This is a genomic window from Paenibacillus sp. V4I7, from assembly GCF_030817275.1.
In the GTDB taxonomy this organism is placed as follows: Bacteria; Bacillota; Bacilli; order Paenibacillales; family NBRC-103111; genus Paenibacillus_E.
In genome coordinates this window covers 6,283,305-6,398,647 of sequence record NZ_JAUSZD010000002.1, presented here as the reverse complement: position 1 = coordinate 6,398,647, position 115,343 = coordinate 6,283,305, and the positions used below count along the sequence as shown (strand labels likewise).

At 46.5% G+C, this 115,343-nt stretch carries 94 protein-coding genes, 25 tRNA genes, 6 rRNA genes, 2 pseudogenes and 3 riboswitches (2 of these 130 cut by a window edge); of the genes and pseudogenes, 104 read left to right on the top strand and 23 right to left on the bottom strand.

Annotated features, from left to right (window positions below; genetic code table 11):
* The 5 genes from QFZ80_RS30060 to QFZ80_RS30040 form a co-directional block, all read left to right on the top strand.
* On the top strand, positions 1 to 3,218 hold the final stretch of the coding sequence (locus QFZ80_RS30060; protein ID WP_307562360.1) for a pectinesterase family protein. 3,490 nt of this gene lie to the left of the window's left edge; 3,218 of the gene's 6,708 nt are visible here — the last part of the coding sequence; its start codon lies beyond the left edge, outside the window; it ends in the stop codon at positions 3,216 to 3,218.
* A gap of 217 nt (positions 3,219 to 3,435) precedes the next feature.
* Positions 3,436 to 6,156: a pectinesterase family protein gene (locus QFZ80_RS30055; RefSeq protein ID WP_307552083.1), complete on the top strand. Its 2,721-nt coding sequence runs from the start codon at positions 3,436 to 3,438 to the stop codon at positions 6,154 to 6,156.
* Between the two features lie 219 nt (positions 6,157 to 6,375).
* Positions 6,376 to 6,705 carry a hypothetical protein gene (locus QFZ80_RS30050; RefSeq protein ID WP_307552084.1) on the top strand — a complete coding sequence of 110 codons (330 nt, stop codon included), beginning with the start codon at positions 6,376 to 6,378 and terminating at the stop codon, positions 6,703 to 6,705.
* A gap of 314 nt (positions 6,706 to 7,019) precedes the next feature.
* Positions 7,020 to 8,663 (top strand): pectate lyase, encoded by a 1,644-nt coding sequence (pelA, locus tag QFZ80_RS30045; protein WP_307552085.1) that lies wholly within the window; start codon positions 7,020 to 7,022, stop codon positions 8,661 to 8,663.
* A gap of 184 nt (positions 8,664 to 8,847) precedes the next feature.
* On the top strand, positions 8,848 to 10,389 hold the full coding sequence (locus tag QFZ80_RS30040) for a pectinesterase family protein (protein ID WP_307562358.1): 1,542 nt from the start codon (positions 8,848 to 8,850) through the stop codon (positions 10,387 to 10,389).
* A gap of 316 nt (positions 10,390 to 10,705) precedes the next feature.
* On the opposite strand, the gene QFZ80_RS30035 is transcribed toward QFZ80_RS30040, so the two are convergent.
* Positions 10,706 to 10,933: a DUF896 domain-containing protein gene (locus tag QFZ80_RS30035; RefSeq protein WP_307562356.1), complete on the bottom strand. Its 228-nt coding sequence runs from the start codon at positions 10,931 to 10,933 to the stop codon at positions 10,706 to 10,708.
* Between the two features lie 43 nt (positions 10,934 to 10,976).
* Entirely contained in the window at positions 10,977 to 11,546 is a 570-nt protein-coding gene (locus QFZ80_RS30030; protein ID WP_307552089.1) for an FAD-dependent oxidoreductase, read from the bottom strand.
* Between the two features lie 593 nt (positions 11,547 to 12,139).
* Here QFZ80_RS30030 and QFZ80_RS30025 point away from each other — a divergent pair.
* Both QFZ80_RS30025 and QFZ80_RS30020 read left to right on the top strand, forming a co-directional pair.
* Positions 12,140 to 12,664 carry a DUF5317 family protein gene (locus QFZ80_RS30025; protein WP_307552090.1) on the top strand — a complete coding sequence of 175 codons (525 nt, stop codon included), beginning with the start codon at positions 12,140 to 12,142 and terminating at the stop codon, positions 12,662 to 12,664.
* A complete protein-coding gene (locus QFZ80_RS30020; protein WP_307552092.1) occupies positions 12,654 to 14,993 on the top strand; it encodes an EAL domain-containing protein in 2,340 nt (779 codons plus the stop codon). The genes QFZ80_RS30025 and QFZ80_RS30020 overlap by 11 nt, the downstream gene beginning before the upstream one ends.
* Before the next feature lie 795 nt (positions 14,994 to 15,788).
* Here the strand turns inward: QFZ80_RS30020 and QFZ80_RS30015 are convergent.
* Positions 15,789 to 16,136, bottom strand: a pseudogene (locus QFZ80_RS30015) (response regulator); the annotation flags it as partial.
* 29 nt (positions 16,137 to 16,165) lie between these two features.
* A complete protein-coding gene (locus QFZ80_RS30010; RefSeq protein ID WP_307562354.1) occupies positions 16,166 to 17,806 on the bottom strand; it encodes a GspE/PulE family protein in 1,641 nt (546 codons plus the stop codon).
* A gap of 54 nt (positions 17,807 to 17,860) precedes the next feature.
* A riboswitch (cyclic di-GMP riboswitch) is annotated at positions 17,861 to 17,953 on the bottom strand.
* Between the two features lie 407 nt (positions 17,954 to 18,360).
* Positions 18,361 to 18,451, top strand: a riboswitch (cyclic di-GMP riboswitch).
* Positions 18,452 to 18,556: 105 nt separating this feature from the next.
* Here QFZ80_RS30010 and QFZ80_RS30005 point away from each other — a divergent pair.
* The 12 genes from QFZ80_RS30005 to QFZ80_RS29950 all read left to right on the top strand — a co-directional run bounded on the left by QFZ80_RS30005 (position 18,557) and on the right by QFZ80_RS29950 (position 26,426).
* Positions 18,557 to 18,889, top strand: coding sequence for a DUF192 domain-containing protein (locus QFZ80_RS30005; protein WP_307555916.1), 333 nt, complete (start codon positions 18,557 to 18,559; stop codon positions 18,887 to 18,889).
* 20 nt (positions 18,890 to 18,909) lie between these two features.
* Positions 18,910 to 19,092 carry a Flp family type IVb pilin gene (locus tag QFZ80_RS30000; RefSeq protein ID WP_307552094.1) on the top strand — a complete coding sequence of 61 codons (183 nt, stop codon included), beginning with the start codon at positions 18,910 to 18,912 and terminating at the stop codon, positions 19,090 to 19,092.
* Between the two features lie 33 nt (positions 19,093 to 19,125).
* Complete coding sequence (locus QFZ80_RS29995; RefSeq protein WP_307552095.1) at positions 19,126 to 19,323, top strand: Flp family type IVb pilin; 198 nt, start codon at positions 19,126 to 19,128, stop codon at positions 19,321 to 19,323.
* Between the two features lie 21 nt (positions 19,324 to 19,344).
* Positions 19,345 to 19,527 (top strand): Flp family type IVb pilin, encoded by a 183-nt coding sequence (locus tag QFZ80_RS29990; RefSeq protein ID WP_373460199.1) that lies wholly within the window; start codon positions 19,345 to 19,347, stop codon positions 19,525 to 19,527.
* Positions 19,528 to 19,625: 98 nt separating this feature from the next.
* Positions 19,626 to 20,147 (top strand): A24 family peptidase, encoded by a 522-nt coding sequence (locus QFZ80_RS29985; protein ID WP_307552096.1) that lies wholly within the window; start codon positions 19,626 to 19,628, stop codon positions 20,145 to 20,147.
* The gene (locus tag QFZ80_RS29980; protein ID WP_307552097.1) at positions 20,144 to 20,524 is read left to right on the top strand and encodes a TadE family protein; all 381 of its coding nucleotides are present in this window, start codon (positions 20,144 to 20,146) and stop codon (positions 20,522 to 20,524) included. Before QFZ80_RS29985 ends, QFZ80_RS29980 begins: the two co-directional genes overlap by 4 nt.
* Positions 20,525 to 20,534: 10 nt before the next feature.
* Positions 20,535 to 21,470, top strand: a complete 936-nt coding sequence (locus QFZ80_RS29975; RefSeq protein ID WP_307552098.1) for a pilus assembly protein TadG-related protein — start codon at positions 20,535 to 20,537, stop codon at positions 21,468 to 21,470.
* Positions 21,471 to 21,484: 14 nt separating this feature from the next.
* Complete coding sequence (gene cpaB, locus QFZ80_RS29970; protein WP_307562352.1) at positions 21,485 to 22,168, top strand: Flp pilus assembly protein CpaB; 684 nt, start codon at positions 21,485 to 21,487, stop codon at positions 22,166 to 22,168.
* A 42-nt stretch (positions 22,169 to 22,210) separates the two neighbouring features.
* On the top strand, positions 22,211 to 23,077 hold the full coding sequence (locus QFZ80_RS29965) for a CpaE/TadZ family protein (RefSeq protein WP_307552100.1): 867 nt from the start codon (positions 22,211 to 22,213) through the stop codon (positions 23,075 to 23,077).
* Positions 23,078 to 23,107: 30 nt separating this feature from the next.
* Positions 23,108 to 24,541, top strand: a complete 1,434-nt coding sequence (locus tag QFZ80_RS29960; RefSeq protein WP_307552101.1) for a TadA family conjugal transfer-associated ATPase — start codon at positions 23,108 to 23,110, stop codon at positions 24,539 to 24,541.
* 5 nt (positions 24,542 to 24,546) lie between these two features.
* Complete coding sequence (locus tag QFZ80_RS29955) at positions 24,547 to 25,500, top strand: type II secretion system F family protein (RefSeq protein WP_307555921.1); 954 nt, start codon at positions 24,547 to 24,549, stop codon at positions 25,498 to 25,500.
* Between the two features lie 5 nt (positions 25,501 to 25,505).
* Positions 25,506 to 26,426, top strand: coding sequence for a type II secretion system F family protein (locus tag QFZ80_RS29950; RefSeq protein ID WP_307552102.1), 921 nt, complete (start codon positions 25,506 to 25,508; stop codon positions 26,424 to 26,426).
* A 64-nt stretch (positions 26,427 to 26,490) separates the two neighbouring features.
* Here the strand turns inward: QFZ80_RS29950 and QFZ80_RS29945 are convergent, their stop codons facing one another.
* The 5 genes from QFZ80_RS29945 to QFZ80_RS29925 are packed head-to-tail and all read right to left on the bottom strand — an operon-like array spanning position 26,491 to position 30,908.
* On the bottom strand, positions 26,491 to 27,213 hold the full coding sequence (locus QFZ80_RS29945; protein ID WP_307562350.1) for a hypothetical protein: 723 nt from the start codon (positions 27,211 to 27,213) through the stop codon (positions 26,491 to 26,493).
* Entirely contained in the window at positions 27,179 to 27,664 is a 486-nt protein-coding gene (locus tag QFZ80_RS29940; protein ID WP_307562349.1) for a hypothetical protein, read from the bottom strand. Before QFZ80_RS29940 ends, QFZ80_RS29945 begins: the two co-directional genes overlap by 35 nt.
* Positions 27,661 to 29,157: a hypothetical protein gene (locus QFZ80_RS29935; RefSeq protein ID WP_307552104.1), complete on the bottom strand. Its 1,497-nt coding sequence runs from the start codon at positions 29,155 to 29,157 to the stop codon at positions 27,661 to 27,663. Before QFZ80_RS29935 ends, QFZ80_RS29940 begins: the two co-directional genes overlap by 4 nt.
* A gap of 26 nt (positions 29,158 to 29,183) precedes the next feature.
* Positions 29,184 to 29,924, bottom strand: coding sequence for a class I SAM-dependent methyltransferase (locus QFZ80_RS29930; RefSeq protein WP_307562345.1), 741 nt, complete (start codon positions 29,922 to 29,924; stop codon positions 29,184 to 29,186).
* A complete protein-coding gene (locus tag QFZ80_RS29925) occupies positions 29,925 to 30,908 on the bottom strand; it encodes a glycosyltransferase family 2 protein (protein WP_307552106.1) in 984 nt (327 codons plus the stop codon). It abuts the gene before it with no gap.
* Positions 30,909 to 30,990: 82 nt separating this feature from the next.
* A riboswitch (cyclic di-GMP riboswitch) is annotated at positions 30,991 to 31,081 on the bottom strand.
* Between the two features lie 365 nt (positions 31,082 to 31,446).
* Between QFZ80_RS29925 and eutL the strand changes: the two genes are divergently transcribed.
* The 42 genes from eutL (at position 31,447) to ade (ending at position 55,807) form a co-directional block, all read left to right on the top strand.
* The gene (eutL, locus tag QFZ80_RS29920; RefSeq protein WP_307562343.1) at positions 31,447 to 32,103 is read left to right on the top strand and encodes an ethanolamine utilization microcompartment protein EutL; all 657 of its coding nucleotides are present in this window, start codon (positions 31,447 to 31,449) and stop codon (positions 32,101 to 32,103) included.
* Between the two features lie 20 nt (positions 32,104 to 32,123).
* Positions 32,124 to 32,636 carry a BMC domain-containing protein gene (locus QFZ80_RS29915; protein WP_307552108.1) on the top strand — a complete coding sequence of 171 codons (513 nt, stop codon included), beginning with the start codon at positions 32,124 to 32,126 and terminating at the stop codon, positions 32,634 to 32,636.
* Positions 32,633 to 34,120: an acetaldehyde dehydrogenase (acetylating) gene (locus tag QFZ80_RS29910; protein ID WP_307562341.1), complete on the top strand. Its 1,488-nt coding sequence runs from the start codon at positions 32,633 to 32,635 to the stop codon at positions 34,118 to 34,120. Before QFZ80_RS29915 ends, QFZ80_RS29910 begins: the two co-directional genes overlap by 4 nt.
* Before the next feature lie 18 nt (positions 34,121 to 34,138).
* Positions 34,139 to 34,426 (top strand): BMC domain-containing protein, encoded by a 288-nt coding sequence (locus tag QFZ80_RS29905; RefSeq protein WP_047676490.1) that lies wholly within the window; start codon positions 34,139 to 34,141, stop codon positions 34,424 to 34,426.
* A gap of 8 nt (positions 34,427 to 34,434) precedes the next feature.
* A complete protein-coding gene (pduL, locus tag QFZ80_RS29900) occupies positions 34,435 to 35,229 on the top strand; it encodes a phosphate propanoyltransferase (protein WP_307552110.1) in 795 nt (264 codons plus the stop codon).
* A complete protein-coding gene (locus QFZ80_RS29895; RefSeq protein WP_307552111.1) occupies positions 35,230 to 36,051 on the top strand; it encodes a hypothetical protein in 822 nt (273 codons plus the stop codon). It abuts the gene before it with no gap.
* A 6-nt stretch (positions 36,052 to 36,057) separates the two neighbouring features.
* On the top strand, positions 36,058 to 36,360 hold the full coding sequence (locus QFZ80_RS29890) for a EutN/CcmL family microcompartment protein (protein WP_307552112.1): 303 nt from the start codon (positions 36,058 to 36,060) through the stop codon (positions 36,358 to 36,360).
* Positions 36,342 to 36,683: a BMC domain-containing protein gene (locus QFZ80_RS29885; protein WP_171645417.1), complete on the top strand. Its 342-nt coding sequence runs from the start codon at positions 36,342 to 36,344 to the stop codon at positions 36,681 to 36,683. Before QFZ80_RS29890 ends, QFZ80_RS29885 begins: the two co-directional genes overlap by 19 nt.
* A gap of 4 nt (positions 36,684 to 36,687) precedes the next feature.
* Positions 36,688 to 37,128, top strand: coding sequence for a EutP/PduV family microcompartment system protein (locus tag QFZ80_RS29880; RefSeq protein WP_307552113.1), 441 nt, complete (start codon positions 36,688 to 36,690; stop codon positions 37,126 to 37,128).
* Between the two features lie 38 nt (positions 37,129 to 37,166).
* Entirely contained in the window at positions 37,167 to 38,600 is a 1,434-nt protein-coding gene (locus tag QFZ80_RS29875; protein ID WP_307552115.1) for a sensor histidine kinase, read from the top strand.
* Between the two features lie 2 nt (positions 38,601 to 38,602).
* Entirely contained in the window at positions 38,603 to 39,205 is a 603-nt protein-coding gene (locus QFZ80_RS29870) for an ANTAR domain-containing response regulator (protein ID WP_307552116.1), read from the top strand.
* Positions 39,206 to 39,212: 7 nt separating this feature from the next.
* Complete coding sequence (locus QFZ80_RS29865; RefSeq protein WP_307552118.1) at positions 39,213 to 40,694, top strand: ethanolamine ammonia-lyase reactivating factor EutA; 1,482 nt, start codon at positions 39,213 to 39,215, stop codon at positions 40,692 to 40,694.
* Complete coding sequence (locus QFZ80_RS29860) at positions 40,691 to 42,052, top strand: ethanolamine ammonia-lyase subunit EutB (protein WP_307552120.1); 1,362 nt, start codon at positions 40,691 to 40,693, stop codon at positions 42,050 to 42,052. The genes QFZ80_RS29865 and QFZ80_RS29860 overlap by 4 nt, the downstream gene beginning before the upstream one ends.
* Positions 42,053 to 42,110: 58 nt before the next feature.
* Positions 42,111 to 43,034, top strand: coding sequence for an ethanolamine ammonia-lyase subunit EutC (gene eutC, locus QFZ80_RS29855; RefSeq protein WP_307562338.1), 924 nt, complete (start codon positions 42,111 to 42,113; stop codon positions 43,032 to 43,034).
* A gap of 80 nt (positions 43,035 to 43,114) precedes the next feature.
* Positions 43,115 to 43,243, top strand: a complete 129-nt coding sequence (locus QFZ80_RS29850) for a hypothetical protein (RefSeq protein ID WP_307552124.1) — start codon at positions 43,115 to 43,117, stop codon at positions 43,241 to 43,243.
* Between the two features lie 52 nt (positions 43,244 to 43,295).
* On the top strand, positions 43,296 to 44,834 hold the full coding sequence (locus QFZ80_RS29845) for an amino acid permease (RefSeq protein WP_307552125.1): 1,539 nt from the start codon (positions 43,296 to 43,298) through the stop codon (positions 44,832 to 44,834).
* Between the two features lie 65 nt (positions 44,835 to 44,899).
* Positions 44,900 to 45,652 carry a YwmB family TATA-box binding protein gene (locus QFZ80_RS29840; protein WP_307562337.1) on the top strand — a complete coding sequence of 251 codons (753 nt, stop codon included), beginning with the start codon at positions 44,900 to 44,902 and terminating at the stop codon, positions 45,650 to 45,652.
* A 175-nt stretch (positions 45,653 to 45,827) separates the two neighbouring features.
* Complete coding sequence (locus QFZ80_RS29835) at positions 45,828 to 45,968, top strand: hypothetical protein (RefSeq protein WP_307552129.1); 141 nt, start codon at positions 45,828 to 45,830, stop codon at positions 45,966 to 45,968.
* Positions 45,965 to 46,177, top strand: coding sequence for a hypothetical protein (locus tag QFZ80_RS29830; protein WP_307552131.1), 213 nt, complete (start codon positions 45,965 to 45,967; stop codon positions 46,175 to 46,177). Before QFZ80_RS29835 ends, QFZ80_RS29830 begins: the two co-directional genes overlap by 4 nt.
* Before the next feature lie 500 nt (positions 46,178 to 46,677).
* Positions 46,678 to 48,219, top strand: a 16S ribosomal RNA gene (locus QFZ80_RS29825).
* A gap of 281 nt (positions 48,220 to 48,500) precedes the next feature.
* Positions 48,501 to 51,419 (top strand): 23S ribosomal RNA (locus QFZ80_RS29820).
* A gap of 69 nt (positions 51,420 to 51,488) precedes the next feature.
* Positions 51,489 to 51,605, top strand: a 5S ribosomal RNA gene (rrf, locus tag QFZ80_RS29815).
* The 16S, 23S and 5S rRNA genes sit together here with 19 tRNA genes alongside, the layout of an rRNA operon.
* Positions 51,606 to 51,660: 55 nt before the next feature.
* Positions 51,661 to 51,737: transfer RNA gene (locus tag QFZ80_RS29810), tRNA-Ile, on the top strand.
* 84 nt (positions 51,738 to 51,821) lie between these two features.
* A tRNA-Ala gene (locus QFZ80_RS29805) sits at positions 51,822 to 51,897 on the top strand.
* 3 nt (positions 51,898 to 51,900) lie between these two features.
* A tRNA-Asn gene (locus QFZ80_RS29800) sits at positions 51,901 to 51,973 on the top strand.
* A 77-nt stretch (positions 51,974 to 52,050) separates the two neighbouring features.
* Positions 52,051 to 52,138 (top strand) — tRNA-Ser (locus tag QFZ80_RS29795).
* A 27-nt stretch (positions 52,139 to 52,165) separates the two neighbouring features.
* Positions 52,166 to 52,239 (top strand) — tRNA-Met (locus QFZ80_RS29790).
* A 10-nt stretch (positions 52,240 to 52,249) separates the two neighbouring features.
* Positions 52,250 to 52,338 (top strand) — tRNA-Ser (locus QFZ80_RS29785).
* A 20-nt stretch (positions 52,339 to 52,358) separates the two neighbouring features.
* Positions 52,359 to 52,433 (top strand) — tRNA-Glu (locus tag QFZ80_RS29780).
* Between the two features lie 18 nt (positions 52,434 to 52,451).
* A tRNA-Val gene (locus tag QFZ80_RS29775) sits at positions 52,452 to 52,527 on the top strand.
* A gap of 25 nt (positions 52,528 to 52,552) precedes the next feature.
* Positions 52,553 to 52,629: transfer RNA gene (locus QFZ80_RS29770), tRNA-Met, on the top strand.
* 31 nt (positions 52,630 to 52,660) lie between these two features.
* Positions 52,661 to 52,737 (top strand) — tRNA-Asp (locus QFZ80_RS29765).
* A gap of 18 nt (positions 52,738 to 52,755) precedes the next feature.
* Positions 52,756 to 52,831, top strand: a tRNA-Thr gene (locus tag QFZ80_RS29760).
* A gap of 75 nt (positions 52,832 to 52,906) precedes the next feature.
* A tRNA-Tyr gene (locus tag QFZ80_RS29755) sits at positions 52,907 to 52,988 on the top strand.
* 12 nt (positions 52,989 to 53,000) lie between these two features.
* A tRNA-Gln gene (locus QFZ80_RS29750) sits at positions 53,001 to 53,072 on the top strand.
* 10 nt (positions 53,073 to 53,082) lie between these two features.
* Positions 53,083 to 53,158 (top strand) — tRNA-Lys (locus tag QFZ80_RS29745).
* 57 nt (positions 53,159 to 53,215) lie between these two features.
* A tRNA-Leu gene (locus QFZ80_RS29740) sits at positions 53,216 to 53,295 on the top strand.
* 40 nt (positions 53,296 to 53,335) lie between these two features.
* A tRNA-Gly gene (locus QFZ80_RS29735) sits at positions 53,336 to 53,410 on the top strand.
* A 9-nt stretch (positions 53,411 to 53,419) separates the two neighbouring features.
* Positions 53,420 to 53,496 (top strand) — tRNA-Arg (locus QFZ80_RS29730).
* Positions 53,497 to 53,523: 27 nt separating this feature from the next.
* A tRNA-Pro gene (locus QFZ80_RS29725) sits at positions 53,524 to 53,597 on the top strand.
* A gap of 7 nt (positions 53,598 to 53,604) precedes the next feature.
* Positions 53,605 to 53,675, top strand: a tRNA-Gly gene (locus QFZ80_RS29720).
* Positions 53,676 to 54,013: 338 nt separating this feature from the next.
* Positions 54,014 to 55,807, top strand: a complete 1,794-nt coding sequence (gene ade, locus QFZ80_RS29715) for an adenine deaminase (RefSeq protein WP_307552133.1) — start codon at positions 54,014 to 54,016, stop codon at positions 55,805 to 55,807.
* Here ade and QFZ80_RS29710 read toward each other — a convergent pair.
* Positions 55,804 to 56,187, bottom strand: a complete 384-nt coding sequence (locus tag QFZ80_RS29710) for a hypothetical protein (RefSeq protein ID WP_307552134.1) — start codon at positions 56,185 to 56,187, stop codon at positions 55,804 to 55,806. The genes ade and QFZ80_RS29710 overlap by 4 nt on opposite strands.
* A 17-nt stretch (positions 56,188 to 56,204) precedes the next feature.
* Complete coding sequence (locus tag QFZ80_RS29705) at positions 56,205 to 56,435, bottom strand: hypothetical protein (RefSeq protein ID WP_307552135.1); 231 nt, start codon at positions 56,433 to 56,435, stop codon at positions 56,205 to 56,207.
* A gap of 211 nt (positions 56,436 to 56,646) precedes the next feature.
* Between QFZ80_RS29705 and QFZ80_RS29700 the strand changes: the two genes are divergently transcribed.
* Positions 56,647 to 57,420 (top strand): arylamine N-acetyltransferase family protein, encoded by a 774-nt coding sequence (locus tag QFZ80_RS29700; protein WP_307552137.1) that lies wholly within the window; start codon positions 56,647 to 56,649, stop codon positions 57,418 to 57,420.
* Between the two features lie 117 nt (positions 57,421 to 57,537).
* Here the strand turns inward: QFZ80_RS29700 and QFZ80_RS29695 are convergent, their stop codons facing one another.
* Positions 57,538 to 57,702 (bottom strand): hypothetical protein, encoded by a 165-nt coding sequence (locus QFZ80_RS29695; protein WP_307552139.1) that lies wholly within the window; start codon positions 57,700 to 57,702, stop codon positions 57,538 to 57,540.
* A 555-nt stretch (positions 57,703 to 58,257) separates the two neighbouring features.
* Here QFZ80_RS29695 and QFZ80_RS29690 point away from each other — a divergent pair.
* From QFZ80_RS29690 to QFZ80_RS29555, 28 genes are all read left to right on the top strand, one after another.
* Entirely contained in the window at positions 58,258 to 59,595 is a 1,338-nt protein-coding gene (locus QFZ80_RS29690) for an ABC transporter substrate-binding protein (protein ID WP_307562335.1), read from the top strand.
* Positions 59,596 to 59,608: 13 nt separating this feature from the next.
* The gene (locus QFZ80_RS29685; protein WP_307562333.1) at positions 59,609 to 60,571 is read left to right on the top strand and encodes a carbohydrate ABC transporter permease; all 963 of its coding nucleotides are present in this window, start codon (positions 59,609 to 59,611) and stop codon (positions 60,569 to 60,571) included.
* 13 nt (positions 60,572 to 60,584) lie between these two features.
* Positions 60,585 to 61,421: a carbohydrate ABC transporter permease gene (locus QFZ80_RS29680; RefSeq protein WP_307562331.1), complete on the top strand. Its 837-nt coding sequence runs from the start codon at positions 60,585 to 60,587 to the stop codon at positions 61,419 to 61,421.
* Between the two features lie 68 nt (positions 61,422 to 61,489).
* Positions 61,490 to 62,647, top strand: coding sequence for a GntR family transcriptional regulator (locus QFZ80_RS29675; RefSeq protein WP_307552146.1), 1,158 nt, complete (start codon positions 61,490 to 61,492; stop codon positions 62,645 to 62,647).
* Between the two features lie 36 nt (positions 62,648 to 62,683).
* Positions 62,684 to 63,502 carry an MBL fold metallo-hydrolase gene (locus tag QFZ80_RS29670; protein ID WP_307562330.1) on the top strand — a complete coding sequence of 273 codons (819 nt, stop codon included), beginning with the start codon at positions 62,684 to 62,686 and terminating at the stop codon, positions 63,500 to 63,502.
* Positions 63,503 to 63,713: 211 nt separating this feature from the next.
* Complete coding sequence (locus tag QFZ80_RS29665; protein WP_307552150.1) at positions 63,714 to 64,589, top strand: helix-turn-helix domain-containing protein; 876 nt, start codon at positions 63,714 to 63,716, stop codon at positions 64,587 to 64,589.
* Between the two features lie 168 nt (positions 64,590 to 64,757).
* A complete protein-coding gene (locus QFZ80_RS29660) occupies positions 64,758 to 65,609 on the top strand; it encodes an oxidoreductase (RefSeq protein WP_307552152.1) in 852 nt (283 codons plus the stop codon).
* 130 nt (positions 65,610 to 65,739) lie between these two features.
* On the top strand, positions 65,740 to 65,925 hold the full coding sequence (locus tag QFZ80_RS29655; RefSeq protein ID WP_307562327.1) for a hypothetical protein: 186 nt from the start codon (positions 65,740 to 65,742) through the stop codon (positions 65,923 to 65,925).
* A gap of 204 nt (positions 65,926 to 66,129) precedes the next feature.
* Entirely contained in the window at positions 66,130 to 66,570 is a 441-nt protein-coding gene (locus tag QFZ80_RS29650) for a HEAT repeat domain-containing protein (protein WP_373460196.1), read from the top strand.
* 26 nt (positions 66,571 to 66,596) lie between these two features.
* Positions 66,597 to 66,782, top strand: a complete 186-nt coding sequence (locus QFZ80_RS29645; RefSeq protein WP_036635181.1) for a DUF3934 family protein — start codon at positions 66,597 to 66,599, stop codon at positions 66,780 to 66,782.
* A 147-nt stretch (positions 66,783 to 66,929) separates the two neighbouring features.
* Positions 66,930 to 67,565, top strand: coding sequence for a spore coat protein (locus QFZ80_RS29640; protein ID WP_307562325.1), 636 nt, complete (start codon positions 66,930 to 66,932; stop codon positions 67,563 to 67,565).
* Positions 67,566 to 67,950: 385 nt separating this feature from the next.
* The gene (locus tag QFZ80_RS29635) at positions 67,951 to 69,297 is read left to right on the top strand and encodes an ATP-binding protein (RefSeq protein WP_307562322.1); all 1,347 of its coding nucleotides are present in this window, start codon (positions 67,951 to 67,953) and stop codon (positions 69,295 to 69,297) included.
* 93 nt (positions 69,298 to 69,390) lie between these two features.
* Positions 69,391 to 70,458, top strand: a complete 1,068-nt coding sequence (locus QFZ80_RS29630) for an FUSC family protein (protein ID WP_307552161.1) — start codon at positions 69,391 to 69,393, stop codon at positions 70,456 to 70,458.
* 417 nt (positions 70,459 to 70,875) lie between these two features.
* Positions 70,876 to 72,417, top strand: a 16S ribosomal RNA gene (locus QFZ80_RS29625).
* Between the two features lie 244 nt (positions 72,418 to 72,661).
* Positions 72,662 to 75,578, top strand: a 23S ribosomal RNA gene (locus QFZ80_RS29620).
* Positions 75,579 to 75,646: 68 nt separating this feature from the next.
* A 5S ribosomal RNA gene (gene rrf, locus QFZ80_RS29615) occupies positions 75,647 to 75,763 on the top strand.
* Between the two features lie 50 nt (positions 75,764 to 75,813).
* A tRNA-Met gene (locus QFZ80_RS29610) sits at positions 75,814 to 75,890 on the top strand.
* Between the two features lie 7 nt (positions 75,891 to 75,897).
* Positions 75,898 to 75,970 (top strand) — tRNA-Lys (locus tag QFZ80_RS29605).
* A 19-nt stretch (positions 75,971 to 75,989) separates the two neighbouring features.
* Positions 75,990 to 76,069 (top strand) — tRNA-Leu (locus QFZ80_RS29600).
* 42 nt (positions 76,070 to 76,111) lie between these two features.
* A tRNA-Gly gene (locus tag QFZ80_RS29595) sits at positions 76,112 to 76,186 on the top strand.
* A 9-nt stretch (positions 76,187 to 76,195) separates the two neighbouring features.
* Positions 76,196 to 76,272: transfer RNA gene (locus tag QFZ80_RS29590), tRNA-Arg, on the top strand.
* A gap of 24 nt (positions 76,273 to 76,296) precedes the next feature.
* Positions 76,297 to 76,370: transfer RNA gene (locus QFZ80_RS29585), tRNA-Pro, on the top strand.
* A gap of 872 nt (positions 76,371 to 77,242) precedes the next feature.
* Positions 77,243 to 78,280, top strand: a complete 1,038-nt coding sequence (locus QFZ80_RS29580) for an HD-GYP domain-containing protein (RefSeq protein WP_307552163.1) — start codon at positions 77,243 to 77,245, stop codon at positions 78,278 to 78,280.
* A 46-nt stretch (positions 78,281 to 78,326) separates the two neighbouring features.
* Complete coding sequence (locus tag QFZ80_RS29575) at positions 78,327 to 79,217, top strand: diguanylate cyclase (RefSeq protein WP_307552165.1); 891 nt, start codon at positions 78,327 to 78,329, stop codon at positions 79,215 to 79,217.
* Positions 79,218 to 79,244: 27 nt separating this feature from the next.
* Positions 79,245 to 81,038: a GAF domain-containing sensor histidine kinase gene (locus tag QFZ80_RS29570; RefSeq protein ID WP_307562321.1), complete on the top strand. Its 1,794-nt coding sequence runs from the start codon at positions 79,245 to 79,247 to the stop codon at positions 81,036 to 81,038.
* 5 nt (positions 81,039 to 81,043) lie between these two features.
* Complete coding sequence (locus QFZ80_RS29565; RefSeq protein ID WP_307562319.1) at positions 81,044 to 82,708, top strand: thiamine pyrophosphate-binding protein; 1,665 nt, start codon at positions 81,044 to 81,046, stop codon at positions 82,706 to 82,708.
* A gap of 149 nt (positions 82,709 to 82,857) precedes the next feature.
* Positions 82,858 to 83,736, top strand: coding sequence for an aldo/keto reductase (locus QFZ80_RS29560; protein ID WP_307562317.1), 879 nt, complete (start codon positions 82,858 to 82,860; stop codon positions 83,734 to 83,736).
* Between the two features lie 153 nt (positions 83,737 to 83,889).
* Positions 83,890 to 85,884: a transglycosylase domain-containing protein gene (locus QFZ80_RS29555; RefSeq protein WP_307562315.1), complete on the top strand. Its 1,995-nt coding sequence runs from the start codon at positions 83,890 to 83,892 to the stop codon at positions 85,882 to 85,884.
* Between the two features lie 64 nt (positions 85,885 to 85,948).
* Here the strand turns inward: QFZ80_RS29555 and QFZ80_RS29550 are convergent, their stop codons facing one another.
* The 3 genes from QFZ80_RS29550 to hprK form a co-directional block, all read right to left on the bottom strand.
* Positions 85,949 to 86,728 (bottom strand): hypothetical protein, encoded by a 780-nt coding sequence (locus QFZ80_RS29550; RefSeq protein WP_307562312.1) that lies wholly within the window; start codon positions 86,726 to 86,728, stop codon positions 85,949 to 85,951.
* Positions 86,703 to 86,942 carry a hypothetical protein gene (locus QFZ80_RS29545; protein WP_307562310.1) on the bottom strand — a complete coding sequence of 80 codons (240 nt, stop codon included), beginning with the start codon at positions 86,940 to 86,942 and terminating at the stop codon, positions 86,703 to 86,705. Before QFZ80_RS29545 ends, QFZ80_RS29550 begins: the two co-directional genes overlap by 26 nt.
* Positions 86,943 to 87,403: 461 nt before the next feature.
* Positions 87,404 to 88,318 carry an HPr(Ser) kinase/phosphatase gene (hprK, locus tag QFZ80_RS29540; protein WP_307552179.1) on the bottom strand — a complete coding sequence of 305 codons (915 nt, stop codon included), beginning with the start codon at positions 88,316 to 88,318 and terminating at the stop codon, positions 87,404 to 87,406.
* Positions 88,319 to 88,508: 190 nt separating this feature from the next.
* On the opposite strand from hprK, the gene QFZ80_RS29535 reads away from it, so the two are divergent.
* On the top strand, positions 88,509 to 88,775 hold the full coding sequence (locus QFZ80_RS29535) for a zinc ribbon domain-containing protein (protein ID WP_171642674.1): 267 nt from the start codon (positions 88,509 to 88,511) through the stop codon (positions 88,773 to 88,775).
* Positions 88,776 to 88,877: 102 nt separating this feature from the next.
* On the opposite strand, the gene QFZ80_RS29530 is transcribed toward QFZ80_RS29535, so the two are convergent.
* The 4 genes from QFZ80_RS29530 to QFZ80_RS29515 form a co-directional block, all read right to left on the bottom strand.
* On the bottom strand, positions 88,878 to 89,048 hold the full coding sequence (locus QFZ80_RS29530; RefSeq protein ID WP_156389969.1) for a hypothetical protein: 171 nt from the start codon (positions 89,046 to 89,048) through the stop codon (positions 88,878 to 88,880).
* Between the two features lie 406 nt (positions 89,049 to 89,454).
* Complete coding sequence (locus QFZ80_RS29525) at positions 89,455 to 90,834, bottom strand: DUF4129 domain-containing protein (RefSeq protein WP_307562309.1); 1,380 nt, start codon at positions 90,832 to 90,834, stop codon at positions 89,455 to 89,457.
* Complete coding sequence (locus QFZ80_RS29520) at positions 90,797 to 91,948, bottom strand: DUF58 domain-containing protein (RefSeq protein ID WP_307552184.1); 1,152 nt, start codon at positions 91,946 to 91,948, stop codon at positions 90,797 to 90,799. Before QFZ80_RS29520 ends, QFZ80_RS29525 begins: the two co-directional genes overlap by 38 nt.
* Positions 91,949 to 91,951: 3 nt before the next feature.
* A complete protein-coding gene (locus QFZ80_RS29515; RefSeq protein WP_307552185.1) occupies positions 91,952 to 92,908 on the bottom strand; it encodes an AAA family ATPase in 957 nt (318 codons plus the stop codon).
* 622 nt (positions 92,909 to 93,530) lie between these two features.
* On the opposite strand from QFZ80_RS29515, the gene QFZ80_RS29510 reads away from it, so the two are divergent.
* The 8 genes and pseudogenes from QFZ80_RS29510 (at position 93,531) to QFZ80_RS29475 (ending at position 104,611) form a co-directional block, all read left to right on the top strand.
* Positions 93,531 to 95,189 carry a response regulator gene (locus QFZ80_RS29510; RefSeq protein WP_307562308.1) on the top strand — a complete coding sequence of 553 codons (1,659 nt, stop codon included), beginning with the start codon at positions 93,531 to 93,533 and terminating at the stop codon, positions 95,187 to 95,189.
* Positions 95,190 to 95,258: 69 nt separating this feature from the next.
* Positions 95,259 to 97,007: a cache domain-containing sensor histidine kinase gene (locus QFZ80_RS29505; protein WP_373460442.1), complete on the top strand. Its 1,749-nt coding sequence runs from the start codon at positions 95,259 to 95,261 to the stop codon at positions 97,005 to 97,007.
* Between the two features lie 45 nt (positions 97,008 to 97,052).
* A complete protein-coding gene (locus QFZ80_RS29500) occupies positions 97,053 to 98,036 on the top strand; it encodes a substrate-binding domain-containing protein (protein WP_307562306.1) in 984 nt (327 codons plus the stop codon).
* Positions 98,037 to 98,146: 110 nt separating this feature from the next.
* Complete coding sequence (locus QFZ80_RS29495; RefSeq protein ID WP_307552190.1) at positions 98,147 to 99,220, top strand: galactose ABC transporter substrate-binding protein; 1,074 nt, start codon at positions 98,147 to 98,149, stop codon at positions 99,218 to 99,220.
* Positions 99,221 to 99,364: 144 nt separating this feature from the next.
* Entirely contained in the window at positions 99,365 to 100,882 is a 1,518-nt protein-coding gene (locus QFZ80_RS29490; protein ID WP_307562304.1) for a sugar ABC transporter ATP-binding protein, read from the top strand.
* Positions 100,883 to 100,900: 18 nt separating this feature from the next.
* Entirely contained in the window at positions 100,901 to 101,932 is a 1,032-nt protein-coding gene (gene mglC / locus QFZ80_RS29485) for a galactose/methyl galactoside ABC transporter permease MglC (RefSeq protein ID WP_171642657.1), read from the top strand.
* 137 nt (positions 101,933 to 102,069) lie between these two features.
* Positions 102,070 to 103,800: a methyl-accepting chemotaxis protein gene (locus tag QFZ80_RS29480; protein WP_307562301.1), complete on the top strand. Its 1,731-nt coding sequence runs from the start codon at positions 102,070 to 102,072 to the stop codon at positions 103,798 to 103,800.
* A gap of 482 nt (positions 103,801 to 104,282) precedes the next feature.
* Positions 104,283 to 104,611: pseudogene (locus QFZ80_RS29475) on the top strand (23S rRNA (pseudouridine(1915)-N(3))-methyltransferase RlmH).
* A 15-nt stretch (positions 104,612 to 104,626) separates the two neighbouring features.
* On the opposite strand, the gene QFZ80_RS29470 reads toward QFZ80_RS29475, so the two are convergent.
* Positions 104,627 to 105,718 carry a GntR family transcriptional regulator gene (locus QFZ80_RS29470; protein WP_307562299.1) on the bottom strand — a complete coding sequence of 364 codons (1,092 nt, stop codon included), beginning with the start codon at positions 105,716 to 105,718 and terminating at the stop codon, positions 104,627 to 104,629.
* Positions 105,719 to 106,078: 360 nt separating this feature from the next.
* Here QFZ80_RS29470 and QFZ80_RS29465 point away from each other — a divergent pair, with 360 nt between their 5' ends.
* The 4 genes from QFZ80_RS29465 (at position 106,079) to QFZ80_RS29450 (ending at position 110,342) form a co-directional block, all read left to right on the top strand.
* A complete protein-coding gene (locus QFZ80_RS29465) occupies positions 106,079 to 107,695 on the top strand; it encodes a xylulokinase (RefSeq protein WP_307562297.1) in 1,617 nt (538 codons plus the stop codon).
* A gap of 2 nt (positions 107,696 to 107,697) precedes the next feature.
* Complete coding sequence (locus tag QFZ80_RS29460; protein ID WP_307552201.1) at positions 107,698 to 108,393, top strand: L-ribulose-5-phosphate 4-epimerase; 696 nt, start codon at positions 107,698 to 107,700, stop codon at positions 108,391 to 108,393.
* A gap of 42 nt (positions 108,394 to 108,435) precedes the next feature.
* Complete coding sequence (araA, locus tag QFZ80_RS29455; protein WP_307562294.1) at positions 108,436 to 109,860, top strand: L-arabinose isomerase; 1,425 nt, start codon at positions 108,436 to 108,438, stop codon at positions 109,858 to 109,860.
* A gap of 290 nt (positions 109,861 to 110,150) precedes the next feature.
* On the top strand, positions 110,151 to 110,342 hold the full coding sequence (locus QFZ80_RS29450) for a hypothetical protein (protein ID WP_307552205.1): 192 nt from the start codon (positions 110,151 to 110,153) through the stop codon (positions 110,340 to 110,342).
* A 189-nt stretch (positions 110,343 to 110,531) separates the two neighbouring features.
* Here QFZ80_RS29450 and QFZ80_RS29445 read toward each other — a convergent pair whose 3' ends face one another.
* The 3 genes from QFZ80_RS29445 to QFZ80_RS29435 form a co-directional block, all read right to left on the bottom strand.
* The gene (locus QFZ80_RS29445) at positions 110,532 to 111,854 is read right to left on the bottom strand and encodes an IS4 family transposase (protein WP_307556960.1); all 1,323 of its coding nucleotides are present in this window, start codon (positions 111,852 to 111,854) and stop codon (positions 110,532 to 110,534) included.
* A 268-nt stretch (positions 111,855 to 112,122) separates the two neighbouring features.
* Positions 112,123 to 112,587, bottom strand: a complete 465-nt coding sequence (locus QFZ80_RS29440; protein WP_307562292.1) for a RidA family protein — start codon at positions 112,585 to 112,587, stop codon at positions 112,123 to 112,125.
* Positions 112,588 to 113,069: 482 nt separating this feature from the next.
* Positions 113,070 to 114,842 carry a PAS domain-containing protein gene (locus tag QFZ80_RS29435; RefSeq protein ID WP_307562290.1) on the bottom strand — a complete coding sequence of 591 codons (1,773 nt, stop codon included), beginning with the start codon at positions 114,840 to 114,842 and terminating at the stop codon, positions 113,070 to 113,072.
* Between the two features lie 163 nt (positions 114,843 to 115,005).
* On the opposite strand from QFZ80_RS29435, the gene QFZ80_RS29430 reads away from it, so the two are divergent.
* Positions 115,006 to 115,343 carry the start of a sensor histidine kinase gene (locus QFZ80_RS29430; RefSeq protein ID WP_307562289.1) on the top strand. It continues 1,459 nt past the right edge of the window, so the window shows 338 of its 1,797 coding nt (coding positions 1-338); its start codon is at positions 115,006 to 115,008; its stop codon lies beyond the right edge, outside the window.

The following is a 115,343-nucleotide window of genomic DNA, read 5'->3' as shown; positions in this document are numbered from 1 at the left end:
TTCAAAATTTCTATAACACAGTCAATTTCAATTATGATCCTAAGGATGTCAACAAGGACGGGGCAATCGATATCGCAGATTTGGGATGGATCACTGCTCATTACGGCAAATCATCCGGGGATTCTGAATGGGACTTGGTCAAAGCGGGGGACATCAACCTGGACGGGAAAATCGATAATCAGGATCTGATGGTGATCGCTAATCTTATTCAGAACGTACCCGACAAGGTCGAACAGATTACCTACAAATTTAATTTTACCAATACAGCTAAAGACGGATACACGTCAGTGGTTTATGGCCTGAATAACGGTGCGCCGCTGTACAACTCTTCGGTTGGCTATGGCTTTGTTAATGAGACCAGCGCGCTGCCGGCAAGACAAGTGCATACGGCTCCAATTACTTCGGACGGAACCGGTTTTGTCATTAGCGAACCGCAATTTTATGCAGAGAAAGGCTTTGAGAAGGACAACTACAACAATTACGGCATGGCATTTCGGATCAAAGCTCCTCCGGGAGCGTACCAGGTCTACGTTAAAACAACCTCCGCTGCTGCGGACACAACCGTATCGGTTTCGGGCATGCAATCGAGCCGGCTTCTAAGAGGCGGGTTCTGGGATACAGCCCGGTTGGTGCCTATACGTAATTTCATTACTGCGAGCGGTAAGGAATGGACCTACAACTTTGTTAACGGCCAGAGCTTTATTGATATCGAGATTGAACCGAACAAAGTGAATACGCCTGTAGGCGTACAGGAAATCGTTCTTACACCGATCGCGCCCCAAACGCGCCCGGCTGGAAGTTCTCAGACGATTTATACGCTGGGGGATTCTACGGTCAAATCCTACACCTTTGATGAAACGCCGATGAGTGGCTGGGGTCAGGTATTTGACAATATGTTCGATTTGAGCAAAGTGAACGTCGTTAACTATTCGATGGGTGGACGTTCGTTCAAGAGCGCTTATACGGAAGGCCGTTTTAACGATATTCTGATGACGGGAAAAGTCGGAGACTACGTGCTGGTTCAGTTCGGTCATAATGACGAAAGTACGGATGAGAACCGTCGATTCGGCAGAGGCGCTACGGAAGCCATGTATGAATCTTATATCAAGGATATGTATGTTCCTGCCATTCGGGCTCGCGGGATGATTCCCGTACTGGTGACGCCGATGTCCAGAGTCAACGGCGCCGCGCAGCCAGGATCTGTCTATACGAACTCTTTTAAAACCAGACTGTTCCCGGATATTATGAAAAAGGCAGCTGCGGAATTAGGAGTCACCGTTGTTGATCTGAACTCGGAAAGCCTCAAGTATTATAACGCTATAGGAGTCGAAGCGACGACCGCGATCGTCATGTCCATTGAAGCAGGGGAAACTCCGGGAAAAACGAACGATGGGAGCTACGCCAACGGACATCCGTCAAACAAAGTAGACGGAACTCACTATAAGGAAGCTCTTGGAAAACAATTTGCCCGAATCATCGTTACGGACATCGCGAACAAGGGAGCAGCAGGCGATCCGAAAGCCGCGGATATTGCTTCTTATCTGAAGCAAGACGTCAAGGATGCCGTCGCATCGAATGATTGGGTGCACATTTTCCCTGAAATGGCCAAGGATACAACGATCGGCGCAGGCTCTTACTATCGGAATCAGATTGAGAAAATGCTTCAGTTTGGTGTTATGTACAAGGATAGCAATGGAAACTTTAATCCCGATGTGAATATGACGGTGGGCGAATTCATTACGGCCCTCAGCGAGCTTATGGACGTGGATATATCGACATCGTCGGAATATACGAGCGGAATTCTTTCGCGAGAGGTGATGGGCTCCATTCTGGATGACGCATATCGCGCCAAGTTCGGCACTACGAAGCCGAAGTACATGACCGACTATAACGGCACGACCTCTGTGCCTGGCAGCCCGAACTATGATCCGAATCTGGATGCCGGCGCCAAAGGAGTTATGTACTATCCGCTAGTTTCCTACGAGCAGCTAACGGATATAGCCGATATATCGCCGGCTTTGGTCAATAAGGTTAAGGATGCATATGAATTGGGTCTCATCCGCTCAGAGAAGGGTATCGCCAGAGGCAAGATGATCAACGGAACAGAGCTTGAACCGAAGAAGAGCGTTACAAGAGCGAAAGCGGCTAAAGCATTATATTTTATGTGGGTGCTTGTACAACCGGTAAATGCTGAAAATGATTTTGTCACCGTCCACATCGACAAAATCGCGCCAACGGCAACAGTGGCCTACAGCACGACATTGCCGACCAACCAAGATGTAATTGCAACCATTACGCCAAGCGAAGCTGTAACTGTTACCAACAATGGTGGTTCAACCAGCTATACGTTTGCTGACAATGGCAGCTTTACTTTCGAGTTTGTTGACGCGGCGGGCAATCAAGGCTCAGTTGTAGCCGCCGTGTACAACATCGACAAAGTAGCGCCAACGGCAACAGTGGCCTACAGCACGACATTGCCGACCAACCAAGATGTCGTTGCAACCATTACGCCAAGCGAAGCTGTAACTGTTACCAACAATGGTGGTTCAAACAGCTATACGTTTGCTGACAATGGCAGCTTTACATTCGAGTTTGTTGATGCGGCGGGCAATCAAGGCTCTGTTGTAGCCGCCGTGTACAACATCGACAAAGTAGCGCCAACGGCAACAGTGGCCTACAGCACGACATTGCCGACCAATCAAGATGTAGTTGCAACCATTACGCCAAGCGAAGCTGCTGCGATCACCAATAATGGCGGTTCCACGAGCTATACATTCACGGCCAATGGCAGCTTCACCTTTGAATTAATGGATGAAGCAGGAAATAAAGGAACGGCTACGGCCACCGTCAGTAACATCGATACAACAGTGCCGACATTAATACTGATTCCGGATAAGCAGACTTTATCGACTGCGAATCACAGTCTGGTATCCGTTCAGATAAGCGTGTATGGGCAGGATGAAGGTTCAGGTGTCAGTACGATCGTGCTGACCTCGATTACGAGCAATGAGCCTGACGACGGCTTGGGTGACGGAGATACGGCGGGAGATATCGTGGGCGCCGAAATCGGAACTTTCGATACAGAGTTTCAGCTGCGCGCCGAGCGGTCCGGCAAAGGGCAAGGACGCATTTATCTGATTACTTATACGATTACCGATCTCGCAGGAAACCAAACGACGGCTACTGCTGAGGTTACGGTACCGCATGACAGCAAATAACTAGTTACGAAGTGACGAAAGGGAGCGATGCAACACCTCCGGACCCGAAACTGGGTCTTGGAGGTGTAAAATAAAGTTCGCTTCTATTAAATGCGATACGATGAAAGCGATTACAAACCGAAGATGGAGGTGTATATCACCATATAAAATTTGAGAATCGGTAGTGCGGATTCTTGTTTTCGACATGATGTTGATACTATTCATTAGGAGGAAGCGTATGAGAAAAAGTATTTTGGCTATTGTATGTTTGATGTTATTGCTTTCATGGATTCAGATCGGAAACCCCATGGCTTCGAGTGTAGCGTTTGCCGAAGATATTCCGAGTCTGTCCGGCGTACCGACCAATCTTACGGCCAATCCCAGAAACAGCCAGGCAGATCTGACCTGGAATCCACCGGTTGAAGGGTATCCGGTCATCGCATACAGGCTTTACCGGAGCACCGATCATGCTGGCCCCTTCACCAAAATTGCCGATGTACTGGACACCAAGTACCGTGATTTCGGACTGGACAACGGTACTAGATACTATTATCAGGTCACATCCGTAAGTATAGGGGAAAGCGCGCCATCTACCGCTGCCGACGTTGTACCGATGGCGCCGCTCGATGCTCCAACCGGTTTGACGGCTATAAGCGGCGACGGTCAGGTTACGATCCGCTGGAACCAGGTTGCTGGAGCTCTATCTTACGATGTGAAGCGCAGTACGGAAAATGGCCGAAACTATGAGACGGTTGTTTCGGGTGTAACAGATCTCCAATATACAGATTCAACGGTAAGCAACGGCACCAGTTATTACTATGTCGTATCGGCCGCAAGCCCGGCGACTGCAAGCGCCAATTCCGCATCCGTTCAGGTAGTCCCTGTGCCGAGCGGAGCGCCTGCAATTCCGGACAGCATTCAAGCTGTTGCCGGCAATGCCCAGGTCATATTGACCTGGCGAGAGGTCAGCGGGGCGGTATCGTATACCGTCAAACGTGGTGCATTCGGCAGCGGTCAATATGAGACGATTAAGACCGGTATTCCCGGGACAAGCTTTCAGGACGCGGGCCTTGTCAATGGCGTAACCTACGATTATGTGATTTCAGCGGTAAACGACCATGGGGAAAGCTATCATTCCGAACCGATCGCTGTCACCCCTGCGGATGTTTTGGTCGTTGCGAAAGATGGAACGGGTGATTTTACAACGATTCAAGCGGCATTGAATGCGGTTCCGGCCAGTAACACCAAAAGGACCGTTATCTATATTCGCAACGGCGTCTATCGAGAGCAAATTGTCGTACCGGCAAACAAGCCGTATGTAAGCCTTGTCGGCGAAAGCGCAACCGGAACGATTCTCGTCTACCATCTTAACGTGAATTCCAAGAAACCTGACGGTACGCCGTATAGTACGACCGAAACGGTCACGGCCCTCGTGCAAGGCAAAGATTTTTCGGCCGAAAACATGACCATCCAGAACGACTCCGGTCAAGGCACCGGTCAGGCGCTCGCCGGTTTTCTAAGCGGGGACCGCGGTGTATACAAAAATATCCGTTTCCTCGGCTTCCAGGATACGATCTACATTGATAAACGGCAGTATTTCAAAGACTGCTATATCGAAGGCGACGTCGATTTCATTTACGGTCCGGCGACCGCGTTCTTCGAAAACAATGAGTTGCACAGCAATCGCCTGAAAGGCGGTTATATAACCGCGGCAAGTACGCCGGAGACTACAACCTACGGGTATGTCTTTGTAAATTCGAAGATCACCTCCGATCCGGGGGTAAATAACGTCGTCTTTGGAAGACCGTGGCGTCCGTACGCTGCAGTGGCTTTTATCGACACGATGATCGACTCGTCGATCGCACCTTCCGGCTGGAATAACTGGGGCGATCCGAATAAGGAGAAAACGGCCAGATACTCCGAGTATAACAGCCGGGGACCGGGTGCGAATCCGAAAGCGCGTGCAGGCTGGTCGATACAGCTTACACCGGAGGAAGCAAGTCAGTACACGGTACAAAACGTATTAAAAGGAACTGACAACTGGAACCTGCTGCGCACCGGCATCATTCCGTTAACAGATAATACGCCTCCGGTTACAACCCTGACATCGTATACGGACGGGCAATATTTAAATGTAAACACTCCGACATTCACGTGGAGCTTCAGTGATGCGGATGCGGGCGACGCACAGCGTGCTTATCAGGTGCAAGGATCGAAAGACAATTGGCAGACGACGGCTTGGGATTCCGGGGAAATGGTCGATGCCGCGACGTCGTATCAAGCTCCAATGATGCAGGATTACGATAACTGGAGCATTCGGGTTCGGACGCAAGATACCCGGGGGGCTTGGTCGAAGTGGGCTTATCGAACATTAGCCATAGATACCGCAGCTCCGACAGCCAAGGTGGTATACAGCACCGTGGCGATGACAAACCAGGATGTTATCGCCACGATCGAGCCCGATGAGCAAGTGAGGATAACCAATAACAACGGAGCTTCAAGCTATACGTTCAGTCAGAATGGCAGCTTTACGTTTGAATTCATGGATAGGGCGGGCAATACAGGAACGGTTGTAGCATCAGTAAACAACATTGACAAGACGGCGCCGACGCTTCATATCGTTCTTGACAAGACAACGCTCTTGCCGGTGAACCATCAGTTGGAAACCGTAAATGCCAGCATCTATTCGGAGGATGGCATTTCGGGGATCGACTCGGTCGTGCTGATCTCCATAACGAGCAACGAACCGGACGACGGCCTGGGCGACGGAGATCAACCGAATGATATACAAGGAGCAGAGTACGGTACCCCGGATACTTCATTTATGCTGCGTGCAGAACGAGCGGGTACCGGTTCCGGGCGCGTTTATACGATCACATATACCGCAACCGATAAAGTGGGGAATAAGACGACGGTCTCGGTAACTGCAACCGTACCCCGCGATCAGTCAAGCAAGTAAAACGATATTGAAGTTTGCTTCCAGGGTTAAGGGCATCCCGACAGCGTCTGGGGAAGATTACTCAACCTCGCCGTAAGTCCCTTACCTGAGTCTGCAATTATCCTTAAGCGTAGATGTCATGAGAACAAAACATTTCGAAATTACGTCAATACGGTTACCAACAATGGCGGTTCCACGAGCTACACATTCACGGCCAATGGCAGCTTCACCTTTGAATTCATGGATGAAGCCGGAAATAAAGGAACGGCTACGGCCACCGTCAGCAACATCGATACGACAGCGCCGACATTGACATTGATTCCGGATAAAAGGTCTTTATCGCCTGCTAATCATAAGCTGGTATCTGTTCAAATGAGCGTCTATGGGCAGGATGAAGGCTCGGGTGTCAGTACGATCGTGCTGACCTCGATTACGAGCAATGAGCCTGACGACGGCTTGGGTGACGGAAACACAGCGGGGGATATCGTCGGAGCCGACATTGGAACTTTCGATATGGAATTTCAATTGCGCGCAGAACGTTCCGGAAAAGGCAAGGGCGCATCTACCTAATAACGTACACGGTTACTGATCTCGCAGGAAGCCAATCGACGGCCACTACTGAGGTTATTGTGCCGCATGACAACAAATAACTAGTCGGGTAATTTTAAGGTCATGGGGGAATACATATTAAGCGAAGTCGCGCTGGATAGTATTTCCCCCTTTCATTTACGGGAAGAAACTGGGCAAGAGCGTGGTCTTCCTTTTTATCATGTGGGGAGGTGAGGTCGATGTAACCATGATCAGCAGCCGACGTTGTCACGCAAATCAATTGAAGGAGGTAAGAATAACACCATAACAAAACCAATAATTAGGAGGTTTAGAGAATGGGCCAAATCATAAATAATAGCCGGAAAGTTTGCAGTATGGTTCTTGTGCTAGCGTTACTCTTTTCGATTCACGTTTCTTTCCCGCAGACCGCCTCAGCGGCCGCACTGTTCTCAGATGATTTCAATGACGGCAATGCAAACGGCTGGATGGCCACCTCGGGAACTTGGGGGATTGTCACCGACGGCACCCCTGCTTACAAGCAATCCGGCACGAGCGAAGGTCGCACCTCAACTGGAAGCTCAAGCTGGAAGGACTACAGCGTACAGGCCAAAGTCAAGCTCGATACGTTCAATGCGGGAAATCGTGTTTATTTGGCTGCCCGTTATGTTGATGGGAACAACTACTATGGTGCATCCTTGTACAACAATAACGGGGGTACATTGGAAATACGGAAAAAAGTAAGCGCTTCCTCCAGTACGCTCGCCAGCAAATCCTATGCCCTTACGACCGGTACCTGGTACGATGTGAAGCTTGTCGTAGAAGGTACTTCCATTCGACTTTACGTTAACGGTGTGCTTCAGTTGTCCGCAACAGACAGCAGCCTGAGCACGGGAGCTATCGGTCTTATCACGCAGGGTGGTGCAATGGCCAAATACGACGACATCATCGTTAATGATTTCTCTGCCGTTAATGCTGACAGCATGTTTACCAGCTTTCGAAATTTCAGTGATTTCGTCACCGGCAATTTAACGACCGACTCGACCTATGCTACGAATATTGTTTCTTGGCAAATGCCTCATGGGGGATTTTTCAAAGCAATGTCAACCAAATACAACTCCCCGTGGAACGGCACTGATCCCCGCTCGGAATGGATCAATTCCAGTGGCGTTGAGCTTGGAACGTTTGATAACCTAGCCACAATCAAGGAGATCCGATTCCTTGCCGACATGTATAAAAAAACGGGCAACACCGCCTTCAAGACAAGTGCCAGGAAAGCCGTCGACTTTATTTTGAACTCCCAGTATGCCTCTGGCGGCTGGCCTCAAGTGTATCCGGCCCGCGGGAATTATTCTGACTACGTGACGTTCAATGACGATGCAATGGTGCGCGTTTTGGTTCTGGTGGATGATATGATCAATAACCGATATGCTTTCGATACCGATATTTTAACCTCCACGCAGCGCACCAATCTGCAAACTGCGCTTGACAAAGGCATCCAGTATATTCTTAATTCCCAAATCGTCATGAACGGAACGCTCACCGTATGGTGCGCTCAGCATGACCCGGTCACCTACGCACCTAAAGGCGCACGCGCTTATGAGCTGCCTTCTAAGTCCGGTAGGGAATCCGTCGGGATCATCGCCTTCCTCATGTCCAGACCTCAAACGCCTGCCATCCGCAATGCGGCCCGCAGCGCGCTGGAATGGTTTGATACGGTTCGAGTAGACGGCATGGCATACGATGGTGACGGTCCAGACTTCTTTGTTTCTAATCCAAGCAAAACCCTGTGGTACCGATTCTACAACCTGGAAGATAACAACTATTTTTTCTCAGACCGGGACGGCCTCAAATATTTCAACATCATGGACATCAGCGAAGAAAGAAGGCTAGGCTATTCGTGGGCGGGGGAGTATGGAACGAAACTGCTGAAGCTGGCTGCAACGAGCGGCTACTTCACATTGAAAAAACCGATTCCATAAGCTGATCCGAAGCGTTACTTTATTACCACGATCGGAATGCGAGTCCGGGGGATGATTGGACTCGCCTTTCTACAGCTTTTGGTAGCAAACAGATGGGAGAAGAAAAGGTTGGAGGACACACCAAGGAACGAATGTTCAGGTTGAATGAGAATCAATAACTGAACCCGAGGGAGGTATTTTTTTCATGTTAAAATGGTCATCTTTCAGCTTAACGGTTGTACTTTCCACCTTTTTATTCGGTATTATTCCTGCAAGCAACGCTTTGGCAGCGATGGTGCTGACCGATAGCAATTTCAACAGCACTCCGGCAGGCTCACAGCCTTCCGGGTTTACCATTTCAGAGGCTGGCGGCACGGTCCGTGTGGGGGCAGTGCCTAGTTCGTCAAACCGCAGCGTTTTTTTGAACGACTCGAGTACAACGGCTACAGTCAATCTGAAAAAGTCATTTGCGACTCAAACAGGTAAAGTAGATGCCGAGTTCAAGTTTATGCAGTCAACATTGCGGAACAACACGAAAGTATTCCGGCTGCTCAGCGGAACGTCAGCAGGCATTTCTATCGAAACTATCAATGGGAACATCTCTTATCGGAACCCGGATAACACATACGTCACGCTTCAAAGCGGTTATGTCGCCAACACGTGGTACAGCATCCGGATTGTAGCTGATCCGTCTGCCGATAAAGCCGATGTTTACGTCAACGGTTTGAAGATAGCGAGTGACGTCGCCTTTTATACGGCTGTTTCCAGCATTGATGGTTACGAGTCCTATACGCCGAACTCAACGGCTGGCTCCCACTATCTGGACGATATTCTCGTCAAAGATGTGACGACTGGCATTCCGTCGGGTGCGCTCGTCGTAAGCGCAAGCGGCGGAGCGGGTGTGTACACGACCGTTAAGGCAGCTATTGACGCCATTCCGGCAAATAATACGACACCTAGAACGATTTATGTCAAAAACGGAACCTATACAGAAAAAATTACGTTTCCCGCCAATAAACCGTATATAACACTCATTGGAGAAAGCGCCGCTGGGACCATATTAACGTATACCGATACGGCCAGCTCTGCAGGAGGGACGACCAACAGCTCAAGTGTATTTGTATTAGGGAATGATTTCACCGCTGAAAACATTACTTTTCGCAATACCGCAGGGCCAACAGCCGGTCAGGCCGTTGCATTGTTCGTAGCCGGAGACAGGGCAGCGTTCTACAATGTGCGGATTTTGGGAAATCAGGATACGTTGTACACAAAGGCAGGCAGGCATTATTACCGAGATTCCTATATCGAGGGAACCGTTGATTATATTTTTGGTTCGGCAACGGCTGTTTTTGAAAGCTGTGAAATCAAAAGCCTTGGCAATGGCTTTGTGACGGCAGCATCGACAGACCAAACGACTGCATACGGATATGTGTTCATAAACAGCAGTCTGACCCGTTCGGGATCGTTGGACGATACTGTTTATTTAGGGCGTCCATGGCGGCCATACGCATCTGTAACGTATTTGTATTCGTATATGAATACGCACATTATCCCGGCTGGCTGGAACAATTGGGGGGATCCGGCGAACGAAAGCACGGCCCGTTTCGCCGAATATGGCAGCACAGGTCCGGGCGTTTCTACAACAGGCCGAGTTACCTGGTCCGAACAGCTGAGTGCTTCACAGGCTGCGGGGATCAATACGCAATCTGTACTGGCCGGAATCGATGGCTGGGATCCTGCACATTGAACAGGAAGTGAATTGATTTCGGCAAGAGCGGAGCCGGATGATTACATTTCGACGCCATACTGATCGGGCTTGGACTCTGAAGGTGATATTTCTTGCCCATACTCCGGTTTAGTCATACATGAGAGCAAATATTGCAAAGGTTGAGCAAATACAGCAACATTGGTGTGGAGAGGTATAAGCGGGTATGCCGATTTCAATTGGTATCACGTGGAGAATAAGGACTCTTTGAACGATTTCACTGAATAATAAGTATAGTAAAACCTTCCAATACGTTACTTGGAAGGTTTTTTACATTATTTATTTAGATTCGTGAAATTTATTTTGCAGCTAGTTTGGCCTGTTCTTTTTTTAATCTTTCAGGGGTAACATTATCTCCGTTCGGATCAATAATTGAAGAATTCAAGAGCAAGCTATCTATTGAACCACGAAATATTTGAAGATATTCTTTACGCAGATTGGCTTGTTCTGTTTTTTCAATCTCGGTTAATCCGATTTCTTTCTCTTTTCTTGAAAGCACATTTATTTTATTTAAAATGGTAAGCATAGTGAACCACTCCTTTTATGATTTGTGTAAAGTTGGTCAATTTTTATTCAGAAGTTTTTAAAATATCATGATCAACGTATCTTTCCCCATTTATTTCGCTAATGACATTTATCGCCACTCTAGCCCCGTCACCAGCAGTGATGATAGCATGGACGCTAACGCCAGCTGCTGTACCTGCCGCCCAAATGCCTTCCAAACTTGTTTGGCCATTTGTATCAACATCAATGACCGTCTTAATTCGCGGTTCGGTTGCTGGTTTTGTTTTCAAGCCCAAATGTTCCGCAAGCTCTGTTAAAGCTCCTGTTGCAATAATGACATATTTAGCTTCATATTGTCCGATAGTGGTTTCAATGCGAAAACCTGCATCTAGTTTAACGATATTTTGAACCTTCTCTTCCTTCACTGCAGCGCCAAATTTAACTGCCTGTTTCTTCCCAATATCGATAAGATCAGGTCCGGAAATTTCTTCAATACCATAATAATTTTCAAGCCACGCCCTTTTTGTCATGCTTTTATCATTATGGATGAGTAAAGTATTCTTTCCTGCTTTTGCTGCAAACAATGCTGCACTTGCTCCTGCGGGACCTGCGCCAATCACTGCGATATCGTACATATCAACAACTCCTTCGAATGTGTAAATGTAGTATTCTTTGCGTCAATACTTTGGTAAACTATGCTTTTTTGTATGAAAGAAAAATATCTCTAAATTAAGATTCTTAGCTATGAGATAATAATATGCTTCATATAGTGAAAAGTCAATATGTATTTTATTTTTCTATTTGCCATTTGGTGCTGGGGTTTCGACTTCCAATGATAGCTTCGGATTATGCAGAATGAGAGGAGAAACGGGAATAGAATTGGAATTGAGCATGGAGGTTCTAGAAGGTTAAGTGAATACCAGGAGCTTCCGAATTAATATGTCATTATTTATCGAATTATCGAATATTTTGAATAATTTCATTGTATAAAAAATCCATTAAAAGTATAATTTCATTAATGGATTTTTCCATTTGACTAGACATTCTTTTTCAAACAAAGGGGAGGAAATGAAATGAAAAATTGGAAGAATTGGATACTTATGACTCTTGTTTTGACAGCTATGGTTTATTCATCCGTTGTATCACAGCCTTGGGGGCCATAATCCCAAAAAAGGAGCTAGGCAAAACCTAGTTCCTTTCATTTTTTTATATAAAGGAATGAATATATATGATTTACTTCATACTTGCAGGCCTTCTACTTTGTATAATCCTGAAACGCAATTTATTGACAATTGTTGATTCCTTTGAAGCTTTCAGAATGCCTTACTTATTGATCGGTACCTTTTCGTTTCAAATTTTTATTTATTGGTTGAGTCAAAGAACGGGGCGCGACTATCCTATTCTACTTGAACTCTCGTTTGCTATAATGGTAATTGGCTTATGGATAAACAGGCATTTACCAGGTATTATTTTTATATGTTTTGGGGCTTTGTTTAATTTATTTGCCTTAAGTATACACGGTGGTTTAATGCCAGTATCAGAAAAGGCTCTGATGATGTCTGGTTATAATGGTTCTGCTTTTGTTACAGACGATCCTCGACATCAACTAATGAATACTTCCGATTATTGGTGGCTAGGAGATTGGATTCCTTTTTTCAAACATGTGATAAGTATTGGAGATATTAGTGTAGGCATCGGATTTATAAGATTTCTATTAGGAACCACTTCGAAGAGGGAGCAGCATGAAGGATAAAAATCTATACACTCTGATATTATTCTTAACTGGAATTTACACAACATTTATTTGTCTGAAATTTCTTGAATCTAATAGAGTTTGGGAACCTATAATTCTTATATGCGTCTTAACATTAATAGTTGATATATTCCCAATTAAAATGCCTAATGGACTTTTGTACAATGGATCAACATTAGGAATTCTTTATTTAATGTATTCTATGGGAATCGCAGCAAGTACAGTTCCTATTCTTGTAAGTGCAATAATGTTTTTTTTGTTAGCCACCAAACCATTTTATAAAATTAACTGGTACCGGTTATTTTCGACGTTAGGAATGTATTTTATTAGTATGGTGTGTGCAGCAGCGGTTCTAAAGTTTACAACCCAGCTACCATTGATTATTCAAGTTATTTGCATTACCTTTGTTTTTGAGAACGTTAACTTATTAGTACGTGCAGGAATCATGAAATTTGTAAGTAAAATTTCTTTTTTTAATGAAATTTCGATTATTAAAGTTGTTAAAATGCAAGTTTCTTTATTAGTAGTAGCCATTTTATTGTATCACTTTTTGAAACAATCAAATTCGAGTGATCTACTTATTGAGATCATTTTTGCGGTCTTTCTCATGCTAATTATTAACTTCCTAATCTCAGCGTATAACAAGCATATCTATAAAATAGAAGAAAGCAAACAACGTTACCAGTCCTTATTTGACCATAATCCAGATATTGTTTTTACATTAGATCTATCTGGTAAATTTACGAGTGTTAACCCGATGTTAGAAAAATTACTTGGCTATTCCCCAGAGTCTATATTGGACGTTAATTTATTCGAATATGTGATTTCTACAGGGAAACAAGAAGCTATACATCATATAGAACAAGCGCTGCTGGGAAATCCACAACAATTTATTATGGGCTTTTTAACGAAAGAGGGTACAAGCCGTGATCTGTTCATAACTTGTGGTCCGACCGTAGTGAATGATCAGATTGTCGGGATCTATGGAATTGCAAAGGATATTACCGAACAGAAGCAAGCGGAACAGATTATTCATAGAATGGCTTACTTTGATGAAATAACCGGGCTGCCGAACCGAAGCAACTTTCAAGAGTGCATGGCGGAAACATTGGACAAAGCTCGTAACAACTCATTAGTCGGATTAATGTTTCTTGATCTAGATAAATTCAAACAAGTAAATGATACGCTGGGGCATCATACAGGTGATCTTCTATTAATAGATGTGTCCAAGCGCATTATCCAATCTGTTCCGGAAGGATCTATCGTATCAAGGCTGGGGGGCGATGAATTTACGATTATTTTTCCAAATCTAAATCATACAGATGAGGTCATACCCATTGCCGATGCGATCTTACAAGCAATAGCTGAACCTTTTTATTTGCATAGAAGAGAATTATATATAACGACTAGTATAGGGATTTGTATATATCCTGAGCATGGGACCGATGTGGAAACGTTAATCAAAAATGCAGATGCCTCTATGTATCGGGCCAAAGAATTCGGTGGAAACACCTACAGCGTATATTCTAAAAGCATTCAAGAGCTTAATGAAGCCAAGCACAAGATACATTCTAATTTGCACAAAGCGATCGAGCGCGAAGAATTTTATTTGCATTTTCAACCGAAGATCGATTTGAGGAGCGATAAAATTAACGGAGTAGAGGCCCTCATTAGATGGAAAAATCAAGAATTGGGACAAATGTCGCCTGTTCAGTTCATTCCGATCGCTGAGGAGAGTGGATTGATCCTGCCCATCGGGGAATGGGTGTTAAGGACGGCATGTAGGCAGAATAAAGCTTGGCAGGATGCAGGGCTTCCACCTATTGTTATGTCGGTTAATCTTTCTTCCATTCAATTGCAAAATGAGCATTTAGTTCGTACGATTGGGCAAATTTTGCGGGAAACCGAGCTGGATCCTCAGTGGCTTGAAATTGAGATAACGGAGAGTATGCTGCTGCAGAATACCCAACATACGATGAAGGTGCTTGCAGAAATTAAAGAGCTCGGTATATCTATTTCCATCGATGATTTTGGAGTGGGTTACTCATCGCTTAGCTATTTGAAGCATTTTTCATTTGATTATTTGAAAATGGACAAGTCTTTTATTGATAACTTAAATATGTCTCCAAAAGACGAATTGATCATAAGCGGAATTATCAAATTGGCGCATAGCTTAAACATGAAAGTAATCGCCGAAGGAGTCGAATCGAGTGAACAGCTTTCTTACTTGCGTGAGCAAGGTTGTGATGGCGTTCAAGGATATTTGATTAGCAGACCGATATCAGCAGGGGAGTTTATTGAGCGGGTATGGCTTCTACCAAAGGATTAACGAAGGAATATTTACTTGAAAAGGTTGAGAGGTCAAACAAGCCCAGTGCCAAAAACGGCCTGGGCTTGTTTGATCATGAACCTATTTGACCACATAAGAAAGTATAAGTTTTTTCTAAAAGAAAACCTGACTTTCTTATTGGCGATAAAACCTACATTTAAACGCGGTCGCTCATCTTCGAAAGGCCTCGATAGAGGTTTTCTCACTAGATTTGTCTTTGTTTTGTATAAGGATTTTATGGTATATCTATAACTTCGATATCATTCGGTTTCCCATATGTCCTTCCAACCAGTCAGTCAACTGGTGGAAACCGTCGAGTGTAAAGGGGATGACCTGTTTTTCGTTATTTTGGTTGGACATCTCAATGATAATTTTGTTCTCACTTTCCGTACAAACGACGTTGAAATTCGCTGTATTCCCCTGAATGTCTTCCTGCCAACTGCAATTATAGCTGCTAACAAAGCTTTTCATTTTCTCATTTCCCCTTATCCTATGATTTGTGTTCTCATTCTCGGTAAGGTCTGGAATCTCGATTGACGCTGCTATTAGTTCTGCAGCAGCTTCCTGTTCTATCGTCGCTGGATGCGAATCCTCGAGCAGTTCGAGCAACGCGGCAGGCTCAATGCCCGCCACGACAGCTTCAGCCTGATTGTCTTCACATTTTTCTACGGGATGTTCGTGTTCGATCACACTTGGCTTATCCTCGAATTCGATAGGAGTTTGATCCTCTGAATGTGCCGTAAGGTCTTCCTTGCTAGCCGAAGGTGCAACGCCGAGATGGGGTTCTGCATGAGTTTGGATCATTTCAATTAAACGGACGGGGTTGAAAGGTTTCATTAAGTAACCTTTAGCCCCGGCTTCAAGCGCATCGAAAATCAAATCCTGCTGATTGCTGGCCGAGCAGATCAACACGACGGCGTCGCGATCGAGCTTAAGAATTTCCTTAATGGCATCGATGCCATTCATTTCAGGCATCGTTAGATCCATCAGGACGATATCCGGAATCAGTTCTTCATACAGCTTAATAGCTTCTCTACCGTTAGTCGCTTCTCCAACCACTTCATAACCATTCTGCTTTAAGCAATCGGCAGCCATTTTGCGCATGAATTGGGTATCATCAACAATAAGAAATCGGTAAGACATCCTAGTTCCCCCTTAGAATTGGATTGCTGTCAATCGATCGTTTTTAACACTTCTTCGACGGTAGTGATGCCTTCACGAACTTTGAGTAGCCCATCGTACAATATCGTTTTGTAGCCGATTTGCACTAAATGGTTTTCGATTTCCTGGATCGGACGTTGCCCAGTAATGAGCTCGCGCAGCTTTCCGTCAATAAGCAGCACCTCCTGTAGGGCAACCACACCTCGATAACCGGTATCGTTGCATACTCTGCAGCCAGTCCCTCGAGTCACGGTTAATTTGCCGCTGATCTGGGTGGATACCAAGGTTCGGAAATTGCCGATAATTCCTTTTCCGTTCTTCTGATCATCCGAATGCAGAACTGCATGAGCTTCAAATAGCTTGATTTCATCTTCGGTAGCGGGCAAGGATTGAGCGCATTGACGGCATATTCGCCTTACCCAACGCTGAGCCACAATGCAGGAAAGCGAAGCGCTGAGCAGGTGCGAGTCTTTATTCATGTCCATCAGCCGGCTTATAGTCTTGACTGCACTGCTGCCATATATGGCACCGAGCACAATACGGCCGGTGAGGGTCGTCCTTATTGCCATTTCAATCGTTTCCGCATCATGGATATCACTGACCATGACGACGTTCGGATCCTGACGCAATACCGACCGAAGCACATGAGCAAAAGTCAGGCCGAGCTGTTCGTTCACCTCCACCTGTGTAATTCCCGGCATTCTGAGCTCTATTGGATCTTCGATGGTTATGATTCTATGGTTTTCGTTTGTCAGTCGAGTGAGGATCGAATATAACATGGAAGTTTTCCTGCTGCCTTCCGGCCCGCAAATCAAGATCATGCCGCTTGGCAGTCCAAGCGCTTTTTCGAATTTTTGCAAATTGGTTTCACTGAACTCAAGCTCGGAAATGGCTAGTTGAGGTTCAGAATTATCTGTCAAGCGAAGAAATAGGCTTTCGCCGTTAACACTTGGCAGGGTGGATACGCGTATATCCAACTGCTTGTGGTCAACCTTAATCTGAAAACGGCCGTTTTGTGGCAGCCGCTCTTCAGAGGCATTTAGATTGGCTAGAAGTTTGATGCGTTTGAACAACGTTTCATGCATGTGTTTAGAAAGCGTTTTCTTATTTTTGAGCGAACTGTCAATTCGGTATTTGACTATAAGCCCGTCTTCATGCGGTTCGATATGAATGCCACTTGCTTGTTGATATACGCCGGCTTGAATGATTTCATTCAACGTTTCTACGGTTGTATCGACACCATAATATCGGTTGATGGCTTCTTCCATTTCGATTCGCATGGCTATAAACGGTTGAACACTCATACCCGTCGCCATTTGAATAGCTTTAATCGCCTCTTTATTTAAAGGGTCGATCATGGCCACCTTGAGTTTACCTCCGGCGCAGCTGATTGGAACGAGATGATACTTCCTGGCAATCGATTCATCTATGAGCTGGACTGTAGGAAGATCAAATATCGTTTCGTTGAGATTTACGACAGGTACGCCTAGTTGGAACTCCAGCGCCTCGACGAGCTGACGCTCGGTGATAAACCCAAATTCGGTCAGTATCCCCCCGAGCTTTTTTGGGTGACGCGTCTGTTCCTTAAGCGCCTGATCGAGCTGCTCCTCCGTAATAACGCCATTCATGACTAGAAGTTCGCCAATGCGCATGTGCTCCTCCTTACTGAACGTATCTATTTAATGAAAAATAAAAAACCAAGCTGCTAGAGCGGCCCGGCTTTCATGCCATCGTATCTCGATGGGTTAGAACCGTGGCTTTGCGTCCCCGGCTTTCGCGCGGGTTTGCCTTTTATCATTCACTTGGATTACAGGATTCGTCTAACCATATAATTCGACATGAATAATAACATTCTGTAAGTTTATTTAAATTCCTTCCTTGCACTAGTCGTACTATTTTCCTAATTTTCAGCATTTTTTTTTGGTTCGGATGTAGGTCCAGCCTAAAAAAAATCCTGCCTTTCAAAGCCTATGAATTTATGGGAATGACATAAAACAAGGGGTTTTCTCCTAAATGATGGAATAGCGTTATCACTTTATACCCACAATAAATAGTAGGAGAACTATAAGAGAAGGTGTCTTTTGGCATGAAAATGAGTTATCTAAATTGTTAGAAAATTGGGCTTTTTGGTGGATACCTAAAAATCAAGTCGAATTCTATGATGAAAGCATCACAACGAATTCCAAGCGGAACATCGCATCTGGAATCTCGACAAAGGCAAAACCGGTGAAAACCGGCGACGCAAAGCTATAGGGGCTAACGCACGACAAAACGTGTCAAGCCAGCCAGCTGCCGAAAGAGGAAGGGCGTTTGTTTTGCTGTGCATATACAGCAGCAACCCCACCTTTCGGGAAAGGTGGGGTTTTTATTTGGCATAAGGGGGTCAAGACTGTTTGAGGCTGGTGAATACGAATACGGGCGAAACGATAGCCCAGCAGGTGATGGAGGCCAAAACCTTTGGTCGCAGACTACGTGGGTTGCTCTTTACAAAGCGACTTTCCAGCGGGTTATGCCTTCACATCGAACCGTGTAGATCGGTACATACCTTTTTCATGCAATACGCGATTGATGTGGTTTATCTGGATAAACAGCATCGTGTCGTAGGCGTAGAAGAGCAGTTGAAGCCGGGACGCGTTGGCGCTGTATTCAAAGGAACGACTTCAGTGGTGGAACTTCCCGCAGGCAGTATCGGCCTTACCCGAACGACCGTCGGTCAAACGGTCCAATTTATTTAAAAACCGAGGAGGAAATTAAAATGAAAAACAAAATCAAAGGTCTTTTAACAGAAGAGCAAGGACAAGGGATGACAGAGTACGGATTGGTTCTGGGTGTAATTGCGGTGGGTGTAGTTGGCATTCTGTTTGCATTAAAAGGGAATATTCTTACACTCTTCAACAGAGTGAACAATGATGTCTCGAATGCAGCTACTCGCACTTAATAAAATCAGCCTTCTTGTATGGAAGGGAACTATATGATGACAGCTAAATTAGTAGACTTGTATACAAATGAGCAAGGCCAAGGTATGACAGAGTACGGCTTGGTACTTGGCGTTATTGCGGTGGGTGTAGTTAGTATCTTATTTGGTATAAAGTTGGAGGTTTACAGCCTCTACGATAAAAGTGTTCGCGTCATCGAGCAATCAGCCAGAACAGTAGGACTTCTCGATTAAAAAAGGAGTGAAATGATTAAGGTGAGCAAAATCAAAAATCTTTTGGTTGAAGAACAGGGTCAAGGGATGACAGAGTATGGTCTGGTTCTTGGGGTTATCGCGGTTGGTGTAGTTGGTGTTTTGTTTGCACTGAAGGGTAATATTCTCACACTCTTCAACAGAGTCAACCAAGATGTAGCAAATGCGACTAATGGTACTCCATAATAACAGCGGTTGTCTTTTATATTAACGCTCCAATGAAGAGGGTCTTACGTTTTACGGAACGTAGACCCTTTTTATAAAAACATTCTTGGGAGGCAGGTATGGTTGTAGTTGACAGTTTGCTCATTATCATTCTCGCCATCTGCGTATTCACCGATCTGAAGTCACGCAAGATTTACAATGCAGTCACTTTACCAGGCACTGTAATCGGTTTCATGCTGCTAAGCGCATCTGACGGCTTTCCTGGTTTTGTGGATGGTGTACTAGGCTTTGTTGTGGGGTTCGGTATCCTTTTGATTCCATATCTGTTAGGAGGAATGGGTGCCGGCGACGTGAAGCTGCTCGGGCTTGTCGGCGCATTCAAAGGCGTAACATTCGTGCTGCTTGCTTCCGTCTACATGGCATTAATCGGCGGTGTGATCGCACTTGCACTCCTCCTATTACGTAAGGGTGTTATCGAGAGACTCAAGCAAGTTATTTTCTCGGTAGTGCTGCTAAGATATGGGATGAAAATATCTTCTGCTATGAAAGATGACGCCTTTACGGCAGCATTTCCGTATGGTGTTGCGATTGCAGGAGGTGCGGTATTAAGTCTTTGGCTTAGAGGGTGGGGGATTTTATGATCAAAGATGAGGGAGGGCAGTCGCTGACGGAGTTTGCCGTTATTCTTCCTATTTTTTTATTGCTGGTATGCGGTATCTTCGATTTCGGCCGATTGATGTATGCCTATATGAACATGAACAACGTTGCACAAGAAACGGTGAGGTTAGGCGGATTTGATAGGACAGATTTAGAAATCGAAACGTTCGCTAAAAAGTATGTGCATCTTGGCGATTCAAACTTACTTAGAGTTGACATCTCGCCAAAAGAGCCCAATCGCCATTCCGGCGACTATGTTACCGTTACCTTGGAATACCCATACACGTATATGACACCCATTATTTCTAAGCTGCTTCCGGCTCCGACCGTTAAAGCCGCTTCAACGATAAGAGTGGAATAGGGGGCTAGTCATGAAACTTAGTTTGATTATTGAAAAGCTAAAGCGCCTCATGGTGCGACAGGATGGAAATGTCGCCGTACTGGCGGCATTCGTATTGACTGCATTATTGGGTATGACGGCGGTCGTAATAGAAGGAGGTAAGGTATATGTCGTCAAAATGCACCTCCAGAAGATGGCGAATACGGCCGTTCTGTCAGGTGCACAAGAACTGACCACGACGGAGAATAATGTTCGCGATGTTGCGAATCAAATTCTAAGCATCCATGGAGAAACGGCAAGTTTAATCGATTTATCTGTCACCATGAAAGACAGGACAACCGCCGTTCTGAAGAAAGTTGTGGATGTGCCTCTGGCCAAAGTGATTGGATTTGATAAGGTGTCAATCAGCGTGAAAGCAACGGCGAAGATTGAGGCCATGGGGGCTGCTACTGGAGCGGCGCCGATTGGCATCGATGAATCCGTACAGCTGCATTATGGTCAAACCTATCGCCTTAAAGTTGACGAAGCGGAGGCCACGACCGGTAACTTCGGTATCATTACACTGGGAACTAAAGGCGGCTCCGATACCTACGAGATAAATCTGACTAATGGTTATAAAGGAATGGTCTCAGTCGGTGATGTGATCGATACGGAAACAGGGAATAAAGCCGGAGGGACACGTGATGCTGTACAGGCAAGAATAAATAGGAGCCCTTACACACCTGGTGATATGAGTCACCTCGATGACCCGCGTATTCTGCTTGTCCCGGTGTATAAGCCACATAACTATACGGGTGGACAAATCAAAAAGATTGAAATTACCGGATTCGCCTACTTCTATCTAAGCGAACCCATGGATTATAACACGAAAGAAGTCATAGGCGTATTTATCCAAAGACCCGGCATAGGATTTGTTAAACCAGGGGCAGTAGACCGCGGTGCATATGTTATTAAACTAACTGAGTAGGTGGCATGACAACCATGAGATCAAAAATCATTTTTATTGCGGCACTCATAATGGGACTAGTAACAACCTTTCTTTTCTTTAACTATATGAAGCAGTACAACCAAACGACGACAGTAAGCGAGAACATGGTCGAAGTTGTTGTCGCTAAGCAGCAGATTCAGAGAAATCAACAAATCCAATCCGGTATGCTTGAAGTGAAGATGGTTCCCTCCCTGGGTCTACATCCTCAGTCGATGAAGTCAATAAAAGAAGCAGAAGGCAAATTCGCAGACGCTTCCATTGAGACAGGAGAAATTCTTCTCAGTCATCGTGTTAAAGCAAGTAAAGATGAAGCCGCTATCGTAGCGAAGAAAGTACAGAACGGATATCGTGCTGTTTCGGTAGGCGTTAATATTGTGCAATCGGTCTCGAATTTGATCGAGCCGGATGATTATGTGGATGTTCTAGTTACGATTCCTCCGAAGGAAGGAATGGATAAGCAGCTTGAGGCATCCACGGTACTGCTCAGTAATGTACATGTCCTTGCAGTCGGCAGACGGATGGTCGAAACAGACAAGGAACACCCCTATGCGGAATATGCCACTGTAACCGTAGAAGTAAAGCCGGAAGATGTACCGAGACTTGTTAACGCAGCTGATCGTTTTAAAATTGGCTTAGCTTTATATTCAAGAGTCGTTCCTGCAGCTGAGAAGAAATAATATTTAACGTTAAATACCAATGAATGGAAGGAGGCAACTCTCATGTCCGATGAAGAACAAACTGTTGTAGAGCAAGTACGGAGTAAGCGGGGAGAAATGATTGCCATCTGCAGCGCGAAGGGCGGCATAGGAAGGACAGCGCTGGCTGTTAATCTTGCTGTCGCCTTATCCAAGAACTACTCGAAGAGCAACAACATTCAAATCTGCATCCTAGATGCGGATTTTCAATTCGGTGATGTATGTTTAGCCATGGATCTCCATCCTACGTTCACCATTAAAGATGTAATGGACAGTATCGATACCATGGATAAGCACACGTTGGCGAGCTACCTGATTAAGCATAACAGTGGGGTGAAGGTGCTGGCCTCGCCGGATCGTCCCGAATATGCAGACCTTGTAACTCCAGACAATCTGGACAAGGTGTGTGATTTACTGCTTTCACAATATGATTATGTCATTGTAGATACACTTTCCGGGTTTTCAGGAAAAACATTGCAAGTAATCGAGAGAGCGGACTCCGTATTAATGGTTACAACCCTTGAGATGACAGCAATAAAAAGCACCAAGCTGATGATGGAAACTCTTATACTGCTTGGACTGCGGGATAAAATGAAGCTTGTCGTGAATCGGTCCACCATGGAGAGTGTGATTAAAGTCTCCGACGTACCGGAGTTGCTGAATGAGGAAATGCCTTTCTACGTGCCCAATGAGTTCGAACTGGTATGTCAGTCGATGAATGACGGCATACCGGTTGTCTTGAAGAATAGTAAATCGGACGTTGCAAAATCGGTGTACAAGATTGCAGAGCAGCTCATCCAGCGACGTGAAATCAGCGTATTTAAGCCAAAAGAGCCTTCGTTCATTCGAGGAATCCTGCATCGAGCGATAGGGAGCACATCCATTTTTTAAAGAAAATGAACCCAACTGGAGGAGTCCATCATGAGTTTACTTGAGAAACTGCAGGCGAAATCGGGGTATCAGCAGCTTGAAGCTGCGCAAGCGGAATCTCAGGACGCACCAGTCGCAGCGGAGAAATTGGAGAAGAAGGATTTAATGGCCACGTTCCGCCGCATCCGTGGTACGGAGCAGCCGCAGAAGGAACAGCGCGAGCAGATGAGCAAGCAGCATGAATTGAAGAATCGGCTGTACAAACAGATTTTCAGTGAGCTAAAGGATGACAATGTCGAGGAAATTATTCCGAAGCTCGATGCCATGGCCGTCGAGATCATGAAAGAAGACGACTCCTTCCGGGGGAAGGTGGATCGCAAGAAAGTCATTGATGAGCTTTCCAACGATTTGACCGGGTTTGGACCGATAAATCCGCTGCTCTTAGACCCTGATGTTTCTGAGATCATGGTGAATGGCCCGAATCAAGTGTATGTGGAGCGTAAGGGAAAGGTTGAATTGTCTTACGTACAATTCCGTGATGACGAACATGTCATGAACATAATCGACAAAATCGTCGCGCCGATTGGACGGCGAATAGACGAAAGCTCTCCGATGGTGGATGCGCGCTTGCCTGATGGCTCCCGTGTGAACGCCATTATTCCTCCGCTCGCGCTTAATGGACCGACTGTTACCATTCGTAAATTTTCCAAGGATCCATTTACCATAGAGAACTTAATCAACTTCGGCACGGTTACGCGGGAGATGGCCACTTTCCTTGATGCGTGTGTAAAGGCGAAACTCAATATTTTTGTCAGCGGCGGTACGGGATCAGGTAAAACAACGACACTCAACGTGCTCTCATCCTTCATTCCGAGTGATGAGCGCATCATTACCATTGAAGATGCAGCCGAGCTGCAGCTGTGGCAGGAACACGTTATTTCGCTCGAATCGAGACCTGCGAATATCGAAGGCAAAGGTGCCATTACGATCCGCGATCTAGTAAAGAACTCGTTGCGGATGCGCCCAGAGCGAATTATTATTGGGGAGGTACGGAGCGGCGAGGCGCTGGACATGCTGCAGGCAATGAATACGGGTCACGATGGATCGCTGGCAACAGGTCACTCAAATAGCCCGCGCGATATGATCTCTCGTCTGGAAACGATGGTGCTTATGGCCGGGATTGATTTACCGATAAAGGCGATCCGGGAACAGATTGCGGGCGCAATTGACCTAATTATTCAACAGTCCCGACTGAAAGACGGTTCACGCAAAATTACGCACATCACCGAAGTACAGGGCATGGAAGGCGATGTCATCGTGCTGCAGGATATTTTTGCATTCGAGCAGTATGGTTTGGATGAGGATGGCAAAGTGATTGGCAAGCTAAGTCCGACAGGGGTACGCCCGAAGTTTTATGAGCGACTTGAATCATCAGGTATTCAAATTCCTTCCTCGGTGTTCTTTGAAGCGGGGTGGCCAAATTGATTTGGATGCTGACAGTGATGGTGCTGTTGACCGCACTGCTCTTATTTTCAGCGATCTTTCAAAGCTTGTTTCATTCAGACCGACGGTTGAACCGCAGAATGAAGAAGATTCTCGAACTTGGAGACAAGCAGAAGCTTGGGAAACGGAAGTTTAATCTTCTTATTCAGATGCAGGTTTACCGCCGTCAAGTGAAAGAGAAGATGTTAACCAAGAAAAAAAGTGAAAAGCTAGAGCAGATCATATCGCGCTCTGGAGTAGCCATCGCACCTGAAGAGTATTTGATGTTCCAATGGATTGCTGCTTTGCTGTTGTTTGCCCTGCTGCTGCTGATAACGAGTAATCTTGGTTTCGGCCTTATAGGCTTTGTAATGGGTTATTTATCTCCAAGACTCTGGATCAAGAAGAAAACGCGGGAGCGAATCAAGAAATTTAATGATGGGCTAGAAGATATGATTATGACAGTTATCGGCTCTCTTCGTGCGGGATTCAGCTTTGCGCAGGCGTTGAAGACAGTCGTTGATGAATCGGAAGCGCCGATCAAAGATGAGATAGAAATTCTGCTGAAGGAAATGCAGTACGGCACAAGTATGGAGGAATCGCTTGAGCATTTAAAAGTAAGGATGCCGAGTGAAGATTTGGACTTGTTGGTTCAAGCTGTGCTGATTCAGCGGCAGGTGGGTGGGAATTTAGCCGTGGTCCTTGATACAATTGTACGTACGATTCGTGACCGCAATAAAATTCATCGTCAAATCAAGACCTTAACGGCACAGGGGAGAATGTCAGGTTGGGTAATCGGGCTGCTGCCATTCGGGCTTTCCGTCATTTTATATCTCATCCAGCCCAGTTACATTGGAACGCTGTTCACGCATCCGATTGGGCTTATGCTTATAGGCGGAGCTGGCGTATCGATGCTCATCGGGCTTTTCCTAATTCGTAAAATGACGACCATCGAGGTGTAGCCTGAATGATGATGTATGTGACCTTTTTCTTAACGATCTTACTATTGATCCAGTTCTTGTTCTCATTAAAAAAGGAAAAAAGCGCAAAAGTTAAGCGTCGTTTATCCATGATTACCGATAAGGAAGCAGCGGCGGCTCGCGCCCTCGAAGATGAGGAGAAGAAAGAGCTGAACGTGATACAACGCGCTATGCGGAGCATATGGCTGCGGATGAAACGCAGATTCGAGCGCAAGAGCGGGATGCGGGATACCGGGATTGAGCTGAAGCTGCTGCAGGCGGGTAATCCTTTTGGCATGGGGACATTCGAGTATCGACTCATGCAGATTATGATGATGATTGCCATGCCCATCATTGGTGTAATCTATAGTTTATTAATTAAACCGGATATTAGCGGTATGCTGCTGGGCGGATTGTTCGGATTTCTGATAGGTACAGTCCTGCCATCGTATTATTTGAGTGCCAAGACGAGACAGCGCAGCAAGAAAGGTCTCCGTGAACTCCCTGATATATTGGATTTGCTTACGGTCAGCTTGGAGGCCGGGTTAGGTTTTGACTCTGCACTCCACAAGCTTGTATTGAAATCGGAAGGTGTCGTTTCGGGGGAGTTCCATCGCTGTTTGGAAGAGATACGACTTGGCAAGACACGGCGTGAAGCGCTGCTCGGAGTTCGTGACCGGCTGGTCATTGAAGAAGTACGCGTGTTGATCAGCTCCATTCTTCAGGCGGAGAAACTCGGGATCGGTATGGTACAAGTGCTTCGCGTCCAGTCACAGGAAGTGCGAGAACAGCGTAAACAACGCGCGGAGGAAGCGGCGATGAAGGCTCCAATTAAGATGCTGTTTCCTCTGATATTGTTTATTTTCCCGAGTTTGTTTATCGTTCTGCTTGGACCGGCGGTCATTCAGTTTATGACGACTTTTAAGTGAGTACATTAGCGTTACAGGCAGGCTCATCTATGGATGGGGCTGTTTTTTTACGTTTTGAATCGAGCTATGCAACAAACCCTTTAAAGCGTAGAGCTAAAAAGATATATAAGGTGAAAGAAATCCATATGAACAGGGTAGTATAGCCCACTAATTTCCAAACGATAAACGAGGAATGACCAGAGTTTCGATTTGAACGTTTCAAAAGTTGATCCAGATGCATCCCAATAAATATAAACAGGGGAAAGACGGTTAGAAAATAGCGCATAAATCCATGGGAAGCAATATGAATAGGCTGAATCAGAATGGAGGAGAGCGGCATCAAGATTAAACCAAACGTATAGATCACCTCGGACCAAACAATGGTTACCCCGCTCTGTTGTAGTCGAATTGTTGATACTAAATAAGTGATGAAAATCACAAGTAACAATATGTGTAATATAATAATAGGTTCAATCCGGCTTGTTTCTACAGACGTTATGATATCTTGATAGATGGGATAGAAGGGGATGGTCGAATAACGGCCATAATCAGGCGCCATTACTTTTAAAAACAACAACGGCTCTCCTTTTGTCAGCCAAAGATAAACCGGATAGCTGAAGAACATCAGACTGCTCATCAAGGCAAATACAAAATCTTTAACATCCAATTTTCTACGGATTAATCTCTCTACAAAAAAAGCCAGTGGAACCCATACCCCAACAATTCTGGAAAGAGCAGCTAGTCCTCCGATAAAATACGCTGCTCCCCTTTTTTCATTGTCCCAGAAGCGGAAAGCCGATAACGCCAAGAACCAGAAAGAAGCTTTCTGTATAAAAGGCGCTGAAAAAATAAGAAGATGGGAAAAAGACGAGGGCGGAGAGCGTTAAAAACCTTACTCTTGCGCCGAGCCCTCTCTTCTCCATGAGCGTATATAATAGCCAAAGCGAACTTATAAAAAAGAAGTTGGATAGAAGAAACCCGGCCCAATAAACGTCAATCGCGGTTACACTGGTGACTCCCCTGACAATAAGCGGATAAAGCGGAAAAAAGGCGGTTAACCGGTCTTCCGTATATCCTTCCACAGCGATTTGCGCATAATTATAGGAATCGTAGAGAATAAAATGATCTAAAATAGGGTTATCCAATTGTAGCTGATTATCAACATAATGAGTCTGATCAGGTTGGCCGATTGATAAAAACCCGAATATGATCAATCTGCTTACAACAAAAAGCAATAGAATGATCTTGAGTGCTTTCATTGATAGATCTTCCTCAGATCCCACACCTGACCAAAGCTGCCTGTAAAGTCCGGCTCATGTAATTGCTTCTTCACTTCATCCAGTTCAACTTCCGATAAGGAGTTTACTAATTTGTTGGAATCCGCAGTTGGAAGAATCAGAAAGTCAGGCCGGTCCGAATGAATGATATCCATTATATAACCGGATCGGAGGCCGTTTAGGGAACGCTCGAATGCGGTCCATTGGTGAACACCTTTGGTCGCTTCCAGAATAAACGGATCGAAACGTCCGTCCGCGAGCACATCTCCGCCCCTGAACATCACGTAACCGGAAGAGCCATAGTCAGAAAGGACCTTAGGCCGGTCGATAGTGTTATTCTTGTGAAGGATGTAAGTCATCTCTTCTACCGGATATTTCGTAACAGGCTGCTTATATGGCGTCAACAGAACGGTGGAAAAGTTGAGTAGTAACCCCAATACGATCAAGGGAAGCACTATTTTCAATCGTATATAGGGCTCCAAGCTCTTAAATACACGCAACCACTTATATGGATCAATGATAACAGCCAAGAAGTAAGGTAGAAACAGCACGAGGAACAGAAATTGTTTGTAGCTGGCTAGACCTAGGTACAGTATTCCAATAAAAAGCATGAGGCGGAACGGCCTTCCCTTAATGCTGTACACGCCGGAAAGCACAAATACAATCAAAGTGATAAAACTAATGTAATTGCTCGAAAAGGGAATGGGTTTCCACTCATCAATCATTTGAGTAAAAGGACTTTCACCTAAAGTCAAAAAGTAGGTTAAGCTCTGCAGCCCTCCGAAATTAGCAATCCCGCCAATTACGATGAAAATCAATGCGATAAGATCATATCGATTTAACTTCTTTTCCCATATTCTTTCGAATACTTGCATCATGAAAAACACCGCGATGACCGCCCATACGCCCGTATGCACGTTGGCTAAAATCAAGGATAAAATCCCAAGCATTCCTGCTTTTTTTACGGATGCATCCATGGCAAACCGTCTAAGCCATACGGCGAACCAAACAACAAGACCCGCAGAAATTATTTGTGGGCGAATTTTGAAGTAGGCTATATAAATGTAGAACGCGAACAAAGGTAGAACGACATACACCAAAAAAGGGTGCATCTTAGGAAGGCCCATCTCTTGTCTCGAGATCTCCATCAATCGATACAGCCCGACAGTTAATATGAAAACCGACAGCAGTGTGAAGATATGTACGCCATTCCACTCCCATAAGCTGTACAAGCCGCCGACGATCCACTGGAAACCGACTTCATGAGGTACATAAGACAGGTTCTCGCCGGCAAACGTATGGATCGCCTTATCAATGACTTTACCCTGCGTGATCATTTCCTTCCCGACTTCAATGTGCCAGAACGTATCGGGATCATTACGGGAAGAATGGACATCCATGAAAATGAATATGAACATAAAGATTGCAGCGTAGACGGCGAATACGACTCTTTGAAACAGCACTTTGTTATTCATAGTTGTGGCTCCCTTACCCTAGCTAGCTATACTTTTTGGCCAATCGCCATGATGGAGACTCCAAATGGCAATTTACCGTGTTTCAAAACATGTCTCTCACTGGACATAACATATGTAAGCAGCTTATTAATGAAAAACGAAGGCATAGATAGGTCATCCGATTTTTGCATAAAACCCAATTTCTTATGTAGGATTCTCACAAGTGCAATCACCGGAAAGAGCCAGGTATTGAAATAGCTTGCATGCTTCGGTTGAAGGTTGCAATGCTGCATTTTCCCAACCAGTTCGTGTAATCGATATCTTCTCTTATGATGATGAGACTCATCGTGATTGCTCCATAAGAAAGAGAAGGCAGGGACTGTGATGAGCAGACTCCCCCCCGGTTTTAATTTTCCAGTCAATGCGTTAAGCGCCCCTATATCATCTTCAATATGCTCGAGCACATCCAAGAGAACAATCAGATCGAAGGATTCATCAGCTAATGGAACCTGATCCGGCAAGCTGCCGATATAGACGGATTTCCCGCTTTTGGATCTTGCAATTTCAGCTGCATCATGTTCCATTTCGAGGCCAATGACCTCGCAGCCTAATCGAGACAACATAGCCAAGTTTCCGCCGGTTCCACAGCCTGCATCCAGGATTTTGGAGTGAGGTCCGATGGACCGTAATTGCGATTGTAAAACGGTCTCGATAATGCTGCGCCGGCTGACAAACCACCAGTGCTCTTGCTCCATACGATCCATTTTCCAGTAAATTGTTTGTTCCATTTATTTAACTCCCTCCAGCCGAGGCAGTTCTTTATTATCATCCAAGCCTATTATGCTTTGAGTGAAATACAAAGGACGCCGTTTCGATTCGTTGTAGATTCGCCCCAGATACTCTCCGATGATTCCCAGTGTCGTAAGCTGAACCCCTCCAAGAAAGAGGACCGCCACCATTAAGGAGGGATATCCGGGCACTGCGTTGCCGTGGAGTAGGGTAGTTATGAATAAATAGCAGGCAAAAAGAATAGCGAACAAGGAGATGGCAAAGCCCAAATAAGTCGCCGCTTGCAAAGGTAGGAAAGTGAAGGATGTGATGCCTTCAACGGCAAAATTCCACAACTTCCAATAGTTGAACTTGGTCTTACCGGCAAATCGGGGCTCTCTGCGATAAGAGATGCTTGTCTGATTGAAGCCTACCCAACTGAAGAGGCCCTTCATGAAACGGTGCTGCTCACGAAGTTCTTTCAAGGCGTTGACGACCTTTCTGGACATTAACCGAAAATCACCCGTATCCTGGGGAATAGAGATGGGTGTCAGCCTTCGGATGAACCTGTAAAACAGATGCGCTGTGAGCTTCTTCATTGAAGTTTCGCCATCCCGCTTGGAGCGGGTGGCATAGACCACTTCATAACCTTCTTCCCACTTGGCCAATAGTTCTGGAATAACCTCTGGAGGGTCCTGCAAATCCGCATCAATGGGAATCACAGCATCGCCACGGCAATTGTCGAGGCCTGCCGTTAAAGCGATTTCCTTCCCGAAGTTGCGGGATAGATCAATAATTTTGATACGGCGATCCTTCTCACGAAATCCATGAAGCTTGTCCAGCGTATCATCCTTGCTTCCGTCATTAATAAAAACCATTTCATAATCATAACCGGTCTGATTCATAATGCGCGTGACTCTAAAGTAAAATTCCATGATGTTGGCGCTTTCGTTATAAACAGGTACAATGATCGAAACAAGAAGTCCCTTCATCGTTTTTCTCATGCAACCAACCCCCACTTTTCATCCTATTATGGGCAAATAAAAAAGCCCCTTTCACCAAAAAGGGGCATAAAACTCCCGCAGCTTTGGTAACTGGCTGGCATAGTGCACGGATGTGCACGTTAGCCCCTGTAGCTTTGCGTCCCCGGCTTTCACCGGATTTGCCTTGTTCATGTTCGCGAAAGATTCTTTCAAAAATCGATATATAACCTTATCATACGACATGTCGGGTTCTGGCAATATCCGACAGAAGGATTATTATTCTAGCGGTGTTGCGGTATAAATGAACTAGCTCTGCCCGGAATTGATTAGAGATTTAGAACTATACCGAATCAGGTCGCCTATAGATTTCTATTAAAATGGATGGATCAGGAATAACGATTACATAAGCAAAATAGGTATAATTGTTGTACAACCCGCATATCCATAATCAAAAGCATAAATAGCAGGCAAAGGTGCCTTAGGTCCAAGAACGATACGTCGTTCTCTGCACCTGGGCACCTTTTTGTTTTCATTCATTCGGGGTGAAGAGGTGAAAGGAGTGAAACAACAACCAATTCGAGCCATTCCGCTCGCTGTTAGGATCATCCCTAATGTGGATGCCGGCTTGGCACTTCAGTTGGAATTGAAGCCGGGCATTCGCAGCCTCGGTCTGTTAACGTCCAGCATTGATGACGTGGGCTACACCGCTATCGATGAAGCAACGAAGCATGCAGTAGTCGAAGTGGTGTATGCTCGTTCATTTTATGCGGGATCAGGTCATGCTTCTGGACCGCTTTCAGGAGAATTTATTGGGATCATAGGCGGTGCATCGCCTGCCGAAGTGAGAAGCGGGTTAGATGCGGCTATCCAAGTGATGGAGACTGGAGCTTGTTTTTACGCCCTCAACGACGAGGGAACGCATGCTTACTATGCTCATGTTGTCTCCAGAACTGGTTCTTATCTGTCCAACTTAGCAGACATTCAAGAAGGAGAGCCTCTTGCTTATTTGATTGCTCCGCCACTCGAAGCCGTGTACGCACTCGATGCCGCACTGAAGGCGGCCGATGTGCGTATGTGCAAGTTTTATGGCCCTCCGACGGAGACGAACTTTGCGGGAGGATTACTAACAGGCAGTCAATCTGCTTGTACGGCAGCAGCAGAAGCGTTCGCAGAGGCTGTTCGAAGCATTGCTCGAGAGCCTAAGAAAATAGGGTAAAAAGAAGCGGGTGTTTACAAATGGATGGAAGATTGATGTCTTTGGGCATGATCGAAACTTACGGTCTGCCTGCCTTGATTGCAGCCGCAGACGCTGCAGCCAAAACGGCAGATGTGAAGGTAACGACTTATGAAAAAGTGGATGCCGGCATCGTAACGATCTATATTCTAGGCGATGTTGCAGCGGTCAAAGCTGCCGTGGATGCAGGTGCTGCAGAAGCGAAGAGAGTGGGCAAGCTGTTATCCACACATGTTATACCGCGACCGGATCCTTCTGTACACGCGATGATTCAGGAGGCTTGGGCCAAAAACCAGCCGAAAGATTCACCGAAGGAGGAACGCAATAAGGTTATCACGACGCCGGAAGTGAGTGCGCCGAATTGGAGCAAGATGAGCGTAGCACAGCTTAGAGAACTTGCGCATAATACGCCCCGATTCCCCATAACCGGTCGGGATATCCAATTGGTTAGTAAAGCCGAATTGGTCAGGCTTTTCACGGGGATGGACGCTGAAGGGGGAGATCCCGTGACATGAAGCTGGATAGCGATTTACAAGCGATCCAGGAGGTCCGCCATTTCCTTCAAGAGGCGAAGGCGGCACAAAAACAACTGGAGAAAATGACACAATCGCAAATAGATATGATCGTAGCAGCCATGGCTCAAGCAGCAGAGTCGGAAGCAGAGCGGCTGGGAGCAATGGCCGTAGAAGAGACAGGCTTCGGAAGAGTCGCTGATAAAAAGGCGAAGAATCTATTCGTTGCGAGGGACGTCTACTCGGCAATTAAGGATATGAAGACTGTCGGTATTATCCGCAAAGATGATGAGAAGCAAGTCTGGGAAATCGCTCAACCAGTCGGTATTGTTGCTGCGATTATACCTTCAACGAACCCGACTTCAACCGTCTTGTTCAAATGCCTGATCTCACTTAAATCAAGAAACGCCATCGTGATTAGTCCTCATCCATCAGCACTGCGCTGTTCGCAGGAGTCGGCAGCCGTCATGCGTGCTGCGGCGGAGAAGGCAGGAGCCCCGCCCGGGCTGATTCATTGTCTATCGGTTCCGTCCCTTGAGGCGAGTGGTGAACTGATGAGGCATAAGCTGACCGATATCATTTTGGCAACGGGTGGAACAGCAATGGTCAAGGCCGCTTATAGCTCCGGCAAGCCCGCATACGGTGTTGGTCCCGGCAACGTACCGGTTTATATTCATCGGAGTGCAAATATCCCACGAGCTGTGAGACTGATTTTGCAAAGCAAAACATTCGACTACGGAACGATCTGCGCTTCGGAACAAGCGCTTGTCGTTGATCAAGCGGTAAAAGCGGAGCTGGTTGCGGAGCTGAAGCGGCAAGGAGCTTACTTTTTGAATGCGGAAGAAAAAGAAAAGGTCGGCTCGATCCTCACCATTGGAAAAGGAATGAACCCGAATGTGGTTGGCCGTTCTCCACAAGTGATTGCGGGCAAGGCTGGCATAACGGTTCCGGAGGATGCAAGGGTGCTGGTCGCGGAAGAGTCGGAGGTAGGACATGCGTATCCATTTTCCATGGAGAAACTCAGTCCTGTGCTTGCTTTATATACCGTGAGTGACTGGCAAGAAGGCTGTCAACGCTGCATCGATTTGTTGGAGCTCGGAGGACTTGGACATACACTCGGCATCCACGGCGAGGACTTGTCGATCATTGAGGCGTTCGGGCTGGAGAAACCAGCATCGCGCATTGTGGTGAATACAGGCACTGCGTTCGGGGGAATCGGTGCAACGACGGGGATTATGCCATCGATGACACTGGGCTGTGGTTCCTATGGCAACAACATTACATCCGATAACATTGGACCACAGCATTTGATGAACATCAAGCGTGTTGCTTTTGGCATTAAAGAGATGAGGGCGGAGCCCGATACAAGCCGTGTTGCAGCGCTAGTGGCGGAAAGCTTGGAAAGCTCTAATAAACTTGGTATTACGCGTGATGAAGTTGCGCAGATCATTAAAAGCGTGCTTTCCGAAATGCAATTGCATACATAACCCGAGGAGGAAATTCAAATGGCAGGAGAAATGGCAGCTTTAGGTTTGGTGGAAACGAAAGGCTTGGTAGGTTCAATTGAAGCGGCAGACGCCATGGTCAAGGCAGCGAATGTGAGATTGGTCGGTAAAGTTCATGTTGGCGGAGGACTGGTCACGGTCATGGTCAGAGGAGATGTCGGCGCTGTAAAGGCGGCCACGGATGCAGGTGCTGCAGCTGCGGAAAAAGTGGGAGAGCTTGTTTCTGTTCACGTCATTCCTCGTCCGCATTCCGATATTGAGTTCATTCTTCCTAAGCTCGAAGGTTAAATACGTCTATGACGCTTATTACGGAAACGCATCTGCGTACTCAGCTGGTTAAAGGCCTGCCTAATCCGTTTCCGGTAATGGATGGGGATAAGCTGACACCGGCAGCCGCTGACTTTTTGAAAGATAGGGGAATCTCTTTGCGGCGCGTGGCCCCTTCGGAGTCAACAATCCTTCCCGGAAGCGAGGATAGTGGGCTCAAGCTCATTCCAGTCGGTGTATCAAACCGGCATGTTCATCTCTCTCCCGAGCATGTTGAAGCGTTGTTCGGCGCTGGTTATGCGCTAACTCTCCTTCGTGAGCTGTCTCAAAAGGGTCAGTTCGCTGCGCGTGAAACCGTGACATTAGTTGGTCCGAAAGGAATCATCCAACATGTCCGCATCCTAGGTCCTTCACGTGGAGCGACCCAAGTGGAGATCTCGCGTACAGACGGATTTGAGCTGGGCGTTCATCCCCCGATCCGATTATCCGGTGATATCCAAGGTACACCAAGTATTACACTCGTCGGTGCGAGCGGAACGGTTGTTTTGCAGCAGGGGCTGATCATTGCCAAAAATCATGTGCACATGTCTCCAGAAGATGCCCAAACCTTTCAGGTCAACGAAGGAGATCGCCTCATTGTCCAAGCAACGGGGGAGCGGCCGATTATTTTTGCTGATACGATCGTGAGGATTAGCGCGCATTTTTCGCTCGATTTTCATATTGACTTGGATGAAGCGAATGCTGCCCATTTGAATACAGGGGATAAGGTTCAGATGATCGGCAAAAACGGTGAAATCACGCGTGCCGAAAGGAGGCAGCTCTAGGTGGAGATCAAGCAAATGGTCGAATCTATTGTTCGTGAGTTCATTGATTCGTTGGAAAAGCAAGCGGTCAAGCGGCCTAAGGTGCTTTACATTTTTTACGACAGTACGGCTCATGAGGCTTTTACCGATCATTTTATATGGTTAAATAATCACCAGGTTAATCATGATATTTTGTTCCTGGATGGCGAAGCTTCTTCTTGGCTGGGGAAGCACCAAATTGAATGCGGTGGTCGCGGAAAAACGATAGCATCTGACGAATTCGCGCCGTCTCCTCTAGAGGTGCCCCTCGAATATGAGGGCATCGTGATCCCGGAAATTGATCTCGATAATGCGGCAAGGGCCGCTCTTGGCATGAAAGGGACCATCCTATCGGAGATCATCTTTTCCACGTTGGTTCAGAATAAATTTGTACTCATCGGCGATGATATCTCCGGGTTAAAACGGGCTGACCGACGTACGCTCAAGACAATAACATTGCCTAAGCCTTATGTGAACCTTTTTGATTATTACAAAATGGAACTGCAGATGTATGGCGTTGAATTTGGTCCATTGAAGCAGTTGGCTGAAATGGTTGTGAATAAAACCCGTCCAGATACTGCAGTTGCGGAAACGGACGGCTCAGTAAAAACAAACGAGAGCACCGAGAATAACGGGCACATCGTTTACGAAGGAAGGCTCATCTCGGCGGATTGGGTGGCGCGGGAATCCAAAAGTAAATCTCTTCGCTCACTGCAAGTTGGCAAGAGAACGATCATATCTTCACTGGCCCAAGACATGCTGAAGGAGAAGGGCATCACGATCGAATATGCGGCTGAAGGGTGAGGTTCTATGTTTTTAGGAAAAGTAATCGGCAGTGTATGGGCTTCGCAAAAAGAAGTGGGCATGGACAATTTGAAATTGTTAGTGATCCAGCCGATGGATTTCAAAGATAGCGAAGCGGGCACTCCGATCATTGCCGCAGACCGCATTGGAGCCGGTGTTGGCGAGAATGTGATTGTGTCTAGAGGGAGTCCGGCCCGAACCTTGTTCACGGATAAAATGGTTCCTATCGATGCGATGATCGTAGGCATTGTAGATAGTTATGAGGTCGCTCAAGAAACCGAGGAGGACGTATGGAAGAGCAGAAGATGAGGGTGATTCAGGAATATGTGCCCGGCAAACAACTGACACTGGCTCATGTGATTGCCAATCCCGATCCGGTTTTGTATACGAAGCTTGGTATTGAAGAAAGGAATGCGATTGGGATTTTAACACTTACTCCCACGGAAACGGCCATCATTGCCGCTGACATTGCGACCAAAGCGGCTAGTGTGGGCATCGGTTATTTGGATCGTTTCACCGGATCGCTCGTGCTCACGGGGGAAGTAGCCGCTGTGGAAATGGCGATTGAGGCTGTGAATGCTTTTTTGCAGGATAAGCTGAAATTTGCGACTGCACCGATAACGAGGTCTTGAATCTATGAAAAAAGTGATGCTGATCGGCGCTGTCGGTGCTGGAAAATCAACGTTAATTAAAGCCTTGTTCGGGGAATCGGAGCCGGCGATCAAAACCCAAAGTCTTATCTATCGGGACTGGATCATTGATACACCTGGTGAATACAGCGAAAATCCATTGTATTATCGCTCCCTAATAGCGACCTCGCATGAGACTGCAGCTGTTTTGCTTGTGCAAGATGCTGCCCGGAACAGAAACTATTTTCCTCCCGGATTTGAACAGGGGTTTCCTGTATTAACGATTGGGGTAGTAACCAAAATCGATCACCCGAAGGCAGACATTGATAGAGCCATTACCCTTCTGAGACAGTCGCTGCCGGAAGGAGAAATCTTCTTGACGTCGGCAGCGTCCACAGTGGGAATTCAACGGCTGAAGGAAAGACTTATGGAGATTGTACAGGAGTAAATCCACGACGTAATGAGGGATTCATGGTGGCATTGATCATGGAATTGTGCAGGAATCATACGATTTTAAGCGAGGAAGAAGCCCAGACGATCATGGAGATGGCCGCTCAGCTGCAAATGATAGCCGATGTGTCGGAATCGGATGTATTTATTGACTGCCCGCTCGCAGACAAGGGTTCAGCGCTTGTGGTTGCCGAGGCACATCCATCCTCAGCTCCATCCCTATATAAGACATCAGTCGTCGGACAATATGCTTTTGCGCAAAATGAGCCTGCCGTGATGTTTTGTTTGCTTTCTGGGCAGTCCGTGATCGGAGCGAGAGGCATCTCGCAGGAACAGATTGCCATTCAGCAGAACGTCGTGCCGATTCGGTCAAAAGGCGGCAATGTCATTGGCGCATTGATTATGGAAAAGGACATCTCCGAAAAGCTCGAGCAGGAGAAAAATGTGACGAGATTAATGGAGACAACGGAACAGCTGAGCGAAACACTGCTTACTGTGGCGATGTCTGAAGGCAGTATGCAGTCGCTTATGCACGAAGGCATTATTTTATTTGATGACAAAGAATGTATGACCTATACCAATCCCCGAGCAGCTGAAATGTTGAAGCAAATCGGTCATATTGGCGCGATTAACGGGTACCCGATTGCCCAGTTGTTTTATGGCAGATTAGAAGGGAACCCTCTCATAGGCCACAAAGGACTCATCCATCAGGAGCTTCAAATTGGGCATGTTTCCTTTGATCTGAAAGCCATGTCCATCTACCGGGATCAGCGGGAGGTAGGCGGCATAATTCTCATTCGTGACATCTCGGATATGAAAGAAAAAGAAAAGCAGTTAGTGATCAAATCGGCAGTTATTAAGGAAATTCATCATCGTGTGAAAAATAATTTGCAGACTGTATCCAGTCTACTCCGCTTACAGATGCGAAGGACCAAGCTTGAAGAAGTGGAGAGAGTCTATCGCGATAGTATCAACCGCATTAACAGCATTGCCGTCATTCATGAAATGCTTGCCTTTGAAGGACTTGAAACGATCCATTTCAACGATGTGGTGGAGCGCATTACGAAGAACATTATCTCGTCCTCTTCCAAACCGGATCAGAACATTTACCCGAAAATTTATGGGGATGAGCTTATTTTACAGTCCGACGTTGCCACTACGCTTGCGCTTGTTGTCAATGAGCTTGTGCAGAACTGCGTACTGCATGCTTTTGGGGAGAGACGTACCGGGAATATCGACATTTCCCTGCAATTTATTGGCACTTTCATTAGTGTCCATGTATCCGATAATGGTATAGGAATTGAAGCGGCAAACCATTCTGACAGGAAGAGTCATCTTGGCTTGAAAATCACAGAGACACTTGTGGAGGAAAATCTCAGCGGTGTCATTCATATAACTTCGGATGAGCGGGGTACGGACGCTCATATCACATTTCCGCTTTCCAAAGCGCAGCAAAAGGAGGACGAATAGCCATGAAAAATGCCATCGTTGTTGTGGATGACGATCCAATCATTCGCATGGATATTCGCGAAATGCTGGAAGAGGGCGGATATTGGGTCGCGGGAGAAGCCAAAAATGGCGAGGAAGCGGTAGAGCTCGTTGCCAGATTAAAACCGGATCTTGCCATCATGGATATTAAAATGCCCGTCATGAACGGCATCAAGGCGTCCCAAATTATACGCAAGCTGCAGCAGGATACATCCGTTTTACTACTTACGGCATACAGCCAGAAGGAATTGGTGAAGGATGCGCGAGAGGCGGGTGTCGCAGCTTTCCTGGTTAAACCGATATCGGAGGAAGATTTGCTGCCCGCTGTAGAAATTGCCTTGAGTCAGAAAGAAAAGATGGATTCACTGAAACAAGACATCAAACAGCTAAAGCAATCCATCGAAGAGCGCAAAGTGATCGAGAAAGCGAAGGGCATCGTGATGCAGGTATACGCCTTAAATGAGGAAGATGCCTACAAGAAAATGCGTGAAGTGAGCATGACTACGCGTATTCCTCTTTCAAAGCTGGCGGCAGGCGTTATCGCTGATGGGATCGGGGCATTAACTAGTGCGGCACAGGACGGGTGAGTGGGAAATGCATAACCAGTGGATCACAAGTGTCGGCCTAGATATCGGAACGAGCACGACCAAGATGGTGATTAGCCGTTTGAAATTAGTACGCTCGTCGGGTGCTGTCAGCTTGCCTCGATTTGAGATCGCGGAGCGGGAATTGCTGTACGCGAGTCCGATTTACAGCACTCCGCTGAAGAGCGGCGATGAAATCAATGCGGAGCACATCTGGGAAATCGTGACCCATGAGTACAAGCAGGCAGGAATTCGTCCAGCGGATTTGAAATCTGGCGCCGTTATCATTACCGGAGAAACGGCGAATAAAACGAACGCTAGGCAAATTTTGCATCTGCTCGCCGAACGCTCGGGCGATTTCGTTGTAGCAACGGCAGGTGCCGATCTAGAAGGGCTGCTTGCCGGCAAAGGCGCCGGTGCGGAGCGTCGCTCCATGCAGATTCGAGGCGCAGTCGCCAACATTGATATCGGCGGGGGTACAGCCAATGCGGCTATTTTTCAAAGAGGTAAGCTGATTGGAACAGTCACCTTTCACGTTGGGGGCAGGCTCATCCAAATAGACTCGAACGGAGTGATTATAGACGTATCGCCATCGATTCGACCATGGCTGAGGACTAGTGGATACAACATTAAGGCAGGCGACACGGTTAGCTTCACTCTCATAGAAGAAATCTGCATGGGAATGTGCCACTGTATGATGGATTATTTAGCCGGGCAGATCATTCCTGAGCATGATGAAACTCTTCGTTCCTTGCTGAACGGCGAGCTGCTTGCATCAATGCCTCCCATTGGAGAATGGATGGTATCCGGAGGGATCGGCCTGTTGATGGAGGCGAAGAAACCGGAAAGTTTGGCCGATGTGGCGGTCCATCATGATATCGGCCCTTTGCTAGCGCACACTTGGAAGGAATTATCCGCCCAATATCCTATCCGACTCATCCGTGCAGATCAGACGGTCAAAGCGACCGTCATCGGTGCCGGGATGCAGAGCACGGAAATCAGCGGCGCTACGGTGCATTTGGATGCATCGCTGCTGCCGATTCGCAATTTGCCTCTACTGGGGCTTGATGTAACAACGCAGATGCTTGAGCAAACTGGGCTGCTTGCGGATGCGTTGGATGCGATCATGAAAAGCGGCGCAAGCCTCTTTGATCGGGATCAGTCACCACCGTTCGGGCTGGCGTTGTCAGGAATGAATGACCTTACGTACACATTGCTTCAGCACTTAGCGGATCGGCTGCATGCAAGTTTTGTTCAACATTTTCCTGCTAGTGAAACTATGGTGGTCATCTGTGAAACGGATATTGCGAAGGCGCTCGGTCAATCCTTGACTAAGCGCTGCGGACAACGTCCGAAAGTCATTTGCATCGATCAAATTCGTGTAGAGCATGGGGATTATATCGACTTGGGTGAGCCTATTTCAGGGATCATGATCCCGGTGGTAGTTAAGACGTTGGCCTTTCACAACAGAGCGGAGGGGATAAGACAGTGAACCTGAAGACTACGTTGCTTGGTACAACCTTTCAATTCAAAAATTTAAAGGAAGTCATGGCGAAGGCAAACGAGGAGAAATCAGGCGATCAGTTGGCCGGAATCTCTGCACTGGATGCGAAGGAGCGGATTGCAGCCAAACTGGTTCTGTCCGATTTGACGCTGGGGGATATCCGAAATCATCCTCTGCTGCCGCCGGAAATCGATGAAGTGTCGCGGGTAATCGAAGACGGGATAAACGAGAAGATCTATACCGAGGTTCGCAATTGGACGGTGGCTGAGCTGCGGGAGTATTTGCTGCGGCAAGAAACGGGAAATGATGAAATTCGCAGGCTTTCCCGTGGCTTAACGAGTGAAATGGTCGCCGCTGTCACCAAATTAATGAGCAATCTTGATCTTGTGCAAGCCGCATCCAAAATGGAAGTCACAACGCATTGCAACATTACGATTGGCCAAAAAGGAGTGCTGTCCGGTCGGGCCCAACCCAATCATCCTACGGACAATATTCAGGGTATTAAGGCCGCTTTATTTGAAGCCTTGAGTTATGGGATTGGGGATGCGGTTATCGGTATCAATCCGGTAATCGATTCGGCAGATAGCGTCAAGAATATTTTGCAGGTGACCAAAGAAGTGATGGAGAAGTGGCAGATTCCGACGCAGAACTGTGTTTTAGCACATATCAAAACCCAGATGCGCGCTATCCGACAAGGCGCTCCAGCCGACATGGTGTTTCAAAGCTTGGCCGGCACGGAGGACGGGAATAAAGCGTTCGGCATTGATGTTTCGCTACTTAACGAAGCAGATGAGCTCATTGCCAGGGAAGGCACAGGGACAGGGCCGAATCTGTGGTATTTTGAAACGGGCCAAGGCTCCGAATTGTCAGCCGAAGCGCATCACGGTATCGACCAGGTCACACTCGAGTCCCGCTGTTATGGCCTTGCCCGAAAATATAAGCCGTTTATTGTTAACACGGTTGTTGGCTTCATCGGACCTGAGTATTTGTATGACAGCAAGCAGGTAATTCGGGCTGGTTTGGAAGACCATTTCATGGGCAAGCTTCAGCAGCTGCCGATGGGGGTAGATGTTTGCTACACCAATCATATGAAGGCAGATCAGAACGATATGGACAATTTGGCGGTGCTGCTTTCCGCTGCAGGCGTCAATTACCTGATCGGTGTGGCCATGGCAGATGACTGCATGCTCAATTATCAATCTACCAGTTACCACGATATCGCCACTTTAAGGGAATTGATGAGACTGCGCCCGGCCCCGGCATTTGAACAATGGCTGGTGAAAATGGGCATCATGGAAAATGGCCGATTAACGCCGATGGCGGGAGATCCGACCCTTTTTATGTAGCTCAGATGCTGCTTGCGAAGCCAGTTTTGCTAACGCAAAACGCTAAGGAGGAAACGACATGAACAAAGTTATCCCCATGGATCAGCTTGTTGATATGGTGATGGCAGAGCTTGAGAAGAAGCTGTCTGCATCAACTGCTGTTGATATTCCGGCGGTTAATCGCTCTTTGAATCCTACCCCTGTTGATGAGGAAGCACAGCGATCTACCCGAGTAGACATGGTGTCGGAACTGGCCCCGTCCACCGAATTGGACACATTCACCTCTAAAGTACCAACTCCCAAATGGGAGGAAGGGATGAATGAGCTGCTTGCCAGCACACCGGCACGTATCGGCGTATGGCGTACGGGTACGAGGGCACTCACCAAAGAGGTGCTTAAATTTCGCCGTGACCATGCCGCAGCTGTCGATTCCATATATGGGGATGCGAGTCAAGCGCTTTTGGACGAATTCGGTTTGTTTACGGTGGAAACCCGTTATGAGAATACGGAAAACTATTTAAAACGTCCTGATATGGGACGTATTGTTACCGAAGAAGGAATCGCAGAAATTCAAAAAAGGTGCAAGATGAAGCCGCAGGTGCAGATAGTCGTTTCGGATGGACTTAGTGCCAATGCGGTAGACGCCAATTTGGGCGATGTGTATCCTGCGCTGCTTGATTCGCTTAGTGCTTACGGGTTATCCACAGGTACTCCGTTTTTCGTCCGTGGCGGCAGGGTCGCTGTTATGGATCACATCGGCGAAATTGTGCAGCCGGAAGTGCTTGTGCTTTTGATCGGGGAAAGACCTGGACTTGTTTCGTCTAAATCGCTTAGTGCTTACATCTGTTACAAACCGCGTAAAGGCACTGTGGAGAGCGACCGCACGGTGATTTCCAATATACATCGCGGGGGCACCCCTCCACTGGAAGGCGGTGCGCATATCGGCACCATCGTGAATAAAATGCTTGAGCAAAAAACGAGCGGTGTCAACTTGGAAATTTAATGGTCAAGATTATTCACCTTGAGAATGTGCTTCGTTAAGAAGCTTTTCTATAATGGTCCGGAGAAGGAGGTGCAGGCCGAATGGGACTGACGATTGGAATCGTAATTATTGCGGTCACGTGTTTGTTTGCTTTATGGATTGTCAGAATCGCCAATAAAAGCATTCGCGAATTCGATGAAAGCAAGCATGAAAGTTTCCTAGGGAAATGAGACTTGTGACTTGTTTGTACAAATCGTATCTATTTGATGAGGAGGATAAAAGATGAGCAACCCTTCCAATCATCATGAAAAAGACAAAAGTGATTTAAACAAGTTCGGTTATGCCCAAGAACTGCTGCGCAGTATGGGCGGATTTTCCAATTTTGCGATTTCATTCTCCATCATTTCCATTCTCACTGGCGCTGTATCGTTATACGGCCACGGATTAACCTATGGCGGTGCGGGCATGATGGGCTTTGGCTGGCCGATTGTCGCCCTTTTTGTCATGTTCGTAGCAGCAGTCATGGCTGAGCTTGCTTCGGCCATTCCGACGGCTGGTGCCTTGTACCACTGGGCAGCTATTTTGAAAAACAAACGCTGGGGCTGGTACACCGCCTGGATCAATCTGATCGGCCAAATCGGGATTGTGGCTGGTATCGATTATTCAGTAGCCCTATTCGCCGATCCTCTCATCGCGAGTGTATTCGGTTATGAATCCAGCAATACAACCGTGTTGATTTGTTTCACGATCATATTACTCACGCATGGCATTCTGAATCATATCGGGATTCGTATCGTTTCTAAGCTGAATGATTTCTCGGCATGGTACCATATCGCTGTGGTGGCGGTGCTGGTTTTGTCACTTGCCTTTTTCACCAAAGGCAATTTGAATCCTGTCGATTATTTGTTCAAAGTGGGCGAAACTTTTTCGGATAAACCGTATATGTTTGCTTTTCTGATCGGACTTTTGCAAGCGCAGTGGACATTTACGGGATATGATGCCTCTGCTCATACCATTGAAGAGACCATTAACCCTCGTGTGCGTGCGCCTTGGGGCATTTTCACATCCGTTGCCTACTCGTTTGTCATTGGATTCGTTATGCTTGCTTTTGTCACCTTGTCCATTAAGGATGCCGGTGCTGCTGCCGGTTCAAGCAATGCGTTCATCTATGTCATCAGCCAAGCGCTTGGCGGTACATTCGGCTCCGTTATTCTATGGTTGGTCACTGCCGCGATGTGGTTCTGCGGTCTAGCTTCTATCACTTCCTTCTCACGTATGATGTATGCCTTCTCTCGTGACAAAGGGATGCCGATGAGCAACCAATGGGCACAAATTTCGAAGAAATACCGTACACCTGCTAAAGCCATTTGGCTGGCTATTATTCTTTCGTTCCTGCTCGCTTTCATTGACTACATCATCAAAACGGTGAATCCGGATGCGACTTACACGACGATTGCGTTCCTAACTGGGGTCAGTGTTGTGGGCTTATATGTGGCTTACGGCATACCAATCTATCTCAAACTCAGAGCTAAAGCGGAAGGCAGATTTCAAGATAAGCATCTCGGACCGTGGAATCTCGGGAAATACAGCACGTTCATTTCTGTCGTCGCGCTTCTGTGGATCATCTTCATCTGCATCGTCATGGTAATTCCTCCGAATCAAATGGCCGGTTATGCCGTTGCTGGGATGCTGATTCTTCTAGTCATTATGGATTTAGCTTATTACAAAAATCACTTCCCTGGGCCACAGGCCGCACTTAACACTTCCATGGAAGAAATCGTTCGCCGAGAAAAAGAACTTGAAGAAACTTCCTCTGTTTAACATTTGCTAGATTTGGGCATCCTTTTACTAGAGCTTGCGATTCTAGTAAAGAGGTGCCTTTTTATATGCAGAAATCTTGGTTAGTATCGATCATTTGTATGTCCATTATAAGCATTATTTTTGGTTGGGTTCGTCATGCCGATGCGCAAGGTGAGCAAGAAGCACTCCATTTATTGAATACAGTTAAGCCGTACATGACGAGTGAGAATCAAATAACCTTCAAGTATACAGGCTATTACGGAACGTGCAGTGGTGTGGCTCAGGATATGCTGCAAACTGGGAAGAAACTGTCCCACGCTTTTGGAATTCCTCAGGCAGAAGTGTTGAGTGAATCCAATTCACATCCGACCTATACAGCCAAATCTGAGGTTGTGCCCGGAGCGGTCGTCACCGTAACAGTTGCAAGTCCACAGGGACAAAATGCCTGCTATGTCGTCTTGCGATTAGACGCTTCTCATGAAGCTGAACGGTCGGAGTTGGTTAAGTGGCAGGAGCAAGCAGGCGAGCAATTGAAGAAGCTTGGTATAAATGGCCAATGGAATGTTATGGTGCAAGGTTATGTAAATGGGCAAGAACAGTCTGGTCAAATGAGTTCCATGGAAATCGTAAATGCTATAACTCTAGCTTTTAAAGGCAAAATCTTAGAAAACTACAAGGATCAGAATACGGTAAGTGCGTCATTGGCTTCTAAGGAGTTCCATTCTTTTGTTAAGAGTGGTATCCAAGAGGTGAATCTGCAGGTAGCTTTGCATAAGGAGTCTACGACTGGCAAGTTGCGACTAACCGTAGGTACTCCGATCATAACAATGGAATACTAAAGAATAGAGTCTTGAGGTGCAGTTTAATGCTGCATCTTTTTTGTTTCAAGATTTGGGTCAGATCAAAATTAATAGATTATCTCAGGTTTAATAGATTAATAGATTGGTTAGAATGAGTAACAAATGCAGTTGAATAACAAATACATAAGAAAGAAAGCAAGGAGGTGATCTTAACATGCTGAAGAAAGCCAATCAAAAGAAGCCGATCCTGCCATCCAATAATCCCGTTATTATAAATAATCGCTATTGTTTCCTGATGTGGGCAAAAACGGGTAATAAACGGTATCTGAATATACTCCGAGGAGTGGGACTATGACAACGATAACAAAGCCGGTCATCCCTCATATAATTGCAGAATCGATAGAAAGCCTCCGTAGTGAGGGATGGGGAGATGACGATTTCTTTAACTTTTCGCAATATGATGAAGAGTCCCCGGAAGCTCGTATTTTATTTCACTTCTTTCGAAACAATCGCGCAACGTTTGCAGCTGCCATTGTCAACAGTTATGTAGTTCATAACGTATAATGGAAACTAAAGCAGCCGAGTGAACAAAATTATAATGCCTTTGTTTTCGGATTACTAAACATTAATCGGTTTGACGATTGCTTTTAAAAGGTGAGTATAAAGAACACGTGCTTAAGCAGCAGGTGTTTTTTTGTTATAAGGATTTATTATAAAGGAGATGTTATAAGAGTAGGTTAGAATCAACCTTAGAAACTTTTTTGAAATTGGAAAAATAAAACATTGCTATGTGTTTGTAATCCATGTTATATTATCACTCCGGCCGCAAGACAGGCTGGTGAAAGTAACTAGAAAAAAACTAGTTGCAAAATAAAAATCAGTATGGTATATTACTTCTCGCTGCTTCGGTAACACGGCAGTGAACGAAAGAAATTGATCTTTGAAAACTGAACAACGAGTGAGTAAGCACGAACGAGAAATCGTTCAAAAAGAGATTGCAAAATCTCGCTAGCAAGTCAATGAGCATTTCAGCTTTCAGATATACGGACAAGCAATTGTCCACTATTATGGAGAGTTTGATCCTGGCTCAGGACGAACGCTGGCGGCGTGCCTAATACATGCAAGTCGAGCGGATTTATCCTTCGGGATAAGTTAGCGGCGGACGGGTGAGTAACACGTAGGTAACCTGCCTATAAGACTGGGATAACTATCGGAAACGATAGCTAAGACCGGATAATTGGTTTTCTCGCATGAGAGAATTATGAAACACGGAGCAATCTGTGGCTTATAGATGGGCCTGCGGCGCATTAGCTAGTTGGTAGGGTAACGGCCTACCAAGGCGACGATGCGTAGCCGACCTGAGAGGGTGAACGGCCACACTGGGACTGAGACACGGCCCAGACTCCTACGGGAGGCAGCAGTAGGGAATCTTCCGCAATGGACGCAAGTCTGACGGAGCAACGCCGCGTGAGTGATGAAGGTTTTCGGATCGTAAAGCTCTGTTGCCCTAGACGAACAGCAAGGAGAGTAACTGCTCTTTGTGTGACGGTATAGGAGAAGAAAGCCCCGGCTAACTACGTGCCAGCAGCCGCGGTAATACGTAGGGGGCAAGCGTTGTCCGGAATTATTGGGCGTAAAGCGCGCGCAGGCGGTCAATTAAGTTGGGTGTTTAAGCCCGGGGCTCAACCCCGGTTCGCATCCAAAACTGGTTGACTTGAGTGTAGGAGAGGAAAGTGGAATTCCACGTGTAGCGGTGAAATGCGTAGAGATGTGGAGGAACACCAGTGGCGAAGGCGACTTTCTGGCCTATAACTGACGCTGAGGCGCGAAAGCGTGGGGAGCAAACAGGATTAGATACCCTGGTAGTCCACGCCGTAAACGATGCATACTAGGTGTTGGGGATTCGATTCCTCGGTGCCGAAGTTAACACAGTAAGTATGCCGCCTGGGGAGTACGCTCGCAAGAGTGAAACTCAAAGGAATTGACGGGGACCCGCACAAGCAGTGGAGTATGTGGTTTAATTCGAAGCAACGCGAAGAACCTTACCAGGTCTTGACATCCCGATGTAACACCTAGAGATAGGTGCCCTCTTCGGAGCATTGGAGACAGGTGGTGCATGGTTGTCGTCAGCTCGTGTCGTGAGATGTTGGGTTAAGTCCCGCAACGAGCGCAACCCTTGATCTTAGTTGCCAGCACTGTGGGTGGGCACTCTAAGATGACTGCCGGTGACAAACCGGAGGAAGGTGGGGATGACGTCAAATCATCATGCCCCTTATGACCTGGGCTACACACGTACTACAATGGTCGGTACAACGGGAAGCGAAGCCGCGAGGTGGAGCCAATCCTTATAAGCCGATCTCAGTTCGGATTGCAGGCTGCAACTCGCCTGCATGAAGTCGGAATTGCTAGTAATCGCGGATCAGCATGCCGCGGTGAATACGTTCCCGGGTCTTGTACACACCGCCCGTCACACCACGAGAGTTTACAACACCCGAAGTCGGTGGGGTAACCCGCAAGGGAGCCAGCCGCCGAAGGTGGGGTAGATGATTGGGGTGAAGTCGTAACAAGGTAGCCGTATCGGAAGGTGCGGCTGGATCACCTCCTTTCTATGGAGACTCGGTCTTGATAAGATCAGTCAAGTGATATATAGGGATCTTTGATCGTAGATCAAAGTCTCTCATTGTTCACACAAATCGCTTATTCACTCGTGTTCAGTTTTGAAAGAGCAATCTTTCAAAAGCATTACAGTTGTTCCTTGAAAACTAGATAACGAAACAAAACGTAAAGTAAGAACTTAGGTTGCTTGATTCTAACGAATCTTGCAAAAATCTTTAAAGTTTTTTCAGCTTAGGAGAGACTTTAGCTAACGCTAAAGATCCCTATAAATGGTTAAGCTAGAAAGAGCACACGGAGGATGCCTAGGCACTAGGAGCCGAAGAAGGACGTGGCGAACGACGAAATGCCTCGGGGAGCCGTAAGCAGGCTTTGATCCGGGGATGTCCGAATGGGGGAACCCAGCTGTGGTAATGCGCAGTTACCATGCAGTGAATACATAGCTGCATTGGAGGCATACCCAGGGAACTGAAACATCTAAGTACCTGGAGGAAAAGAAAACAAAAGTGATTCCGTCAGTAGCGGCGAGCGAAAGCGGAATAGCCCAAACCAAGGAGCTTGCTCCTTGGGGTTGTAGGACCTCGTTGTGGGGTTAGTTCGGTAGGCGAAGTGATCTGGAAAGGTCCGGCATAGAAGGTAAAAGCCCTGTAGCCAAAATCGAACGAAACCCCTAGAGGTATCCTGAGTACGGCGGGTCACGTGAAACCCCGTCGGAATCCGGCAGGACCATCTGCCAAGGCTAAATACTCCCTAGTGACCGATAGTGAAGCAGTACCGTGAGGGAAAGGTGAAAAGCACCGCGGAAGCGGAGTGAAAAAGAACCTGAAACCGTGTGCTTACAAGAAGTCAGAGCCCTCTATATGGGTGATGGCGTGCCTTTTGTAGAATGAACCGGCGAGTTACGTTCCCGTGCGAGGTTAAGTTGAAAAGACGGAGCCGCAGCGAAAGCGAGTCTGAATAGGGCGCTTTAGTACGTGGACGTAGACCCGAAACCGTGTGATCTACCCCTGTCCAGGGTGAAGGTGAGGTAACACTCACTGGAGGCCCGAACCCACGCATGTTGAAAAATGCGGGGATGAGGTGGGGGTAGCGGAGAAATTCCAATCGAACTCGGAGATAGCTGGTTCTCCCCGAAATAGCTTTAGGGCTAGCCTCGGATGTTGAGTTGTGGAGGTAAAGCACTGATTGGGTGCGGGGCCCGCCAAGGGTTACCAAGTCCAGTCAAACTCTGAATGCCACAAACTTAAATCCGGGAGTCAGACAGTGAGTGCTAAGATCCATTGTCAAAAGGGAAACAGCCCAGACCATCAGCTAAGGTCCCCAAGTGTGTGTTAAGTGGGAAAGGATGTGGAGTTGCACAGACAACCAGGATGTTGGCTTAGAAGCAGCCACCATTGAAAGAGTGCGTAATAGCTCACTGGTCGAGTGACTCTGCGCCGAAAATGTAACGGGGCTAAACACGCCACCGAAGCTATGGCTTGCACTTTAGTGCATGGGTAGGGGAGCGTTGTATGTACGTTGAATTCTGACCGTAAGGACAGGTGGAGCGCATACAAGTGAGAATGCCGGTATAAGTAACGAAAAGATCAGTGAGAATCTGATCCGCCGAAAACCTAAGGGTTCCTGAGGAAGGCTCGTCCGCTCAGGGTAAGTCGGGACCTAAGGCGAGGCCGAAAGGCGTAGTCGATGGACAACAGGTGGAAATTCCTGTACCACCGTAGCCGTTATGAGCGATGGAGTGACGCAGAAGGATAGTGACGCGAGCTGATGGATGCTCGTCCAAGCAGTGAGGCTGATGTGTAGGCAAATCCGCACATCGTAAGGCTGGGCTGTGATGGGGAGGGAAATTTAAGTACCGAAGGTCATGAGTTCACACTGCCAAGAAAAGCTTCTAGCCAGGCGAAGGTGCCCGTACCGCAAACCGACACAGGTGGGTGAGAAGAGAATTCTAAGGCGCGCGGAAGAACTCTCGTTAAGGAACTCGGCAAAATGACCCCGTAACTTCGGGAGAAGGGGTGCCTCGGTAGGGTGAATAGCCCGAGGGGGCCGCAGTGAAAAGGCCCAAGCGACTGTTTAGCAAAAACACAGGTCTGTGCGAAGCCGCAAGGCGAAGTATACGGGCTGACGCCTGCCCGGTGCTGGAAGGTTAAGAGGAGTGGTTAGGGACCTCGGTTCCGAAGCTATGAATTGAAGCCCCAGTAAACGGCGGCCGTAACTATAACGGTCCTAAGGTAGCGAAATTCCTTGTCAGGTAAATTCTGACCCGCACGAATGGCGTAACGACTTGGGCGCTGTCTCAACGAGAGATCCGGTGAAATTTTAATACCTGTGAAGATGCAGGTTACCCGCGACAAGACGGAAAGACCCCATGGAGCTTTACTGCAGCTTGATATTGGACTTTGGTACGATCTGTACAGGATAGGTGGGAGCCTTTGAAGCCTGAGCGCCAGCTTGGGTGGAGGCATCGTTGGGATACCACCCTGATCGTATCGGAGTTCTAACCTGGTACCGTGATCCGGTATGGGGACAGTGTCAGGTGGGCAGTTTGACTGGGGCGGTCGCCTCCTAAAATGTAACGGAGGCGTTTAAAGGTTCCCTCAGAATGGTTGGAAATCATTCGCAGAGTGCAAAGGCATAAGGGAGCTTGACTGCGAGACCTACAAGTCGAGCAGGGACGAAAGTCGGACTTAGTGATCCGGTGGTACCGAATGGAAGGGCCATCGCTCAACGGATAAAAGCTACCCTGGGGATAACAGGCTTATCTCCCCCAAGAGTCCACATCGACGGGGAGGTTTGGCACCTCGATGTCGGCTCATCGCATCCTGGGGCTGAAGTAGGTCCCAAGGGTTGGGCTGTTCGCCCATTAAAGCGGTACGCGAGCTGGGTTCAGAACGTCGTGAGACAGTTCGGTCCCTATCTGTCGCGGGCGTAGGAAATTTGAGAGGAGCTGTCCTTAGTACGAGAGGACCGGGATGGACGTACCGCTGGTGTACCAGTTGTCTCGCCAGAGGCATCGCTGGGTAGCTATGTACGGAGGGGATAAGCGCTGAAAGCATCTAAGCGCGAAGCCCCCCTCAAGATGAGATTTCCCAGTATGTAAGACCCCTTGTAGACGACGAGGTTGATAGGTTCGAGGTGGAAGTGCAGCAATGCATGCAGCTGACGAATACTAATCGGTCGAGGGCTTAACCAATAAACCTAAAATTCTAACTTTACGCAAGTTTCGTATCTAGTTTTCAAGGCGCAAACCACGCTTTGACTGTTTGGTGATGATGGCGGAGGGGACCCACGCGTTCCCATCTCGAACACGACCGTTAAGCCCTCCAGCGTCGATGGTACTTGAACCGCAGGGTTCTGGGAGAGTAGAACGTTGCCAAGCAGAATACCCCTAGTGGGTATTTTTTTTGCCGCCCTGTACACTGTTTTACACATTAGGGCCCTTAGCTCAGCTGGTTAGAGCGCACCCCTGATAAGGGTGAGGTCGGTGGTTCGAGTCCACTAGGGCCCACCAATTAACTTCATAGTTAGTATCGGGGTCCACGGAAATTTTTTGGGGTAATATAGGGATCTTTGATGAAATCAGTCTCACTAATATGGGGCCATAGCTCAGCTGGGAGAGCGCCTGCCTTGCAAGCAGGAGGTCAGCGGTTCGATCCCGCTTGGCTCCACCATTTTCCCTGATAGCTCAGTTGGTAGAGCACTCGACTGTTAATCGAGTTGTCACAGGTTCGAGTCCTGTTCGGGGAGTCAAACCCCCAAGAAGTGAAGTGATGCTTTGTAGCATATTCCTATTACTTTTTGGGGGCCCCAATAAACACATTCGTGGAGAAGTGTCCGAGCGGCCGAAGGAGCACGATTGGAAATCGTGTAGGCGTCACAAGCGTCTCGAGGGTTCGAATCCCTCCTTCTCCGTTTCTTTAGATAAAGGAAAGACAATATGGCGGCGTAGCTCAGCTGGCTAGAGCGTACGGTTCATACCCGTAAGGTCGGGGGTTCGAGCCCCTCTGCCGCTACTGATAAATTGGAGAGATACCCAAGTGGCTATAAGGGGACCCTCTGCTAAGGGGTTAGACTGCGTAAGTGGTGCGAGGGTTCGAATCCCTCTCTCTCCGTAGGTAAATTTTTTAAGTTTGGCCCGTTGGTCAAGTGGTTAAGACACCTCCCTTTCACGGAGGTAACAGGGGTTCGAGTCCCCTACGGGTCACCAATAATCTTCATATCCCATGGAGGCTTAGCTCAGCTGGGAGAGCATCTGCCTTACAAGCAGAGGGTCGGCGGTTCGATCCCGTCAGCCTCCACCATATTTTAATATCTGGCTAGTCATGTCGCGGGGTGGAGCAGCCCGGTAGCTCGTCGGGCTCATAACCCGAAGGCCGCAGGTTCAAATCCTGCCCCCGCAACCAAACTCTTTACTGAGTGTTGTTTTCATAGTGTGGAGCTGTGGTGTAGTGGCCTAACATGCCTGCCTGTCACGCAGGAGACCGCGGGTTCGAATCCCGTCAGCTCCGCCATTTTTTATGAATGAATATGCCGTTGTAGCTCAACTGGTAGAGCAACTGACTTGTAATCAGTAGGTTGGGGGTTCAAGTCCTCTCGACGGCACCACAATTCCCAAAAAAGTGAAGATAAGCTTTATAGCAACGCTAATACTTTTTTTGGGCTCGGTAAGGCTTTATATGTGGAGGCTTAGTGAAGTGGCTAAACACGGCAGACTGTAAATCTGCTCTCTTCGAGTTCGGTGGTTCGAATCCATCAGCCTCCATCCAATCTACGTTGGGGATTAGCCAAGCGGTAAGGCAACGGACTTTGACTCCGTCATGCCAAGGTTCAAATCCTTGATCCCCAGTTCTTCACTTGAGTCATTAGCTCAGTTGGTAGAGCACCTGACTTTTAATCAGGGTGTCGTAGGTTCGAATCCTACATGACTCACCATATATAGGGATCTTTAGGCGTAGACTAAAGTCTCTCAGATTGCCTTATTTACAACATGCGCGTATGGCGGAATTGGCAGACGCACTAGACTTAGGATCTAGCGGGCGACCGTGGGGGTTCAAGTCCCTCTACGCGCATCAAATCCTCAGCAGTATTCATACTCCTGGAGGTACCCATGCGGAAGTGGCTCAGCGGTAGAGCATCGCCTTGCCAAGGCGAGGGTCGCGGGTTCGATCCCCGTCTTCCGCTCCATTTAATTAAGCGCCCTTAGCTCAGCTGGATAGAGTATTTGACTACGAATCAAAAGGTCGGGAGTTCGAATCTCTCAGGGCGCGCCATTTTTTATTAGAAATACATATTACTTTCGGGACGTAGCTCAGCTTGGTAGAGCACCTGCTTTGGGAGCAGGGGGTCGCATGTTCAAATCGTGTCGTCCCGATAAACACGCGGGCGTAGTTTAATGGTAGAACTTCAGCCTTCCAAGCTGATCGCGCGGGTTCGATTCCCGCCGCCCGCTTCACAGAAAAAGATCACCTTCGGGTGGTCTTTTTCGTTTGTACAGGAACTCTGTGAACTCAAATTTTAATTTGGAGTGCCCCCATCACCGGTGATGTCATAGAACTATGCCTCGATGATAACCTGCATCTGAATTACATTAGCTCCGTATAATTTAATAAATAGAAATGAGGAATCCTCTGCTGTAGCATGTAACCCTTGAGATAAACCTCTTTCATGGTAAATTTAATGGAGAAGTGATACAAGTAATGCATGTGAACCGATGTTCAGGGGTTGTGACGCTTGTCACCGGATCGGAATAGGTTAATTAATTTACATACATAAAGGAGTACAAAACCCATGATGCTAAATAAAAGAAATAAACTAGTTGAAGTGAGCAGAACGCTAGCTAAGGTTGCAATAGGCGAAGTATTTTCCGATGTAGTCATTAAGAATGGAACACTCGTCAATGTGTATTCTGGTGAATTAATTGAGCATATGGATGTTGCTGTTGCTGCTGGGAGAATTGCCTATGTAGGGAATGCAGACCATACCATTGGGGCTCAAACGGTCATTATCGATGCCACAGGGAAGTATATGTCTCCAGGCTTATTAGATGGTCATATGCATGTTGAAAGCACTATGCTTTCCGTTACCGAGTTTGCCAAAGCGGCATTAGCCAAAGGAACAACGGGGATTTTTATGGACCCACATGAAATTGCCAATGTGTTTGGAACAGAAGGTGTAAGGCTGATGCACGAAGAGGGGCAGCAGCTGCCTCTTAAAGTTTTTACGACTTTCCCATCCTGCGTACCAGCGACTAACGGCTTGGAAGATGCAGGTGCAAGCTTAGAAGTAACCGATATTAAAGAGGGATTGCAGTGGGACAACGTGGTCGGACTAGGCGAAGTCATGAATTTTCCTGGTGTCGTTTACGGTGATCCGAAAATGTGCGGGGAGATTGAAGAAACAATCAAGAGTGGTAAAACGGTCACAGGACATTTTCCGAGTGATGATGATCGTATGCTGCAGGCTTATATGGCATCGGGCGTGACATCTGATCATGAAACCGTAACTAGGGAACAAGGTCTTCACAAAGTCCGCATGGGGATGCACCTTATGATTCGTGAAGGTTCGGCCTGGCATGATGTCAAAGAGGTCATTAAGGTGGTAACCGAAGATAAGGTCAACACGGCCAATATTTCGCTCGTCACGGATGATGTAAGTCCGCAAACGTTGGTGGAGAAAGGGCATCTCAATCATGTGGTTTGCCGCGCAATCGAAGAGGGTGTCGACCCTGTAACTGCGATTCAAATGGTAACGATTAATGTGGCCCGTTATTTTAAAATGGAGCAAGATTTGGGCAGTATTACTCCCGGTAAATATGCTGACATTTTATTACTGGATGATTTACAGAAGGTCGAGCCTTCCACGGTCATTACCGACGGTCAAGTTGTTTTTGATAATGGCAAGCTTACGGTTGATTTCCCCGATTTCGTCTATCCCGAACACATCCGTAATTCCATGAACGTTAAGCGCGAGCTTACGGCAGAGGACTTCAAGCTTGTAAGTCGAAGTAATCAGGATAAGACGCAAGTCAATGTCATCCGCATTATTGAAAACAGTGCAAGAACAGAGAAAATGACTGCAGCTCTAGGTGTTGAAGAAGGGATCATCCAACCAGATGTAGAGCAGGATATTATCCGTCTCGCCTGTATCGAGCGACACCGTGGAACGGGTCAAATTTCACTTGGTTTTACGCATGGCTTTCAATTGAAGGCGGGTGCAGTAGCATCTACAGTGGCGCATGACAGTCATAATCTAATTGTTATGGGGATTAATGAACAGGATATGGCTTTGGCTGCTAATGAGCTTGTCAAAATGGGAGGCGGTATGATTGTTGTAGAGAACAGTAAAGTGCTGGCTCAAGTACCGATGACCATCGCAGGCCTCATGTCAGATAAATCATTGCTTGAAGTCGTTAAAGAGGTTGCTGAGCTCGAGAAAGCGTGGAAACAAATTGGCTGTCCGTTGAACGCCCCGTTTATGACATTCTCATTAATTGCCTTACCCGTTATTCCAGAAATTCGGATTTCAAACCGAGGGGTTGTCGATGTAACGCAGTTCAAGCTAATTGAAGTGGAAATTGGTTAAGTGGGACGAAATAAATAGGTCCAAAAGGACGTCCTCCTCTTTTTGGAAGGATGACGTTCGGCGCGGGAGGTTTGGATGGTTTGCGGGAGGCCGGAATCGAGCTCTGCTTCCATCCCGACTGTTATTCCGGCTTCCTCGAGCATAGGCAGATCAAGGGTGGTGGCCACCTCATCACGAATCTGATGTAACAATACTAATTGCTGTTCAAATTCGTCTACACGCTTGGAGAGCACCATGTTCTCTTGCTTTAGCTTTTTTATAAGCTCATATAATAATTTCATGGTGAGCTTCGGTTTATCTGATTGCTCATTTTCTTCGTTAGTACAAGTGGGAGACAGCAGCAACATCAACTCTTCATCACTGATTACCTTGTTTGACACCGTACAGCCTCCTTAAATTAATGAATCTCACTAAGCTGCCCATCCGTAAAAAGATAATCTTTGGAAAGAAGTGAATGCATAATGTTCCGGCTGCAGTCGATGTACTGTGGGTAAACAACTTGGATAGATTCCTCTTCTTGAATGGGATAGGTAATGATTTTATTCTTTTTGATTATATCTATAAAAAGATGAAACATGATGGAGATAATTAACAATCCAGTTACGCATAGCTCTAAGTTTTGAATCATAAATTAGTCCTCCTATGAATCTTTTTTCATAGATTAACGGATTTGAACTAAAATGTCGCTCGAAAACCGTTGTCGTTTTGTAAGCTTTTATGAAGAGTTCACGTTGAATTTAAGGCAGAAATAGGGTAATGATGGTATTTTTAAAAGGTTATTGTTGTTAAATCTCACGAACTTGTCTATCTATGAAAAAAATAAGGATGGAGTGTTCAACATGTACAGTAAAAATAGTCAGATTCAGACCTATCTGGAGCGCATGAGGTTTGAAGGATCGCTCGATGGCAGCGCTAAGACATTGGCGGACCTTCAGGAGTGTCATCTGCACACGGTTCCATACGAAAATTTGGACATTATGAACCGCACAGCTTTATCGTTGGATCCTCAGGATGTATATCAAAAGATTGTCGTACGTGGGCGCGGTGGGTACTGCTTCGAGCTGAACGCTTTATTCGGCTGGCTGCTGCGAGAGCTTGGCTACCCGGTCACAGACTTGGTTGCTCGATTTTGGCGCGACGAGCCGAACATACCACCGAAACGACGTCATCACGTCCTGAAGGTAGAAGCAGAAGGCACGACTTATTTGTGTGATGTCGGAGTAGGCGGAATTGTCCCGCGCAGGCCCATCGCATGGATCGAGGGTCATGAACAGCATCAAGGCGGAGAGTGCTACCGTCTCGAGCGCGATGCCTATTATGGTTGGATGCTATGTGAGCAGAAGAACAAGGAATGGAACCGCATTTACTCGTTTACGGAGGAACCTCAGCTGCCGAAGGATTTCACCTTTGCGACCTTCTGGTGTGAGAACGCCCCGGATTCGATATTTACCAAAAGCCCAATGGTAGCCATGCGTACCCTTGAGGGACGGAATACACTGGCGGGCCGAGAATTTCGCATCTTTACTTCCGCGGGGGTAAGGACTTTCACTCCGCAGACCGAAGAAGCGTATAAAGCGGCCTTGCAAGAACATTTTGGTATTCATCTAGATTAATCATTCATATAGTCAAGTACTTCAATAGTGGGATTTCCATTTATTCAACATCGAAGAGGACCCCGAAAGGGGTCCCTTTTATTTTTCTAACTTGAAGAAATCCGAATATGATTCTAATTACGAAAGGGATAACTTTCTATCTTCACTTTCTAACGCTTTCTGCTGCTCTTTGGTGAACGTACAACTTAGCTTTGGTAGTCCAGTGTGTTTGTTGATGTAGATAGTTCTTGCAACGCCGTGAATGAATTTCATTTGTTTGGTCCATTCTTTTGGGTTGAACATGGACATCAACTCCCTATTTATATATGTCTCCTACAAATTCTCCACGATAGCATTATTGGAAGCGCTTTATTTAATGTTATGTTCAAAGGACATGGTTGATGCATCGATCAAAAGTACTTCAGAACAACGCGAAAAGGAATGCTGAATTAGTGTTCTTTCCATTCGGAGGGCTGTTATTAAAGTCCCGCCTATCATAAAGGACTTTGTAAGAGTTGACGATGCTGGCATGCGCTGACATAGTAAGCGATTACATTTTTAGTAACTTTTCTTGTGAAATGACTGATTTACATAATCTAAATAAAAATAACCATTGAATGTGTCAGTGACATCTAGTAACCTTTCCTTAGATCACTGATCAGGGTCGAACCACAATATCTTACTCGAATGTAAGTTGGTTTATCTATGTACTTGCACAAATAGTGACGGGGAAACATTTTCGGCAAACTCCTTCGATAATCGTATGGAAGCCCTTACATAAAAGACAGCCAAGAGCTTCTGGTTAGGAGTAGTTTTCACAAGAGACAAGTAAACCTAAAAAAGGAATGGTGTTCAGTGATGACAAAGAGAACGCACGGTGGTCCCAAAGCGGTCTTAGCTCTTATTGCGAGTGTAGGTTTACTAGCAGGCTGCTCTTCGGCCAATCAAACAGGTACAACTGGATCGACGAACACGCCGGGTACAAAGGAACCAGCATCATCAACTGCTAAGGCCTCTGGAACCGTGACATTTTGGTACGATAAGACAGGTGTGGCAGGAGAAGCGATTAAGGCTGCTGCTGATGCTTTCCAGGCAGCGCATCCCGAAATTAAATTGAATGCTGTATATGTGGCTGATTTGACAGTCGGCGGAGGACAAAAGCTGATGTCCGCTGTCGCTGGGGGAACTGCCCCGGATGCGGTATTCTTCGATCGCTTCCAGATTGCCTCATGGGCCCAGCAGGAGGCTTTGATCGATATTTCGGACAGGGTCAAGAAAGATGCCATCGATCCGAAAAAGTTTTATCCAGCTGCATGGAATGAGGTTGTGTACAAGGATAAAGTATACGGGCTTCCGGTTTCTACGGATGGGCGGGCCTTGTTCTATAACAAGGATCATTTCAAGGAAGTTGGACTTGACCCTGAGAAGCCGCCTAAGACGATCAAAGAGCTGGAAGAATATGCGGCCAAGCTGACCGTGAAGGAAGGAAACATCTATAAGCGGATCGGTCTTATACCGTGGTCTAATCAAGGCAATTTCTATACGTGGGGATGGGCGTTCGGCGGCAATTTCTATAACACGAGCACCGGTAAAGTAACACCTAATGATCCTAAGAACGTTGAGGCACTGCAATGGCTGCAGGATTATGCCAACAAATATAATATCAGTGACATGAAATCATTAGCGAGCTCGACTCAGATCAATCCATTTGCGGCCGGCAAGGTAAGCATGGAAATCGGAAACAACTTGCTGGCAGCAACCGTTAAAGCAGCTAATACGAATGTGAACTTCGGTGTTGCGCAGCTGCCGACACCGACCGGAGATCAGACGGTTACATGGTCGGGTGGTTTCAGTCTCGTCATTCCCAAGGGTGCCAAAAATCAGGATGGCGCATGGGAGCTCCTGAAGTTCTTTACAGGTGATGAGGCACAAGAAAAATTGACAAAATCCTACCTGTCAGTCGTTCATTCAGTAAACCAAAAAGTGTTTGCGAATGATCCTATCAATACTAAAATTCTCGGATTTCTAGGAACGGCACACTGGCGTCCAGTAATTTCGCAAGGGCAGCTGCTTTGGAACGAGATGGCTAGCGCCTTGGATATGGCCTCGAACAATAAAGGCAAACCGAAGGAACTGCTCGACAGTGTGGCAGACAAGGTGAATGCTGCTCTGGCTAGTGACCAAAAAAGCAAATGAGGTGCAGTAAAAGATGATGGATTCAAACTTGGTCCGAGCTACTGGACAGGAGCCTTCCGGTCCTAGACATCAAGAAGCCCGGAAGAAATCTTTCGTCCGAGCTTTCAGTAAAAACGCGCCTGGCTGGCTATTCGTCACCCCTTGGATAGTGGGTCTGCTGCTCTTTTATTTGTACCCACTTGTCAGTTCCATCTATCTCAGTTTTACCTCTTACAGCATTCTGAAGGCCGGACAATTTGTCGGCCTTCAGAATTACCAAAGCTTGATGCAGGACAAAGTGTTTTGGAGCTCTATTTACAATACCGTGTATTACGCTCTTGTCTTCGTTCCGCTTAGTATAGTCCTAAGTATATGGCTGGCGCTGCTGTTGAACACGAGAGTAAAGGGAATCGCGATCTACCGTACGGTCTTTTATCTGCCGACTCTTGTTCCCTTGGTTGCTAAGGCAGTCCTCTGGATGTGGCTGCTGAACCCTCAGGCGGGGCTGGTCAATCAATTATTGTCCAGATTGGGCATTGATGGTCCCCCATGGTTGGGCAATGAGGCCTGGGCTAAGCCCACCCTCGTTATGATATCTTTATGGGCCGTTGGACAGACGGTCGTCATCTTCCTTGCTGGATTGCAGGGTATATCGCAGGAATATTATGATGCTGCTTCGGTTGACGGTGCTAGATGGTATCAGAAATTTGGGCTGGTCACCTTACCGCTGCTAACGCCAGTCATCTTCTACAACTTGGTAATGGGTATTATTAGTTCCATTCAAGTGTTCTCCTTACCTTATACGCTTACGGGCGGGAGTGGCTCACCAGCTGGGTCGATGATGTTTTATGTCATGTATTTGTACCAGAATGCTTTTCTGTATCTGAAAATGGGCTATGCATCGGCTATGGCATGGATTCTTTTTATCGTGATTGCTTTGCTAACGGTCGTGATTTTCATCTCATCTAAAAAATGGGTTCATTATCAAGGGGACTAGAGGGGGCTTGTACGTGAAAAATCATAGAAATGCAGCTGCGCGCAACCTCCTTACCCAATTGGTTCTAATCGCGCTGGCATTGAGTTTTGCAGCCCCACTGCTGTGGATGATCTCGACATCATTGAAGGACAACTCCCAATTATACATGGATCCTCCACGTTGGATTCCTAGTCCGGTGCACTGGAGAAATTATCTCGATGCATTTACGAGAATTTCTTTTCCGAGAATGTTTAGCAATACACTGATTGTTACCGTATTCAGTACACTGGGCATGCTTATCGTTTCTCCGTTGGCGGCATATAGTTTGGCCAAGCTGGATTGGCGGGGGAAGGGGTTGATCTTTGGGTTGACTGTAAGTGTGATGATGATTCCCGGGCCCGTGACAATGATCCCTGAGTTCCTTCTGTTTCATAAGTTGAAATGGGTCGGAACACTGCTTCCGCTAATCGTTAAGCATGCGCTTGGCGTTCCTGTCTATATTTTTATGCTGCGGCAATTTTTCAAAGGACTGCCCTCGGAGCTGCAGCAGGCCGCTCGCATAGATGGTGCTGGGGAATTCCATATTTACTGGCGCATTATGCTGCCATTGGCGATGCCGGCCGTTCTGGCGACCGGGTTGTTCCAGGTCATGAGTAGTTGGAATGATTTCTTGGGCCCACTGTTATATCTGAATGACCCTAGTCAATATACATTGTCTCTAGGTCTGCAGCAATTTCAAAACGAGATCAGCACAGAGTGGGGATTGCTAATGGCGGCTACCTTTTTGATGATCCTGCCGATTATCATTCTATTCTTTTTTCTGCAGAAATCATTCATTCAAGGCATTACCTTTACGGGCATTAAAGGCTAATTATTATTACTAATGCCGCATTCGATCGATAATCATGATTTTGATAATTAAACGAGGGATGTCCTTATATGAAATATGAACATATGCCAAGAAAACCGAATCTACTCTATCTGCAGCTTGCCGAAAAGGTAAGGGACATTATTCAAAGACGTAGGCTTCAACCGCATGATCCAGTCCCTTCGGAAGGGGAGCTTGCTAAGCTATTTGGTGTAAGCCGGATGACGAGCAAGCTAGCCCTAGAACAACTGGTTCAGCAAGGGCTCGTTTACCGTTTGCCAAGAAGGGGTACTTTCCTTTGCGGTCAGCAGAATGGGGTGAATGATAACGAAGGCATTCTGAAGGTAAATGAGCCGACGCCGGTCGTAGAGAAGCAAAAACAGAATAAACAGATCGCTATCATCGTGTCCCATATGTCTGATTACACATCAAGGATTATTGCGGCTGCCGAGATCGAATCGCGAAAGCATGATTGTGATCTGATTCTAAAGATTAGCAAGTCCAAAGATGATGAGGACCGTTGTCTTCAGGGGCTTGTCGAAGGTGGAGTAGACGGCATTATCCTATTTCCACAAGGACGAAAGACATGCAGTGACCAAGTGCTAAGATTGAAATTGCAACAGTTTCCGATTGTGATTATCGATCGAATTTTTCGCGAAGTTCAGATTGATTGCGTCTATCATGATCATTTTCAGGGCTCTTACCAAATGGCTAAGTATTTGATTGAAAAAGGACATCGGGAAATCGGGTACGTTTCGAATGCGATTGAAAACATAACCAGCAGGGAGGAGCGTTATCAAGGTTATATCCAAGCGCTCATCGATCATGCGGTTCCCGTCAAAAATCAGTATATTCTTTTTAAAAGCGAGCTTTGTGATCCTAGCCATGTTAATGAGAGCGACCCTGAACAGGAAAGCTTCATACGTGAAAATCCACAGATGACAGCCCTGATGTGCGGGGACGATCATGTGGCAATTTCTACGTTATATACAGCATTACACTTGAAGATTCCAGTCCCTGAGCAACTTTCCATTGTGGGTTTCTCTGATATTCAATTATCCGGGTTAACACCGATTCCTCTTACAACGGTCAAGCAATGTACCGAGCAGCTTACGCAATCAGCATTTAATCTTCTAATGAAGCGTGTAAACAATTCCAATGAGAGACAAATTACGATCAAAATTCAGACAACGATTATAGAGAGGAAATCCGTCCTTTCTTTGGTGTAAATAAATAGACTAAAATACGAATGACAGGTGAAGCTTATGAAAATTCATTTTCTCGGAACCGCAGCAGCAGAAGGCTTTCCGAATGCGTTTTGCCGTTGTGAGTTTTGCATCCAGGCACGGAAGCTGGGCGGAAAAAACATTCGCACTCGGAGTTCGGCCATCCTTGACGATGTAATCAAATTCGACTATTCTCCCGATTCTTATATGCAGGCGCTTCGCGATAACATCGATTTAGGCGCTATTGAGCACTTGCTTGTCACGCATACGCACTCTGATCATTTTAATGCTTATGATCTCGAATGCCGGAGAGAGGGGATTGCCCACGGACTGGATCATCCCTTACATATCTACGGGAATGATGCCGTGATGTACCATACGCGTGTCGCCATTGGCCGCTTTGAGGGTGAACGCTACGCCTTCCATTTGCTGCGTCCCTTCCAGACGATTGAAGTGGGTGATGCACGTGTTACACCTCTTCTGGCAGATCATGACAAAATGGAAACATGTTTATTGTATGTGATCGAGCGTGGCGGCAAGAAACTACTGTACGGACATGACTCAGGTTGGTTCCCGGAAGCAACATGGGAATGGTTAAAGGGAGCCCATATAGACTGCGCCATACTCGACTGCACGCATGGGTACACAGGACGTTCCCGTGACCGAAATCATATGTGCATCGAAACCGTATTGGAGGCTCAACGTGTGTTTCGTGAAGAACACATATTAAAAGCAGAGGCACCCATTGTAGTCACTCATTTTAGCCATAATTCTAAGCTGCTTCATCATGAATTCGACGAAATCTTTAAACCTGCTGGGGTTGTGGTCGCGTATGACGGATTGATTATGCACATTTAGACGGTATTACGACGTTTTTGAATGGTTTCTGTATAACCCTGTCCATAACTTCGGATAGGGTTATTTTTCCATCGAGGATGTCGTAAGCAAATCAGTGTTGTCCAGCAGGAAAATGTCATATTTCGTGATACAATTAGAGAAAATATTTCTTATCATCAGCCTGAGTTTGGTTAATCAACGGTTGGAGTAGGGAATAGAGGGGAGGGTGCGCGTGACCCAAAGAATAATAAAAGCACCGCAAGGCTTAGCAGCATCGCCATTCAATCAAAGCGTTTTGAAACTCAAAGGACTCACAGTCATTGAATCGTGCACCAACACATTAGGAAAACAAGGGTCTATGTTCTTAGAAGACTACCTTCTCATGTTTGTGCTAAATGGCACATATACGGTGCGATATGGCGATCAGGTGTACGTTGTACATAAGCATGAAATGGTACTGTTGCAAAAATCGATTGTTATTGAATATGAAAAATCCGGCGAACCTAATCAGGCTTACTTGTTAGAGTACATGATGTTTTTTCTAAAAGATGAAGTGCTCAAAGACTTTATTAAAATGGTGGACATTCAAACTTCGCAGCCAACAGTGTTGGTACCAATTTTCGTAAATCCGATAAGTGAACGACTGTTAACCTATTTAGAGTCGCTAAAACCATATTTCAACGAACCCGATAACATCGAGGACGGATTAATTAAAATTAAGTTGTTGGAATTGTTGTTTGATCTTACTCATGCCAACAAGGGTATCATGCAGCAGTTACTTCAGTTAAAGCAACCAGTACGTGCTGATATCTCAACCGTCGTGGAACAAAATATCTTGAACCCTGTTTCAGTGAATGATTTGGCTTATTTATCGGGTAGAAGCTTGTCCAGCTTCAAACGAGATTTTCAAACGATTTACAACACGTCCCCATCCCTATGGATTAGGCAGAAACGCTTGGAGAAGGCCAAAGAATTATTGACCCATTCAGCAATGTCAGTAACGGATGTTTGTTTTACGACGGGCTTTGAGAATGTTGCGCATTTTTCAAGGGTTTTTAAAGAGCATTTTGGCTATACCCCGTCCTTTTACAAGCAACAGTTAAGCTAAAAGCTAACAGAGATCTTAGTTCGGCACCCGCCGGGCTAAGATTTTTTTATTTGAGCTAAATGGACAAATACTTTGGGCTTTTTGGAAAAGTAGGGCGGAATGTGCTGTGATAATCTTAGGTCATGATTGATTCAATTCAAAAATGACGACGAGAAGGAGACAATAATAATGAGTAGTCAAAAAGTATGGTTCATCACCGGCGCATCTAGAGGCTTCGGATTGGAAATTGCAAAAGCTGCTTTAGCGGAGGGCAACAAGGTGGTAGCTACCGTTCGCAGTAAGCCTGAACAACTAGCCGCGCAGCTTGATAACAACGAAAACTTAATAGTAACTGTGCTGGATGTTACGGACGAAACTCAAGCCTTAGATGCAGCGAAACAAGCAACAGACACATTCGGAAGAATTGATGTGCTAGTCAATAATGCTGGTTATGGATTGCTGAGTGCCGTTGAGGAAGCTTCGAATGAAGAAGTAAAACAAAATTATGATGCCAATGTTTTCGGTTTACTAAACGTTACCCGCGCAATTTTACCCTACATGCGTAAGCAGCGCTCGGGACATATCATCAACATTTCATCAGTAGGCGGATTAAACGGGTTTGTTGGCTGGGGGATTTATGGTTCCACCAAGTTTGCTGTTGAAGGCATTACGGAGTCCATGGCTTTGGAATTAGCTCCTTTAGGGATTTATGCAACCGTCGTGGCACCAGGCTTTTTTAGAACGGAATTCCTTGATCCAACATCTTTGATAAGAACCGCTCATGTCATCGAAGATTATGCAGGTACAGTGGGAGAAATGCGAAGCTTTGCAACACAGGTTAATAAAAAACAGCCTGGCGATCCCAAGAAACTCGCTCAAGCTTTCATTAAATTGGCTAATGCTGAAAAGCCTCCAGTTCATTTACCTCTAGGCAATGACACCCTTGCTATGTACAGAGAAAAGACAGCAAAGTTTGAAAAAGACATTGAAGACTGGTATGACGTCATTTCGGGAACGGACCATGATGATGTAAGGGAATAACGTTGCAATTAATGTGTAAAAAAGGGCCTAGTATTTATTCTATTTCACAACTAAGACAAATGGACAGGAATGCCCGAATATACTTATACGGAACCATCAGAAGTTGTTTATCAACTAGGAGGTGTTTCGAATGGTCTATTGGTTGTTGGCTGTTGTCGTTGTTGTGGTTGGTTTATTGATTTACATGAACGTGAAGAAGCGCAAAGTGGTACCATCAGTTGATTTGCATACACATAAGTTGTGCGCTTATTGTAACGAGGAAATTGCCATCGATGCAGCTGTATGCAAGTACTGTAGGGGGGTTGTCGTAAATTGAGGCTACTATAATGAATAGCAAATGAAGCAACGGTCAGTTCGCATTCGTGTGAGCTGGTCGTTGTTTTGTTTTTTTTGCTATAAAATCCTGTATAAATGGTACCCTGATGTCCCATTTTAAATATAATCACCAAAAAGTTGGCGCTCCACATCAAAAAAGTGTAACATCAATCTAATAACAGCAGACAGAAGGAGCTTGAATCATTTGACCATCGAATTAAAAAACGAAATACCTCCCAATTTAGAGGAACTAAAAAAATCGGCTAATCGTACATCCAATTGGAGAGAACGCCTAGAAGCCGTTGAAGCATTAGGCCAGTATAACGACCAACAAACCATTAACATACTAGCGCGTATGATGAGCGGCGATGCGGTATATCCCATTCAAGAGGCTGCTTACCGTAAACTTCGAGCATTTGGTGAGGATGTTCAACTGCCGCCAAGAAAAAAAGGTGACTTGATTAAAGGCGCAGGTAAAGTTTTTGTACGCATTAAAAAGAGCTTGCCAGAAGGTCATACGTTTGAAGAGTTTAAAGAGAAGTTACAGAAGACCAGAAGTGACGTATATGATACGTACGAAGGTGATAAAGGGTCTGACTTCGATCAATGGCTTGAAACCACGTGGGCATCGTTGCTGAAAAAATAAGAAGCACAACATAATGGAGTGAGTACATGAGTAAAGCGAAGGGTAAGGGCGGAACCGGTAGAGGGACAGACAGTAAGGGCTGGAACCGATGGCAAGCTAGTGCCAATAGAGCAAAGAGTGCCCCAAAACCTTATAAAAGTAAAGGTCTATTAGCAGCAGCCAAAGCTGCCAAGGCCGCGAGTAGCAGCAATGGCGATAAACCTAAAGCTTAACGGCTGCTGCTTCGTAAGCCCCATATCTTAAATAACCCATACCCTCGGCATCTTGCCGAGGGTATTTTACCTACAAAATGAATAAAATCGCTCAACATAACTCATATTATCGAAGTTACTATTCCATTTATTAAAGGAGACTTCGAGATGCAGCAGCAAACGCCAAATAACAATATGACACAAGGCATGCAGAACATGAATCATGGAGGGCATGAGCTCTTTGATTTGCACGAGGTGTTATCCTGTACAATCAATGTGCTGGACCAGTTCATGATGTTCAGACAATTCGTCCAAGATAACGAGCTTCTGGATATTTTGGATCGTCAGTACAACTTTACGCTGTTCCATTACAACATAACAGCAGAATGCTTTTCAACAGGGCAAAAGCCGAGTCAAGAAACACAGACGTATATGATCCAAAATCTATCGCAGCCGATCTACGGTATCAAACCTACACAGCCCAAAAAGCCGAATCAATCACTGGCTGATGTGAAGGATGCAGGCATTAGCGCACATATGCTAGGCCTCGTGAAATCCCATGCTGCGCTGCTGACGATGACTTCTCTTGAAGTGACGAATCCTGCAGTACGTAGAGTATTAGCTTCTCAAGTACAGAATTTTATCGAAATGGCGTATGACATTTTCTTGTATCAAAATAGAAATGCCTATTACCAAGTTCCACAACTTGAAGCCTCCGATATGCAAAAAATGCTTAACACCTTCGTTCCGGCACAAGGAATGCCGCAAATGCCACCTAATAACAGAGCAGGAACTGTACACTAAAGTTAAATAAACCAGCATTGGTCTCATCAACCCATGCTGGTTTTTCTTTTGCTCATTAAACTTTACTTATCATAGAAGCGAAAGGGCAAGATCTCCAGGCTTTTTTCATCGCACGCAGTACATCCATGGTAACACCTGGATCCAGACGCACGCTGGTATCGTCGGCACGGTAGGCGACAAAGTCAAGCGCTTATTTCTAGTTGTTTCAAACCTATATAGATAAGGGTATTTTTATATAAGATGAGTGGTTATAATTTGGAAATAAGCCATTAATTTGTGTAAGTTTGGGGCGGGGGGTGTTATCATAACCATCTGTATTAGCTTTTTAGTGAATATTTGTATTCTGATAACTTGTGCTTACTTATTCAACCTTGGCTTTAAATATATGTTTCAGCATGCATCTTGGACCGTGAAACAGACGGTGCTTGTCGCCATTTTTATAGGTTCAGGTTGGCTAACGATGTTCTTTGGCGTGAGGGTATCTGAATTCATGCTATTTGATTTGCGAGTCGTTCCCATCATATTCGGAACACTTTTGTTTCGTAAGCACTATATGTTACTTATTATTGGATTTGGAATTGCGCTGGCTAGGTACACGATTACAGGCATTAATCCACAATCTATTACGGGATCGCTAAATATTATGCTGATGGGTTGTTTAGCAGCGATCCTTGTGGCTAAATATCAAAAAAGCGCATGGAGTTATCAGAGAAAGGCGCTCATTTCCATCCTCTCAATAAACTCGCTACAGGTCATTGGTATTGCTAGTTTCGGCGCTGTGCCTAAGAGTATTTATTTGACTAAAGTTGCCCCGTACACCTATCCAACCGCCCTATTACTAAGTGCCTTCTTTGTCTTCATTATTCGGGATTTCTATAAGGAGCAGCAGCGGGCGGATAAGATACGTAATATGAATGTGATTCTGCGAAAACAGACCAAGAGGCTTCTACTATCGAAGCGTGAGCTTGAGAAGAAGGCGAAGCAGTTAGCGCAAGCTTCAATCTATAAATCAGAATTTATCGCCAACATGTCCCATGAACTCAAAACGCCGCTAAACAGCATAATCGTTTTATCAGATATGATACGGGAAAGCGAAGACGTAACGAGTTTAAAAGAAGTAAATCAATATGCCAATATCATTCATACATCGGGTAATGAACTGCTTCAAATGATCAATAGCGTATTAGATTTATCTAAGATTGAAGCGGGTAAAATGGACATGCTGTGGCAGCCAGTTATTATTGAAGAGCTTACCCATTACATAAAACAACAATTCGAGCCCATGATGGCTTCCAAAAAGCTGCGCTTTGACGTGACCGTGGGAAAAGATGTGCCAACGATCATTCAAATGGATTCACAGAAGCTCAACCAGATACTTCGTAACCTGCTCATGAATGCGATAAAATTCACAGAAGAAGGCAGGATCACCTTATCCGTTGAAATTCGGGACAACGACGATGCTTCATCTAAGTGGATCGACTTTGCCGTTTGCGACACTGGTATCGGTATTGCCCTAGACAAGCAGCAGTTGATATTTGAAGCATTCCAGCAAGGGGATGGAGCAGCGAATCGTAAATATGGAGGAACAGGTCTCGGCTTATCCATCAGTTTGCAGCTTGCCAAATTGCTCGGTGGTTCCCTCACTCTTCAGAGTAAGCAAGGGGATGGCAGTAAGTTTATACTTAGCCTCCCTTTGCTTGCTTGGATGGATCAATCAGAAGATGCTGGCTAATCCGTATCTGATTCTAAACCTCATCTTTGCATCCATATCCGTACCTGTGTAAGATAATAATGAATTAGATTTTTGTGGATGAGGTGGGGTTTCATGGTTTTCGGTGCGCGCGTGTGGAAGACGGGGATTGCTGTTGCTTTGGCCTTATACATAAGTGCTTGGCTCAATTTCACGCCTCCTGTTATTGCGGCCGTCGCGGCAATTTTTGCCATGCAGCCTTCGATCTACCGATCTTGGCGCTATTTCCTAGAGCAGCTGCAGACGAATATTCTTGGTGCGGCATTGGCACTCCTTGCAGGTATGTTTTTTTCCAATAACGTGATTGCTATAGGAATTGTATGTATTATTGTCATCATCATTAGTTTAAGAGTGGGCATGGAGGAAACGATCGGTCTTACCTTAGTTACCGTGGTAGCGGTCATGGAGGCTTCAGGCGAGTGGCGTTTTGCCGTCAATCGATTATTGCTGAGTTTGATTGGCATAGGTTGTGCATTTGTAGTGAATATTCTTTTCTTTCCACCTAAGCCCAAGGAGCAATTCGCCGCACAGATTCGTACGATTTTTGGCAAAATGTCGCTCCTCCTTCGTACGGTTATCTCTAATGAAATGAAAGAAACCGTATTCCGTGAGGAAAAAGAAGGTCTGCGCAGCGGCTTGAAGTCTTTATCGGATAAGTACAGACTCATGGAAGAAGAGATTAAGAAAATTAAGGGAAGCGGGTTAAACCGCGTTCGTGAACTCGTTGTTTACAAGCAGAAGCTTCTCGTGATGTACAAAGGTCTTGAGGTTCTTGAAGCCGTGGATGAGCACTATTTTCAAACGTCCCGTACACAGGCAATCGATGTCTATTTCGATGATCATTTGGAAAAGCTAATAAAGTTCCACGAGCACGTGCTGTTGAAATTCGATGATAAGCTCAAGGATGACTCTTCGGAAGGTATGGAGATGGAAACAGAGAACGAGCGTTTCATGACCGTACTTATCGACCGTTATAATAAGCAGCCGGAAGGTATGCTGCGTTTGTCGGTTGTGGCTGCGGCTATGTACGATTATGGTCATCAGATAGCGCGGTTAGATAAGCTTGCCCAGCATAATCATCGTGGAGAATCAGAAGAGAGAGAACCCCTTGATTTATTGCTCAAAAGCATTAGGTTAAAATAGATTAATACACTTTTACTCAAATAGTCTTACTGAACCTTTCGCTTGTCAGATGTTCTGGCTTCGGGAGGTTCCTTCACAATAAATTAATTAAAGGTTGCTTTACGTAATTGTATGTGCTATATTATAATTCTTGTTCCAAACAGACAAGCAGCAAGTGATTATAAATGAGTCTGAACGTGTTGGATATCTTCACGAATGGATAAATAAAAAAAGCTTGCAAATGAAATTTCAATATGGTATATTACTTCTCGCTGCTTCGGTAACACGGCAGTGAACGAAAGAAATTGATCTTTGAAAACTGAACAACGAGTGAGTAAGCACGAACGAGAAATCGTTCAAAAAAAGAGATTGCAAAATCTCGCTAGCAAGTCAATGAGCATTTCAGCTTTCAAATATACGGACGAGCAATCGTCCACTATTATGGAGAGTTTGATCCTGGCTCAGGACGAACGCTGGCGGCGTGCCTAATACATGCAAGTCGAGCGGATTTATCCTTCGGGATAAGTTAGCGGCGGACGGGTGAGTAACACGTAGGTAACCTGCCTATAAGATCGGGATAACTATCGGAAACGATAGCTAAGACCGGATAACTGGTTTTCTCGCATGAGAGAATTATGAAACACGGAGCAATCTGTGGCTTATAGATGGGCCTGCGGCGCATTAGCTAGTTGGTAGGGTAACGGCCTACCAAGGCGACGATGCGTAGCCGACCTGAGAGGGTGAACGGCCACACTGGGACTGAGACACGGCCCAGACTCCTACGGGAGGCAGCAGTAGGGAATCTTCCGCAATGGACGCAAGTCTGACGGAGCAACGCCGCGTGAGTGATGAAGGTTTTCGGATCGTAAAGCTCTGTTGCCCTAGGCGAACAGCAAGAGGAGTAACTGCCTTTTGTGTGACGGTATAGGAGAAGAAAGCCCCGGCTAACTACGTGCCAGCAGCCGCGGTAATACGTAGGGGGCAAGCGTTGTCCGGAATTATTGGGCGTAAAGCGCGCGCAGGCGGTCAATTAAGTTGGGTGTTTAAGCCCGGGGCTCAACCCCGGTTCGCATCCAAAACTGGTTGACTTGAGTGTAGGAGAGGAAAGTGGAATTCCACGTGTAGCGGTGAAATGCGTAGAGATGTGGAGGAACACCAGTGGCGAAGGCGACTTTCTGGCCTATAACTGACGCTGAGGCGCGAAAGCGTGGGGAGCAAACAGGATTAGATACCCTGGTAGTCCACGCCGTAAACGATGCATACTAGGTGTTGGGGATTCGATTCCTCGGTGCCGAAGTTAACACAGTAAGTATGCCGCCTGGGGAGTACGCTCGCAAGAGTGAAACTCAAAGGAATTGACGGGGACCCGCACAAGCAGTGGAGTATGTGGTTTAATTCGAAGCAACGCGAAGAACCTTACCAGGTCTTGACATCCCGATGTAACACCTAGAGATAGGTGCCCTCTTCGGAGCATTGGAGACAGGTGGTGCATGGTTGTCGTCAGCTCGTGTCGTGAGATGTTGGGTTAAGTCCCGCAACGAGCGCAACCCTTGATCTTAGTTGCCAGCACTTTGGGTGGGCACTCTAAGATGACTGCCGGTGACAAACCGGAGGAAGGTGGGGATGACGTCAAATCATCATGCCCCTTATGACCTGGGCTACACACGTACTACAATGGTCGGTACAACGGGAAGCGAAGCCGCGAGGTGGAGCCAATCCTTATAAGCCGATCTCAGTTCGGATTGCAGGCTGCAACTCGCCTGCATGAAGTCGGAATTGCTAGTAATCGCGGATCAGCATGCCGCGGTGAATACGTTCCCGGGTCTTGTACACACCGCCCGTCACACCACGAGAGTTTACAACACCCGAAGTCGGTGGGGTAACCCGCAAGGGAGCCAGCCGCCGAAGGTGGGGTAGATGATTGGGGTGAAGTCGTAACAAGGTAGCCGTATCGGAAGGTGCGGCTGGATCACCTCCTTTCTATGGAGACTCGGATCTGATAGATCCAGTCAAGTGCGAAAGCACAAACAAGCTTACTCACTCGTGTTCAGTTTTGAAAGAGCAATCTTTCAACAAGTTTTACTTTTGTTCCTTGAAAACTAGATAACGAAACAAAACGTAAAGTAAGAACTTAGGTTGCTTGATTCTAACGAATCTTGCAAAAATCTTTAAAGTTTTTTCAGCTTAGGAGAGACTTTAGCTAACGCTAAAGGTCCCTATAAATGGTTAAGCTAGAAAGAGCACACGGAGGATGCCTAGGCACTAGGAGCCGAAGAAGGACGTGGCGAACGACGAAATGCCTCGGGGAGCCGTAAGCAGGCTTTGATCCGGGGATGTCCGAATGGGGGAACCCAGCTGTGGTAATGCGCAGTTACTCTATTGTGAATACATAGCAATAGTAGAGGCATACCCAGGGAACTGAAACATCTAAGTACCTGGAGGAAAAGAAAACAAAAGTGATTCCGTCAGTAGCGGCGAGCGAAAGCGGAATAGCCCAAACCAAGGAGCTTGCTCCTTGGGGTTGTAGGACCTCGTTATGGGGTTAGTTCGGTAGGCGAAGTGATCTGGAAAGGTCCGGCATAGAAGGTAAAAGCCCTGTAGCCAAAATCGAACGAAACCCCTAGAGGTATCCTGAGTACGGCGGGTCACGTGAAACCCCGTCGGAATCCGGCAGGACCATCTGCCAAGGCTAAATACTCCCTAGTGACCGATAGTGAAGCAGTACCGTGAGGGAAAGGTGAAAAGCACCGCGGAAGCGGAGTGAAAAAGAACCTGAAACCGTGTGCTTACAAGAAGTCAGAGCCCTCTATATGGGTGATGGCGTGCCTTTTGTAGAATGAACCGGCGAGTTACGTTCCCGTGCGAGGTTAAGTTGAAAAGACGGAGCCGCAGCGAAAGCGAGTCTGAATAGGGCGCTTTAGTACGTGGACGTAGACCCGAAACCGTGTGATCTACCCCTGTCCAGGGTGAAGGTGAGGTAACACTCACTGGAGGCCCGAACCCACGCATGTTGAAAAATGCGGGGATGAGGTGGGGGTAGCGGAGAAATTCCAATCGAACTCGGAGATAGCTGGTTCTCCCCGAAATAGCTTTAGGGCTAGCCTCGGATGTTGAGTTGTGGAGGTAAAGCACTGATTGGGTGCGGGGCCCGCCAAGGGTTACCAAGTCCAGTCAAACTCTGAATGCCACAAACTTAAATCCGGGAGTCAGACAGTGAGTGCTAAGATCCATTGTCAAAAGGGAAACAGCCCAGACCATCAGCTAAGGTCCCCAAGTGTGTGTTAAGTGGGAAAGGATGTGGAGTTGCACAGACAACCAGGATGTTGGCTTAGAAGCAGCCACCATTGAAAGAGTGCGTAATAGCTCACTGGTCGAGTGACTCTGCGCCGAAAATGTAACGGGGCTAAACACGCCACCGAAGCTATGGCTTGCACGTATGTGCATGGGTAGGGGAGCGTTGTATGTACGTAGAATTCTGACCGTAAGGACAGGTGGAGCGCATACAAGTGAGAATGCCGGTATAAGTAACGAAAAGATCAGTGAGAATCTGATCCGCCGAAAACCTAAGGGTTCCTGAGGAAGGCTCGTCCGCTCAGGGTAAGTCGGGACCTAAGGCGAGGCCGAAAGGCGTAGTCGATGGACAACAGGTGGAAATTCCTGTACCACCGTAGCCGTTATGAGCAATGGAGTGACGCAGAAGGATAGTGACGCGAGCTGATGGATGCTCGTCCAAGCAGTGAGGCTGATGTGTAGGCAAATCCGCACATCGTAAGGCTGGGCTGTGATGGGGAGGGAAATTTAAGTACCGAAGGTCATGAGTTCACACTGCCAAGAAAAGCTTCTAGCCAGGCGAAGGTGCCCGTACCGCAAACCGACACAGGTGGGTGAGAAGAGAATTCTAAGGCGCGCGGAAGAACTCTCGTTAAGGAACTCGGCAAAATGACCCCGTAACTTCGGGAGAAGGGGTGCCTCGGTAGGGTGAATAGCCCGAGGGGGCCGCAGTGAAAAGGCCCAAGCGACTGTTTAGCAAAAACACAGGTCTGTGCGAAGCCGCAAGGCGAAGTATACGGGCTGACGCCTGCCCGGTGCTGGAAGGTTAAGAGGAGTGGTTAGGGCGCAAGCCCGAAGCTATGAATTGAAGCCCCAGTAAACGGCGGCCGTAACTATAACGGTCCTAAGGTAGCGAAATTCCTTGTCAGGTAAATTCTGACCCGCACGAATGGCGTAACGACTTGGGCGCTGTCTCAACGAGAGATCCGGTGAAATTTTAATACCTGTGAAGATGCAGGTTACCCGCGACAAGACGGAAAGACCCCATGGAGCTTTACTGCAGCTTGATATTGGACTTTGGTACGATCTGTACAGGATAGGTGGGAGCCTTTGAAGCCTGAGCGCCAGCTTGGGTGGAGGCATCGTTGGGATACCACCCTGATCGTATCGGAGTTCTAACCTGGTACCGTGATCCGGTATGGGGACAGTGTCAGGTGGGCAGTTTGACTGGGGCGGTCGCCTCCTAAAATGTAACGGAGGCGTTTAAAGGTTCCCTCAGAATGGTTGGAAATCATTCGCAGAGTGCAAAGGCATAAGGGAGCTTGACTGCGAGACCTACAAGTCGAGCAGGGACGAAAGTCGGACTTAGTGATCCGGTGGTACCGAATGGAAGGGCCATCGCTCAACGGATAAAAGCTACCCTGGGGATAACAGGCTTATCTCCCCCAAGAGTCCACATCGACGGGGAGGTTTGGCACCTCGATGTCGGCTCATCGCATCCTGGGGCTGAAGTAGGTCCCAAGGGTTGGGCTGTTCGCCCATTAAAGCGGTACGCGAGCTGGGTTCAGAACGTCGTGAGACAGTTCGGTCCCTATCTGTCGCGGGCGTAGGAAATTTGAGAGGAGCTGTCCTTAGTACGAGAGGACCGGGATGGACGTACCGCTGGTGTACCAGTTGTCTCGCCAGAGGCATCGCTGGGTAGCTATGTACGGAGGGGATAAGCGCTGAAAGCATCTAAGCGCGAAGCCCCCCTCAAGATGAGATTTCCCAGTATGTAAGACCCCTTGTAGACGACGAGGTTGATAGGTTCGAGGTGGAAGTGCAGCAATGCATGCAGCTGACGAATACTAATCGGTCGAGGGCTTAACCAATAAACCTAAAATTCTAACTTTACGCAAGTTTCGTATCTAGTTTTCAAGGCGCAAACACGCTTTGACTGTTTGGTGATGATGGCGGAGGGGACCCACGCGTTCCCATCTCGAACACGACCGTTAAGCCCTCCAGCGTCGATGGTACTTGAACCGCAGGGTTCTGGGAGAGTAGAACGTTGCCAAGCAGTACCCGCAAGGGTATTAGTAACAATGTAGGGATCACATCTAACTATGACGCGGGGTGGAGCAGCCCGGTAGCTCGTCGGGCTCATAACCCGAAGGCCGCAGGTTCAAATCCTGCCCCCGCAACCAATGATGCGAGTCATTAGCTCAGTTGGTAGAGCACCTGACTTTTAATCAGGGTGTCGTAGGTTCGAATCCTACATGACTCACTTGCCTTATTTACAGCATGCGCGTATGGCGGAATTGGCAGACGCACTAGACTTAGGATCTAGCGGGCGACCGTGGGGGTTCAAGTCCCTCTACGCGCATCAATCATCCCCAAGTCGTACTTACGGCTTGGGGATCCCTATGCGGAAGTGGCTCAGCGGTAGAGCATCGCCTTGCCAAGGCGAGGGTCGCGGGTTCGATCCCCGTCTTCCGCTCCATTTAATTAAGCGCCCTTAGCTCAGCTGGATAGAGTATTTGACTACGAATCAAAAGGTCGGGAGTTCGAATCTCTCAGGGCGCGCCATTTTTTATTAGAAATACATTACTTCGGGACGTAGCTCAGCTTGGTAGAGCACCTGCTTTGGGAGCAGGGGGTCGCATGTTCAAATCGTGTCGTCCCGATCCTAGTAAAAGCATAATTTAGTAGTGAGTTCACTGCTAGATTATGCTTTTTTGTGTTTTCATACAGTTAACCGATACGATTAATTGACTTGATGATGTATTACTTTATTAATTATTTCGTCAATGATCCCTTCCTCAGACTGAAGTTCGCCCGAGAAAGAGGCTTTCATTAATATGTATTAAAAAACTCGATAGCTTGAGAGCAATCCTTGATCGCCTTCATCTACCCTGAAAATGTCTGTTTCATTTCCTTAACGCTATTAACCTTCATACAAATAGCCGCTCCAAGCAATGCTCATGAAGCACTCCCTTGTGCTCCCAGTGACTCAGTACGCCTCCGAATAATGGTCCAAGATTGCTTCCGGCCGCAGTCGCAGTTGACATCGAGGTTATTTTTACCTAGAAAATAGAGGAAATGACAATTATTTCGCCTTATCAGGTACAAAATGCGCTTAAGCATGAATACTTTACAGAATCTACAGTAATCGACATTGAGCAGATTCTATTAACTCTCAACAATCCGTCCAACCCCTTCTCCCAAATTAGTAAAGAGGACACACAGCTCTTGTTATCACTTATTGAACCTATGATGTCACTTAACTAGATCTTTATAACTAGAAAAGGTCAGCTTATTTCAGTAGAAATGAGCTGGCCTATTTCCTTTTTGCGGGACATACGTAAGTTATCTGACAGAAATCGGGATAATAATCCAAGAAATTAACAAAAGTGAGTAAATATATATCGATTTGAGTAAAAAAACATTAAAATAATGGAAGTTTTTATTTATAATAGAGGAGAATCTCCTTATTAAGAAGAACTAGTACTAATTAATAGTTGGGGAAGTTTATTTGAGAAGAATAAGAGGTACATCTATGCAGAATTCATTGTTTTTTAAAAATGTGATAAATTCTGATTCCATCTTCGAATCGATCGGACAATTGAGTGATATCGCCAAGAAAACAATTGGCTGCGAACATATCTCTCTCTTCCTTATAGACGAGAAACATCAGAGCACCCCAGCATCTTATTCGGTTAATATTAGTACGGCAGTCATGGACCAGTTACAACAAATTGTGCTCCATACGCAGTTTTTTTTCCGAAATCCCGATGGCATACGTTTATCAGTACATAAGGCAGAAAGTCATTTGAAAAATTATCTTATAATGAGTAAATACGAGTGTATTTACGGTTTTCATATAAAGCATGGTCCTTCTTACGGGGCATTATTATTCTCATTTCCTTCGGATATTCAACTTACGGAGGATCAATTGCATCTGTGCAACCTCATTAAACTGCATATGGAACAATTGATTAAAAAGATTCAATTCCGGAGACAAGTGCTGAAACAGAAAGCTTACGAAAATCTTTTTAATACATTGAGGGTTAAAGATAGCTTCACGGTCGATCACTGTTATAATGTTGCTTTCTACTCTACTTTGCTTGGAGCGAAAGCGGGGGTAAGTGAGGCCGAACTGGAACGTCTGAAATTAGGGGCTCTTTTGCATGACATTGGTAAAATAGCAATTCCCGATCATATTCTGATGAAACCTGGGCGGTTATCTGATGAAGAATTTAACGTCATTCGCCAGCATCCTGTAATTGGCTATGAGCTGCTAAAAGATTTACCGGATGTTGAGCATCTTCTGCCTATTGTAAAATGGCATCATGAACGTATGGATGGGAGAGGATATCCAGACAATCTGCAAGGTGAAGAGATTCCTTTGCTTGTCCGCATTGTAAGTATTGCAGATGCATTTGATGCGATGACTTCTACGAGAGTATACCGAGATTCGCTGCACGTGCATGAAGTCAGGGAACAACTTCTAATTCACGCAGGCAAACAGTTTGATGACGAATTAGTGCGGCTTTTCTTAAGTATCATCGATGAGCAAATGCAAATGAATGGATAATAAGTCAACATGCAACTATTTTAGTAATGAAAGCTGGGATAGATTAATGAAATGTCGCATTCTTATCGTCGATGACGAACCCCATAATTTAAATATACTTCGTATATTTTTAAATTCGTTACATTATGAAATCATCACGGTTGAGGATGGTAAAGAAGCATTCTCCATGGTCAAAGAGACGGCACCTGATCTTATTTTACTTGATGTGATGATGCCTGAAGTGACTGGATTTGAAATATGCAAACAATTAATAGCCGATAGCGACTTTGATATCCCGATTATTTTCTTATCTGCAAATGCACAGAAAGAAGACATTTTACAAGGACTTCGATTAGGAGCTATTGATTATTTGACCAAGCCATTTGATCTGGATGTGCTGGAACGAAAGGTTGAAATTGCCCTCCACCAAAAAGCGAAGGTTAAAAATTTGATGAAAGACAATAAACAATTAGCAAAATTGGTGTATGTGGATGCGCTAACTGGTTTATATAATCGAGCATACTTGGATATTACCATTCGGATGATCAAAGAGGGAACCAAGCAATTTCAAGCCGCTATGATGGTCGATATGGATTATTTTAAGGACATTAATGATAACTATGGTCATTTGGTTGGGGATCAAGTCTTGAGAGAAGTTGCAACGATCATATCGTCAAAAATCTCTTGCGAGCATGATCTAGCCTTTCGGTATGGCGGGGATGAGTTCTTGGTCTTACTCCAAAATGAAGCGAACAGTGTAGAGATTGCAGATAGCATTATTAAGGCTGTCGACGGTTTAAAGGTTAGCCTGGCACCGCATATATCACAGGAATTCTCAGTGAGCATAGGGTTGACGAATAATTTCGACCCTACCTCGTTCGATCAAATCATTATGCAAGCTGATTCTGCACTTATTGGGGCCAAGAATAATGGAAGACATCAAATAAAGATTCGCTAATAAAAGGGGAATGGGTGGGGCATGGTCATGGAATTGAAAAGTTTTCAAAAATTATTTCAAATGACGAAGGTCATTAATTCTCAGTTTGAAATGTCAGAAATCCTGCAAGTGTTCGTTGACGCGATAGCAGGAGAGATTACTCAAGCAGATCTTGTTGGTTTTTTCTTGAAACAGCCGGATGGTACTTTTCAGGGATATAAAGGCAATAAATTGCCCGTGGATATAACGGAGCTGCTCATTGATCCCAGAGAAGATGAGTTTGTCAGGGATATTTTGCGCAACCAAGCTAGCGACTATATCTCGGATACGAGTATTGACCTGAGATTGGATCAATCCAAGAGACAATTGTTAAAAATTAAATCGATTCTAGGGATTCCCGTCATTGTAGAAAATGACGTGTTTGGCCTTGTTTTCGTTCACGATTTCGGAAAACCGATGAATATTACCCAAGAGCAGATGGAAGTTACAGAAGCTTTTGTTAACATGGCAAGTGTGGCGATTCGCAACATTCGCATGTTCGAACAACGGCAGCTTCTGATGGAGAAGCAGCAGCTTCTTCTTGACGCGACGAAAGCATTATCGGAGTCATTGTCGGTCAAAGATGTACTGAACACTTTTTTCCACTACATGCGTAAAGCCAGTGGGTCTAAGGATATCGGTATTCATCTATATAACGAAAAAGAGCATACCATTGAACCCTACCAATTGTCTTCTGAGAATGTAACGGTTGACGAATGGAAAGTTAAGCATAGAGAAGTCAAGTTAACCATTGAAAATGACCGCCTTTTGTATGAGGTCATTACTCAGAAGAAATCCGCGGCAATCGAGGATGTGTATGCGGATCCGCGGCCTAATCATAAAGCGTTCGTCTCTTTTGATATCCGGAGTATTATGGTGTTTCCGCTTGTGGCGAAAGGTTCCGTTTACGGTGTCGTTGCGATTCCATCTATCGGGAAACCAAGGAAGTATGAAGCAAGCATACTGGAATTCTGCCAATCGATTTCTGATGCTACAGCTACCGCTCTTTCAAATGCCCAGCATACGGAGACTTTGGATCACTCCGTCAATGAGCGTTCCATAGAGCTGCAGCATGCTAACTTCAAGCTAGAGGGTCTAGTACGAGAGCTAGAGCATCTGAATGAGTTAAAAAGCGATTTCATCGCGACACTTTCGCATGAGCTGCGTACGCCGATTACAGCGGTTAAAGGATCTGTAGACATCCTTAGCAAGGGAATTCTCGGTGGCCTTAACGATTCGCAGAAGGATTTACTAGATATTGCGTCCAAGTCGATCGAGCGTTTGCTGGATCAAGTGAATGAATTGCTGGATTTCGCTAAAATGGAGAACGGTAAATTTGAATTGGTGTATACCGAAGCTGATTTCAAAGAAATCATCAAGGAATCCGTCCATATTGTGCAGTCTTTGATCAATAAGAAGAAACTAATTCTGGTTGTTGAATCTGACGCAGAAACGGATACGATTGTAAGCGTCGATAAACAACGCATTCTGCAAATTTTATTGAATTTACTTTCCAATGCGATTAAATTTACACCTCCTATGGGTGTGATTACCATTAAATCGATTTTCGAAGAAACGGTACTTACGGTTGAAGTACATGATAGTGGTATCGGTATTCCTTATGAAAAGCAGAAAAACATTTTCACGAAATTCTATCAAGCCAATAATCAAATTAATGGGACAGGCTTAGGTCTTGCGATTTCAAAACAGCTTATCGAACTGCATGGCGGTCGGATTTGGTTCGAAAGTACCGAAGGGCAAGGTTCGGTATTCAAATTTACTTTACCTAAAGGGGAGGAGTAACCAATATGCGGGCGATTGAAGTAGGATTGAGATTTTTAGTGCAGCAAGGTGTGCGATATGTGTTCGGTATTCCAGCAGGCTCAATCAATGCGATCTATGACGCCCTTTTGGACATTCCTGAGCTTAAGCCGATTGTAGCTAAGCATGAGAACAGCTCCGGCTACATGGCAGGTGCTTATACGAGAATTACCGGACTTCCATCGATTTGCGTGGCATCTAGCGGACCGGGAGCGACGAACCTCGTGACTCCGGCTGCGAATGCTTGGAAGCAGAAGCTTCCTGTTATATTCATCACAGGCTCAGTGCCATCTGGTAAAATGGGCAAGGGGGGCGCGCAAGAGCTGTATGCTGAGCCGATCTTTGCATCGATTACGAAGATGAGCCGAACGGTTCTAGACCCTAATCAACTGCCAGAGATTCTGGCAGAGGCCTATCACACAGCGATTAGCGGCGTGCCAGGTCCTGTGCATTTGGCGATTCCTATTGATATCCAAATGACGGATATTGGCGTAAGAGAGCTTCCAGTGTTACCTCCAGAACAGCCGCCAACGATGGATTTGGTAGCAGCACAGGCGGCTGCTGAGCGGATCAAAGCAGCTGGTCTACGTGGAGCGATTCTGCTGGGTAATGGCGCTAAAGCATCCTCTGACAGTATCGTACAGTTGGCTGAAACACTTGAGTGGAAAGTGGCAACAACGCCACGCGGTAAGGGAGCTTTTCCCGAAAATCACCCGCTTTCCTTAGGGATATATGGCTTATCAGCGAATATCAAAGCGAGTGAGTATTTGAACGGTAACGATCATGAGGTACTTCTGATCATCGGTTCAAGCTTAGGTGAGCTAGCAACAAGTAACTGGGAACAGCGATTGGTTACCAATAGAGAGCTCATTCACATCGATTACGATCAAAGTGAGTTAGGAAAGTGCTACGATACCCAATATCCTGTACATGGTGAAATCAAGCTTGTCATTGCGGAATTATTAGATCAGCTTTCGGCTGATGGACAAGATAGATCATATGCAAGCGAGGCATTTCAAGGGCTAGCCGAAGCAGCAGCGGCATCCGAACAGGAGCAGGTCGAAGAGAAATGGAATACGTTGGCGGCAATCCGTCGTCTTAGTGCGACAGCACCGAAAAATGCTCGATTCTTCCTAGATATCGGTGAATTCATGACCTATTCGATCCAAAACTTATTGATCGAGAGCGGGCAAGAGTTCGATATTGATATCAATTTCGGAGGCATGGGCTCTGGAATCGGAGGATCACTAGGAGCACAGTTAGCGGAGCCGACTCGACCGACGATCTGTATTACAGGCGATGGCTGTTTCTTCATGCATGGTCTCGAAGTACTAACCGCTAAGGAATATAATCTTCCGATTCTATTTGTCGTCATTAACAATGCCCGTCTCGGGATGGTTTATCATGGTCACATGCTGCAGTACAAAAGATGTCTGGAAGACTTCTCGCAAGAGAGAGTTAGTATTGCGGGTGTCGCCCAATCGCTTGGCTTGCGTCATGCCGAGGTTAGATCTCTGGATCAACTACAGGGAGAGCATGTGCAAGAGTGGCTTTCTCACGGAGGTCCTGTGGTTGTTGAAGTTATCGTGGAAGGCAACGAGATTCCGCCAATGGGTGAACGAGTGAAGTTCTTGCAAGGGGCAACGTATTAATTGGCATACATTGAGGTATGAGTAAAAAGCTTTTGGATATTTGTATCCAAAAGCTTTTTTTGCATCTATATCTGTGAATACTGTATTCTTGGCCCAGTAAATGATATGGTGAGGAAGAGTAAGAACAATAAGGAAGGAGCACTTCACTCATGTTGAAACGAACAATAGGTCGTTTGAATTACGAAAGCTCAGTCGTTATGTTTGGTGCAGCAAGTCTCGGCAATGTGACGCAAGAGGAAGCGGATGCATCTATCTCTTTTGCCATGCAGCATGGGGTTAACCATTTTGATACAGCAGCCAGTTATGGGGATGCCGAAGTACGAATGGGTCCTATGATCAGTCAAATTCGCAAGGATATTTTCCTAGCTACGAAAACAGGGCAAAGAACGAAAAAAGAAGCGAAAGAAGAAATTTATCGCTCTCTGGAACGGATGCGGGTTGATTCTGTAGACTTACTTCAACTGCACGCGGTAGGTTCAATGGAAGAGTTAGACCGCTGCACGGAAAAGGGCGGTGCTTTGGAAGCAGCCTTGGAAGCGCAAGCTGAAGGTATTGTTAAGGAGATTGGCATTACAGGACATGGGCATGATGCTCCGACTGTGCATTTGGAAGCGTTACATCGATTTCCTTTCGCAACCGTGCTCCTTCCGCTCAATTATTATATGTATAGTATGCCAAAGTATCGGGAAGCTTTCGATGCACTCATGGAAGGAGCTAATAAGCAAAATGCTGCTATCAGGGTCATCAAAGCGATTGCTAAGGCTCCATGGGGAGAAGGGGAGAAGCGCCCTTATGCGACATGGTACGAACCTTTTGACCAGCAGCAGGTGATAGATGCTTGTGTGCATTTTGTATTATCTTTCCCTGGTGTGTGCGGATTCGCAAGCGCAGGAGACATTCATTTGTTCCCTAAAATCGTCGATGCCGTGGAGCGATATGGTTCCATGAACGATGAGGAAGCGGAGCGTATCCTAGGCAGTATCAGCGGATATACCAGTATTTTCGGAGCACCGACCTCAATCGCTTAAAAAACGATATATTCTAAATAATGTGCCCTTCAGTTGTTTATGAACTGGGGGGCTTTTTACGTCGTTTCAGCTGGTAAGAGTTCCTTGTCTTCGTGCGTCACTAACTGCAGGAATCCTGCGAATATATATAGCGTACGTAAGGGGGAAGGTAAGATGTTCAAATCATTTTGGAAGAGTAAAAGGTTTTGGCAAATTTGCTGCGGTATTGTGTTGATTGGATGTGTGACCGTATTCGTGTCTTGTTATTCCTACATTCGTGGACTCGATGTATCGAAATTAAACCAGCCGCTGCCAGAGGCAACACTTGTGCTGGATAAGTACGGTAAACCGGCTTCGCAGTTATCAGCTTCAAAAGTTGAGCCTGTCACGTTTTCACAATTGCCGAAGGTGCTGACGGATGCGGTTGTGGCTGTGGAAGATAGAAGGTTCTATGAGCACACGGGTATTGATGTCAGATCTATCTTCCGTGCGGTTGCTCGTGATGTGCTGCGAGGAAGCTATTCGGAGGGAGCGAGTACAATTACGCAGCAGCTGGCTCGTAATCTGTTTCTCAATGCGGACAAAACACTGGCCCGAAAGCTGAGAGAAGCAGCTTATGCGATCAAAATAGATACAACCTATAGTAAAAATGAAATTCTGGAGATGTACTTAAACAGCATTTATTTCGGGGAAGGGAGCTGGGGGGTACAGGGAGCGGCTAGAACGTATTTTAACAAAAATGTAAAGGATCTAACCCTACCTGAGGCAGCGGTTCTTGCCGCTCTTCCTAAGGCTCCTAGCCGGTACTCACCTTTTAAGGATGAGGGTCAGGCACTCGAGCGAAGGAATACTGTGCTAGTGCTGATGCGTGATGAAGGTAAAATCACCGCGCAGGACTACGAGAAAGCCAAAGCTTCACCGCTAAGTGTCGTTAAATCCGATAAAGGCAATGAGTTGAAGGGACGTTATCCGGCTTATGTCGATGCGGTTATTAATGAAGCCGTTCAAGTGTATGGTTTTACAGAGGAACAGTTGTTGACGGGTGGCTTGCGAATCACGACGGAGCTAGATCCCTCTGTGCAGAATGCAGTTGCGGATGTTTATAAAGACGAGAGTCTATTTCCGGAAAGCAAACCAGATCAGCTCATTCAAAGCGGCGCTGCAATTGTAGATCAGCGAACCGGCGGGATTCGCGCCTTAGCTGGAGGACGAGGAGAAGGAGTCTTCCGTGGGTTCAGTCGTGCAACGCAGTTGAAGAGACAGCCAGGATCATCTTTTAAGCCGATTGCTGTTTATGGACCCGCGTTGGAGAATGGCTATAAGCCATCTTCCATCTTGTATGATGGTCCATTAAACATCGAAGGCTACCAGCCTCAAGATTGGGATCACCGAACGAGAGGGCAAGTGACGATGCAGGAGGCGGTTGTTTCTTCTTGGAACGTGCCAGCCGTGTGGCTGCTTCACGAGATTGGGATTGATCGTGGACTCCAATTTGCTAAATCCCTGGGCATTACTTTACCGGCTCAGGATCGTCAACTTGGCATCGCACTTGGCGGACTCTCAGAAGGGGTGTCACCACTGCAGATGGCGCAAGCATTCAGCGCCTTCGCCGCCAAGGGGGTTCTGCATCAAGCGCATACCATCACGAAGATCGAGACGAGCAGCGGTCATTTGCTCGTTGGTGCAAGCCCGAAGGGGGTTCCCGTGATGCAGCCGGAGACAGCGTATGCGATAACGACAATGCTGCAAGTCGCTGTTGCGCAAGGAACAGGTAAGAATGCCGCTATGAATCGCCCGGTTGCTGGTAAATCTGGCACAACGCAGCTGCCGCAGACGAAGGAATTCGAAGGCTTAAGCAGCGGAAGTGCTAAAGATGCGTGGTTCGTGGGTTACACGCCAGAGTTAACGGCTGCTGTATGGGTCGGTTATGACCGTACGGATAAAGAGCATTACTTAACGACGTCCGGCGGTGCTGTTCCTGCTGTTTTATTTCGCGAGATGATGAATCGAGCCTTGGCTCAGGCACCTATTGTTCCTTTTGATATGCCGATTGTGGGGGCAGAGGCCCAGACTGCTAAGGATTCGCACTCATCTGAAGAGTCAGACGAGGACGATAAGGAAGATAAAAAAGAACGTGAGCACGGAAATGGCAAGGGGAAGAAAAGATAAAGCAGCAAAAAGCCGTCGACATCCTTAGTGGATATCGGCGGCTTTTATTGTGGCGATTATATAGCTAGTCATCATTGTGGTTGCTGCGACTCTGCTTTTCATTCTTTTGGCGATCATCGTTTTTTCCTTCATTGTTGCTTTTTGCTTTGTCTTTGTTGCTGTTATTCTTATTGTTATCTTTGTACTTGCTTTTATCGTCTTTATCCTCATCTTCGTCATCGTCATCATCTTTTTTAGAGCTCTCGTCCTTATTGGAATCCTGCTGCTTTAGCGTGTTTGGCGCTTGTGTTTGCTCCCATTTCGTTTTCATTTGAACATTTAGCTTACTTGCATCCAAGTTATAGTGCTCGGCAAGCAGCTGCGTTAATGTCTGCTCAGCATTTGAAGATTTGAGGTCGACGGAAGCAAGCAGCATTTTAATCCATGCAGCGGCTTGGTCCCCTTTGAGATGAATCGTACCGCTATTTTCGAGCTTAATATTCAGATCATACAAGGTGCCATTCGCACCCTTGGTTTGTGTAATATGCAGTTTGAAATGCTTGCCATCCACCTTCAGGTCGATGTCCTCCAAGTTAGGATAAAGCTCGTTGTTCTGCTGGGAAGGGGGTTGTGTGCTAGAAACAGGTTCATTTGGAACAGCTGCTGCAGCGTGCTCGCTCGTTCCCGACGAAGCCGGTGTCGATGTAGGCTCAGGAGTCACTGGTGTCGCAGGTATGGCTTCAGTCACGGGTGCTCCAGCGCCAGTTGAGGTCGCTTTCACATAGGCAGCTTGCTGCTTGCTATTGACGATCAGTTCGATCTGATCCCCAGGCTTTAAATCAGCCAGTTGGGCCCTTTTGATCATTACGGTAAACCCATACGGATTTGGCTAATGGAATTGTTTGATCACCGGTATTTGTGTTTACAGTGACAGCATCCGAAGCGATGGATTTGAATGTCCCCAGGACGGAAGTCGAAGTCGATGTGTTAGGTGAAGTTGCCGCATAGGCCGTCCACCCACAAAGCATTAGAGCCACAAGGGTAATTGAAATGATAATAAATGTTAATCTTTTACGCATAAGATGCACCTCCACTAACAGCTTTCGATTCGAAAGGTTGTTTTGGGACGGTACCCCGCATCGTCGAAAAGCCAAAAATAGAGCTGACCGAGCCTAAACCATGCATCAGATGGACAAAATAAGGCAACGATGTGGGTTTTTCACTTTACATTTGGGCGGTTTTGGTTATATGTTGTTGCTAATCTGTTATTAGATGCTTTTTATGCCTTTGTGTTTCATCGGATTGAGGAAAAGCTTGGCATAGCGGACCTTATCAATGTGAAGCACTATCACATACTTCTCCTGATGGTGGGAATTTCATTTATCCTGCATCCGTATCAGCGATGGCAAGAGAAGGCTTCAAAAAGCTGGAGCACAATGATCATGATGATATCACGTCAGGATCACGGCCCATCTTGGTTAACGAAAAGAGAAAAAGCTAAATAAGTAAGCCGCCTCATCCTAGGATGGAGCGGCTTCTTTTAATCGGTGTCATTTTGCAGACGCTGCATGAATTCCTCAGCAGCACTGTACCCTTGCTGACGCAAATACCAGTTGTTGGCTGCAGCTTCAACGAGTCCGGCAACATCACGTCCAGGCTGTAGTTGGATTTCAATATGTGGAATTTTGATATCCATATACTCGGTGAAACAGGGGTCAAGCTCCAAATCGTTGTTGAGGGCATGCTCCTGCCACTTCGTAAGCTCAATATCGAGTACGATCCGCGTTTCGTCCTGGAAAGCTTTGCGGCCGTAAAGCCGTGAGACATTAATCAGTCCGATGCTGCGCAGCGCCAGGAATTCCTTCGTCTTCCCATTGTGAGTACCAAGCAGGGTCTCGGGGCTAATCTTCTTCAGTACGACAATATCATCGGCAACGAGGCGATGCCCTCTGTGAATTAAGGTGTGGGCGGTTTCACTCTTGCCAACCCCAGACTTCCCGCGAAGCAGAATGCCAATCCCCGAGACATTGACGCAAACACCGTGAACGGCAATCTCCTGAGCGAGTGATTTACTTAAATATAAATCAACTAAGTCTTGAAATTTACTCGTATGAGCAGCCGTACGGAGGAGCGGGATTTTCTCTTCTTCGCAATATTTGGTTAAATATTTCAAACCTTCTTGGTTTCTCGTTACGACGAAACAAGGTGGGTGATATTTGACAATATTTCCGATATGAAGATTTCTTTCGTTTTCGCTGAGACTGTGTAAATAGGTAATTTCTTTCCTGCCTAACAACTGAACGTGCGCTTGCGGGAAATATTCAAAATAGCCGACAAATTCAAGTCCAGGGCGATGCGCCTTTGTTTTGGTAATCGGGCGGTGCAGTTCCGAATGTCCGGCAAGTACTTCGAGCGAGAAACGCTCAACCAAATCTTTCACTGTGACGGGCTTCACAACAGTCCTCCTTAAAGTTTTACTATTACTATTCTAATTAAAATTGACAATCTATTTCTAGTAGATTCGCTTGAAGGTGGCTACTCTCCTGCTCTGAAAGCGCTTGAATAGATAATAGTCAGCTTTTCATTGTAATTGAATGCTTTGTTGGTATGATAATAGGAGAAGCTTTTAGGAGGAGTAAAAAAACATGGACACCTATAAAAACTGTCAAAGCTGCGGGATGCCGCTCGCTCGTGATGAGCAAGGCGGAGGAACAGAGAAATCTGGAATGAAAAGCAAGGTATACTGCAGTCATTGCTACCAAAACGGTGAATTCACTTTGCCTGATTTAACCGTAGAGCAGATGAAGGATCGGGTGAAGCAGAAGCTGGTTGAGTTTGGTTTTCCGCGGTTTCTTACAGGCCTCTTTACACGAAATATTCATAAGCTAAAAAGATGGTCGCCAAACAAATAATTGAGTTATACGGCCATGACGACAAAAAAGGCTCTATGCAAGGATTGCACAGAGCAAAATGCCAACATGGTCTTTCGTATGTTTATGTAAAAGAAAAGCAGCTTATCTATTGAAGCCGCATTTTTTAGCAAGTGTTGGCCATGTTGAGAGAAACATGCTTTCCCACCTGTCTTCAGGTAATACCATGATCCATTTTGCGATTTGATCCAATCCCATTTCACATAATGTGTGAACGACTTCTTCTTTTTCACAACCGGTTTTTAATGCTAACATCTCAAAACCACCTCAGTCGAATGTATTCAAACAATTATGTATATGCAGCCGCGTGCAAAAGTGTGACTGATTTTTTTGATTGTGAATGCTGTGATGCGGTGTGGGACTGCGAAGAGTCGGGTGAATGGTGTATAAGTATAAAAAAAGAGGCTGAGCAGTTGTTTTGCTGCGCAGCCTTTTTGTTTTGCATAGGAAAACTTTGGGGTGAGTATGCTAGCTTAGCCCAACCCAACCCCTTATTTGTGCCAGCGGGGCTGAGGCTTTGCCCGGAAAATACGCGATTGCACAGCTGAAGGGCATTGAGCTTCTTAATCTGAGACGATGAATATCATCGCTAAAGTATAGGGAGAGCTTGGATTCTTCGACGTAGCGATGAAAATCATGCTTACAGTAGGCAAAAGGATACTCATTTCAATTGATTGCGAATAAGAGGGTCAAGAGTTTGCAGTACTTGATCCAGCTCTAAATCAGAGACATCGTCATCTCTATATCGTGCTTGGTTATAAGCTGTTGTTATGGCATGAACGGCATGGCTGGACAGCTGATATTGGTTTGATAGCTCCCGTTCTGTTTCATTTGGGGTATATGCTTTATTGTACGTATAGCCACCCTCAGCTGCTTGCTGGATCAAAACACGATAAAGGAAACGGATGCGTTCCCGATTGTTCGGCAAATGTGACCATTTTGGTTCATTTGCTTTCCCTCTCGACCAGCTCTTCATCGTTTGCTGCCACCACATACGCGGTAGTTCTTTCCACGCTAGTAGACTCTCTTTTTCATCCGTGAATCCTTCGGCTCCCTCGCCTTTCTTGCTGCTAAATGAACGGTTCATCAAGCGTCGAATAAGTGAGACCAGTGCAGGTGTCAGCTTGGCAATGATAATATAAATGGCGCCAAGGATAAGGGCGATGACAATGAGATAGCCGATAATAACTTGGGCATAGTGAAGCAGCATGTCAAACCAGCTCGGTTCTTCAGTGGGAGCAGGAGGAGGAAGCGGCAAGGGTTGTGCTGAAGGACTTGGCTCTAGCGGCTGATCAGAAGACGGTTCGGATTGAAAAAGGCGCAGCAGCCAAGCGATCGAAGCTCGAAGAAAGGAGCCGATTCCTTGTTGCAATTGTTTAAAGTAGGCAACAGCTGCGATGCAAGCAATTAATGTGATTAACCAAATGCGGCTTGAGCGCTTCACTGACTCTGATAGTGACAATGCTGCAGTACGTTCATTGCCTGCTAACGTGGCGCTAAGGAGCTGAGCGCGATTCGTAGCTAAGAAAAAAATGACCAGCGAACAGAACCCGAATCCATTCATCCAACCTATATACGGATGGAAAAGATCCAATCGTCCCATAATGGGGACACCTACGAAATAAACTAAACCTGCGGTAACAAATATGCTCGCAGGAAAGAGCGAGAGCCATCCATCCTTGGTGCAGCGAATTCCGCGATATGCAAGTATTAACCCGATGGCTGCGCAGGTCCAGCCATGCCAGTTGTTGCCTTGCAGGAGGTAGGTAATCGTTAAACCTACTCCAGCACAAAGCATTAACTCATAGAGAGTACGAGTTAGCCATTTTATACGTCCAAAGAAGCAGCCGAACATATAACAGAGCAAGAACTGTAAGCAAGTCATCCAGAGTAAGGTCTCCGACACATAGACCTGGATTAGAATAATAATCGGAAAGAAGATAATGAGTTCGAGTAGACTGTACAAGATCGCTAAGCTGAATTCTCTCACAAGAAAATTATGATTAGCTCGTTGAGAAGGCGTTTGAGTGCGCGCTGACATTGGAAACACCTACCTCCTCTCCGTTCAGCTCAAGAAGGTCGTGCTGCAAGGGGATGATAAAAACAGAGTGCCCTAACGATTCAAGTCGCACAATACTTTCTTCGATCCCCCTAGACACGAAGGAAGTCAGTAGGATGATGTCCATCGCGGTCCCTTCTTGCTCGATTCCATGATCCAGGAAGTCTTCGAAGGAGCGAGAGCAGGAGATGGCAAGCTTGGCCATCGTTTCAAAAAGGTGTTCCAAATGTGGCCAACCACCTTCAGGGGCGAGGTACACGGGAACTCCAGGTTGACCTTGCAGAGAGCCGTTGTAGCCGAAACCAACAGGAATACCTTGGCTCACGGCATATTCAGCAAGTGTAGCTGCGTACGAGAGAGCTTTCTCAACAAGCTCGGGATCGGTCACAGCATCCCACATTGTTTCCGTTATTTGCGTATTTACGGCCAAAAGCAGCCTAGGGTCAGCAGTGAAATCTCGATTATATACTTGGAGTTTCTGGCTGCGTGCTGTCGCCTTCCAGTGGATGCTGTTCATCGTATCACCAAAGCGATATTCCCTTGCGCCAGAAACGAGAAATGGATCTGGCATGATCCAGCGTTTGACGGTTATATCGCCTTGCCATCTGCTGGAGAGGAGTGGGATCTCATCTCTGCTTACCAAGCGAGGGTAAACAAGGAGCTCCACCTGCATACGGTGTATCGCAGAAGCAGCTTGCACACCAACCAAATCCCCCATCGAAGCGGCCACCGTTTCGAGCTTATACCAACCTCGCTTCGAACAGTGAACCCCGTGGCGTCGGACTATTCTTGTATAGGGCATAAGGCTGAACAGACTGCGATGATTCTGAAAAAGAGCTCCGCTGCTCACTGCGAGGTTGCTGATCTTCGCAAAGTGGAGCCCTGCGTGAATCGTTGATTCCAAGCGAAGCCAAGGAATTGGAGCCAGCTTACGATTAACGATCGTTTCGATCATGACAATGTCGTCCCCTGCATGGCAATGCGTCGTACTGAAGGTTCGCTCAATGCGAAGCCCGCGAAACCCCCAGCGGGCAAATAGCTGATGCTGGAGGAGGAACAGAGCGACAGTGATGATGAGAATCCAGCTAATGCTCATCGGCTACCCCAGCTTAACTTCCGTAGGAACGGGGGTAGCTGCAAGAATACTGACCAGCAGGGCATGTACCTGTTGGTCTTGTTGGCGCGATCGCGTGCGCAGCAGGATGCGGTGCGCCCAGACGGGCCCAGCCAGCGCCTTAATGTCGTCCGGCAGCACGTAGTCGCGGCCGCGAAGCGCCGCGTATACCTGCGCTGACTTCATCAAGGCGCGAACACCGCGCGGGCTGACGCCAAGCGCGGCATCTGCATGCGCGCGCGTCGCTTCCGCGAGCTGCACGATGTACTGCAGCAGCTCGTCGCTGACGCGCACCTGCGTGAACAAGTGCTGAGCTTCGAGCAGCTCAGCACGGCCTACAACCGGCAGCAGCCGATCGAGTGGATCATGCTGTTGGTAGCGCTTCAAGATCTGGACCTGATCGGCTGCGGACGGATAGCCCAGCGAGAGCTTCATCAGGAAGCGGTCGAGCTGAGCTTCCGGGAGGGGGAACGTCCCCTGATTCTCGACAGGGTTCTGCGTGGCAATGACGAGGAACGGAGCTTCGAGCATGCGTGTTTCACCGTCGATGCTCACTTGGCGTTCCTCCATGCTTTCCAGCAAGCTGGACTGCGTGCGCGGCGTCGCGCGGTTAATCTCATCGGCAAGCACGATGTGAGCGAATAACGGCCCTGGGCGGAATTCGAATTCGCCCAGCTTCTGATTGAAGAAATTGATGCCGCTTACATCTGACGGCAGCAAGTCGGGCGTGAACTGGATGCGCTTCATTGTGCCGTCGAGGGAGCGGGCCAGCGCTTTGGCTAGCTGCGTTTTCCCTGTACCGGGAACATCCTCAAGCAGCACATGCCCGGAAGCAATGAGGGCAATGACCATAAGCTCGACGGTATCGTCCTTGCCAACAATGACTTTACCTACGTTAGCTTTAATAAGTGAAGCGATTCGTCCTATTTGTGTGAAATCCAATGGGTCTTCCTCCTTGTTTGTGTGAGCAGTTTTATTGTAATTCCTGTAGTGTAATCTACAATTCCTGTTTACTGAGGGAACGTCGATTCGTTATTTCTTTCGTATAGCTGTTTTCAGGGACCTAAGCGGAACCACGATCCGCTATTCCTTGAAAATTGGATTGAATTCCTCAATATTGACAAAATAAGGCATCGTAGTTCCCTTTGGGTAACGAAAACAAGCATTTTGCAAGAAATAGCGTACTCAGGTTCCCTTCATCATCGCAAAGGGCCTTCTCCAGCGACGGCTGAATGGGGAAGTCTCAAAGGCCCAGTCCAGCGAGGCTGAATGGAGTTTGGCCGCAAAGGCCGGGTCCAGCGACTGCAGAAAGTCGTTTGATCTCCCCAGTTCAGCAACGGCTGAGTGGAGTTTTGTCCCGAAGGGCCTGTCCAAGATGATGTCCTTTTTAATGGGTTTGCTTTATCTCACTTCAATTTTAACATTCATAAGGTGATTTTTACCATTAATTCCTCATTAGAGTATCAACCAGTTGTTTATTCCATAGGCAGTTAGTACAATGATGTTTATTAAGAATACGCTTACGATGTAAGCTTTTCGAACGGAAAGCTTTAGGAGGACGGACATGTACAAGCTGCTATTAGTGGATGACGAAGAGGACGTGCGAGAAGGTGTCGTCCGTGAGATAAATTGGGAAGCCATTGACTTTGAAGTGATAGAGAAGGCGGAGAACGGTAGGGAAGCGCTGGAAATGGTCGAGCGACTGCAGCCGGACGTGGTTGTGACGGATATTCAGATGCCGTTCATGAATGGGCTTCAGTTGGCAGAAGCGGTCCGTGAGCGCTTTCCGACGATTAAGCTCATCATCCTCACGGGGCATGATGAGTTCGAGTATGCCCAAAAGGCGATTAAGCTTCATATTGATGAATATGTGCTGAAGCCTTTTTCCGCACAAGAGCTGATCAATGCTTTGCTAAAGGTGAAGGAGCAGATTCAGGAGGAAGTGTCCCATCGGGAAAATGTACAGCTGCTGAAGGAGCATTACCGCAAGAGCATGCCTGTGCTTAAGGAAAATTTCCTGGCGACCCTGATGAATCGGAAACTCCCGCGCGATGAAGTATACGAGAAGGCGGCGAACTACGGTATTGAGCTCAGTGGGAATAGTTATGTTGTAGCGGTGTTGAGCATCGATGGGGTGCTCATTCATGAAGAGGATTTGGAGAATCGCAGTGAGCTGGCGAAGTCCGTTTCTTTGAAATATTCGGAGGATCAGGCGTTGAAATATTTTGCCCTGCTGAATATTACCGAGGAGATTGCCGATAAACGACATCTTGGCCTTGTTTTCATGCATAACGATCAAGTGGTTGTACTAGCCGCGAGGGAGAGCATGGACAAAGAAGCTGCGCTTCAAGAAACGATGAAGGTGCTGGAAGAAGTACGGCAGAACGTAGAGAAATATTTGAAGTTTACACTTACCGTTGGAATTGGAACCGTTATGAAAGATGTAACTAAGATCAGCTATTCTTATGAAGATGCCGTGTTGGCGCTTGATTACCGGCTGATCTTAGGCAACAACCGCATGATCTACATCGATGATGTGGAGAAGCGAAACGTGGAGAAGATTCGTTTTGACGATGTGAAGGAGCATGCCTTGACGCGCTGCATTAAGGTCGGGACGAGTCAGGAGATTCGAGAGACGATGGATGAGCTTTTTCAAGGGATAGAGGGCGGTGTTTCCGTTAAGGACTACCAAATTTATTTACTCGAAATATTAACTTGTATCCTGAAAGCAGCCAAGGACTCGAACCTTAATGTCGATGAGGTATTTGGCGAGCATTTTATTCCATTTACAGAGATTAATAAATTCACATCCTTGGAAGAAGCCAAGCATTGGCTTGCCGAATTATGTGCCAGCATGATGAATCATATCGCGACGGATCGTCAATATACGTACAAAAACCTGGTCGAAATGGCTAAGGATTATACGAAGAGCCACTATCACGAAGGTGATATTACAATTAATAAAGTGTGCGGCCACCTGCATATTAGCGCGGGATATTTCAGCAGTATTTTCAAGAAAGAGACGAAAATGACCTTCGTGAACTATTTGAACCATATTCGTATGGAAGCAGCCAAGGAGCTCTTGCGTTCTACGGATATGAAGCTACTTACGATCGCAGAGAAGGTTGGCTATGCCGATGCCAATTACTTCAGCTTTTCGTTCCGTAAAAATGTCGGTGTATCCCCCAAAGAGTATCGGAATAACAGTTCCAAAGGGCTTTAGTGTTAAAGGAGCGGGTGGTAAAGCTTGAAACGTAAAATGAGAAAGCTATTCGAGACCTTGTATAACGTAATGCTGGACACAATGAGGGTGAAAAGCATTCAATTTACGATTACGATGTCTTTTATTTTGATTACTGTGATCGTCATGTTGATCGTCTCGTTGGTGCTTTATAATAAATTTTCTAGAACCGCGGAAGAGAGTGCTTTTCTGAATACGCAGCAGGTGATCGAGCAGGTACAGTTTAACTTGGAACACTATATTAAAGGCATGGCGGACACCTTTGAGGTGGTTGATGCGAAAATTGCCAAAAGCCGTGGCATTCCTACGGACAAGCTTCTCGAGCAGCTGGAAACGATCGCAAGCACGCGCGAGGATATCGTATCTATTCATCTTTTTACAGCGGATGGTGGACTAGTGACCGGCATTCCCACGACCGAGATGCGTAAAAATACACGACTTCTCGAGCAGTCGTGGTTTAAGTCTGCGCTGGATAATCCGAACCATCTCACTTTTTCCCTGCCGCATATCCAGAACCTGTTCAAGGACCCGTACAAATGGGTCGTTTCCATGAGTAAAGGGGTTTCCATTGAGCAGAATGGGAAATGGGTGGATGCCGTACTCCTTGTGGATATTAATTTCAAGACACTGGACGATGTGTTTCGTACGGTTTCTCTTGGTAAAAAGGGCTACGTTTACATCATCGATGACTCTGCCGGTAACATTGTCTATCACCCGCAGCAGCAGCTTATTTATATTGGTTTGAAGTATGAAAATGTGGAGCAAGCGCTCAAATTCTCATATGGAAAATACATGGATATCAGCGATGGCGAGTCGCGGCTTAATGTAGTCAGGACGGTTAGTAACATCGGTTGGAAAATTATTGGCGTCTCCTACATGGATGAAATGGTTACTACACGCAAGGAAATTAGTACGTTCATGATTTGGCTTCTCGTCATTGTCCTTGTTTTCATTTTGTTGATCTCGTCCTTCATGTCTGCGCGTATTTCGCAGCCTATTAAGCGACTAAAGAAGTCGATGGAAATGGTCGAAAAGGGCCATTTTGACACCTATATTCATGTTCGGGGCGCTGATGAAGTGGAGCAGCTCTCGCGAAGATTTAATCTGATGGTCTCACGGGTTCGTGAACTGATGGATCAAAGCATCCATGAGCAGGAGACGAAGCGTAAGAACGAGCTGGAGGTACTGCAGTCTCAGATTAATCCGCATTTTTTGTACAATACACTCAATTCCGTTGTTCGTATGGTGGGTAATGGGAAGAATGAAGACGTCGTCAAAACCATCACGTCCTTGTCCAAGTTTTTCAGGATATCACTGAGCAAGGGTAAAAATATCATTACAATCGGGGAAGAGATCGAGCACATTCGGAATTATTTGATTATCCAAAAGATGCGGTATAAGGATAAGTTCGATTACAAGATTCAGGTGGATGATGAGGTGCTGCCATACAAGACGCTGAAGCTGATTTTACAACCTTTTGTGGAAAACGCGCTCTATCATGGCATTGAATATATGGTGGACGAAGGCCTCATTCACATATCGGTTGGCAAAGACAATGAGAAGATCCTATTCGAGATTCGGGATAACGGTGTCGGTATGTCGGAAGAAACACTCAAAAGCATCCTGACCGGTCAGGTGAAAAGTGAAAAAGGGTCTGGGGTAGGGCTGCGAAATGTGCATGAGCGCATCCAGTTATATTTCGGTTCGGAGTATGGGGTCAAGGTTGAAAGCGAGCTGGAAGAAGGAACTACCGTCAAGATTTGGATTCCTGCAGAGAGAGAGACTTTAATCTATGATTAAAGATCCCTATATAAAGTTCTTGAAGATGAATAGGAAGGAGAAGCCATGGATAAAACAATGAGAGTAAGACCCCTTCTATTTGCCGTTCTGGTAGCCGTCATCTCCTTGTCTTCCTGTTCCAAACCAACGGAGGAGACCACACCAACCGAGCAGAAGAAACATTTGGAGGTTGTACTCCGAAGTCAAAACGGTGATTACTGGAAGACGGTGAAGATCGGCGCCGAGGTGGCCGCGAAGGAGTTTGATGTTGCGCTGGATTTCCGTGCACCAGGCGATGAAGCGGACGTGAAGGGGCAAATCGCTTTAATGGAGCAATCGATCAGCAGCGGACCGGACGCCATTGTGTTGGCTCCTAACAGTTATAAGCAATTGTCCGGGGTTGTGGACGATGCGTCCATACGCGGAATTCCTGTCATCACGATTGACTCTGAAGTGGAGACACGTAAAGCCAAGAGCTTTATCGGGGCTAATAATTATGAGGCTGGACAGTTGGCTGGCAAACAACTCATCAAGTTGGCTGGGACAAGCGGTGATATTGCTATTGTTAGCTTTATGCAAGGAGAGCGCAATACAGAGCTTCGAGAAGAAGGTCTTTTGGAAGAATTATCTAAATATCCGGATATTAAGGTGATTGAAAAGGTTTACAGTATGACTGACTACGAGCTTGCTGCGCAGCTAACCCGTAATATGATGGGGAAGCATCCCCAATTAGACGGGATTGTTGCTTTGAATGAAATCTCCTCCATTGGCGTTGCGCATGCGATTCAGAGTATGAACCTTCAGGACAAAGTGAAAATCATCACATTTGATAGTACATCTGAAGAGCTGGAGATGCTGCAAGAGGGTGTCATCCAAGCGACGATCATTCAGAATCCATTCAGTATCGGGTATTTGGGTGTAAAGAACGCGGCTGAAGCTTCGAAAGGGAAGAAGGTGCCCAGCCGCGTGGATACAGGGATTAAAGCCATTGATCTGGGTAATATGTTCTGGTCGGATAATCAGAAGCTGCTGTTCCCTTTTATAAAGTGATGAGAATTTTGATAGAACATATGAGGATATTGCATTTGTTTTGATGTTTTGATCCAGTATAGTAGGGAATGTAAATAATAAACAACACACCTTTTAGGGAGGGTCTTACCTTGAAAAAATTGATTACACTTGCAGTAGCAGGCGCTTTGGTTGCAACCGTAGCAGGCTGTGGTAATAAAACTGAAACACCAACACCTGCTCCAGCAGCAACTGCCGGCGCAGCAGCAACTCCAAAAGCTGCAGACACAGCTAAAAAACCTACAATTGGTGTAGCCATCTACAAATTTGACGATACATTCATGTCTGGTGTTCGTGCCGCGATCGCTGATGCTGCTAAAGATAAAGCAACAGTTGATATCGTAGACAGCCAGAACTCACAACCAACTCAAAATGATAAAGTCGATCTTTTCATCACGAAAAAAGTAAACGCTCTAGCGATTAACGCAGTTGACCGTACAGCGGCAGGCGTTATCATCGACAAAGCAAAAGCTGCAAACGTTCCAGTTGTTTTCTTGAACCGTGAGCCACTTGCTGATGATATGAAGAAATGGGATAAAGTTTACTACGTAGGCGCTAAAGCTGAGCAATCCGGTACTATGGAAGGCCAACTGCTGGTTGACTACTTCAAAGCTCACCCAGAAGCGGATAAAAACAAAGACGGTAAAATCCAATACGTTATGCTGAAAGGCGAGCCAGGACATCAAGATGCTGAGCTTCGCACGAAGTTCTCCATCCAAGCGATCACTGATGCTGGTCTTGGTGTAGAAAAAGTAGCGGAAGATACAGCTATGTGGGACCGCGTTAAAGGTCAAGAAAAAATGGCAGCATTCTTAGCTTCCAGCGAAAATAAAATCGAAGCTGTTCTTGCGAACAACGATGATATGGCACTTGGCGCTATCGAAGCTTTGAAAGCAAAAGGCTATTTCAAAGACAACAAATTCCTACCGGTTGTAGGCGTAGATGCTACAGCTCCTGCTCTTCAAGCGCTTAGTGATGGCACATTGCTCGGAACGGTTCTGAACGATGCGAAAAACCAAGGTGCAGCAACAACGAATGTAGCAGCAGCACTTGCTAACGGTAAAACACCAAGCAAAGAAACAACAGGCTACGATGTAACTGACGGCAAATATGTATGGATTTCCTACAAAAAGATTACAAAAGCTAACATGAACGAAGCGAAGTAATCCGAATAGAAGCGGGCAAGAGCAGCGATGTATCATACGCGGGCGCTCTTGCCTTCCTTATTTGGGAACCCATGCAAAGGTAAAGAGACAACGAAGAAAGGCTTCACTTTGTGGGGATTATCGTGAGCTGTAGGGGGAGTTACCATGACTGAACATGACTATTTATTGGAAATGAATCAAATCTCCAAAGAATTCCCCGGCGTCAAAGCGCTGGATAACGTTACCCTCAAAGTTCGCCCGGGAAGCGTGCATGCGCTGATGGGAGAGAACGGTGCGGGCAAATCGACGCTGATGAAATGCTTGTTCGGTATTTATAAGCCGGATGGTGGAGAAATCAAATTGAATGGCGAAGTTGTTTCCATTCAAAGTTCGAAAGATGCTTTATCAAGCGGCATTTCCATGATCCATCAGGAGCTTCATCCGGTTCCTCATCGTAACGTAATGGAGAATATTTGGCTTGGCAGATTTCCGCTAAAAGGGATCGGACCTTTGAAATTAGTGGATCATAAGAAGATGCGCAGAGATACAGAGAGCTTATTCAAACAGCTCCAGATGGATATTAATCCGGACACACTGGTAGGAACATTATCTGTTTCTAAGGTGCAGTCCATTGAAATTGCCAAGGCTGTGTCATTCAATTCGAAAGTCATTGTTATGGATGAGCCGACTTCTTCACTAACGGGTAACGAAGTTGAGCAGCTGTTTCGCATCATTCGCGACCTGAGAAGTCGTGGCGTTTCGATCATCTATATTTCACATAAAATGGAAGAAATTCTTGAAATTTCTGATGAAGTGACGATTATGCGAGACGGTACCAAGATCGGTACGTGGGCTTCGTCGGAGTTAACGACCGACATGATTATTTCGAAGATGGTCGGACGAGATCTGAAGGAGCGTTTCCCTGAGCGCAGCAATGTGCCGAACGGTGTATTAATGAAAGTCGAAGGACTGACTTCTATCATTCCAAGATCATTTAAGAACGTATCCTTTGATCTTCGTAAGGGAGAGATTCTTGGAGTCGGTGGTCTTGTTGGTGCTCAGCGGACGGAGTTGATTGAAGCTTTGTTCGGGATGAGAGGTGTTGCTTCCGGCAGCATTTCCATGCATGGCAAGCAAGTGAAGCTCAAGTCGCCGATCGATGCTATTAAGCAGAAAATCGCTTTGCTCACGGAAGAGCGTCGTGTAACGGGTATTTTCCCCGTACTATCTGTTCTTGAAAACACCGTGATTGCGAATTTGGGCAGGTATATGAATCCACTGGGCTTTATTAACGAAGCTAAACGTAAAGTAGAAGTCGAACGAAGTATCGAAATGCTTCGGGTGAAGACACCGAATATGCACGCGTTGATCAAGAACCTGTCAGGTGGTAACCAACAAAAGGTGCTGCTTGCCAGATGGCTGCTCACAGAACCGGACGTGCTTCTGCTTGATGAACCGACACGGGGAATTGACGTAGGTGCTAAATTCGAAATTTACTCCATCATCGCTGACCTTGCGAAGCAGGGGAAAAGTATTATCATGATCTCTTCTGAAATGCCCGAACTGTTAGGGATGTCAGACCGAATCATGGTCATGTGTGAAGGACGCCTTACAGGCATTGTAGAAGGAAATAAAGCAACGGAAGAAGAGATCATGCGCCTTGCTGCACAGCATATGGCATAATGGAGGGGGCCAAGAACCATGAGTACGAAGACAGAAACATTGAAATCCAGAGACATTAGTGGGTTCGTCACCAAATACGCAATCTACATCGTGCTAGTCGTGTTAGTTATCGGTATCGCGATATATGATCCACGCTTTTTATCCGTAAATATCCTTCGAGATATTTTACTGCAGTCATCCACACGCGTCATTATCGCCTTGGGTGCGGCATTCATCTTGATCACAGGGGGAACCGACCTTTCGACAGGACGTATCGTCGGCTTGACCGCCGTTATCTCCGCTTCCATGCTGCAAACGCAGGAGTATGGTCGAAGATTTTTCCCGAATTTGCCGGAGCTGCCATTGATCGTGCCGATTCTTATTGCGATTGCAGCCGGTCTATTAGTAGGTTTGATCAATGGGATCATTGTTGCAAAATTCAAGGTTCCACCGTTCATCGCAACTTTGGGTACGATGGTAGCCGTATACGGAGCTAACTCCTTATACTTTGATATGAAACCGAATCAGTCACAGCCGATTGGCGGATTAAGATCAGATTTCAGTCAGCTGGGAACAGGCGCGATCGGAACCGGTTCTACGTATTCCATTCCTTACATTGTCATTATTGCCATTGTTGTATCTATCATCGTTTGGATTGTGTTCAACAAAACGAAGCTGGGGAAATATATGTACGCCATCGGCGGCAACATTCACGCAGCGGTCGTTTCAGGTATTAACGTAAACCGTTACCTCATCTACATCTATGCGATTGCTGGCGCTTTGTATGGTCTGGCAGGGGTGCTGGAAGCAGCAAGAACGGGTGGCGCAACGAATAACTACGGGAATATGTACGAGCTTGATGCAATCGCAGCTTGCGTCGTCGGTGGTGTATCCACTTCCGGTGGTATCGGAACTGTACCTGGTGTTCTTGCAGGGGTTTTAATTTTCAGCGTTATCAACTATGGTTTGACGTTTATCGGAATTAGTCCTTACTGGCAGTTGATTATTAAAGGTGTAATTATCGTCGCGGCTGTTGCCTTCGATATGCGCAAATACATGAATTCCAAATAATTATAGTTAAACACCAAGAACGCTCCATCTCATTTGGTTATAGGTAATAATGTGAAACAGGCTGTCGCGATTTAACGACAGCCTGTTATCCTGTATAAAATGAAAGCGATTACTGACGTCTGTAGGAGGGCATAGTCATGGCAAATCGTAATTCGGCTAGCTGGAGAAAGCGACTATTTTCGGTTTCTTTGAGAATTAAAATTGTAGGCACATTTGTTATTGTATCTTTACTCGTTGCAGTAACCAGCGGCATGTCGTATACATACTTGAATAAAGTGGATAGTTCTTATTCCAAGCTCTTGAAAGATAATGTCACTATTCTTCGAAATGTCTCTGAGATCAAAGAGAAAACGCAAATACAGAACAGCATGCTGTTCGGATACGTTTTAGACCCTACGAAGGACAAAGAGAAGCTTTTGACGGAAATGAATGGAACACTTTCTTCGATCATTACTCAGATGGGAGAGGTTTCGAAGAACGAGGATGAGCAAAGTGCTATCCAATCCATGGTAGACTCGAACATGACATTTGCTCGTCTAGTGAAGAAAGTGACGGAATACGCAGACAAAGGGAATGTGGCTTTAGCCAAAGCTGAAGCGATGCAGTGGGCTATTCCGACAACGGAAACATTGACGCAGGCTGCCGCGAAGATTGAAGAGCTGGAAAGGAAAGTCCAGGAGGAAGCTTCTGCACGCAATCATGATGTGGTAGTATCGACCGTTCAAACGTTGATCTGGGTCAGTGTCGCAGCTTTTCTTTTCGCCTTGGCCATCGGCCTCTTGCTATCTCGCATGATTGTCAATCCCATACGTTCTATGGTACAAGCGGCTGAACGAATTGCAGCATGCGATTTAACGGTTGGTGACATTAACGTCAAGAATAGGGACGAATTACGACATTTGGCTACCGCTTTTAATCAAATGAAAGCCAATCTGCATAGCTTAATTAGTCAGGTAGGAAGCAGTGCCCAGCACGTCGCTGCTGCATCGGAGGCGCTTAGCAGCAATTCTGAACAAGTTAGCGAATCTTCGGAACGTATTACATACACAGTCCAGGACATTTCGATGGGTACGGATGCGCAAGTGCGTAGTGTACACTTGGGAGTCTCCATCATGGAGGAAATGTCAGCAGCCGTCATTCAGATTGCAAGTGTCACGCAGTCGGCTAACCAGCAGTCTTTCCTCGCACAGAAAGAGGCAGGGGAGGGCAATGAGGCAGTCGAGACAGCGATAACGCAGATGAATGCTATCTATCAGAAGATGATGGAACTTGCTGAATCCGTACAGAGGCTCGGTCAACGGTCTGAACAAATCGTCAATGCGAATTCGATGATTGCAGGTATTGCGCGGCAGACGAACATGCTTGCGCTCAATGCCTCCATTGAAGCGGCACGCGCCGGAGCCGCTGGTAAAGGCTTTGCGGTCGTCGCCGACGAGGTCCGCAAGTTATCTATGCAGACGGGAGCAGCTGCGGAAGAAGTCGCTCATCTTGTTTCCAGTATTCAGGATGAAACAAGAGAGGTTGTTAGTTCCACCGAGGCTGGGAGCCGAGAGGTGCAGACGGGACTTGAAGTGGTCGGCGTAGCGCGGGATACCTTCAAACGTATTCGCGGTGCGATGGACGAAGTTGCAAGGCAGATCGAGGAAGTGGCGGGAAGTTCGGCCGCTATTTCCGAGAAGACACGCGCAGCAACGGATGTGATTCGCGCGATCGATGAAGTCGCCGGACAGACCGCTGCGGGAGCAAGAAATGTATCTTCCAACATCGAGGGTCAGTACGCAAGCATGGAGGAGATCGTCTCCTCGGCGACAGTACTGAACAGCATGGCTGCTGATTTGCAGACATTAATCGGAAGATTCCGCGTGTGAGGAGTATAGCTGACTCCGATAAGGCTCTTAGGACGTGAAACGGCGAAATAACGGATCCTCGTTCCTCTTAGCTCGTGAAAATGGGGTATTTTCCGCAAATAAGGCATCCACGTTCCGTTTGCGGAACATGCAATCGTAACTAGCTTTTAACACAAATAAAGGACCTGAGGCAGCGCCTCAGGTCCTTTATTTACAGATAAGAATTTATATGCTTTGGGGTAAGCGAAGCTTACCCCTTATTTATTTGAGTTGGGAGAAAGGTCGAAATACATGAACTTGAAGGATATTTGATTGGATTATATCCAATGATGTCTCATGACTTCGGCGGTTGAGGTTAGTTTCATTGGATTTATACAGTGGAATATGTGGAGGAAATAGCTCAGAAGAGCTGGTTTTAGAGCATTCTGTTGGATTAACTCCAATGAAAGCGGGCAAATAAAGTGAATGAACCTGATTTGATTGTATTTTATCCAATGGAGCAAATGAGAGGAGATTGTCGGTTATGTGTATACAAGATATTAACCGTAGGGAAATTGAAGGAGCGCTATCTCGTGGACCGGATCGTGGAGTATGTGAAGCGCATTGGGCCGTATGACAAGGTGCAAATGATAGAGGTGCCGGACGATAAGGCACCGGAGAGCATGAGCCCTGCTGAGGAGCAGCAGGTGTGTATGAAGGAGAGCAATCAGTGGCCTTTGTGATCTGCGGCTTGCTGGAGCTATCGAGCGAGCTGCCGCACCAGCTGATGCGGTTGGTGCGGCAGATTTATCGAGCTATGCGGATAAATCGGGGGGAACCGTATCACAAGTAATAACACAGTCCATGACTATTCCACTTCGATCGCTTTTACGGTTTCGCCCTCAATTAATACGGGCTGGTAGTAGGTGTTGGTGGGCAAGTCTTTTTTGCCTTGTAAATTCTTAATGACCCAGTCCGCTGCGTCGCGTCCCATTTGTTCTTGGGGGTGGGTCAGCGTCGTTAGTTTGATATTCGCGTTTTTGGCGATATATGAATTGTCCTGGCCAATGATGGATAGCTCGTCTGGAATGGAGATACCCAGTTTTCTGCAGACATGTACGACTTCCAAGCCTACCTCGTCGTTGTAACACACAAGCGCAGTCAAGTCATCCCGATTGTCGTTCAGATACACTTCCAAGTTAGCGGACAGGTCCGACTTCGTCGCCGTATCGAAAGAAAGCACATGCTCTTGCTGGAACCGTAATTTGGCTTCCCCAAGAGCCTTGATAAATCCCTTCATTCTATACTTCCCTTGCAAATCATCCATTTTCGCGATGATGCCGATCTGGGTATGTCCTTTGGCAATCAGCTCCCGAGTTGCTAGATAGCTGGACAGCACGTCATCCAGACAGAAGAAAGGAACCTCCAACTCTTCATAATAGGCATTGATCATCGTGAACGGAACCTCACGCTCCTTAAAAGACAGGTAGTAAGCGATATTGGGGTTGTATACATTGCTTCTGGTAGGTTCTATAATCAGTCCATCCACACCGTAGGACAGCATCATTTCTAACGCCTTTTTTTCCTGGGAGATATCGTTATTTGTACTGGCTAACAGCAAGGAATAGTTATCTTCATTTAATCGCCTTTCAATGCCGCGGATAATGGAGGGAAAGATGTAATCCGAGATATAGGTCGTGATGACGCCAATCGTTTTATTCATGGCTTTCCCACCCGTTTTGGACCGGTATTGGGTGCTGACGTACGTGCCGGATCCTTTCTCGCTTCTTAGGAAACCCTCGTTCGATAACTCCAAAATAGCCTTTCTAACCGTCTGCCGGCTAACGTTGTAGTCCTCCTGCAAAGCGAATTCCGAAGGGATTTTCTCGCCTGCTTTGTACGTTCCCGAGAGGATATTACTTTTAATCTCATCTATGATGATCTGGTACTTTGGCTTCATGCCATCCACTTCTTTCATCGTTGTTCGAAAAGTTGTACGTACACATTCTAACATAAATTGCATGAAATGCAAATGAAGTGATACTTATTTATGATTTCGACGGTACAAATTCCATGCTTATCCTAAGGGAGACGCTACGAGGAGACGAATAGGGATGGTACTGCAATTTATGTTAGTATAACTATTAGATTATATTGACAAATGTACGTACAGAAAATATACTAAGGCTATCAGTAAGAGAAAGCGCCTTCTTTCGATCGAAATCGTTCGTTTGTCTCATCGAGTGAACGGTTCGATCGGAATCAGGCTATTATACGCGTTTGGGTTTAAGCCACGAACAGAGAGGGGAGATACGTGATTATGAATCATGTAGACTTGAAAGAAGCGATAACCAAGGGTGAAACTTCGCTAGGTATCGAATTCGGATCTACGCGGATCAAAGCGGTGTTGATCGATCGTCGTTTCGAGACCATCGCATCGGGAAGCTATGAGTGGGAAAATCTGTTGAAAGACGGATATTGGACGTACAGCCAGGAGGATATTATTAAAGGCCTCCAAACCGCTTATCGTGAAATGAAGCAGGAAGTGGAACGAAATTACGGGGTCACCCTCCGGACCGTGGGTTCGATCGGGTTTTCCGCTATGATGCACGGCTATATGGCATTCGACAGCACGGGTGAGCTGCTGGTACCGTTTCGGACTTGGCGCAACGCAACAACCGGCGCGGCAGCTAGGGAATTAACGGACTTGTTCCAATTTAATATCCCCGAGCGCTGGAGTATCGCTCATTTGTACCAAGCGATATTAAATCAAGAGGAACATGTGCCTCGCATTGATTTCGTAACAACGCTGGCTGGATATATTCACTGTCTGCTGACCGGCAATAAAGCGATCGGCATCGGAGATGCTTCCGGCATCTTCCCTATTGATGAAGCAAGCCGTAATTACCATCCATCGATGGTTAAGCAATTCGATGAACTTATCGCAGCCAAAGGCTATCCGTGGAAGCTTGAGGATCTTCTTCCTAAAGTATATCTCTCCGGCGAGCTAGCTGGTGAACTAACAGAGATGGGGGCCGGCATTCTGGACCTGGCCGGGGATCTGCAGCCTGGTATTCGGCTATGTCCTCCAGAGGGCGATGCCGGCACAGGCATGGTTGCGACGAATAGCGTCAGGAAGCGTACGGGTAACATTTCCGTGGGCACTTCCGTTTTTGCGATGATTGTATTGGAGAAAGAATTATCCAAGGTTTATCCGGAGATCGATATGGTCACGACGCCGAACGGTAGTCCGGTCGGCATGGTGCATGCCAACAACTGCTCCAGCGACCTCAACGCCTGGATGGGATTGTTCCGTGAATTCTCCGAAGCCATGGGATACGGTGTAGATTCCAGCAAATTGTTCAGCGTGCTATTGAATAAGGCATTGGAAGCCGACCCGGATGGCGGAGGTTTGCTTAGCTACGGTTATCTCTCGGGCGAGAATATTACGGGAATCGACAAAGGCCGGCCGTTGTTCGTTCGCTCGCCAGAAAGCAACTTTAATCTGGCTAATTTCATGCGAACGCACTTATTCACTGCTTTCGGAGCATTGAAGCTCGGAATGGACATTTTGACCGAAAACGAACAAGTGGCCATTGACAGCATTTTGGCTCATGGCGGCCTATTCAAGACTCCTGTCGTCGGGCAAAAAATCTTAGCGGGCGCGCTGAACGTACCGATCTCGGTCATGTCCACGGCCGGCGAAGGCGGGGCATGGGGCATGGCGCTTCTGGCTTCATATATGATCAACAAGGATCAAGAAGAGAGCCTGGATAACTTCCTCGAGCAAAAGGTCTTTAAAAATGTCGAAGGACAGGAGATTGCTCCGGATGCAACGGATGTAAAAGGGTTCCAAGCATTCATCAAACGATACCAAGCAGGGTTGGCCATCGAACAGGCCGCAGTAGACCATCTGCTAGAGAACGGGAGGGACTAACGTTGTTAGAACAACTGAAAGAAGAGGTATATCAAGCGAATCTGGATTTGCCGAAGCACGGACTCGTAAAATTTACTTGGGGCAATGCGAGCGCCATCGATCGGGAAAGCGGCCTGTTCGTGATCAAACCGAGCGGAGTCAGCTATGAAAAGATGAAACCGAGCGACATGGTTGTTGTGGATCTCGACGGTAATGTGGTCGAGGGAGAGCTGAGACCTTCCTCCGATACCGCGACTCACGCCGTGTTGTACAAACACTATCCGCAAATCGGCGGCATCGTGCATACCCACTCGACCTGGGCAACCATCTGGGCGCAAGCGGGATTGGATGTACCCGTCATGGGAACGACGCATGCGGACACCTTCTATGGCGCCGTGCCTTGCGCCCGTTTCTTGAACCAAAAGGAGATTGACCGGGGGTACGAAGCGGAGACGGGCCGTGTCATCATCGAAACGTTCGAGGAGCGCGGGCTGGATGTCATGGCAATCCCGGCCGTCCTGCTCCAGGGACATGCGCCTTTCACTTGGGGGAAAGATGCGAAATCGGCAGTCGTGAACAGCGTCGTGCTGGAGGAAGTTTGCAAAATGAATTTGTACGCGCGGCAATTGAATCATTTTGCAAAAGAACTGCCTCAAGGCATTCTGGATAAACACTATCTTCGGAAACATGGGAAAGATGCCTACTACGGGCAGAAGTAATAGCCTTACTTATTATTAAATACAGAAAAGAGGATGATTAAGATGTCAATAACAGCAGCTAAACAGTTTTGGTTCGTCGTAGGTTCGCAACATCTGTACGGGGAAGAAGCGCTGGCTGAAGTAAAAGCTCACGCGCAGACAATGACAGATGCCTTGAATAATAGCGGTGTGCTCCCTTATCCGCTTGTCTTGCAGGACCTGGCAATAAGCGCGGATAAAATTACAAGCATCATGAAAGAGGTCAACTATCGCGATGAAGTGGCGGGTGTCATCACATGGATGCATACGTTCTCGCCTGCAAAAATGTGGATTCGCGGTACGAAAATGCTGCAGAAGCCTCTGCTTCACTTGGCAACCCAGTTCAATGAAAGCATTCCTTGGGCAACGATTGACATGGACTTCATGAACCTGAACCAAGCCGCTCACGGCGATCGCGAATACGGCTTCATTAATGCCCGTCTGAAGAAACAAAATAAAATCGTCGTAGGCTACTGGGAACGTCCGGAAGTGCAGCAGCAGATTGCGGATTGGATGGACGTAGCGGTTGCCTATAACGAAAGCTTCAACATCAAAGTCGCCCGTTTCGGCGACAACATGCGCAACGTTGGCGTTACGGAAGGGGACAAGGTCGAGGCCCAAATTCAATTCGGATGGACCGTGGACTACTACGGCATCGGCGACCTCGTACAATACGTGAATGCCGTTACAGAGCAAGAAATTGATGATCTGATGGGCCAGTATGCGGAGCTCTACGAATTCGATTACGGCACGAACAGTAAAGAAGCCTGGGAAGCGAGCGTCAGAATCCAAGCGAGCTATGAAATTGCCATCAAACGTTTCTTGGATGAGAAAGGTTATAATGCCTTCACGACGAACTTCGAAGATTTGCATGGAATGAAACAGCTTCCTGGTCTTGCCGTCCAACGTCTGATGGCGCAAGGCTACGGCTTTGCCGGCGAGGGCGACTGGAAGACGGCTGCGCTCGATCGCTTGCTGAAAGTGATGAGCCGCAATCAAAACACAGGCTTTATGGAGGATTACACTTACGAGATGGCGGCTGGTCAGGAAGCGATCCTGCAATCCCATATGCTCGAAGTAGATCCGAGCTTGGCAAGCAACAAACCGACAATCATTGTTTCCCCACTCGGAATCGGCGATCGTGAAGATCCGGCGCGTCTGGTATTCGACGGTAAAGCCGGAGAAGGCGTCGTCGTATCCATGGCGGACTTCGGCACTCATTATAAATTGCTGATCAACGAGGTTTCCGCATTCGAGCCGACGGTTTCGGCTCCTAAGCTTCCCGTGGCTCGTGTACTCTGGAGCGTGAAGCCGAACTTCCAGGATGGCGTGAAAGCCTGGATAGAGAATGGTGGCGGCCACCATACCGTCGTTTCCTTGAACCTGACGACAGACCAAATCGTGACCTACGCCAAGCTGGTTAACTTGGAATACGTCGTTATTAAGTAGTCTATAATTAAGGCGTAAAGAAGGCGGACCCGAGACAATCGAGGAGTTCAGAACTGATGGCGGATCCCGAAAAGGAGAAGATGGACAGCGGGACGTCGCCGCTTCCTTGAGCAAAATGTAAAAACCGTTTCTTTCGTAAATGGCTGATCATTATGCACAGTTGACTCCTATTTCTGAATTTATTGGAGTGCTGGCATCACATTTAGGTAATTTCCTTATAAATCTCGCTACATCCATTTAGTGGAATACTCAACACTTTGGACAGAACATCGTGATAAGTGGGCTTATATATGTATGACTTGAAGGGTACCGGTTCATTCAAAGTCAGAGCGAGAGAGATTGATAATTTTTACCAAGACGTTGTGCCGATACTTGGAACAATCCCTCAAATGAATGACGCGAGCTTACAATTCCTTCGTAATGTACACAAAATTGTTGCTGAAGCGATTGGGAATTATGGCGGGAAATTGTCGGATTTGTAATTGCTAAGGGCATCCAAAAGGACAATGTCATTAAGTTAGGCTCAAAGACAAGACCGTGAATAAAAATAGAATCCAAAACGGCATGGGAAAAGCCCTGTGCCGTTTGTTTTCTTGCGCCAGCAAGGAAAAAGCGTACAGCAAACAAAGCGGATGAACTTTCCGCTTAAAAAAATGTTCATATGAAACGAATTATGCTACTCTGTAGACGAAGCTAACAACGGATTTGTAGCGGATTTTGCGCGTATTCTGCTGTCCTGGGCGGATGGGTCGAATCGGCAAAATGTTTTTGCGAATCAGTGCTTCAACATCGGGCGGGGGTTCATCGTCCCTTGAGCGCAGGAAATGTCTACAAACGTGAACGGCAACTGTGAAGTTGACTTGGTATTGGTGCCGTTTATCCATTTGGGAAATGACTACGTGCGAGGTAATCATTTCAGCGAAATTGTACATGATCATTCTTGCGAAAATCTCTTGGGTGATGGACTCTTGTCTCTTTGCGTGAAAATTCGTCAGACCTACCGTGTATTTTAATGCCCTGAAAGAGGTTTCGATGCCCCATCGCATGTTGTAAATGGACTTGATTTCATCGGGTGGGAAATCAGCGGCAGAAAGATTCGTAATGACGGTTTCATAAGCGCCATTTGGCAAGACGAAACGAACAACCCGAAAGGAAATCGGGTAAAACAAGTTCTCATGCAAATCCAAAAAATCAAAGGTAGACGTGGAAGGGACGAACTTGTAAATCTCGGGATGAGCCCTGACCTCTTTGGTTTGTTTTTTGGTGAGTGTCAGATGAACGTCCAGATCAAACGCTCCGCCAGAGGGCAAACACAAACCCGAAAGAATACCACTGGAATCCAAATCCTTTACCCGTATGACATAATTCCACCCTTTTCGTTCAATATGAGCGAAATTGTTGTAACTTTCATAACCTCTATCGGCAGTAACAATGGTTTTGCCCTTGATGGGGGAACGGTCAACCATAGCAGCCAGCGCCCTTCCCTCATTGCTCAACCTTCGTGGCTGAATAATCGCATCCACGTAAAGTCTATTGCACAAGTCATAGGCTGTGTTCAAATGCAGAAGGTTATAGCCTTTTGTGTTCGGTTGACTTTGAAAATAGGTGTCCGTGTCCGCAGAGTCAGTTGCGATATGCAAATCCGAACCGTCAACGGCAAGTAATCGATACCCACGGTAGTCCTTGATATCGGTATACGATTGCGTAAATTCGTGAAACAAGAATTCCACAGCAGATGGCAGGATTTTATTCCTCTGTTGGACAAATGCAGAGGTGGTTGCGGTATTTACGTCATAGCCCTGCGATTCCAAGAGTTCCTTATATAAGCTGTTGCCCCCCATTGAGATCAGGAGTTGCATAACCGTTTCAAAGGGAAGCTTTTTCTTTCGGGTAAAATCTTTTTCGGGGTTTTTGACAAAAGGTGCTGGTGCAGCTGACATTTCTCGTATGAGGGATGTCAGTGTTTCTTTTAGCGAATTCGAGTACTCATCCATTGGCGTAACCTCCTCGTTTTTTCAAGGGGCTTCGCCACACATTTCCAACTGCTTGTCAAGTTCTTTTTTCTTTTGGACGTAAAAAAAGAGCGGGTTATCTTTTCGATAACCTGCTCTTTTTCTTGATTTTGGCCTTTCGCCTTAACTTAATGACATTGTCCAAAAGGATGCCCTTTTTAGCCGTTATAGTGTTTACGGTGAACCTTACCATAAGTAAGGCTAATTGGACCGTCAGGTTGATCCTGACGGTTTTTCTTTATTCTAGTGCCTAATCTCGCACTTCTAAGATAAGTTCAATTTCCACCGGTGTGTGAAAGGGCAGATCGCTTGTACCAATTGCTGAACGAGCATGTTTACCCTGCTCACCGAACACTTCCACAAGCAAGTCGGACGCGCCGTTGATGACATAGGGTTGATCGCCAAAGCCCGGTGCGCTGTTGACGAAAGCAAGCATTTTCACGACTTTAACAACTCGATCCAAATCTCCCAGATATCCCTTCATAACAGATAAGCAATTGATAATGGTTTGACGAGCTGCTGCTTGTCCTTGCTCGATGGATACTTCACGGCCAAGTTTACCTTCATACATCAGCTCGCCGTTAATACGACAATCCTGACCGGATAAATAAATGAGATTCCCAGTTTGATTGCAAGGAAGATACGTGAAACGTGGTTCTGGGGATGGGGGAAGTGTGATGCCTAGCTCTTGTAGACGTTGTTCAATTTGGGACATAGTATTGACCTCCAAGTCATTGGATGATTAAATCGAGTCTTTCGATTCATTTGTTATGCCTCTTTACTCAGGATCCATGGTCGCCAGTTTTCGGTAATAAAGTCATTCAGCGACTAATACATGAAAGTGAGCATCCTGGTTGCCAATGTTGTATTTTCTGCAACAATTCCCACTCCCAAAGGCATTTTGGCATGTTGAAGTTGTAGTTTGTGCAACATTTCGAACCCTTTTGTTGCGAAATGACCTATATGGGGCTCAATTGTTGTACATTATGCAACATCGAGGGAAACAGGCGGGATTTAGGCAGCAATTGTTGCAATTACCAACATCATTCAACCGAGAATAGGGATTCATCCTTCCATTCATTCATCCGTCAACCTCAAGTATGACGATGGATTTCGATTTAAGACTCCTCCATGTAGAACAAGATTGGATGAATGAATCGACGGTCTCTTAATCCGGCAGTAATGCTGCCTGATTGCTTACTCCAACATACCTCGTGCAAGCACCGGCAAGCGCTCATAAGCATCACCGCGCTGCATAATAACCTGATTGTGCAGGTTGACGGTGCTGCAAATGTGATTAGGAATAATACGCAGCTTGTCGCCTACCTGTATGTTGGCTGCTTGGGCGATTGGCCCAAGTTCAACCATGCCATGCTCTTCAGACAAGCGAACGAGAAGCGCATCTTCTAGGTTCATGATGTGGCCGAAGCCGCGCAGCTGAAGCGGGTTTGTATCCGGCTGCACATCGGTAGCGAATGTTTTGCTGCCGCCATCTATGATCGCGAGATCCGCTGATGGGCGGCTAACGACGGTGACGAGCATGCTGCCAGCGCAATCTTCGATGCCGCAGAGGCCTAAGCGGGCTTGCATCCGATCGTAAAACACGTAGGTGCCTGGGCGAACCTCCGTCACGCCTTCTACCGCAGCGGCGGAAGCGGCCGTCGGTGTGGATCCGACGCTAACGTCCGTGATAGCGATGCCCTGCGCTCTAAGACGCTCGGCCAGCTGCACCATCAGCGTGCCTTCTTCTTGACCGGCTGCAGCCACGTCGAGGGTAGGCTTGCCTGCAAGCAGGGAGCCGCGAAACGTATAGATGCCGGTCAGCCGTAAATGCGGCATGCGGGCAATCTTTGCGGCGAGCGCGGAGGCCTGCTCGTAGAGTACACCGGTTCTGCGAAAGCCCGTATCGATTTCTAGCCGGACTTGCAGAGATTGGCCAAGTCGGCTAGCGCACTGCTCTAATTGCTGGGCGCCTGCCAAGCTATCGACGCCGACGATCAGCTCGATTTGCTCGCTTAAGCGAATCGCTCTTTCGATCTTGCTTGCAGTCACAAGCGGGTAAGCGATGAAAATATTGGTAACGCCACCCGCTGCCATAACCTCTGCTTCGGACACTTTCGCTACCGTGATACCGACAGCCCCAGCCTCAATCTGCTGGAGCGCGACTGAAGGGAGCTTATGCGTCTTTGCATGCGGACGCAGCTTCACATGATGTTTGTTGATGACATCAGCCATTGCTTGAATATTTCGATCCATGCGTTCTGTGTCTATAAGCAGGCAAGGTGTCTCCAAATTCTCCAACGTTTTCATCATCCTTCCACACTCTCCTTCACGGCGCTTTTGCCCTTCTTCTAAGTGGCTATAAAGGGTATACTTTGAAATATTCAAATAGGTGCAAATCTTCTCGCCACCTTTTTTGATAAGAAAAGCACCTTTGGCATCGAGAAGTTGAATCATGCGCATTTTATCTTCTTTCGTCATGACTGCCACGGGTTTGCCTACTTGCTCTTGTGCCTCTTGAATAAGGGCATCAAGCAGATCGCTCACACTCGTAACGAAAGATTCCTTTACTTCTGTTTGTTCACCAGGACGTATAAGCGTCTGCAGCGTTTTCTCTGCGATCATCAGCTCTGTGATATCGTAGTTAATGCACAGTGAGCCAATGATAGTGCCTGCTTTATTTTTCATATACATCGAACTGGAGCGCAGAATGCGTCCATCTTTGGTTTGTGTTAAGTAGTTAAACTTGTTGCCGTTTACATGATTACCCCGCAGCAGCTCCAAACCCAGATTCGTTCCGGGATCTCCGACTTTACGCCCTGTGATGTGACCATTTGCAATCGCGACAATGGAGCTGTCGTAAGGCCCTGTCAGGTCATGCAGCACGACTTCACAGTTGTCTCCGAATTGAGCGGCAAGTCCTGTCACAAGATCGGTCAAAAACCCAAATTCATCTTGAATTGATTCCATGCCTGTCATCTCCCCTTGTAAGGTTATTCTGAGCAAAATGGTAACACAAACAGGTTGAATTTCAAACAAAAAGTTTGTTGAACTAAAAAAAAGTATGATTTTCTGACGATGCTCATGGTACTATGTAAAAAAGATCATTGTAAGACCGAAGGAGGGATCACCCATGAGACGCTGGTTTGCCAAATCCCTGAAACGAAAACTGTCTTTGCTTATTTTATTCGCAGTTGTCTTACCGCTGCTTTCAATGGGGATCGTTTCCTATAGCATCGCAACATCGGTGACGGAGGATAAAGCGAAGCAGGCGGGGATGAACACACTGAAGCAAGTGTCGGATAAGCTTGATTTTGTTATTCAAGACGTTGAGAATATGTCGGTCTTTCTGATCGGGCAAAAGGATATTCAAACGTATCTCAATAACGAAGAAGGGGACGTCAACAGCTATTCACTTATCGTGGGCACCTTATGGAATTTATCGTATTCCAAAAAATACATCTCCAACAT

What these genes read in the sequence shown, in the direction of transcription:
- QFZ80_RS30055 (WP_307552083.1), top strand. Translation starts at nt 3,436, where the DNA reads ATGAGAAAAAGTATTTTGGCTATTGTATGTTTGATGTTATTGCTTTCA.
- QFZ80_RS30050 (WP_307552084.1), top strand. Translation starts at nt 6,376, where the DNA reads ATGGATGAAGCCGGAAATAAAGGAACGGCTACGGCCACCGTCAGCAAC.
- pelA (WP_307552085.1), top strand. Translation starts at nt 7,020, where the DNA reads ATGGGCCAAATCATAAATAATAGCCGGAAAGTTTGCAGTATGGTTCTT.
- QFZ80_RS30040 (WP_307562358.1), top strand. Translation starts at nt 8,848, where the DNA reads ATGTTAAAATGGTCATCTTTCAGCTTAACGGTTGTACTTTCCACCTTT.
- QFZ80_RS30035 (WP_307562356.1), bottom strand. Translation starts at nt 10,933, where the DNA reads ATGCTTACCATTTTAAATAAAATAAATGTGCTTTCAAGAAAAGAGAAA.
- QFZ80_RS30030 (WP_307552089.1), bottom strand. Translation starts at nt 11,546, where the DNA reads ATGTACGATATCGCAGTGATTGGCGCAGGTCCCGCAGGAGCAAGTGCA.
- QFZ80_RS30025 (WP_307552090.1), top strand. Translation starts at nt 12,140, where the DNA reads ATGATTTACTTCATACTTGCAGGCCTTCTACTTTGTATAATCCTGAAA.
- QFZ80_RS30020 (WP_307552092.1), top strand. Translation starts at nt 12,654, where the DNA reads ATGAAGGATAAAAATCTATACACTCTGATATTATTCTTAACTGGAATT.
- QFZ80_RS30010 (WP_307562354.1), bottom strand. Translation starts at nt 17,806, where the DNA reads ATGCGCATTGGCGAACTTCTAGTCATGAATGGCGTTATTACGGAGGAG.
- QFZ80_RS30000 (WP_307552094.1), top strand. Translation starts at nt 18,910, where the DNA reads ATGAAAAACAAAATCAAAGGTCTTTTAACAGAAGAGCAAGGACAAGGG.
- QFZ80_RS29995 (WP_307552095.1), top strand. Translation starts at nt 19,126, where the DNA reads ATGATGACAGCTAAATTAGTAGACTTGTATACAAATGAGCAAGGCCAA.
- QFZ80_RS29985 (WP_307552096.1), top strand. Translation starts at nt 19,626, where the DNA reads ATGGTTGTAGTTGACAGTTTGCTCATTATCATTCTCGCCATCTGCGTA.
- QFZ80_RS29980 (WP_307552097.1), top strand. Translation starts at nt 20,144, where the DNA reads ATGATCAAAGATGAGGGAGGGCAGTCGCTGACGGAGTTTGCCGTTATT.
- QFZ80_RS29975 (WP_307552098.1), top strand. Translation starts at nt 20,535, where the DNA reads ATGAAACTTAGTTTGATTATTGAAAAGCTAAAGCGCCTCATGGTGCGA.
- cpaB (WP_307562352.1), top strand. Translation starts at nt 21,485, where the DNA reads ATGAGATCAAAAATCATTTTTATTGCGGCACTCATAATGGGACTAGTA.
- QFZ80_RS29965 (WP_307552100.1), top strand. Translation starts at nt 22,211, where the DNA reads ATGTCCGATGAAGAACAAACTGTTGTAGAGCAAGTACGGAGTAAGCGG.
- QFZ80_RS29960 (WP_307552101.1), top strand. Translation starts at nt 23,108, where the DNA reads ATGAGTTTACTTGAGAAACTGCAGGCGAAATCGGGGTATCAGCAGCTT.
- QFZ80_RS29955 (WP_307555921.1), top strand. Translation starts at nt 24,547, where the DNA reads ATGCTGACAGTGATGGTGCTGTTGACCGCACTGCTCTTATTTTCAGCG.
- QFZ80_RS29950 (WP_307552102.1), top strand. Translation starts at nt 25,506, where the DNA reads ATGATGATGTATGTGACCTTTTTCTTAACGATCTTACTATTGATCCAG.
- QFZ80_RS29940 (WP_307562349.1), bottom strand. Translation starts at nt 27,664, where the DNA reads ATGAAAGCACTCAAGATCATTCTATTGCTTTTTGTTGTAAGCAGATTG.
- QFZ80_RS29935 (WP_307552104.1), bottom strand. Translation starts at nt 29,157, where the DNA reads ATGAATAACAAAGTGCTGTTTCAAAGAGTCGTATTCGCCGTCTACGCT.
- QFZ80_RS29930 (WP_307562345.1), bottom strand. Translation starts at nt 29,924, where the DNA reads ATGGAACAAACAATTTACTGGAAAATGGATCGTATGGAGCAAGAGCAC.
- QFZ80_RS29925 (WP_307552106.1), bottom strand. Translation starts at nt 30,908, where the DNA reads ATGAGAAAAACGATGAAGGGACTTCTTGTTTCGATCATTGTACCTGTT.
- QFZ80_RS29915 (WP_307552108.1), top strand. Translation starts at nt 32,124, where the DNA reads ATGGATGGAAGATTGATGTCTTTGGGCATGATCGAAACTTACGGTCTG.
- QFZ80_RS29910 (WP_307562341.1), top strand. Translation starts at nt 32,633, where the DNA reads ATGAAGCTGGATAGCGATTTACAAGCGATCCAGGAGGTCCGCCATTTC.
- QFZ80_RS29905 (WP_047676490.1), top strand. Translation starts at nt 34,139, where the DNA reads ATGGCAGGAGAAATGGCAGCTTTAGGTTTGGTGGAAACGAAAGGCTTG.
- pduL (WP_307552110.1), top strand. Translation starts at nt 34,435, where the DNA reads ATGACGCTTATTACGGAAACGCATCTGCGTACTCAGCTGGTTAAAGGC.
- QFZ80_RS29890 (WP_307552112.1), top strand. Translation starts at nt 36,058, where the DNA reads ATGTTTTTAGGAAAAGTAATCGGCAGTGTATGGGCTTCGCAAAAAGAA.
- QFZ80_RS29885 (WP_171645417.1), top strand. Translation starts at nt 36,342, where the DNA reads ATGGAAGAGCAGAAGATGAGGGTGATTCAGGAATATGTGCCCGGCAAA.
- QFZ80_RS29880 (WP_307552113.1), top strand. Translation starts at nt 36,688, where the DNA reads ATGAAAAAAGTGATGCTGATCGGCGCTGTCGGTGCTGGAAAATCAACG.
- QFZ80_RS29875 (WP_307552115.1), top strand. Translation starts at nt 37,167, where the DNA reads ATGGAATTGTGCAGGAATCATACGATTTTAAGCGAGGAAGAAGCCCAG.
- QFZ80_RS29870 (WP_307552116.1), top strand. Translation starts at nt 38,603, where the DNA reads ATGAAAAATGCCATCGTTGTTGTGGATGACGATCCAATCATTCGCATG.
- QFZ80_RS29865 (WP_307552118.1), top strand. Translation starts at nt 39,213, where the DNA reads ATGCATAACCAGTGGATCACAAGTGTCGGCCTAGATATCGGAACGAGC.
- eutC (WP_307562338.1), top strand. Translation starts at nt 42,111, where the DNA reads ATGAACAAAGTTATCCCCATGGATCAGCTTGTTGATATGGTGATGGCA.
- QFZ80_RS29850 (WP_307552124.1), top strand. Translation starts at nt 43,115, where the DNA reads ATGGGACTGACGATTGGAATCGTAATTATTGCGGTCACGTGTTTGTTT.
- QFZ80_RS29845 (WP_307552125.1), top strand. Translation starts at nt 43,296, where the DNA reads ATGAGCAACCCTTCCAATCATCATGAAAAAGACAAAAGTGATTTAAAC.
- QFZ80_RS29840 (WP_307562337.1), top strand. Translation starts at nt 44,900, where the DNA reads ATGCAGAAATCTTGGTTAGTATCGATCATTTGTATGTCCATTATAAGC.
- QFZ80_RS29835 (WP_307552129.1), top strand. Translation starts at nt 45,828, where the DNA reads ATGCTGAAGAAAGCCAATCAAAAGAAGCCGATCCTGCCATCCAATAAT.
- QFZ80_RS29830 (WP_307552131.1), top strand. Translation starts at nt 45,965, where the DNA reads ATGACAACGATAACAAAGCCGGTCATCCCTCATATAATTGCAGAATCG.
- ade (WP_307552133.1), top strand. Translation starts at nt 54,014, where the DNA reads ATGATGCTAAATAAAAGAAATAAACTAGTTGAAGTGAGCAGAACGCTA.
- QFZ80_RS29705 (WP_307552135.1), bottom strand. Translation starts at nt 56,435, where the DNA reads ATGATTCAAAACTTAGAGCTATGCGTAACTGGATTGTTAATTATCTCC.
- QFZ80_RS29700 (WP_307552137.1), top strand. Translation starts at nt 56,647, where the DNA reads ATGTACAGTAAAAATAGTCAGATTCAGACCTATCTGGAGCGCATGAGG.
- QFZ80_RS29695 (WP_307552139.1), bottom strand. Translation starts at nt 57,702, where the DNA reads ATGTTCAACCCAAAAGAATGGACCAAACAAATGAAATTCATTCACGGC.
- QFZ80_RS29690 (WP_307562335.1), top strand. Translation starts at nt 58,258, where the DNA reads ATGACAAAGAGAACGCACGGTGGTCCCAAAGCGGTCTTAGCTCTTATT.
- QFZ80_RS29685 (WP_307562333.1), top strand. Translation starts at nt 59,609, where the DNA reads ATGATGGATTCAAACTTGGTCCGAGCTACTGGACAGGAGCCTTCCGGT.
- QFZ80_RS29675 (WP_307552146.1), top strand. Translation starts at nt 61,490, where the DNA reads ATGAAATATGAACATATGCCAAGAAAACCGAATCTACTCTATCTGCAG.
- QFZ80_RS29670 (WP_307562330.1), top strand. Translation starts at nt 62,684, where the DNA reads ATGAAAATTCATTTTCTCGGAACCGCAGCAGCAGAAGGCTTTCCGAAT.
- QFZ80_RS29660 (WP_307552152.1), top strand. Translation starts at nt 64,758, where the DNA reads ATGAGTAGTCAAAAAGTATGGTTCATCACCGGCGCATCTAGAGGCTTC.
- QFZ80_RS29655 (WP_307562327.1), top strand. Translation starts at nt 65,740, where the DNA reads ATGGTCTATTGGTTGTTGGCTGTTGTCGTTGTTGTGGTTGGTTTATTG.
- QFZ80_RS29645 (WP_036635181.1), top strand. Translation starts at nt 66,597, where the DNA reads ATGAGTAAAGCGAAGGGTAAGGGCGGAACCGGTAGAGGGACAGACAGT.
- QFZ80_RS29640 (WP_307562325.1), top strand. Translation starts at nt 66,930, where the DNA reads ATGCAGCAGCAAACGCCAAATAACAATATGACACAAGGCATGCAGAAC.
- QFZ80_RS29635 (WP_307562322.1), top strand. Translation starts at nt 67,951, where the DNA reads ATGTTTCAGCATGCATCTTGGACCGTGAAACAGACGGTGCTTGTCGCC.
- QFZ80_RS29630 (WP_307552161.1), top strand. Translation starts at nt 69,391, where the DNA reads ATGGTTTTCGGTGCGCGCGTGTGGAAGACGGGGATTGCTGTTGCTTTG.
- QFZ80_RS29580 (WP_307552163.1), top strand. Translation starts at nt 77,243, where the DNA reads ATGCAGAATTCATTGTTTTTTAAAAATGTGATAAATTCTGATTCCATC.
- QFZ80_RS29575 (WP_307552165.1), top strand. Translation starts at nt 78,327, where the DNA reads ATGAAATGTCGCATTCTTATCGTCGATGACGAACCCCATAATTTAAAT.
- QFZ80_RS29570 (WP_307562321.1), top strand. Translation starts at nt 79,245, where the DNA reads ATGGAATTGAAAAGTTTTCAAAAATTATTTCAAATGACGAAGGTCATT.
- QFZ80_RS29565 (WP_307562319.1), top strand. Translation starts at nt 81,044, where the DNA reads ATGCGGGCGATTGAAGTAGGATTGAGATTTTTAGTGCAGCAAGGTGTG.
- QFZ80_RS29560 (WP_307562317.1), top strand. Translation starts at nt 82,858, where the DNA reads ATGTTGAAACGAACAATAGGTCGTTTGAATTACGAAAGCTCAGTCGTT.
- QFZ80_RS29555 (WP_307562315.1), top strand. Translation starts at nt 83,890, where the DNA reads ATGTTCAAATCATTTTGGAAGAGTAAAAGGTTTTGGCAAATTTGCTGC.
- QFZ80_RS29550 (WP_307562312.1), bottom strand. Translation starts at nt 86,728, where the DNA reads ATGATCAAAAGGGCCCAACTGGCTGATTTAAAGCCTGGGGATCAGATC.
- QFZ80_RS29545 (WP_307562310.1), bottom strand. Translation starts at nt 86,942, where the DNA reads ATGCGTAAAAGATTAACATTTATTATCATTTCAATTACCCTTGTGGCT.
- QFZ80_RS29535 (WP_171642674.1), top strand. Translation starts at nt 88,509, where the DNA reads ATGGACACCTATAAAAACTGTCAAAGCTGCGGGATGCCGCTCGCTCGT.
- QFZ80_RS29530 (WP_156389969.1), bottom strand. Translation starts at nt 89,048, where the DNA reads ATGTTAGCATTAAAAACCGGTTGTGAAAAAGAAGAAGTCGTTCACACA.
- QFZ80_RS29525 (WP_307562309.1), bottom strand. Translation starts at nt 90,834, where the DNA reads ATGTCAGCGCGCACTCAAACGCCTTCTCAACGAGCTAATCATAATTTT.
- QFZ80_RS29520 (WP_307552184.1), bottom strand. Translation starts at nt 91,948, where the DNA reads ATGAGCATTAGCTGGATTCTCATCATCACTGTCGCTCTGTTCCTCCTC.
- QFZ80_RS29510 (WP_307562308.1), top strand. Translation starts at nt 93,531, where the DNA reads ATGTACAAGCTGCTATTAGTGGATGACGAAGAGGACGTGCGAGAAGGT.
- QFZ80_RS29505 (WP_373460442.1), top strand. Translation starts at nt 95,259, where the DNA reads ATGCTGGACACAATGAGGGTGAAAAGCATTCAATTTACGATTACGATG.
- QFZ80_RS29500 (WP_307562306.1), top strand. Translation starts at nt 97,053, where the DNA reads ATGGATAAAACAATGAGAGTAAGACCCCTTCTATTTGCCGTTCTGGTA.
- QFZ80_RS29490 (WP_307562304.1), top strand. Translation starts at nt 99,365, where the DNA reads ATGACTGAACATGACTATTTATTGGAAATGAATCAAATCTCCAAAGAA.
- mglC (WP_171642657.1), top strand. Translation starts at nt 100,901, where the DNA reads ATGAGTACGAAGACAGAAACATTGAAATCCAGAGACATTAGTGGGTTC.
- QFZ80_RS29480 (WP_307562301.1), top strand. Translation starts at nt 102,070, where the DNA reads ATGGCAAATCGTAATTCGGCTAGCTGGAGAAAGCGACTATTTTCGGTT.
- QFZ80_RS29470 (WP_307562299.1), bottom strand. Translation starts at nt 105,718, where the DNA reads ATGAAGCCAAAGTACCAGATCATCATAGATGAGATTAAAAGTAATATC.
- QFZ80_RS29465 (WP_307562297.1), top strand. Translation starts at nt 106,079, where the DNA reads ATGAATCATGTAGACTTGAAAGAAGCGATAACCAAGGGTGAAACTTCG.
- araA (WP_307562294.1), top strand. Translation starts at nt 108,436, where the DNA reads ATGTCAATAACAGCAGCTAAACAGTTTTGGTTCGTCGTAGGTTCGCAA.
- QFZ80_RS29450 (WP_307552205.1), top strand. Translation starts at nt 110,151, where the DNA reads ATGTATGACTTGAAGGGTACCGGTTCATTCAAAGTCAGAGCGAGAGAG.
- QFZ80_RS29445 (WP_307556960.1), bottom strand. Translation starts at nt 111,854, where the DNA reads ATGGATGAGTACTCGAATTCGCTAAAAGAAACACTGACATCCCTCATA.
- QFZ80_RS29440 (WP_307562292.1), bottom strand. Translation starts at nt 112,587, where the DNA reads ATGTCCCAAATTGAACAACGTCTACAAGAGCTAGGCATCACACTTCCC.
- QFZ80_RS29435 (WP_307562290.1), bottom strand. Translation starts at nt 114,842, where the DNA reads ATGGAATCAATTCAAGATGAATTTGGGTTTTTGACCGATCTTGTGACA.